This is a genomic window from Streptomyces sp. NPDC096323, assembly GCF_040302845.1.
Lineage (GTDB): Bacteria > Actinomycetota > Actinomycetes > Streptomycetales > Streptomycetaceae > Streptomyces.
This window is the reverse complement of sequence record NZ_JBEOSI010000004.1, coordinates 512,351-627,693: the sequence shown is the minus strand read 5'-3', so window position 1 is coordinate 627,693 and position 115,343 is coordinate 512,351. Positions and strand designations below refer to the sequence as shown.

At 70.1% G+C, this 115,343-nt stretch carries 98 protein-coding genes, 3 tRNA genes and 1 pseudogene (2 of these 102 running past the window's edge); 51 read left to right on the top strand and 51 right to left on the bottom strand.

Going from position 1 to position 115,343, the window contains the following annotated elements:
- Positions 1–783, top strand: the 3' portion of a protein-coding gene (locus ABTX18_RS14185; RefSeq protein ID WP_352122984.1) for an endonuclease/exonuclease/phosphatase family protein. The gene continues 81 nt to the left of window position 1, outside the view; only the last 783 of its 864 coding nucleotides appear in the window; the start codon falls outside the window, past its left edge; it ends in the stop codon at positions 781–783.
- 67 nt (positions 784–850) lie between these two features.
- Here ABTX18_RS14185 and ABTX18_RS14180 read toward each other — a convergent pair whose 3' ends face one another.
- From ABTX18_RS14180 to ABTX18_RS14155, 6 genes are all read right to left on the bottom strand, one after another.
- Entirely contained in the window at positions 851–2,971 is a 2,121-nt protein-coding gene (locus ABTX18_RS14180) for an ArnT family glycosyltransferase (protein ID WP_352122983.1), read from the bottom strand.
- Entirely contained in the window at positions 2,968–4,302 is a 1,335-nt protein-coding gene (locus ABTX18_RS14175) for a bifunctional glycosyltransferase family 2/GtrA family protein (RefSeq protein WP_352122982.1), read from the bottom strand. Before ABTX18_RS14175 ends, ABTX18_RS14180 begins: the two co-directional genes overlap by 4 nt.
- A gap of 26 nt (positions 4,303–4,328) precedes the next feature.
- Positions 4,329–5,900 (bottom strand): HAMP domain-containing sensor histidine kinase, encoded by a 1,572-nt coding sequence (locus tag ABTX18_RS14170; RefSeq protein WP_352123096.1) that lies wholly within the window; start codon positions 5,898–5,900, stop codon positions 4,329–4,331.
- Positions 5,901–5,943: 43 nt separating this feature from the next.
- Positions 5,944–6,684 (bottom strand): response regulator transcription factor, encoded by a 741-nt coding sequence (locus tag ABTX18_RS14165; protein WP_352122981.1) that lies wholly within the window; start codon positions 6,682–6,684, stop codon positions 5,944–5,946.
- Positions 6,685–6,774: 90 nt separating this feature from the next.
- Positions 6,775–7,650 carry an amidohydrolase family protein gene (locus tag ABTX18_RS14160; protein WP_352122980.1) on the bottom strand — a complete coding sequence of 292 codons (876 nt, stop codon included), beginning with the start codon at positions 7,648–7,650 and terminating at the stop codon, positions 6,775–6,777.
- A gap of 35 nt (positions 7,651–7,685) precedes the next feature.
- Positions 7,686–8,567 (bottom strand): DUF2797 domain-containing protein, encoded by an 882-nt coding sequence (locus ABTX18_RS14155; protein ID WP_352122979.1) that lies wholly within the window; start codon positions 8,565–8,567, stop codon positions 7,686–7,688.
- A gap of 138 nt (positions 8,568–8,705) precedes the next feature.
- On the opposite strand from ABTX18_RS14155, the gene ABTX18_RS14150 reads away from it, so the two are divergent.
- The 4 genes from ABTX18_RS14150 (at position 8,706) to ABTX18_RS14135 (ending at position 13,446) form a co-directional block, all read left to right on the top strand.
- Positions 8,706–10,103: an FAD-binding oxidoreductase gene (locus ABTX18_RS14150; RefSeq protein ID WP_352122978.1), complete on the top strand. Its 1,398-nt coding sequence runs from the start codon at positions 8,706–8,708 to the stop codon at positions 10,101–10,103.
- Positions 10,104–10,157: 54 nt separating this feature from the next.
- Complete coding sequence (locus ABTX18_RS14145; RefSeq protein ID WP_352122977.1) at positions 10,158–11,138, top strand: tetratricopeptide repeat protein; 981 nt, start codon at positions 10,158–10,160, stop codon at positions 11,136–11,138.
- 61 nt (positions 11,139–11,199) lie between these two features.
- Positions 11,200–12,144: an RNA polymerase sigma-70 factor gene (locus ABTX18_RS14140; RefSeq protein WP_352122976.1), complete on the top strand. Its 945-nt coding sequence runs from the start codon at positions 11,200–11,202 to the stop codon at positions 12,142–12,144.
- A gap of 93 nt (positions 12,145–12,237) precedes the next feature.
- A complete protein-coding gene (locus ABTX18_RS14135) occupies positions 12,238–13,446 on the top strand; it encodes an NAD(P)/FAD-dependent oxidoreductase (RefSeq protein ID WP_352122975.1) in 1,209 nt (402 codons plus the stop codon).
- Positions 13,447–13,581: 135 nt separating this feature from the next.
- Here ABTX18_RS14135 and ABTX18_RS14130 read toward each other — a convergent pair whose 3' ends face one another.
- The 3 genes from ABTX18_RS14130 to ABTX18_RS14120 form a co-directional block, all read right to left on the bottom strand.
- The gene (locus ABTX18_RS14130) at positions 13,582–13,854 is read right to left on the bottom strand and encodes a hypothetical protein (RefSeq protein WP_352122974.1); all 273 of its coding nucleotides are present in this window, start codon (positions 13,852–13,854) and stop codon (positions 13,582–13,584) included.
- Positions 13,855–13,911: 57 nt separating this feature from the next.
- A complete protein-coding gene (locus ABTX18_RS14125; RefSeq protein WP_352122973.1) occupies positions 13,912–15,045 on the bottom strand; it encodes a cell wall protein in 1,134 nt (377 codons plus the stop codon).
- 358 nt (positions 15,046–15,403) lie between these two features.
- On the bottom strand, positions 15,404–15,724 hold the full coding sequence (locus ABTX18_RS14120; RefSeq protein WP_352122972.1) for a hypothetical protein: 321 nt from the start codon (positions 15,722–15,724) through the stop codon (positions 15,404–15,406).
- A gap of 192 nt (positions 15,725–15,916) precedes the next feature.
- Between ABTX18_RS14120 and ABTX18_RS14115 the strand changes: the two genes are divergently transcribed.
- Entirely contained in the window at positions 15,917–16,387 is a 471-nt protein-coding gene (locus ABTX18_RS14115; RefSeq protein WP_352122971.1) for a hypothetical protein, read from the top strand.
- Between the two features lie 66 nt (positions 16,388–16,453).
- On the top strand, positions 16,454–16,891 hold the full coding sequence (locus tag ABTX18_RS14110; RefSeq protein WP_352122970.1) for a glutaredoxin domain-containing protein: 438 nt from the start codon (positions 16,454–16,456) through the stop codon (positions 16,889–16,891).
- A gap of 95 nt (positions 16,892–16,986) precedes the next feature.
- On the opposite strand, the gene ABTX18_RS14105 is transcribed toward ABTX18_RS14110, so the two are convergent.
- From ABTX18_RS14105 to ABTX18_RS14095, 3 genes are all read right to left on the bottom strand, one after another.
- Positions 16,987–17,400 carry a hypothetical protein gene (locus ABTX18_RS14105; RefSeq protein WP_352122969.1) on the bottom strand — a complete coding sequence of 138 codons (414 nt, stop codon included), beginning with the start codon at positions 17,398–17,400 and terminating at the stop codon, positions 16,987–16,989.
- A gap of 230 nt (positions 17,401–17,630) precedes the next feature.
- Positions 17,631–17,703, bottom strand: a tRNA-Arg gene (locus ABTX18_RS14100).
- A gap of 208 nt (positions 17,704–17,911) precedes the next feature.
- Positions 17,912–18,002 (bottom strand) — tRNA-Ser (locus ABTX18_RS14095).
- Between the two features lie 225 nt (positions 18,003–18,227).
- On the opposite strand from ABTX18_RS14095, the gene ABTX18_RS14090 reads away from it, so the two are divergent.
- Together ABTX18_RS14090 and ABTX18_RS14085 are read left to right on the top strand one after the other, a co-directional pair.
- Positions 18,228–18,689, top strand: a complete 462-nt coding sequence (locus ABTX18_RS14090; RefSeq protein ID WP_352122968.1) for an SSI family serine proteinase inhibitor — start codon at positions 18,228–18,230, stop codon at positions 18,687–18,689.
- 211 nt (positions 18,690–18,900) lie between these two features.
- Positions 18,901–23,202 (top strand): PAS domain-containing protein, encoded by a 4,302-nt coding sequence (locus ABTX18_RS14085; RefSeq protein WP_352122967.1) that lies wholly within the window; start codon positions 18,901–18,903, stop codon positions 23,200–23,202.
- 90 nt (positions 23,203–23,292) lie between these two features.
- On the opposite strand, the gene ABTX18_RS14080 is transcribed toward ABTX18_RS14085, so the two are convergent.
- The 8 genes from ABTX18_RS14080 to ABTX18_RS14045 form a co-directional block, all read right to left on the bottom strand.
- A complete protein-coding gene (locus ABTX18_RS14080) occupies positions 23,293–24,942 on the bottom strand; it encodes a long-chain fatty acid--CoA ligase (protein WP_352122966.1) in 1,650 nt (549 codons plus the stop codon).
- A 173-nt stretch (positions 24,943–25,115) separates the two neighbouring features.
- Entirely contained in the window at positions 25,116–25,814 is a 699-nt protein-coding gene (locus tag ABTX18_RS14075; RefSeq protein ID WP_503061148.1) for a SigE family RNA polymerase sigma factor, read from the bottom strand.
- Between the two features lie 406 nt (positions 25,815–26,220).
- Positions 26,221–27,387: a lipid-transfer protein gene (locus ABTX18_RS14070; protein ID WP_352122965.1), complete on the bottom strand. Its 1,167-nt coding sequence runs from the start codon at positions 27,385–27,387 to the stop codon at positions 26,221–26,223.
- Positions 27,384–27,779, bottom strand: a complete 396-nt coding sequence (locus tag ABTX18_RS14065) for a MaoC family dehydratase (protein WP_352122964.1) — start codon at positions 27,777–27,779, stop codon at positions 27,384–27,386. The genes ABTX18_RS14070 and ABTX18_RS14065 overlap by 4 nt, the downstream gene beginning before the upstream one ends.
- Entirely contained in the window at positions 27,776–28,810 is a 1,035-nt protein-coding gene (locus ABTX18_RS14060) for an acyl-CoA dehydrogenase family protein (protein WP_352122963.1), read from the bottom strand. Before ABTX18_RS14060 ends, ABTX18_RS14065 begins: the two co-directional genes overlap by 4 nt.
- Before the next feature lies 1 nt (position 28,811).
- Positions 28,812–29,759, bottom strand: coding sequence for a bifunctional MaoC family dehydratase N-terminal/OB-fold nucleic acid binding domain-containing protein (locus ABTX18_RS14055; protein WP_352122962.1), 948 nt, complete (start codon positions 29,757–29,759; stop codon positions 28,812–28,814).
- On the bottom strand, positions 29,756–30,931 hold the full coding sequence (locus ABTX18_RS14050; RefSeq protein ID WP_352122961.1) for an acyl-CoA dehydrogenase family protein: 1,176 nt from the start codon (positions 30,929–30,931) through the stop codon (positions 29,756–29,758). Before ABTX18_RS14050 ends, ABTX18_RS14055 begins: the two co-directional genes overlap by 4 nt.
- 219 nt (positions 30,932–31,150) lie before the next feature.
- Positions 31,151–31,462 carry a hypothetical protein gene (locus tag ABTX18_RS14045; protein ID WP_352122960.1) on the bottom strand — a complete coding sequence of 104 codons (312 nt, stop codon included), beginning with the start codon at positions 31,460–31,462 and terminating at the stop codon, positions 31,151–31,153.
- Positions 31,463–32,022: 560 nt separating this feature from the next.
- Between ABTX18_RS14045 and ABTX18_RS14040 the strand changes: the two genes are divergently transcribed.
- The gene (locus tag ABTX18_RS14040) at positions 32,023–32,901 is read left to right on the top strand and encodes a bifunctional DNA primase/polymerase (RefSeq protein WP_352122959.1); all 879 of its coding nucleotides are present in this window, start codon (positions 32,023–32,025) and stop codon (positions 32,899–32,901) included.
- A gap of 113 nt (positions 32,902–33,014) precedes the next feature.
- Here the strand turns inward: ABTX18_RS14040 and ABTX18_RS14035 are convergent.
- Positions 33,015–33,101, bottom strand: a tRNA-Ser gene (locus ABTX18_RS14035).
- 53 nt (positions 33,102–33,154) lie between these two features.
- Entirely contained in the window at positions 33,155–34,642 is a 1,488-nt protein-coding gene (locus tag ABTX18_RS14030) for a S1C family serine protease (RefSeq protein WP_352122958.1), read from the bottom strand.
- A 198-nt stretch (positions 34,643–34,840) separates the two neighbouring features.
- Here ABTX18_RS14030 and ABTX18_RS14025 point away from each other — a divergent pair, with 198 nt between their 5' ends.
- The 3 genes from ABTX18_RS14025 (at position 34,841) to ABTX18_RS14015 (ending at position 37,647) form a co-directional block, all read left to right on the top strand.
- A complete protein-coding gene (locus tag ABTX18_RS14025) occupies positions 34,841–35,677 on the top strand; it encodes a glycerophosphodiester phosphodiesterase (protein ID WP_352122957.1) in 837 nt (278 codons plus the stop codon).
- 124 nt (positions 35,678–35,801) lie between these two features.
- Complete coding sequence (locus ABTX18_RS14020) at positions 35,802–36,473, top strand: ATP-binding protein (RefSeq protein WP_352122956.1); 672 nt, start codon at positions 35,802–35,804, stop codon at positions 36,471–36,473.
- A 208-nt stretch (positions 36,474–36,681) separates the two neighbouring features.
- Positions 36,682–37,647 carry a DUF5926 family protein gene (locus tag ABTX18_RS14015; RefSeq protein WP_352122955.1) on the top strand — a complete coding sequence of 322 codons (966 nt, stop codon included), beginning with the start codon at positions 36,682–36,684 and terminating at the stop codon, positions 37,645–37,647.
- Between the two features lie 769 nt (positions 37,648–38,416).
- On the opposite strand, the gene ABTX18_RS14010 is transcribed toward ABTX18_RS14015, so the two are convergent.
- Positions 38,417–39,133: a bifunctional DNA primase/polymerase gene (locus tag ABTX18_RS14010; RefSeq protein WP_352122954.1), complete on the bottom strand. Its 717-nt coding sequence runs from the start codon at positions 39,131–39,133 to the stop codon at positions 38,417–38,419.
- A gap of 626 nt (positions 39,134–39,759) precedes the next feature.
- Here ABTX18_RS14010 and ABTX18_RS14005 point away from each other — a divergent pair.
- The gene (locus ABTX18_RS14005) at positions 39,760–41,130 is read left to right on the top strand and encodes a PP2C family protein-serine/threonine phosphatase (protein WP_352122953.1); all 1,371 of its coding nucleotides are present in this window, start codon (positions 39,760–39,762) and stop codon (positions 41,128–41,130) included.
- A gap of 122 nt (positions 41,131–41,252) precedes the next feature.
- The gene (locus ABTX18_RS14000; protein ID WP_352122952.1) at positions 41,253–42,716 is read left to right on the top strand and encodes an aminopeptidase P family protein; all 1,464 of its coding nucleotides are present in this window, start codon (positions 41,253–41,255) and stop codon (positions 42,714–42,716) included.
- A gap of 37 nt (positions 42,717–42,753) precedes the next feature.
- On the opposite strand, the gene ABTX18_RS13995 is transcribed toward ABTX18_RS14000, so the two are convergent.
- Positions 42,754–43,359, bottom strand: a complete 606-nt coding sequence (locus ABTX18_RS13995; protein WP_352122951.1) for an ATP-binding protein — start codon at positions 43,357–43,359, stop codon at positions 42,754–42,756.
- 267 nt (positions 43,360–43,626) lie between these two features.
- Here ABTX18_RS13995 and ABTX18_RS13990 point away from each other — a divergent pair, with 267 nt between their 5' ends.
- The 9 genes from ABTX18_RS13990 to ABTX18_RS13950 all read left to right on the top strand — a co-directional run bounded on the left by ABTX18_RS13990 (position 43,627) and on the right by ABTX18_RS13950 (position 53,618).
- Positions 43,627–44,430: a hypothetical protein gene (locus ABTX18_RS13990; RefSeq protein ID WP_352122950.1), complete on the top strand. Its 804-nt coding sequence runs from the start codon at positions 43,627–43,629 to the stop codon at positions 44,428–44,430.
- Positions 44,431–44,598: 168 nt separating this feature from the next.
- Positions 44,599–45,348 (top strand): YcnI family copper-binding membrane protein, encoded by a 750-nt coding sequence (locus tag ABTX18_RS13985; protein WP_352122949.1) that lies wholly within the window; start codon positions 44,599–44,601, stop codon positions 45,346–45,348.
- Between the two features lie 64 nt (positions 45,349–45,412).
- Entirely contained in the window at positions 45,413–46,066 is a 654-nt protein-coding gene (locus ABTX18_RS13980) for an SCO family protein (RefSeq protein ID WP_352122948.1), read from the top strand.
- Positions 46,063–46,509, top strand: coding sequence for a copper chaperone PCu(A)C (locus ABTX18_RS13975; protein WP_352122947.1), 447 nt, complete (start codon positions 46,063–46,065; stop codon positions 46,507–46,509). The genes ABTX18_RS13980 and ABTX18_RS13975 overlap by 4 nt, the downstream gene beginning before the upstream one ends.
- A gap of 12 nt (positions 46,510–46,521) precedes the next feature.
- Positions 46,522–48,474, top strand: a complete 1,953-nt coding sequence (locus ABTX18_RS13970; RefSeq protein WP_352122946.1) for a copper resistance CopC/CopD family protein — start codon at positions 46,522–46,524, stop codon at positions 48,472–48,474.
- Positions 48,475–48,596: 122 nt separating this feature from the next.
- Positions 48,597–49,841 (top strand): iron uptake transporter deferrochelatase/peroxidase subunit, encoded by a 1,245-nt coding sequence (gene efeB / locus ABTX18_RS13965; protein WP_352123095.1) that lies wholly within the window; start codon positions 48,597–48,599, stop codon positions 49,839–49,841.
- Between the two features lie 65 nt (positions 49,842–49,906).
- Complete coding sequence (gene pheA / locus ABTX18_RS13960; protein ID WP_352122945.1) at positions 49,907–50,842, top strand: prephenate dehydratase; 936 nt, start codon at positions 49,907–49,909, stop codon at positions 50,840–50,842.
- Positions 50,843–51,531: 689 nt separating this feature from the next.
- Positions 51,532–52,821 (top strand): serine--tRNA ligase, encoded by a 1,290-nt coding sequence (gene serS / locus ABTX18_RS13955; RefSeq protein WP_352122944.1) that lies wholly within the window; start codon positions 51,532–51,534, stop codon positions 52,819–52,821.
- A complete protein-coding gene (locus ABTX18_RS13950) occupies positions 52,818–53,618 on the top strand; it encodes an HAD family hydrolase (RefSeq protein WP_352122943.1) in 801 nt (266 codons plus the stop codon). The genes serS and ABTX18_RS13950 overlap by 4 nt, the downstream gene beginning before the upstream one ends.
- 99 nt (positions 53,619–53,717) lie before the next feature.
- Here the strand turns inward: ABTX18_RS13950 and ABTX18_RS13945 are convergent, their stop codons facing one another.
- The 5 genes from ABTX18_RS13945 to ABTX18_RS13925 all read right to left on the bottom strand — a co-directional run bounded on the left by ABTX18_RS13945 (position 53,718) and on the right by ABTX18_RS13925 (position 58,337).
- Positions 53,718–54,413, bottom strand: a complete 696-nt coding sequence (locus ABTX18_RS13945; RefSeq protein WP_352123094.1) for a hypothetical protein — start codon at positions 54,411–54,413, stop codon at positions 53,718–53,720.
- 335 nt (positions 54,414–54,748) lie between these two features.
- Positions 54,749–55,468: an ABC transporter permease gene (locus tag ABTX18_RS13940; protein ID WP_352122942.1), complete on the bottom strand. Its 720-nt coding sequence runs from the start codon at positions 55,466–55,468 to the stop codon at positions 54,749–54,751.
- A gap of 28 nt (positions 55,469–55,496) precedes the next feature.
- On the bottom strand, positions 55,497–56,408 hold the full coding sequence (locus ABTX18_RS13935; RefSeq protein ID WP_352122941.1) for an ABC transporter ATP-binding protein: 912 nt from the start codon (positions 56,406–56,408) through the stop codon (positions 55,497–55,499).
- Entirely contained in the window at positions 56,405–57,313 is a 909-nt protein-coding gene (locus ABTX18_RS13930) for an ABC transporter permease (protein ID WP_352122940.1), read from the bottom strand. Before ABTX18_RS13930 ends, ABTX18_RS13935 begins: the two co-directional genes overlap by 4 nt.
- Positions 57,303–58,337: an ABC transporter ATP-binding protein gene (locus ABTX18_RS13925; protein WP_352122939.1), complete on the bottom strand. Its 1,035-nt coding sequence runs from the start codon at positions 58,335–58,337 to the stop codon at positions 57,303–57,305. The genes ABTX18_RS13930 and ABTX18_RS13925 overlap by 11 nt, the downstream gene beginning before the upstream one ends.
- A gap of 367 nt (positions 58,338–58,704) precedes the next feature.
- Between ABTX18_RS13925 and ABTX18_RS13920 the strand changes: the two are divergent.
- From ABTX18_RS13920 to ABTX18_RS13905, 4 genes and pseudogenes are all read left to right on the top strand, one after another.
- Positions 58,705–58,917 (top strand): annotated as a pseudogene (locus tag ABTX18_RS13920) (M24 family metallopeptidase); the annotation flags it as partial.
- Positions 58,914–60,695, top strand: coding sequence for an SDR family oxidoreductase (locus ABTX18_RS13915; RefSeq protein ID WP_352122938.1), 1,782 nt, complete (start codon positions 58,914–58,916; stop codon positions 60,693–60,695). The pseudogene ABTX18_RS13920 and the gene ABTX18_RS13915, both read left to right, overlap by 4 nt.
- Positions 60,692–61,663, top strand: a complete 972-nt coding sequence (locus ABTX18_RS13910) for a MerR family transcriptional regulator (RefSeq protein ID WP_352122937.1) — start codon at positions 60,692–60,694, stop codon at positions 61,661–61,663. Before ABTX18_RS13915 ends, ABTX18_RS13910 begins: the two co-directional genes overlap by 4 nt.
- 147 nt (positions 61,664–61,810) lie before the next feature.
- Positions 61,811–62,353 carry an RNA 2'-phosphotransferase gene (locus tag ABTX18_RS13905; RefSeq protein WP_352122936.1) on the top strand — a complete coding sequence of 181 codons (543 nt, stop codon included), beginning with the start codon at positions 61,811–61,813 and terminating at the stop codon, positions 62,351–62,353.
- 56 nt (positions 62,354–62,409) lie between these two features.
- On the opposite strand, the gene ABTX18_RS13900 is transcribed toward ABTX18_RS13905, so the two are convergent.
- Positions 62,410–63,372 carry an LLM class flavin-dependent oxidoreductase gene (locus ABTX18_RS13900; RefSeq protein WP_352122935.1) on the bottom strand — a complete coding sequence of 321 codons (963 nt, stop codon included), beginning with the start codon at positions 63,370–63,372 and terminating at the stop codon, positions 62,410–62,412.
- A 230-nt stretch (positions 63,373–63,602) separates the two neighbouring features.
- Between ABTX18_RS13900 and ABTX18_RS13895 the strand changes: the two genes are divergently transcribed.
- Positions 63,603–64,469 (top strand): Cof-type HAD-IIB family hydrolase, encoded by an 867-nt coding sequence (locus ABTX18_RS13895; RefSeq protein WP_352122934.1) that lies wholly within the window; start codon positions 63,603–63,605, stop codon positions 64,467–64,469.
- Positions 64,470–64,543: 74 nt separating this feature from the next.
- Here the strand turns inward: ABTX18_RS13895 and ABTX18_RS13890 are convergent, their stop codons facing one another.
- From ABTX18_RS13890 to hisC, 5 genes are all read right to left on the bottom strand, one after another.
- A complete protein-coding gene (locus tag ABTX18_RS13890) occupies positions 64,544–66,295 on the bottom strand; it encodes a sensor histidine kinase (RefSeq protein ID WP_352122933.1) in 1,752 nt (583 codons plus the stop codon).
- Between the two features lie 63 nt (positions 66,296–66,358).
- On the bottom strand, positions 66,359–69,901 hold the full coding sequence (cydD, locus tag ABTX18_RS13885; protein ID WP_352122932.1) for a thiol reductant ABC exporter subunit CydD: 3,543 nt from the start codon (positions 69,899–69,901) through the stop codon (positions 66,359–66,361).
- A gap of 48 nt (positions 69,902–69,949) precedes the next feature.
- Complete coding sequence (gene cydB / locus ABTX18_RS13880; protein ID WP_352122931.1) at positions 69,950–70,951, bottom strand: cytochrome d ubiquinol oxidase subunit II; 1,002 nt, start codon at positions 70,949–70,951, stop codon at positions 69,950–69,952.
- Between the two features lie 19 nt (positions 70,952–70,970).
- Positions 70,971–72,479, bottom strand: a complete 1,509-nt coding sequence (locus ABTX18_RS13875; RefSeq protein ID WP_352122930.1) for a cytochrome ubiquinol oxidase subunit I — start codon at positions 72,477–72,479, stop codon at positions 70,971–70,973.
- Positions 72,480–72,767: 288 nt separating this feature from the next.
- Positions 72,768–73,847 (bottom strand): histidinol-phosphate transaminase, encoded by a 1,080-nt coding sequence (hisC, locus tag ABTX18_RS13870; RefSeq protein WP_352122929.1) that lies wholly within the window; start codon positions 73,845–73,847, stop codon positions 72,768–72,770.
- A 370-nt stretch (positions 73,848–74,217) separates the two neighbouring features.
- On the opposite strand from hisC, the gene ABTX18_RS13865 reads away from it, so the two are divergent.
- The 3 genes from ABTX18_RS13865 to ABTX18_RS13855 all read left to right on the top strand — a co-directional run bounded on the left by ABTX18_RS13865 (position 74,218) and on the right by ABTX18_RS13855 (position 77,565).
- Positions 74,218–75,330, top strand: coding sequence for a LacI family DNA-binding transcriptional regulator (locus ABTX18_RS13865; RefSeq protein ID WP_136329632.1), 1,113 nt, complete (start codon positions 74,218–74,220; stop codon positions 75,328–75,330).
- Between the two features lie 173 nt (positions 75,331–75,503).
- On the top strand, positions 75,504–76,562 hold the full coding sequence (locus tag ABTX18_RS13860) for a metallophosphoesterase (protein ID WP_352122928.1): 1,059 nt from the start codon (positions 75,504–75,506) through the stop codon (positions 76,560–76,562).
- A gap of 181 nt (positions 76,563–76,743) precedes the next feature.
- Positions 76,744–77,565 carry a hypothetical protein gene (locus ABTX18_RS13855; protein ID WP_352122927.1) on the top strand — a complete coding sequence of 274 codons (822 nt, stop codon included), beginning with the start codon at positions 76,744–76,746 and terminating at the stop codon, positions 77,563–77,565.
- 139 nt (positions 77,566–77,704) lie between these two features.
- Here ABTX18_RS13855 and thiC read toward each other — a convergent pair whose 3' ends face one another.
- Positions 77,705–79,480: a phosphomethylpyrimidine synthase ThiC gene (thiC, locus tag ABTX18_RS13850; RefSeq protein ID WP_352122926.1), complete on the bottom strand. Its 1,776-nt coding sequence runs from the start codon at positions 79,478–79,480 to the stop codon at positions 77,705–77,707.
- Between the two features lie 196 nt (positions 79,481–79,676).
- On the opposite strand from thiC, the gene ABTX18_RS13845 reads away from it, so the two are divergent.
- Entirely contained in the window at positions 79,677–81,017 is a 1,341-nt protein-coding gene (locus ABTX18_RS13845; protein WP_352122925.1) for a YibE/F family protein, read from the top strand.
- An 80-nt stretch (positions 81,018–81,097) separates the two neighbouring features.
- Here the strand turns inward: ABTX18_RS13845 and ABTX18_RS13840 are convergent, their stop codons facing one another.
- The 4 genes from ABTX18_RS13840 to ABTX18_RS13825 all read right to left on the bottom strand — a co-directional run bounded on the left by ABTX18_RS13840 (position 81,098) and on the right by ABTX18_RS13825 (position 83,321).
- Entirely contained in the window at positions 81,098–81,535 is a 438-nt protein-coding gene (locus tag ABTX18_RS13840) for an SsgA family sporulation/cell division regulator (RefSeq protein WP_114245561.1), read from the bottom strand.
- Positions 81,536–81,635: 100 nt separating this feature from the next.
- Positions 81,636–82,406 (bottom strand): IclR family transcriptional regulator, encoded by a 771-nt coding sequence (locus tag ABTX18_RS13835; protein WP_352122924.1) that lies wholly within the window; start codon positions 82,404–82,406, stop codon positions 81,636–81,638.
- 241 nt (positions 82,407–82,647) lie between these two features.
- A complete protein-coding gene (locus tag ABTX18_RS13830; RefSeq protein ID WP_352122923.1) occupies positions 82,648–82,857 on the bottom strand; it encodes a DUF5326 family protein in 210 nt (69 codons plus the stop codon).
- A gap of 146 nt (positions 82,858–83,003) precedes the next feature.
- Complete coding sequence (locus ABTX18_RS13825; RefSeq protein ID WP_350988316.1) at positions 83,004–83,321, bottom strand: cupin domain-containing protein; 318 nt, start codon at positions 83,319–83,321, stop codon at positions 83,004–83,006.
- Between the two features lie 68 nt (positions 83,322–83,389).
- Between ABTX18_RS13825 and ABTX18_RS13820 the strand changes: the two genes are divergently transcribed.
- The 6 genes from ABTX18_RS13820 to ABTX18_RS13795 all read left to right on the top strand — a co-directional run bounded on the left by ABTX18_RS13820 (position 83,390) and on the right by ABTX18_RS13795 (position 88,174).
- Positions 83,390–83,767: a phage holin family protein gene (locus ABTX18_RS13820; protein WP_352122922.1), complete on the top strand. Its 378-nt coding sequence runs from the start codon at positions 83,390–83,392 to the stop codon at positions 83,765–83,767.
- A gap of 66 nt (positions 83,768–83,833) precedes the next feature.
- Complete coding sequence (locus ABTX18_RS13815) at positions 83,834–84,964, top strand: cystathionine gamma-lyase (protein ID WP_352122921.1); 1,131 nt, start codon at positions 83,834–83,836, stop codon at positions 84,962–84,964.
- A gap of 210 nt (positions 84,965–85,174) precedes the next feature.
- The gene (locus ABTX18_RS13810; protein ID WP_352122920.1) at positions 85,175–86,071 is read left to right on the top strand and encodes a LysR family transcriptional regulator; all 897 of its coding nucleotides are present in this window, start codon (positions 85,175–85,177) and stop codon (positions 86,069–86,071) included.
- Positions 86,072–86,134: 63 nt separating this feature from the next.
- Entirely contained in the window at positions 86,135–86,614 is a 480-nt protein-coding gene (locus ABTX18_RS13805) for an NUDIX domain-containing protein (RefSeq protein WP_136330881.1), read from the top strand.
- A 122-nt stretch (positions 86,615–86,736) separates the two neighbouring features.
- Complete coding sequence (locus ABTX18_RS13800; protein WP_352122919.1) at positions 86,737–87,261, top strand: DUF2269 domain-containing protein; 525 nt, start codon at positions 86,737–86,739, stop codon at positions 87,259–87,261.
- A gap of 4 nt (positions 87,262–87,265) precedes the next feature.
- Positions 87,266–88,174 (top strand): GNAT family N-acetyltransferase, encoded by a 909-nt coding sequence (locus tag ABTX18_RS13795; RefSeq protein ID WP_352122918.1) that lies wholly within the window; start codon positions 87,266–87,268, stop codon positions 88,172–88,174.
- 46 nt (positions 88,175–88,220) lie between these two features.
- On the opposite strand, the gene ABTX18_RS13790 is transcribed toward ABTX18_RS13795, so the two are convergent.
- A complete protein-coding gene (locus tag ABTX18_RS13790) occupies positions 88,221–88,646 on the bottom strand; it encodes a GlcG/HbpS family heme-binding protein (protein WP_352122917.1) in 426 nt (141 codons plus the stop codon).
- Between the two features lie 54 nt (positions 88,647–88,700).
- A complete protein-coding gene (locus tag ABTX18_RS13785) occupies positions 88,701–89,915 on the bottom strand; it encodes an MFS transporter (RefSeq protein ID WP_352122916.1) in 1,215 nt (404 codons plus the stop codon).
- Between the two features lie 142 nt (positions 89,916–90,057).
- On the opposite strand from ABTX18_RS13785, the gene ABTX18_RS13780 reads away from it, so the two are divergent.
- Genes ABTX18_RS13780 through ABTX18_RS13770 form a run of 3 tightly spaced genes read left to right on the top strand, consistent with a single transcriptional unit; the run spans position 90,058 to position 92,201 of the window.
- Entirely contained in the window at positions 90,058–90,516 is a 459-nt protein-coding gene (locus ABTX18_RS13780) for a MarR family winged helix-turn-helix transcriptional regulator (protein ID WP_352122915.1), read from the top strand.
- Between the two features lie 39 nt (positions 90,517–90,555).
- Positions 90,556–91,008 carry a GNAT family N-acetyltransferase gene (locus ABTX18_RS13775; protein ID WP_352122914.1) on the top strand — a complete coding sequence of 151 codons (453 nt, stop codon included), beginning with the start codon at positions 90,556–90,558 and terminating at the stop codon, positions 91,006–91,008.
- Positions 91,009–91,037: 29 nt separating this feature from the next.
- A complete protein-coding gene (locus ABTX18_RS13770) occupies positions 91,038–92,201 on the top strand; it encodes a winged helix DNA-binding domain-containing protein (RefSeq protein WP_352122913.1) in 1,164 nt (387 codons plus the stop codon).
- 36 nt (positions 92,202–92,237) lie between these two features.
- Here ABTX18_RS13770 and ABTX18_RS13765 read toward each other — a convergent pair whose 3' ends face one another.
- Positions 92,238–93,620, bottom strand: coding sequence for a serine hydrolase domain-containing protein (locus tag ABTX18_RS13765; protein WP_352122912.1), 1,383 nt, complete (start codon positions 93,618–93,620; stop codon positions 92,238–92,240).
- 117 nt (positions 93,621–93,737) lie between these two features.
- Positions 93,738–95,216, bottom strand: a complete 1,479-nt coding sequence (gene dnaB, locus ABTX18_RS13760; protein WP_352122911.1) for a replicative DNA helicase — start codon at positions 95,214–95,216, stop codon at positions 93,738–93,740.
- Positions 95,217–95,675: 459 nt separating this feature from the next.
- Between dnaB and ABTX18_RS13755 the strand changes: the two genes are divergently transcribed.
- Positions 95,676–97,013, top strand: coding sequence for an MATE family efflux transporter (locus ABTX18_RS13755; protein WP_352122910.1), 1,338 nt, complete (start codon positions 95,676–95,678; stop codon positions 97,011–97,013).
- Positions 97,014–97,164: 151 nt separating this feature from the next.
- Here the strand turns inward: ABTX18_RS13755 and rplI are convergent, their stop codons facing one another.
- From rplI to rpsF, 4 genes are all read right to left on the bottom strand, one after another.
- On the bottom strand, positions 97,165–97,611 hold the full coding sequence (gene rplI / locus ABTX18_RS13750; protein WP_073733221.1) for a 50S ribosomal protein L9: 447 nt from the start codon (positions 97,609–97,611) through the stop codon (positions 97,165–97,167).
- Positions 97,612–97,629: 18 nt separating this feature from the next.
- The gene (rpsR, locus tag ABTX18_RS13745; RefSeq protein ID WP_003967857.1) at positions 97,630–97,866 is read right to left on the bottom strand and encodes a 30S ribosomal protein S18; all 237 of its coding nucleotides are present in this window, start codon (positions 97,864–97,866) and stop codon (positions 97,630–97,632) included.
- Between the two features lie 43 nt (positions 97,867–97,909).
- Complete coding sequence (locus ABTX18_RS13740; RefSeq protein ID WP_352122909.1) at positions 97,910–98,530, bottom strand: single-stranded DNA-binding protein; 621 nt, start codon at positions 98,528–98,530, stop codon at positions 97,910–97,912.
- Positions 98,531–98,604: 74 nt separating this feature from the next.
- Positions 98,605–98,895, bottom strand: a complete 291-nt coding sequence (rpsF, locus tag ABTX18_RS13735; RefSeq protein WP_018101872.1) for a 30S ribosomal protein S6 — start codon at positions 98,893–98,895, stop codon at positions 98,605–98,607.
- Between the two features lie 278 nt (positions 98,896–99,173).
- Here rpsF and ABTX18_RS13730 point away from each other — a divergent pair, with 278 nt between their 5' ends.
- The 3 genes from ABTX18_RS13730 to ABTX18_RS13720 all read left to right on the top strand — a co-directional run bounded on the left by ABTX18_RS13730 (position 99,174) and on the right by ABTX18_RS13720 (position 101,963).
- Positions 99,174–99,494, top strand: a complete 321-nt coding sequence (locus tag ABTX18_RS13730) for a hypothetical protein (protein WP_352122908.1) — start codon at positions 99,174–99,176, stop codon at positions 99,492–99,494.
- A gap of 186 nt (positions 99,495–99,680) precedes the next feature.
- Entirely contained in the window at positions 99,681–100,799 is a 1,119-nt protein-coding gene (locus tag ABTX18_RS13725; protein WP_148019641.1) for a lipid II:glycine glycyltransferase FemX, read from the top strand.
- Between the two features lie 132 nt (positions 100,800–100,931).
- Positions 100,932–101,963 carry an alanine racemase gene (locus ABTX18_RS13720; RefSeq protein ID WP_352122907.1) on the top strand — a complete coding sequence of 344 codons (1,032 nt, stop codon included), beginning with the start codon at positions 100,932–100,934 and terminating at the stop codon, positions 101,961–101,963.
- Between the two features lie 22 nt (positions 101,964–101,985).
- Here ABTX18_RS13720 and ABTX18_RS13715 read toward each other — a convergent pair whose 3' ends face one another.
- Positions 101,986–103,470: a glycosyltransferase family 87 protein gene (locus ABTX18_RS13715; RefSeq protein WP_352122906.1), complete on the bottom strand. Its 1,485-nt coding sequence runs from the start codon at positions 103,468–103,470 to the stop codon at positions 101,986–101,988.
- A gap of 135 nt (positions 103,471–103,605) precedes the next feature.
- Positions 103,606–106,344: a transglycosylase domain-containing protein gene (locus ABTX18_RS13710; RefSeq protein ID WP_352122905.1), complete on the bottom strand. Its 2,739-nt coding sequence runs from the start codon at positions 106,342–106,344 to the stop codon at positions 103,606–103,608.
- A 402-nt stretch (positions 106,345–106,746) separates the two neighbouring features.
- Here ABTX18_RS13710 and ABTX18_RS13705 point away from each other — a divergent pair, with 402 nt between their 5' ends.
- The 3 genes from ABTX18_RS13705 to ABTX18_RS13695 all read left to right on the top strand — a co-directional run bounded on the left by ABTX18_RS13705 (position 106,747) and on the right by ABTX18_RS13695 (position 110,032).
- Positions 106,747–107,451, top strand: a complete 705-nt coding sequence (locus ABTX18_RS13705; RefSeq protein WP_352122904.1) for a PadR family transcriptional regulator — start codon at positions 106,747–106,749, stop codon at positions 107,449–107,451.
- Between the two features lie 61 nt (positions 107,452–107,512).
- A complete protein-coding gene (locus ABTX18_RS13700) occupies positions 107,513–108,595 on the top strand; it encodes an inositol-3-phosphate synthase (RefSeq protein ID WP_352122903.1) in 1,083 nt (360 codons plus the stop codon).
- A 168-nt stretch (positions 108,596–108,763) separates the two neighbouring features.
- Complete coding sequence (locus ABTX18_RS13695) at positions 108,764–110,032, top strand: MFS transporter (protein WP_352122902.1); 1,269 nt, start codon at positions 108,764–108,766, stop codon at positions 110,030–110,032.
- A gap of 105 nt (positions 110,033–110,137) precedes the next feature.
- On the opposite strand, the gene ABTX18_RS13690 is transcribed toward ABTX18_RS13695, so the two are convergent.
- Entirely contained in the window at positions 110,138–111,580 is a 1,443-nt protein-coding gene (locus ABTX18_RS13690) for a CCA tRNA nucleotidyltransferase (RefSeq protein ID WP_352122901.1), read from the bottom strand.
- 181 nt (positions 111,581–111,761) lie between these two features.
- On the opposite strand from ABTX18_RS13690, the gene ABTX18_RS13685 reads away from it, so the two are divergent.
- Together ABTX18_RS13685 and murJ are read left to right on the top strand one after the other, a co-directional pair.
- Positions 111,762–114,059 (top strand): DUF6049 family protein, encoded by a 2,298-nt coding sequence (locus tag ABTX18_RS13685; RefSeq protein WP_352122900.1) that lies wholly within the window; start codon positions 111,762–111,764, stop codon positions 114,057–114,059.
- Between the two features lie 49 nt (positions 114,060–114,108).
- Positions 114,109–115,343: the 5' portion of a murein biosynthesis integral membrane protein MurJ gene (gene murJ / locus ABTX18_RS13680; protein ID WP_352122899.1), read on the top strand. The gene runs 928 nt beyond the window's last position; the window shows 1,235 of its 2,163 coding nt (coding positions 1–1,235); its start codon is at positions 114,109–114,111; its stop codon lies off the right edge, out of view.

Below are 115,343 nucleotides of genomic sequence, written 5' to 3'. Positions count from 1 at the left end.
GCGGGGCACGGTCGGGGGCAGCTGGTGCCGCTCCGCGTCGTCACGTACAACATCCATGCGGGCGCCGGCATGGACAACGTCTTCGATCTCGACCGGCAGGTGGCCGAGCTCCGCTCGCTGGACGCGGATGTGATCGGGCTCCAGGAGGTCGACGTCCACTGGGGCGACCGCAGTCAGGGCCGTGATCTGGCGGCCGAGCTGGCCGAACGGCTGGACATGCAGGTGTCGTTCGCCCCGATCTACAGCCTCGATCCGGTGACGCCGGGCGCCCCGAGGCGCGAGTTCGGCGTGGCGGTGCTGTCCCGGCACCGGATCGTGAGCGCGGAGAACCACGACATCACCCGGCTCTCCACCCAGGACCCGAACCCGGTCCCGGCACCCGCCCCAGGCTTCGGCGAAGTGGTGCTCCGGGTGAAGGGGGTCCCCGTGCACGTGTACGCGACGCACCTCGACTACCGGGGCGACCCGTCCGTACGGACCGCCCAGGTGGCCGACACCCGCCGGATCATGGCGGAGGACCAGGCGGCCGAGGGGCGGCCGGTGCACCAGATCCTGCTCGGCGACTTCAACGCGGAGCCCACCGCGCCGGAGCTGGCCCCGCTGTGGGAGACCCTCGAGGACGCCGAGCCGGGCGGGCCGACCTACCCGGCGCTGAACCCGGTGAAGCGGATCGACTACGTGGCGGTCTCGAAGGACACCGTGCGGGTACGCGACGCGGCGGTGGCCGGGACACTCGCCTCGGACCACCGCCCTGTCGTCGCAAACCTGCTGCTGAGGCGCTGAGCCCCGGCGTCGGTCAGCCGCTCTTCACTGGTCAGCCGGTCTTCGGCTGTCAGCCGGTCTTCACTGGTCAGCCGGTCTTCGGCTGGGTCAGGTCGTAGAAGGTCGCGCTGCCGGCCGTGACCTCCTTGAAGTTCTCCTCCACCCACGAGGAGATCTGCGACGCGCTTCCGCTGCCGCCCATGCCGCCGCCGCCCTGGCCGCCGGAGATGAAGTAGTGGATCCGGCCGTCCTCGACGTACTTCTTGAACTGGGAGAGCGTCGGGGACGGGTCGCTTCCGTTGAATCCGCCGATCGCCATCACCGGGTCGCCGGTGGCGAGCTGGTAGCTCGCTGCGTTCTGCGAGCCGATGGCCGCCGCGGCCCAGGTGTAGTCGTCGGCGTTCATCTCCAGGAGCTTCCTGGCCTCGGCGCCGACGGACGCGCCGTTGAGCAGTCCGCCCATGCCGCCGCCCCCACCGGCGCGCTCGCCCATGCCGGGCATGGCGCCGGTGCCGGCGGCGCCCTGCTTCCAGCCCTGGCCCTGGCCCTGCGGGGTCCCGGTCGGGGGCCGGCCCATGCCGCCGCCCTGCTGGTTGCCCTGCCGGTTGCCCTGCCCGGGAGGCTGCATCCCGCCGCCACCGGGGCCACGGCCGCCGCCACCACCGCCGGGGCCGCCCATCCCGCCGGAGGACGGTCCCGCTGTGACGATCGAGCCCTGGTGCCCGGTGTTCAGCGTGCTCACGGTGTACGAGACCGGCCCCGCCAGGGACGCGACGAAGCCCAGCCCCACGGCGGCGAGCGCCAGTTGGCGCCCCAGCCGGGACACGAGCAGCAGGCCGAGCGCACCGGCGATCCCCGTGCCGAGCACCGTCGGCCGCAGCCACGGCTGGTAGTCCGGGGTCCGCCCCAGCAGCACGTACGACCAGTACGCCGTCACGCCCACCGTGACCGCGAGCGCGGCGCCCGCCCACCAGCGCGACCGCTCCTCCCACAGCACCGTGGCACCCATGCCGATCAGCGCCGCGAGGTAGGGGGCCAGGGCCACCGTGTAGTACTGGTGGAAGATGCCGGCCATGAAGCTGAAGACGGCCGCGGTCATCAGCAGCGAACTGCCCCAGGCCAGGAAGGCCGCCCGGGCCGTATCCGTCCGCTGCGCCCGCCACGTCAGCCAGATGCCCGCGGCCAGCAGGATCAGTGCGGCGGGCAGCAGCCAGGAGATCTGGCTGCCGATCTCGGAGTTGAACATCCGGCCGATGCCGGTCTCGCCCCACTGACCGCCACCACCGCCGCCTCCGCCTCCGCCACCGCCACCGCCGACGCTGCCGGTCTCCTCGCCGTTGATCCGGCCGAGCCCGTTGTAGCCGAAGGTCAGCTCCAGGAACGAGTTGTTCTGCGAGCCGCCGATGTACGGACGCGAGGAGGCGGGCCACAGTTCGACGACCGCCACCCACCAGCCGCCGGCCACCACCATCGCCAGCGCCGCCAGGCCCAGCTGGCCGAACCTCTTGCGTACGGAGACCGGCGCGAACACCGCGTACAGCACCGCGAGCGGCGGCAGGATCAGGAACGCCTGCAAGGTCTTCGACAGGAAGGCCAGACCGACCGCCACGCCCGCCCAGACCAGCCACTTCGTGCGGCCGCTCTCCATCGCGCGCAGCACGCAGTAGACGGTGACCGTCATCAGCAGCGCGAGCAGCGCGTCCGGGTTGTTGAAGCGGAACATCAGCGCGGCGACGGGCGTGAGCGCGAACACCGCCATGGTGATCAGCCCGGCGGCGGCGCTGAACCGGCGGCGTACGGAGGCGTAGAGCACCCCGGCCGTCGCCGCACCCATCAGGACCTGCGGGGCCAGGATCGCCCAGGAGCTCAGGCCGAGGATCCGCACCGACAGGGCCATCGGCCAGAGGGTGGCCGGGGGCTTGTCGACGGTGATGGCGTTGGCCGAGTCGAGCGAGCCGAAGAAGAAGGCCTTCCAGCTCTGGCTGCCGGCCTGCACGGCCGCGGAGTAGAAGGAGTTGGCGTAGCCGGAGGCGCTGAGGTTCCACAGGTACGCCAGCGTGATGACCAGCAGCGTGGCGAGGAAGGCCGGGCGCACCCAGCGGGGGTCCTCGGGCCGGCCGCGCCACACGCGGTGCGGCAGCGAGGGGCCGGGGCGTGCGGGGGCCGCCACGCTCTGGGGCGGGGCCGGGAGGTGGTCGAGCGTGGTCATCGGACGTTCCTCAGTTCGTGGTGGGTGTGATCGGCCGGGCTGTCCGCCGGGACGGCGGCGGGGCGGGGCATGTCACCGCCGCGGTCGCGGTCCGGGAAGACCCAGGCGCGGAAGAGCAGGAACCGCAGCACCGTCGCCGCGAGGTTGGCCGCGATCAGCACGGCGAGTTCGGTGCCGTGCGAGGGCGAACCCGACGCCGCCCCCAGGGCGGCCAGCGAACCGCTGGTGAGGGCAAGACCGATGGCGAAGACCACCAGGCCCTGCGCCTGGTGGCGTACGGCCCCGCCCCGGCCGCGTACCCCGAAGGTGAGCCTCCGGTTGGCTGCCGTGTTGGCGACGGCCGACACCAGCAGCGCGCCGCCGTTGGCGATCTGCGGGCCGGCGCCCTGCCGGAAGAGGGAGTACAGAAGGAGGTAGCAGAGCGTCGAAAGGGCTCCCACGACGCAGAAGCCGACCAGTTGCCGGGCCAGTCCGCCCGGCACCCCGCCGATCCCGCGGTCGCGCGGGTCGTCGCCGAAGGGCCGTGCCAGACGGTCCAGTGGCAGCGCGCCGACGGCCAGCGCACGCCCCACCCGCCACACGCCCTTCAGGTCCTCGGTGGCGGTCCGCACGATGTGGACGGTCGTGTCCGGGTCGTCGACCCAGTCGACCGGCACCTCGTGGATGCGCAGCCCGGCCCGCTCGGCGAGCACCAGCATCTCGGTGTCGAAGAACCACCCCGTGTCCTCGACCATCGGCAGCAGCCGCTGCGCGACCTCCCGCCGGATCGCCTTGAACCCGCACTGCGCGTCGCTGAACCGGGCGGCCAGCGACGAACGCAGGATGATGTTGTACGCCCGCGAGATGAACTCCCGCTTCGTCCCCCTCACCACCCGCGAACTGCGTGCCAGCCGCGAGCCGATGGCCAGGTCCGAATGCCCGGAGATCAGCGGCGCGACCAGCGGGAGCAGCGCGTTGAGGTCGGTGGACAGGTCCACGTCCATATAGGCGAGGACCGGGGCGTCCGAGTGCGACCAGACGGTGCGCAGCGCCCGCCCGCGGCCCTTCTCCTCCAGCCGGTACGCGCGCACCCGGGGCAGCGAGCGGGCGAGCCGCTGCGCCACTTCGGGCGTCCGGTCGGTGCTCGCGTTGTCCGCGACGGTGATCCGGAAGGCGTAGGGGAAGGTGCGGGCCAGATGGTCGTGCAGCCGCAGCACGCACGGCTCCAGGTCCTTCTCCTCGTTGTAGACGGGGACCACCACATCGAGTACGGGGGCGCCTGCCGCGTCGCCCGCGCCGGCCAGGAGGTGGTCCCGGGCCGGCAAGGTGCTCCAGGGAGTGTCGGTTCGCATGACACCGACACTCGCCAACCGCGCTGTCACACCCGTGTGGTGAGCCTGTGGTCCGGCTGTGAGTACGGACCGGCCGCCACCGGCGAGATGCCGTCCGCCGGCAGATGGACGGCGAACACCGTGTCGCCCGGCACCGAACGCACCTCGGCGACCCCGCCGTGCGCGGTGGTGACGGCCTGCACGATCGCGAGCCCGAGCCCCGTCGACCCGGCGTGCCGGGAGCGCGACGCGTCCCCGCGCGCGAACCGCTCGAAGACGTGCGGCAGCAGCTCGGGGGAGATGCCCGGACCGTTGTCCCGGACCTCCAGGGTCACCCAGGGGTTCCCGGCCTCCGCGAGCACCCTGGCCGTGACCGTGGTCCCGGGCGGGGTGTGCGTACGGGCGTTGGCCAGCAGGTTGACCAGGACCTGCTGGATCCTGGTCGGGTCGGCGCGTACGGTCGCGGGCGCCTCGGGCAGCTCCAGCCGCCAGTGATGAGCGGGCCCGGACCCGTCCCCGGCGGCGGCGCGCCCCGTGACGCGTGCGTCGCTCACCGCGTCGACGACGAGCGGGGAGAGATCGGTGCTCTCGTAACTGAGCGGCCGGCCGGCGTCCAGCCGGGCGAGCAGCAGCAGATCCTCGACCATGCCCGTCATGCGCTGCGCCTCGGACTCGATCCGCCCGAGTGCGTGCCGGGTGTCGGGGCCGGTGTTCTCCCGTCCGCGGCGGGTGAGTTCGGCGTACCCGCGAATCGAGGCCAGCGGGGTGCGCAGCTCGTGGCTGGCGTCGGCGACGAACTGGCGTACCCGCATCTCGCTCTTCTGGCGCGCGTCCAGGGCCGAACCGACGTGTCCCAGCATGCGGTTGAGGGCCGCGCCGACCTGGCCGACCTCGGTGCGCGGATCCGCCTCGGCGTCCGGGACGCGTTCGAAGAGTGCCACCTCGCCGCTGTGCAGCGGGAGTTCGGATACGCGCGTGGCGGTGGCGACGACGCGGCGCAGCGGCCGCAGGGCGACGCCGACCATGGCGGCGCCCGCGATCCCGGCGGCGATCAGCCCGGCGCCGGTGACGCAGACCTCGACGAGGACGAGCGTGGTGAGGGCCCGGCTCACCTCGGTGGTGGGGATGCCGACGAGGACGGTCGTGCCGTCGCTCGCGGGGGCGGTGACCCTGACCCGGTAGCCGCCGAGGCCCGGCAGCTCGACGTCGTGCGCCTCGCGGTCCGCGGGGACCCGGGCCGCCTCCAGGGCGGCCTCCTGCGCGGCGGTCAGCGGTGCGGTGTTCTCCGTCGCGTCGGGCCCGCCGTCCTTCACGAGCACCGAATCGGTGACCTCGCCGTGTTCGTACAGCGCGCCGAACGTCTTGAGCGGCTGGCCGCCCATCCCGATGAAGCGGAGCGGCTCCCCGTCCTGGCCGTCCTTGGGCCCGCCGGGAACGGGCGCACCCGGCATCCGCTCTGCCCGGACCGCGATGTCGCGGAGCTGGCCGTCCAGCTTCCCGTACATGTAGGTGTGGAAGGCGATGGCGGTGACCGTGCCGATCACGGCCGCGACCACGGCGATCAGCGAGACGGCGGAGACGACGAGCCGGGTCCGCAGCGTCCACGGCCCCTTCCCCAGCCGTCTCACGCGGCCGCCCGTCCCCCGCGACCGGCGCACGCGCCTACTCACCGGGCTTGATGAGATACCCGGCCCCGCGCCGGGTGTGGATCATCGGCGAGCGTCCGGCGTCGATCTTCTTGCGCAGGTACGAGATGTAGAGCTCGACGACGTTGGCCTGGCCCCCGAAGTCGTAGTTCCAGACCCGGTCCAGTATCTGCGCCTTGCTCAGTACCCGGCGCGGATTGCGCATCAGGAAGCGCAGGAGCTCGAACTCGGTCGCGGTGAGGTGGATGTTCGCGCCGCCCCGGCTCACCTCGTGGCTGTCCTCGTCCAGCATCAGGTCGCCGACGACGAGCGTCGACTCGCTGCGTACCGCCGCCGTGCCGGAGCGCCGGATCAGCCCGCGCAGCCGGGCGACGACCTCCTCCAGGGAGAACGGCTTGGTGACGTAGTCGTCGCCGCCCGCCGTGAGCCCGGCGATCCGGTCCTCCACGGAGTCCCGGGCGGTCAGGAACAGCACGGGCACATCGGACAGCTCCCGGCGCAGCCGGCCGAGCACGGCGAGGCCGTCCGTGTCGGGCAGCATCACGTCGAGGATCACCGCGTCGGGCCGGAACTCCCGTGCCGTGCGCAGGGCGCCGGCGCCGTCCCCCGCGCTGCGGACCTCCCAGCCCTCGTAGCGAAGCGCCATGGAGAGGAGTTCGGCCAGCGGGGCCTCGTCGTCCACGACCAGGACCCGGACGGGCGTCCGGTCCGGCCTGAGCAGTTCGGTACGCCCCTGGGGCGAGGTCGTCGTCGTCATGGGGCCACCCTCCGAGACGCCCCTGAGAGAGTTCTTTCCCGAGTCTGTGAATTCCCTGAGAAAGCGTGCGGGCGGCTTGGTACGGCCGACTCAGCAGTCGAACAGCGCCTTCGCGTTGTCGTGGCAGACCGCGCGCAACCAGTCGTCCCCGAGCCCCAGCCGCTCCAGGGCGTGCAACTGGTGGGCGTACGGGTACGGAATGTTCGGGAAGTCCGTCCCCAGCAGGATCCGGTCCCCGAGCGCCACGAGCCGCCCGCGTTCGGCCGCCGGGAAGGGCGTGAAGCCCTCGCTGAAGTCGGTGAACGCCATCGTCGTATCGAGCCGGACCTCCCGGTACGTCTCCGCGAGAGTCAGGAACTCCGCGTACTCCGGCATCCCCATGTGCGCCACGACCAGCCGCAGCCGAGGGTGGCGGGCCAGCAGCCGGCCGACCGGTTCCGGCCCGGTGTGGATGCCGGGCGCCGGCCCGGACCCGCAGTGCATCACGACGGGGACACCGGCCTCGGCGAGCAGCCCCCACACCGGTTCCAGCAGCGGATCGTTCGGGTCGTACGCCCCGACCTGGAGGTGCGACTTGAAGACCCGCGCCCCCGCCCCGACGGCCTCGGCCACGTACTTCTCGACGCCCTCCTCCGGGAAGAGGGTCGCGGTGTGCAGACAGTCGTGCACCCGCCCGGCGAACCCGGCCGCCCACTCGTTCAGCCAGGCCGCCATGCCCGCCTTGTGCGGGTAGAGCATCGAGGTGAACCGGAGCACGCCGAACGAACGCAGCAGCGCGAGGCGCTCGTCCTCGTCGTGCCGGTAGGTGATGGGCCACTCCATCCCGGTCAGCGGCCCGACCGCGTCGAAGTAGGCCCAGACCTTGCGCAGCACCTGTTCCGGCATGAAATGCGTGTGTACGTCGATGATCCCGGGCAGCCCGAGCCGCTCATGGAACCGCACCACGTCATCGCGTTCGTCACTCATCCGGCGCTCCCCTCGTCCGATCGCACCCGACGATCTCAGAACAGCCCGCCCTGCGACGCGCCGCCCCCGACGACGACGGTCGGCACGCTCACCCCGGCCCCCGCACCGGCCGCCGCCAGCGACCAGCCGGTCATCAGCCGGGTGTCCACGACGACGATCCCGTCCGCGCCCGCGTCCAGATGCAGATCCGGCCCGGCGGCCGCCACCAGCCGCCCGGCGACCACGCCCCCGTCCACGAGCCCGGTCACCGCCCGCACCGGCGGGTCCATCGAGGAAATCCCGAAGATCCCCGCATGGTCGACCGCCTCGAACGGCAGCCGCTCCAGCGCCTCGGGCCAGCCGCGCCCGTCGAGGGCCGCCGCCCGCCCGTACAGCTCCGCCACCTCGGCGGCCCGCTCGGCCGGCTCCGGGAGGTCCTGCCGCACCGCCCGCTTGCGCGCGTACGGAATCCGGTCCGGCACCCCGAGCGCTGCCCGCAGCACCTCCTCCGCCCGTCGCGCCGCCATCAAGGGTCCCCGCCCCAGCCAGCTGAACACCACAGCACCCTGCTCCCGCAGCCGGGCCGCTCCCCGCTCCTCGGCGGTGATCCCGACCTTCACCATTCCGGCCCCGAACCAGGCGAGGTACACGCGGTACGTCCGCGGGTCGTCCGGAATCGTGTCGGCCGCCACCGAATGTGCCCGGTCCAGCCGCGCACACTCCGCGCACCGCGCGCCCGTACTCCGCTCCGGGACCGGGGCCGCCACCGGGCAGGCGTTCCCCCGCGCCCCGACACACGTCCGCACCCCCGAGGCCCGGAACCCGAGCTCTCTCCCGTACGCCAGAGCGCTCCCCCGCGTCCGCGCGCCCTTCCGCCACCCGAGCACGGGCCCGCCCCGCTCGTCGGGCCAGCGAAGGCCGGTGCACCGCCATTCCATGCGTGAACTCCCGGACTGTGGACGTGGATACGGACGGACAGCGAACCAGCGATGATCCCACACATCGCCCTGCGGTGTGATCGGCGTCACACTGGAGGGACCGTGGCTCGCTACCAGGACCCTTCGAGGTGTTCGACCATGACCGGCATCGACGGCACTGCTCTCGACAGTCTGCGCTCGGCCTTGAGGGGGCATGTCGTCACGCCGGGTGACTCGGACTACGACGAGAGCCGCAGCCTCTACAACGCCATGATCGACCGGCGCCCCGCCGCCATCGCCCGCTGCACGGACGTGGCGGACGTGCGGGCCACCCTCGCGTACGCCCAGGACGCCGGGCTCGACCTGGCCGTACGCGGCGGCGGACACAGCGGGCCCGGCCTGTGCCTGATCGAGGACGGGCTGACCCTCGACCTCTCCCCGATGCGCTCGGTACGCGTCGATCCCGGGGCCGGAACGGCGCAGGTGGACGGCGGTGCGCAACTTGGCGACCTGGACCACGCGACGCACACCTTCGGCCTCGGCGTACCGGCCGGAATCATGTCGACCACGGGCGTCGGCGGCCTCACGCTGGGCGGCGGGCACGGCTATCTGACCCGCGCCCACGGCCTCACGATCGACAGCCTGATCGCCGCGGACGTCGTCCTGGCCGACGGCACCTTCGTCACCGCGTCCGAGACGGAGCACCCCGACCTGTTCTGGGCGCTGCGGGGCGGCGGCGGCAACTTCGGCGTGGTCACCTCGTTCACGTACCGGCTGCACCCGGTGAACACGGTCGGCGTCGCGGTGACGGTGTGGCCGGTGGACCGCACGGCCGAGGTGCTGCGCTGGTACCGCGACTTCCTGCCCGCCGCACCGGACGACCTGTACGGCTTCTTCGCCCTGCTGACCGTGCCGCCGGGGCCGCCCTTCCCCGAGCCGATCCACGGACAGAAGATGTGCGGCGTCATCTGGTGCTACACGGGCGACCCGGCGTCCGGCCGGCTGGAGGACACCCTCTCCGCGGTCAACGACCCGGCGCCCCCGGCCTTCCACTTCACCAGCCCCATGCCCTACCCCGCCCTCCAGACCATGTTCGACGGCCTGATCCCCAAGGGACTCCAGTGGTACTGGCGCGGTGACTTCTTCGACGCGATCTCCGACGCGGCGGTCGAGGTGCACGCGAAGTACGGCCGCAACCTGCCCACCGGCCTGTCGACGATGCACCTGTACCCGGTGGACGGAGCCGCCCACCGCGTCGCCCCCGACGCGACACCCTGGGCCTACCGGGACGCCACCTGGTCCGGCGTCATCGCGGGCATCGATCCGGACCCCGCCAACGCCGAGCAGATCCGGCAGTGGTGCGTCGACTACTGGACCGAGCTGCACCCCCACTCCATGGGCGGCGCCTACGTCAACTTCCTCGGCGAGGCCGAGGCCCCGGACCGCGTCCGGTCGTCGTACCGCGCGACCTACGACCGCCTGGCCGCGGTCAAGCGCACGTACGACCCGGACAACTTCTTCCGCGCCAACCAGAACATCCAGCCGGCCGCTGCGTGAGGATGCCTCCCCCGGGGCCGTCAGCAGACGGTCCCCTGCGGCTATTCTCCGGCCATGTCGAATCAATCCGTGGCAGCAGGCGTCACTCTCGCGGGCGTCCTGGCGCACTGCGGCGGAAACCCGGTGGGCGCGGTGAAGCTGCTCGTGGGATCCGTGGCGTCCGCGCCTGCTGCCCCGCAACCCTATGCGGCCCTCGCCGAGTTGTGGCAGGACCGGCGCCAGGAGCTGAAGGCCGGCCTCGAAGGGGACGGGTCCCTTCCCTCCGTGCTGGCGCAGGCCTACTTCTTCTTCCTCGGCGGGGAGATGGACGACGCGGCGATGTCCCTGGGGTCGGTCACGGGGGCACGGCCCGGCGTCTCGTGGGCCGCCGCACCGTGGTTCGGCGACGAGCGCTTCCTCGACACGGTGAGCGCGGAGGCACTGGCCGAGGCGTGTCTGCGGACCCTGGACTACGCGCACGACCTGGACAGCGACGAGATGCGCGGGCGGTTCGCGCCCTGGTTCCACGCCATCGACACGGTCTCGCGGCGGAGTCCGGTGCCGGAGTCGCTTGCCGCCATGGCCCGGCTGCCACGGGCCTGTGGCCGCTACGAGCAGTCCTTCGCCCTGTGCGACCGCGCCGATGCCGTCGAGCGGGTGATGTGGACCGCCGTGGCGCGGGCGAGCACCTGGCGCGCCATGGGCGATCTCGACCGGGCCGCGGCGGCCTTCGAGGACGCCCTGACCCTGGACCCCGGCAACTGGTCGCTCTACCTGGACCTCGGGGACATACGCGCCGAGCAGGGCGACTTCGCCGCAGCCGCCGGACTGGCCGAACAGGGCCTGTGCCATGAACCGCGGGAAGTCTCCCTGCGCGCGGCGTCCGCCGCCTACCGCACGCGCCTGTCCGGGTCGCCCGAAGAACTGCGGGCCCTGATCACCGTGGCGCCGGAACTGTCGCAGACGGCCTACCGGAATCTGCTGCTCGACTACGCGTGCGCGGGGCCCGGCCTGTCCCCGGCCCTCGTCGCCGAGGCCCGCCGTCTTCGCGACTGAACCGGCCCGCCCGGGCCCGCGCCCCTCCAGCGGGCGCGCCCCGCGCGTTAGGATCCGGGCCATGGACCTGACCGTGCAGGACGTGGAGCGGTTCGAGGCCGCCAGGCCGCGCCTGGAGGCCATCGCCTACCGCCTCCTCGGCTCCGCGAGCGAGGCCGAGGACGCGGTGCAGGACACGTTCCTGCGCTGGCAGGCCGCCGATGTGGACCGGATCGAGGTCCCCGAGGCCTGGCTGACGAAGGTCCTCACCAATCTGTGCCTCAACCAGCTCACTTCGGCCCGGTCCCGGCGCGAGATGTACGTGGGCCAGTGGCTGCCCGAGCCGCTGCTCGCCGGAGACCCGATGCTCGGCCCCGCCGACACCGTGGAGCAGCGCGACTCCGTCTCGTACGCCGTCCTCACCCTCATGGAGCGCCTGTCCCCCAACGAGCGTGCGGTGTACGTGCTGCGGGAGGCCTTCGGCTATCCGCACCGCGAGATCGCCGAGATCCTCGACCTCACCGAGGCCGCCGCCCAGCAGATCTTCCACCGCGCCAAGAAGCACATCGCGGACGGCAGGGCCCGTACCGAGGTCGACGACGCGACCGCCCGCCGGATCGTCGAGGAGTTCCTCGCGGCCGCCACGAGCGGCAGGACCGAGCCCCTCGTGCGGCTGCTCACCGAGGATGCCGTCGCGATCGGCGACGGTGGCGGCAAGGTTCCGGCCCGCGCCAAGGCGTTCGAGGGCGCGCTCGCGGTCGCGAAGTTCATGCGCGGGCTGTTCAAGCCCGGCAAGGCCCAGCGCGCCCTCGCAGGCGGCACAGTCGAGATCTACGCCACCAGCGCCAACGGCTCCTCCGCCCTGCTGGCGGTCGTCGACGGCCGGGTCATCGGCGTCATCTGTCCGGAGATCACCGCGGACGGCATCGCCGCGTTCCGAAGCCAGGTCAACCCCGACAAGCTCGAACGCGCGACCCGGCGCTGGGCGGCGTCCGACCACGGAGAGCCCCTGTTCAGCGCCTTCTGACCCATGTGTGACGTGGCTCACATTCTCCACCTGTCAGGAAACCGCGGGCTGCCCGGTTCAAGGGGCGAAACCGCGCGAGACAGGAGCAGGGAAATGCAGCAGCAGCACCGCATCATCGTCCTCGGAGCCGGATACTCGGGTGCCATCGCCGCCGGCCGCCTCGCCAAGCGGCTGCGTCGTGAAGACGTCGCCATCACCCTCGTCAACGCCGAACCCGACTTCGTCGAGCGCGTCCGCATGCACCAGCTCGCGGTCGGCCAGGAGCTCACGCCCCGGCCCTTCAGCGAGATGTTCGCGGGCACCGGCGTCGCCCTGAAGTACGCGAAGGTCACCGGCATCGACGCCGACCGCAGGACCGTCACCGTGACGGACGCGGAGAGCGCGGAGGAACTCGGCTACGACACCCTCGTCTACGCCCTCGGCAGCGGCTGGAACACCCAGGGCGTCCCCGGCGCCGACGAGCACGCCCACGAGATCGCGGACCGCTCGGGCGCACTCCGCCTGCGCGAGCGCCTGGCAGCCCTGACAGCCGGGCAGCCCGTGGTCGTCGTCGGCGGCGGCCTCACCGGCCTGGAGGCCGCGACCGAGATCGCGGAGGCCCGCCCGGACCTCGACGTCGCCCTCGCCGCCCGCGGCGAGCTCGCCGACTGGCTCTCGCCCAAGGGCCGCAAGCACGTGCGAAAGGTCTTCGACGGGCTCGGCATCACCGTCCACGAGCACAGCGCCGTCACCGAGGTGACGCCCGACCGCGTCACCGCCTCCGACGGCGCGTCGCTCCCGTCTGCGGCCACCGTGTGGACGACCGGCTTCGCGGTCCATCCGATCGCCGAGGCCACCACCCTGGAGGTCTCCGGCACCGGCCAGATCGTGGTCGACGCGACCATGCGCTCGCTCTCGCACCCGGACGTGTACGCCATCGGCGACGCCGCCCTGGTCGCGGGCCCCGGCGACAAGCCCCTGCGCATGTCGTGCGCCTCGGGCGTCCCCACCGCCTGGCAGGCCGCCGACGCCATCGCGGCCCGCCTCACCGGCACGAAGGTGCCGAAGACCCCGATCCGGTACTTCAACCAGTGCATCTCGCTGGGACGGAAGGAAGGCCTGATCCAGTACGTCACCGCCGACGACAGCGCCAAGAACGCGGCCCTGACCGGCCGGCTCGCCGCCGTCTACAAGGAACTGGTCTGCAAGGGCGCGGCCTGGGGCGTCGCCCACCCCACCCTCGGCGCTCCGGCCCGCCGCCGCCCGGTCGTGCGGTCCGAGCAGCACCCCCGCGTGACCGCAGTCGCCAACGCCGAGGCCTGATCCACGGCGGCGTGCGGGGTCCGTGCCGGGCACAGCGGCTCAGCGCTTCTGTGCCCGGTACTTCTTTCCGCACGGGCAGCACCGCTCTGCCCGACACAGCCTCCGGGCAGAGCACTCCGGCACGGTTCATTCGCGTCATTCGCGCCAGGTGGCAACCAAGCGCCCCGCCAGCGCCAGCACCAGCGCTGCCGCGAGGAGATACATGCCAAGACGTTCCTCGGGCAGGGCCGGCGACCACACCCGCCAGGCCGACGGGAGGGGGCTGTCGGCGTCCGAGGAAGAACCGTGCAGGAACAAGCGGGGTGCCACGCTGGTCCGGCTGCGCACCCACAGCAGCACACCTATGACGGCGCAGGTCGCGGCGGTCGCATACAAAGCCGTAGCGCTGCGGGGGGACGGTCTGTTCACGGGCTTTTCCTCGCCTCTGTCGTCGTGTTGGGCGGATTCTCTCGCCGTGCACTCCGATCACACGAGGCCGGGGTCGTCCCGAGCGTCGGTACGAGCGCCCCGGCGCGCGCCGGTGAACTCGTACAGCAGCACCTCGTCCACGAGCCGGTTCGTGTACAACCGCCGGGCGTCGCGCTCGCCGAGGTTCTCCAGAGCGACGAGCACCAACCCGGGGTCCGCCGCGGCGGCCGATCGCAACTGGACGACCTCGTGACGGCTCAGCCCTCCGATGCCGTACGACGGGCTGTCGTCGCCCACCACGGCCCACGGCCCCCGCGTATCGGCCAGGGCGCGGCGGAACGCCTCGGGAGGGCCCGTACGCCCATGGGCCACAGCCTCCTCCCGGTCCCGTCCCAGGGCCACGGTGATCCAGGCCGCCGGGCGGACCGGCCGCCATCCTGCAGCCAGGCCGCACAGCTCCCCCGCGATGTCGCGGGCGTCGAGGCCACGGTCGATGAGCGGGCGCAGCGCGTACGCGAGGCGGCGCAGGCCTTCGTGCTGGGTCCAGGCGACGAGCGGCCGCACCTGGCGGGCGACGACGATGTCCCGGGCGACCTGGAGCGGAGACCGCCGCGCCACCCGGTCGGATGGCGCGCGCCTGCGCGAGGTGTAGTTCAACTTCCCACTCACAGCAGCCTTGCGTACGTCGTGGTGGGGCCCGGAAGAATGGGGCGCACGCATGCCTGGACCGCGGTTGTCCACAGGCACGTTATCCACAGCCCCGGCCCTCGCCTTCGCGGCCCCGACCGCCCTCGCCTTCGCGGCCCCGACCGCGCGGTCCCGGCCCTCGCCCGTCACCCCGCACACGCGCGCCCCGTAGCCCGATCCCTCCAGACGGTGGCCCATCGCCGAGTCGTACGCGGCCGGAATCGTGGCGGCGTAGACCGTCGCCGTACCGGCGTACGGGCGCCCGGGCAGGTGCAGGTTCCGCTTCGACCCGTGCCGCTGCCACACCAGTGCGCCCAACTCCCGTAACACCCGGACATGCCGCTTCACCGTCGCCACCGACACACCACACCGGGCAGCGGTGCCCTCCAGGTCGTACAGGACGAACCCGAGCCGGAAGTCCATCCGCCCGGCCAGATCCCGCGCGACGGCCAACGTCGTCGCCCCTGCCCGGAGATGCAGTCCGGCCTCGACGAGCCACACCACCGCCCGCAACCACGCCCGCGGCCGAGCCCGCCGGGAGGCGGTCGAGTCGAGCTCCTGGAGGGGGCGGGGAACGGGGGCCCATGCCGGATCCGGGCATGGCGGAGGAGCGCAGCACGAAGCCGCGCCGGTGGGGTGGCGCATCACAGTCCGTGGGGTGAGGGGCGGCCGGTGGGGCCGCGGAGGTCGGGGAAGCGGAGCCGTTTCGCACGGCTCAGGGCGTGGGAGTGGTCACCACGCGCGTACCGGGCCTAGGATCGAACGCGAATCCTTCTCTTCACATGGGTGGATTTCGGATCGGCGGGGTGATGACCCGCTGGTCACTACGGCCGGGCGGTCTCTACACCGCTCGGCCGTTCTGCTATTCGGCCGAGGGCCCTTGCGCTTCCCGGTCGGCCCGGCGCCGTTGCGCTCCGCTCTGGCCCTTGCCGATCTGCTGGGCGCGGGCCGCAGAGATGCCTCCGAGGAGCTGCCCGATGTCCTTCCACGTCCTGCCTTGCTCCTTCAGGGCGTTGACACGCTGCTGGCGAAGCTGTCGGAGCCCCGTCTGATAGCTGGGCCACTCCTCCAACGCCCGCGACACGGCCAAGGCGCACGCCTCGTCGTCCTCGATGTCCCTGAATGCCGCGATGGCTTCCACCAGGCGTTCCACCTCCTGGATCTGCTCAGGGTCATTCACCATCCCCGCGCTCCCTCCTGCGGCGCGGCCAGCACGACTGTAAACCCCGGGCTTGACGTTATTCAACCCTGGGGTTTAACTTCGTTCTCGCGAGGCCGGCCAACGGTCCCGTAGCAACAGAACGGCCCCGGCCCGGAGTTCGCACCTCCGCTCGGCCGGGGCCAGTCAGAACCTGAGATCACCAGGAGACCGACCATGCGCCATCCTTCCACCCCGGACTCCCCGCCCGACAGGCGGCTCGTCACGCTGCCTCCGGTCATCACGCTCTCCGCCCAGCAGGTTCGGGGCGTGCACTGCGTCTTCTGCGGCACGGCCCTGCACACCGGGGCCGTCCGCGACCTCGGTGTGCAGCTGACCGAGGCGCACGGATCGGTGGTCCGCTGGTTTCCTCGCAGCTGTCACGGCTGCCCCAAGGAGCAGGCGTGCCCGATGACGTGCGACCGCTGCGGCGAGCCGATCGCCGCCGGCGACGAGGAACGGGTGACGATCCACGGAGGGTCAGGGGCGGGCGGCACGATCACCGTGCACGCGGCGCACTGCCCTTCGTCACGTGACCTTCGCTTCGCGTCGACTCCGGCGGTACAGCACGGTGGCCGGAACGAGGAGCACCGCGCCGAGGAAGAAGTAGCCGTTGATCACCATGGACTTCCAGAGAGGGCGTCGTAGGCGAGGAAGAGCCACACCGGAGCGACGCTGTCGGGACCCGTCAGCTCGCCGGTAGCCTGCGCCATCATGATGCGCACCTGGATCTTTCCGGCACTGTTTGCACTCTGCGGCCTACTCGTCGCGACCGGGACGGCCCTCAGCGGGAGCCCCGGCGAAGCTGCCGCACTCCTGCTGATGTTCGTCCTGCTCGCAGGCATGAACTCGCCTCTGGTCTTCCCGAGTTCAGTCAGTGCGCAAGAGGCACAACGCCGCAGCGCGGTCGACGGCAGGCCGGTCGTCTACTGGCGTCCGGGTTGCACATACTGCCTTCGGCTGCGCAGCCGGTTGGGCCGCCGGGCCCGCCAGTTGCACTGGGTCAACATCTGGAAGGACCCGGACGGAGCGGCGGCGGTGAGAGCAGCCAACGGGGGCAATGAGACCGTGCCGACCGTCGTCGTGGCCGGCGAGTCACACACCAACCCCGATCCTTCATGGGTGCGCGAGCAACTCCCGTCTTCCCCGTGAGCGGGAGCGGCCCGCTCCACTGCCTCAGTCCAGCGACATCCCGATGGCCCGGCCCCCCGATGGCCACAGCTGCCCACCTCGCCGGGCCGGCAACGTCAGGATGCGGGACAGAGCGTCTTTCGCAGCCCGATGTTGATGTGGCTGCCATCGTCATCGGTCAGCGTGACGCCGTCATAGGAGAACCGCTGCGCTGCGCTGTGGTCCGTGTTCGCGGCGCCGCCGTCGAGGGCCGCACACTGGTTGCGAGCCGCGTCGATGGCCTTGTCCTCGTCATGGGTGAGGTTGCTGTTGACGTCCCTGACCGCCGCGAGGACGGCGTCCCGCTCGGCGCCGGTGGGCTCGGACGGAAGGCCGGTGTCCTTGGCGGTGCCACTGTCGTCCGAATGGCTCGACGCCTCGGGTGTGCTGCTCCTGGTGGTGTCGGCGTTGCTGTCACTGCCGCTGTCGCAGCCGACGGCGGCGAAGGCGAGTACGGCGGCGATGGCCGCAGTGGTGGCACGGATGCGCATGGTCCCCCCTGGCGTGATTCAAGTAGGGACATGGTGGGGGGTGCGTGACACCAAGGCCGCGGCGGTGACGGAGTCATGACATTCTGCGGACGCTTTTGGAACGCTCCCCCGCAGCGTGACGGTCGCTGCCTGCTGGACAGGCGATCGGCACGAAGGCGGGCGCGCTCAACTGACGTCAGGACATAAGTCAGAGGCCCTCAGGATTTCTCCTGAGGGCCTCTGACCTGCTGTGCACTCGGCAGGATTCGAACCTGCAACCTTCTGATCCGTAGTCAGATGCTCTATCCGTTAAGCTACGAGTGCTTGTGCGTCCCGGGCTTTTTTCTGCCCCGTCGGCGTTGCGAGAACAACATTACATGACCTGCGCCGTGACGCGAAATCCATTAGCCGCACCCGCGCTGAGCTGCCAGAACGCCGGTTCGCGCCACCCCCGCGCAGCCCCGTTGCGGGCCGTCCCCGCCCGGGAACGACCGAAGCCCCGCGCCAGTGGCGCGGGGCTTCGGTGATCAAGCGGAGGCGGAGGGATTTGAACCCTCGATGGGTTTTAAAACCCAAACCGCATTAGCAGTGCGGCGCCATAGACCGGACTAGGCGACGCCTCCAGCACACCCCACGCGAGCGCGGGTGGTGCGTGCAGATGATGACACAGTCGAGCGTCGCGTCACCAATCGATAGCTACGGTACTAGGCAGTCGGCCGCGAGGGCAAAGCGCCTCGGGTTGCGCAACGCCGTGGCGTGCGGAGCGTTAGTCATGCGGGGCACCCGCCCTTCGATTCCGTCCGTCGCCGGCTTCGGGCCGGCGACACGCACGACCACTGGAGCCCGCAATGATGCGTCGTCTCGCCCTCACCGCCGTCGTGTCGCTGGCCGCACTCGCCGCCGCCGCACCTGGGGCCACGGCCGCGGCCGGTCCCCTTCCGCTACCTCTGTTGCCGCTGCCGGTGCTGCAGAACGACGACGCGGGCACGCGGCTCACCGTGATCGTCTCCGGGTCGGGGAACCCCGAGGCCGACGGCAGGTACGAGCTGGAGTGCGACCCGGCGGGTGGCACGCACCCGGTGGCGCAGCAGGCCTGCGACCGGCTGGCGCAGCTGCCGGGTGAGGGCGCTGACCCGTTCGCGCCGGTGTCCCGGAGCGCGATGTGCACCCAGCAGTTCGGCAGTGCGGCCACCGCCCGGATCACCGGTACGTGGCAGGGGCGAAGCGTCGACTCCACGTTCGAGCGCAGCAACGGATGCGAGATCTCGCGCTGGAACAGCCTGCGGCCGGTGCTCCCGAACGTGCGGTGAGCTGCGGCTGCGCCGTTCCGGGGCGGCCTGAGGAGCACGTAACGGGTCGGAGTCGTACACCGTATGTACAGATCCTTGGTGAGAGCTCCCCCTCATCCGCCGTCCTTCGCCCCTCCCCAGCCTTTAGACTCCTCAGTGACAGCCTGAGGCCCGAGGGGCAAGATGGGGCCCGCTGTCGGCAAGGTGCAGTAATCAGGGAGGAAGCGTCGTCGTGAGCAGCAGGCCATCTCGAGGCGCTGCTCGCCTCGCAGCCATACTCGACGCCCTTCCGGACGGGCTTCTGCTCGTCAACTGCAACGGTACGGTCGTCAACGCCAACACCATCGCCCTCGAAATGTTCGAGACGCCGGGCACCGCGCTCGTCGGTCGCGGACTGCTCGATCTGCTGCCGGAGTTCGACTCCAAGCTGATCCCGGGGTCGATGCGGAGGCCGGAGGCTGCGGACGAGCGGGGCCGGACCAAGCCCACGCGGATGACCGCGCGGCGGACCGACGGCAACGAGTACCCCGTCGAGGTGACGAGCGCCAGCCTGGAGGACGGGCAGGCGGCGTACACCGACGCCCAGAACACGTACAGCGGCAGCTATACGGGTGACGAGCTGCTGATGCTCGTCGTGCGCGATCTGTCGGGCACCGTGGACACCGAGGCCGAGCTGGCCCGGTCCCAGCGGCAGACGGAGATGATCCTGCGGGCCGCCTCCGAGGGCGTCGTCGGTACCGACACGGACGGCCGGGTCGTCCTCGTGAACCCCGCCGCCGCGCAGATCCTGGGCTTCCGCGCCAGTGATCTGGGCGGTCAGGAGCTGCATCCGCTGATCCTGCACTCGCGGGCCGAGGGTGAGCCGTTCCCGTACGAGGAGTCGCCGCTGGCCGACACCCTCAAGTCGGGGCGCAAGCACCGGGTGCGCGGGCAGGTGCTGTGGTCCAAGAGCGGGGCGCAGGTGCCCGTCGACCTGACCACCGCGCCCGTGCGCGACGGCGACCAGCTCGTCGGCGCGGTCATGACCTTCACCGACCGCCGCCCGTACGAGGAGCTCGACCAGCAGCGCAGGACCGAGGTCGCCGAGCTGACCGCGAGCCACACCGCCGCGGTCACCGAGCTGACCGAGCGGCACGCCGCCGAGCTCACCGCACTGACGGACCAGCACGCGGCCGAGCTCGCGGACCGCACCGAGCGGTACGCCTCCGAGCTGGAGGAGCAGGCCGAGCGGCTGGCGGACCTCTCCGCCCGGCACACCCAGCTGACCGCCGTGCTCGGCGAGTCCCTGCGCGGGCCGCTCCAGGAGCTTCGCGGCGAGCTGTCCACGCTCGCCGCCGACCCCGGGGGCCAGCTGTGGCCCGAGGCCAACCAGGTCCTGCACCACCTCGCCGCGGGCTACGCGCGCATGACGACGCTCGTCGACAACGTGCTGAGCTACCAGCGGCTGGACGGCGGCTCCGAGGCGCTCGTCAAGACGAACGTGCTGCTCGACGGCGTGGTGACGGCGGGGATCGACGCAGCGGTCGAGCTGATCGGCCCGGGCCGGGCCCAGTTCGCCGTGCACGCGCCGCCGATCGAGGCCGAGGTCGACGCGGGGCGGCTGGTGACCGCGCTCGCGCACCTGGTCGCGGACGTCGCCGGGGTCGACTCGACCGGCAAGGCCCGGCTGGTGCCGGGCGGCGGTTACGTCGACTCGACGGTCGTCGTGGCAGCTGCACAGCGCGGTGACGTCGTACGGATCGAGGTGCGCGGGCCGTTCGCCGGGGGAGACCCGGTGCACGAGCCGATCGTGCGCGGCATCGTGCGCGCCCATGGCGGTGTGCTCCAGACGCACGAGATGGCCGGGATGAGCGGCAGCGCGTACGTGCTCGAAGTCCCGCTCGGCGCGGGTGCGGGGACCGTGATGCCGCCGCCGATGCCGCCGATGGCTTCCGAGGTGGGCGTGGCTGCTGAGGTGGCCGTGTTCTCGTCGGCGCCTGTGGGTCCGGGTGATGCCGGGGCTTCCGGCGATGTCGCCCTCACTGAGGGCGGGAGGCGGGGGCGCCGGGCGCGCAGGGGCTCCACGGATGCGTTCCTGGACAGCCCGGTGGGCGAGTCCGACGGTACGGGGGAGCTCGGAGGCGCGGAGTCGGGGCTTGCAGCCGGGGGCGTGGCCGAGCCGACCGGGCGCCGGCGTGCGCGCCGGGAGGCGGAAAGCGGTCCCGCGCCGGAGTCCGTCGAAACTTCTGCCGCCGTGCCCGAGCCTTTCGGGGGGCCCGCGGCCGCAGCCGTACCCGCGCCCGACGCCGTGGGCCCGCAGGGTGGCGGTTCCGGGCGCAGGCGCGGACGGCCCAGCCCCGCGGAGAACGGTGAGGCGGCGGGCGCCCGGCCGCAGGGTCCGGGGCAGGCTCTCGCGCTGTCCGCAGGGCCCGCGCCTTCGGAGGGGTCCGTGGTGACGGCCGCCGAGGGTGCTCAGGGGGCCGGTGGCCGTCCGCAGCGCGGGCAGACCGTCCCGCCGCAGGGTGTTCCGGCCGAGGCGCCGATGCCGATGCCCGTACCGGCGGGCGGACACCGGGCGAACCGGGGCGGCGACAGCCAGCTGGCGCTTCCGGCCGCCGGGCAGGCGGCCCCCGGACTCGCGGCCCCCGAGGAGACGCGTGGAGAGGCGCAGGGACCCGCGCCGGCGCAGCAGCAGCAGCAGCCGAGCGGTCGGCGCGCCCGTCGCGCCCTGTCGGCCGCCCAGGACAGGGCCGCCCAGGCCGAGGCCGGTCCGCGCGTCCCCTTCGCGCTGCCGCCGGCGGACGCCGACCGGATGCAGCCCACCGCCGGTGAGGCGGACGCGTCGCTGCCCGGGCACCATGACGTCGCGCGCCACGACGCGGTGTCCGGCGCACCGGACGACGACCACACCCCGTCGCAGGCGCACCCGGTCCCGACCGGGCGACGCCGGGCCCGGCACGCCGACGCACCCCAGCCTCCGCAGCAGGGGCCGGCCGCGCCGTCCGACCAGCCGTCGTCTCCCGTACAGCCGGGGGGCTGGGGGACGGACGACGCGTCGGGTCAGGGCCCCGCCGCTCAGGAAGGGCCCGACGACGGCCCCGGCCTGCCCGAGTCCGGAATGACCACGCACGCCACGGGTACGGCCATGGCCGGCCACGTCCGCGGCGCCGCATCCGAGAACGACGACGGCCCGGCCGGCCCGACGGATTCGGCCGGCCCGACGGCCTTGGCCGGCCCCGCGGCTCTGGCCGGTCCCGCGGCTCTGGCCGGTCCCGCAGACCCGAACGCTCACGACGGAAGCCGCCCGCGGAGGCTTTCGCCCGGCCCGGACGCGCGACGGCAGCCGCTGCCGGCCGAGGCGCCCATGCCCGCCGGGTCGGACTCGACGCAGGGGCGTGCGTTCAGCGTGCGGACGCTGGGGCAGGGCGTGCCGTTCGCCCAGCACCTCGCGCACCAGCAGAACCAGACGCTGGGTGGCGCCGGCGGTGCCGGGCGTCGCCGTAAGCTCGCCGCCCCGCCCGAGGGCGACCGTGCCGAGCGCGCGGTGCCGCCCGCGGCCACCGCCGTACCGGCCGCTGCCGCACCGCCCACCGCCACGCCTCAACCGTCCGCCCCGCAGACCGGCCCCGGTGGCACGGCAAGCACGGGCGGCACGATTCAGGGCCAGTCAGGTGCGGGGCAGTTGCTCGCCGCGCCGGCGGCCGAAGGACGCGCGTACGCCATAGGAGCGCCCGACGAGGGCGCCGCCGAGGGACCGGAGCCGCTCGACGGCCCCGGTGGCGCGGTCGAGGTCGCCAACCGTCCGTCCCCGCAGCCCGTCGACGACGAACTGCCCCCGGAGCCGCTGGACAACCCGCGCCGGCTCCTCGTCTGGCCCGCCCCCGACGTCTCCACCCAGCAGGCGCTGAGCGACCGCGGATACCGCCCGGTGATCGTGCACTCGCGCGAGGAGGTCGACGCGCAGATCGCGGCGTTCCCCGCCGCGCTCTTCGTGGACCCGCTGACCGGCCCCATCACCCGTAAGGCCCTGCAGTCGCTGCGCCAGGCGGCGGTGGCGGCAGAGGTGCCGGTCCTGGTGACCGCCGGTCTGGGACAGGCCTCGCGGGAGGCGGCGTACGGCGCCGACCCGGCCGTGCTCCTGAAAGCCCTCGCCCCGCGCGACAGCGAACAGCATCCGCCCCGCGTCCTGCTGATCGAGGAGCACGAGGAGATCGCGGTCGCGCTGACGCAGACGCTGGAACGGCGCGGCATGCAGGTCGCCTGTGCCGCGACGGACAGCGAAGCGGTCGCGCTCGCGACCCGGATGCGGCCGAACCTGGTGGTGATGGACCTGATGCAGGTACGCCGTCGCCGCGCCGGGATCGTCGACTGGCTGCGCGCCAACGGCCAGCTGAACCGCACCCCGCTGGTCGTCTACACCTCGGCCGACATGAACCACTCGGAGCTGCCGATGCTCAGCTCCGGCGAGACGGTCCTCTTCCTGGCCGAACGCTCGACGAGCGACGAGGTGCAGTCCCGCATCGTCGACCTGCTCGCGAAGATCGGCACGAACTGACCGCAGGCCGGCAAAGTACGAAAACGACGACGAGGGCGGTACGGGATCACACTCCCGTACCGCCCTCGCTTCACATCAGCCGTACGCCGTTCAGAGCTGGGTGATGTCCAGCTCGCCCGCCGCGTACTGCTTCCGGATGACCTTCTTGTCGAACTTCCCCACGCTCGTCTTCGGTACGGACGCGATGACCGACCAGCGCTCCGGCAGCTGCCACTTCGCGATGCCCGACTCGGCGAGGAACGCCTTCAGCGCCTCGTAGTCGGCGGTGGCGCCCTCCTTGAGCACGACGGTCGCGAGCGGGCGCTCGCCCCACTTGTCATCCGGGACGGCCACGACCGCGGCCTCGGCCACGTCCGGGTGGGCCATCAGGGCGTTCTCCAGCTCGACGCTGGAGATCCACTCGCCGCCGGACTTGATGACGTCCTTGGCCCGGTCCGTGAGCGTGAGGAAGCCGTCGGGGCTGATCACACCGACGTCTCCGGTCTTCAGCCAGCCGTCCTCGCTGAACTTGTCCTCGGGCCGCAGCGCCTCGCCGTCGGCGCCGCCGTAGTAGGCACCGGCGATCCAGGCGCCGCGCACCTCCAGCTCACCGGCCGACTCGCCGTCCCACTCCAGGTGCTCCCCGGCGGGGCCGACCAGACGCGCCTCGACGCCGGCCGGGAAGCGGCCCTGCGTGATGCGGTACGGCCACTCCTGCTCCTCGGTCAGCCCGGCGGGCGGGTTGGCCATCGTGCCGAGCGGCGAGGTCTCGGTCATGCCCCAGGCGTGACAGAGGCGGACGCCGAGCTTGTCGTACGCCTCCATGAGCGAGGGCGGACAGGCGGCGCCGCCGATCGTGACGCGGGCCATCGAGGTGAGATCGCGCGGGTTGGCCGTGACCTCGGCGAGCAGCCCCTGCCAGATGGTGGGGACGGCCGCGGCGTGGGTCGGCCGCTCGCGCTCGATCATCTCCGCAAGCGGGGCGGGCTGCAGGAAGCGGTCGGGCATCAGCATGTTGACGCCGGCCATGAACGTGGCGTGTGGCAGCCCCCAGGCGTTGACATGGAACTGGGGGACGACCACCAGGGTGGTGTCCTTGTCCGTCAGGCCCATCGACTCGGCCATGTTGACCTGCATGGAGTGCAGATAGATCGAGCGGTGGGAGTAGACGACGCCCTTGGGGTCCCCGGTGGTGCCGGAGGTGTAGCACATGGCGGCGGCCTGGCGTTCGTCCAGCTCGGGCCAGTCGTAGCTGGTGGGGCGGCCGGCGATCAGCTCCTCGTAGTCGTGCACCCGCACCGCGGCGCCGTCCAGGACGGAGCGGTCACCGGGGCCCGACACGACCACGTGCTCCAGCGACGTCAGCTGGGGGAGCAGGGGGGCGAGGAGCGGCAGCAGGGAGCCGTTGACGATGACGGCCTTGTCGTCGGCGTGCCTGACGATCCAGACCAGCTGCTCGGCGGGAAGGCGGAGGTTGAGCGTGTGGAGCACGGCACCCATCGACGGGATGGCGAGGTACGCCTCCACGTGCTCCGAGTTGTTCCACATCAGTGTCGCGACGCGCTGGTCCCCGTCGATGCCGAGCTCGTCGTGCAGGGCGTGGGCGAGCTGGGTGGCCCGGCGGCCGATCTCGGCGAAGCTGCGCCGGTGCGGCTCGGGCTCTCCGGTCCAGGTCGTGACCTGCGACTTCCCGTGGATGGTCATCCCATGGGTCAGGATGCGGGTGACAGTCAGCGGTACGTCCTGCATGGTGCTGAGCACGGCGTCCTCCCGGTGGGCGCTACGCGGCAGTAAGGTTCCGCTGATTCTGCGCACATACCGCGCGGTATGTCACTACTCCGGGGGGAACGAATCGGTGTCGTCGGGCACATTCACCCCAGGGAGACGGGGCGGAGGGCGTGCCCCGGTGCGCGTGCGCCGGGGAGGGACGGGTGTCATCGGACGGGGGCCAGCTCCGGGTCCTGGCGCAGCTTGCCGAGCGCCCGGGAGACCGCGCTCTTGACCGTGCCGATGGACACCCCGAGCAGCTCGGCGGTCTGGGCCTCGCTGAGATCCTCGTAGTAGCGCAGGACGACCATGGCCCGCTGGCGGTCGGGAAGCTTCAGTACGGCACGCCACATGGCGTCGTGCAGTGTCTGGTGCTCGGCCGGGTCCGGCCCGGGCACGGTCTCCTGCTCGGGCAGCTCGTCACAGGCGAACTCGTCGACCTTGCGTTTGCGCCACTGCGAGGTACGGGTGTTGAGCAGGGCCCTGCGGACATAGCCGTCGAGTGCCCGGTGGTCCTCGATCCGCTCCCAGGCGACGTACGTCTTGGTCAGCGCCGTCTGCAGCAGGTCCTCGGCGTCGCTGGGATTCGCGGTGAGTGACCGGGCGGCGCGCAGCAGCACCGGGCCGCGGGCTTTCACGAAGGACGTGAACGACGGGTACGGGACGTAGGGCGCACGCGCCGCACCGTAGGACGAGCGTGCAGCCGCCGGGGTGCGCGGGGCGGCCGGGGTGCGCGGGGCGGCCGGGGTGCGCGGGGCGGCCGGGGTACGGGGGGCGGCGGCGGTGCGGGGGGCGGCCGGGGTGCGGGGGGCGGCCGGGGTGCGCGGGGCGGCCGCGGTGCGCGGGGCGGCCGGAGGTCGCGGCACGGCGTACGGGGCGAGCGACGAGCGCGGCGACTGCGGCGAGTGCGCGGCGGGCGCCGCGTGCCGCCCGCGCGGCGGAGGCCCGGGGTGCGTCGGCGCGTACGGGCTGCGCTGCGCGTCCGGGGTGGTGGCAGCGGCTCCCCTGGAGGCGCCCGTGCAGACTGGCGTGGTCATATCTCCACGCTAGGAGCGGGCGCCGTCGCGGGGATCGGCCCCAGGTCCCGAAACGGCGTCCGCCTCAGGGAGTAGGGGTGGGGCCACCTCCACCTCCTGTAGGTGGAGGTGCCGTCCTCCCGCCCTCAGGGTCAGGCCCCGAGACGCACCGGGCCTGCCCACGGCGGCGCTCACCCGGCCGACGCTCTGCAATCCGGCGGCGCTCACCCGGCCGACGCTCCCCAATCCGCGGCGCTCACCCGGCCAGGCCCAGCACGAGGCCGGAGGTCGGCACGCCCGTACCCGCCGTGACCAGGGAGGTGGCCGCGCCGGGTATCTGGTTCACCGAGGTGCCCCGGATCTGGCGGACCGCTTCCGCGATGCCGTTCATCCCGTGCAGATAGGCCTCCCCCAGCTGGCCTCCATGCGTGTTCAGCGGCAGTGCGCCGGCGGCCACGAAGTCCGCCGCCTCGCCCGGTTCACAGAAACCGAACTCCTCCAACTGCATCAGGACGAAGGGCGTGAAGTGGTCGTACAGGATCGCCACGTCGATGTCGGTGGGAGCGAGGCCCGAGGTGCGCCACAGCTGGCGGGCGACGACGCCCATCTCCGGCAGCCCGGTCAGATCGTCACGGTAGAAGCTCGTCATCTGCTCCTGCGCCCGGCCGGCGCCCTGGGCCGCCGCGACGATCACTGCGGGCGGCTGCCTCAGGTCCCGGGCCCGTTCCGCACTGGTGACGACGATCGCCTGCCCGCCGTCGGTCTCCTGACAGCAGTCGAGCAGCCGGAGCGGTTCGACGATCCACCGGGAGGCGGCATGGTCGGCAAGGGTGATCGGCTTCCCGTAGAAGTACGCCGCCGGATTGTTGGCGGCATGGCGCCGGTCGGTGACCGCGACATGGCCGAAGGCCTCCGGCGTCAGGTCGTACGCGTGCAGGTAGCGCTGGGCCGCCATGGCCACCCAGGAGGCGGGCGTGAGCAGCCCGAAGGGCAGGTTCCAGCCGAGCGCCGCCCCCTCGGCGGTGGGCTCCCGCTGCTGCACGCCGGAGCCGAAGCGGCGCCCCGACCGCTCGTTGAACGCCCGGTAGCAGACGACCACGTCGGCCACCCCGCAGGCGACGGCGAGGGCCGCCTGCTGGACCGTGGCGCAGGCCGCGCCGCCGCCGTAGTGGATGCGCGAGAAGAACGACAGCTCACCGATGCCGGCGGCCTGGGCGACGGTGATCTCGGGGCTGGTGTCCATGGTGAAGGTGACCAGCCCGTCGACGTCGGCGGGCGTGAGCCCCGCGTCGTCGAGCGCCGCGTGCACCGCCTCGACGGCCAGCTTGAGTTCGCTGCGGCCTGACTCCTTGGAGAACTCGGTCGCGCCGATGCCCGCCACCGCCGCCTTGCCGCCGAGCGAATCGGCTCGGCGCACGCTCATGGCGCTCCCTCCGGAAGCCCGACGGTCACCGTGCCGGTCACATGTCTGCCGATCCCGTTGACGCCGACGACCGCCACCTCCGCCGTCCCGTCGTCGTCCACCGAGGTGACCGTGCCGCTCAGCACCATCGTGTCCCCGGGGTAGTTGGGGGCACCGAGCCTGATGGCGACGCGCCGGAGAACGGCCGAGGGCCCGAGCCGGTCGGTGACGTACCGCCCGACCAGCCCGTTGGTGGTGAGGATGTTCATGAAGATGTCCGGGGACCCCTTCTCCCGTGCCAGCTCCGCGTCGTGGTGCACGTCCTGGTAGTCGCGGGAGGCGATCGCGCCCGCCACGATCAGCGTGCGGGTCACCGCGATCTCCAGCGGCGCCAGTGCCTCACCGGCCTTCACTCCGGTCCCTCCTTCACCAGCAGGTTGCCGAGTTCCTGAAGTACCGTGCCGCTGCCGCCGAGATGGGCGTCGAGCTGACGCCCCCAGAGGAAGTGGCGGTGTACGGGGTGGCCGAGGTCGGCGCCCGTACCGCCGTGCAGATGCTGACCCGCGTGGACGACCCGTCTCCCTGCCTCGGACGCCCACCACGCGGCCGTCAGCGCCTGTTCCCCGTACGGCAGCCCCTCGTCATGCCGCCATGCCGCTTCGTACGCCGTGACGCGGATCGCCTCGGTGTCCATGTAGGCATCGGCCGCCCGCAGCAGTACGGCTTGGTTGGTCGAGAGCGGGCGCCCGAACTGCTCGCGTGTGCCGGTGTGTTCGACCGCGCGGGCCAGCGAACCGGCGCACACGCCCGCCTGCACTCCGGCGAAGACCGTCCGGGCGGTGGCCAGCACCTCCTCGTACGCCCCCGGGCCGCCCAGGCGCTCCGCGGGCGCCCCGTCCAGCGCGAGCCGCCCGGCGGACCACGGGGCCGTGGTTTCCACGGGTTCGGTCACCACTCCCCGGCCGGCGGTCTGCACGATCCACAGAGTCCGGTCCGCGGCCGCGACCAGGACGTGGGTGGCGTCCCGCAGCCACGGCACCAACGGCACCAGGCCGTTCAGCCGTCCGTCCGCCCCCGCGTGCACCGCTCCATGGGCCGGGAACGCCCCGGCCGCCACTGCCGTGCCGTCCCGCAACGGTGGCAGCAGGCGCCCGCGCTGCTCGTACGTACCGTGCTCGGCGACTGCGAGGAGCCCGTACACGCAACTTGCCGCGAACGGCACCTGCGCCGTCGTGCGCCCCTGCTCCTCCGCCAGCAGCACCAGCCCGAGGAGTCCGGTCTCCTCGACCGCGCCGGGCAGTCCCGCCGCGCAGAGCTCCTTCCAGAGTTCCGTGTCCGTACCGCTGCCGGCGGCGGCCAGACGGTCGTGCGTCGACAGATCCCCGAATATCCGGGCGGCCAGCCCCTGCGCCGCGGCCTGCTCCTCGCTCGGAGTGAAATCCATGTCAGCCCTCACTCCCCCGGAAGACCGGCAGGACCAGGTCGGGGTCGGTACGCAGGAATTCCAGCCGCACCAGCATGCCCACCCGCACCTTGTCGCAGGGCACCCCGACGACGTTGCTGACCATTCGGACGCCCTCCGCGAGCTCGATCAGCGCCACGGCGTACGGCCCTCCCTCACCGCTATCGCTGAACGCGGGGAAGGACGGGTGGTGCATCACGACGTGGCTGAACACGGTGCCCTCGCCCGACGCCTCCACGGTGTCCCACTCGGGCGACCCGCAGGCGTTGCATCCGGGCAGCCACGGGAAGCGTGGGGTGTCGCACGCCGTGCAGCGCTGAATCAGCAGCCGGTGGGCTGCGACGCCTTCCCAGAATGCGGCGTTGTCCCGGTTGATGACGGGCCTGGACCGTAGCGCCTTCGGCTCTTCCCTGGATGCCCTGCCGGTCTTCGCCATCGTCGGCCGGTACTTGAGGATCCGGAAGCGATGCGTCCCGGCGGGTTCGTCCTGTGCCCGGATGTCCATGCGCGTGGTGACGAAGTAGCCAGTCCCCAGCTTCGTCGTCTTGCGTTCCGACACCGCCTCTATAACCGCGTCGAAGGTGACCCGGTCCCCGGGCCGCAGAGGGCGCAGATACTCCTGCTCGCAGTCGGTCGCGACCACGGAGGTGTACCCGGCCCCGTCGAGGAGGCCGAACAGTTCGTCGTAGGCCCCGCTCCGGTCCGTGTGCCCCGACAGCCCGCCCATCGTCCATACCTGGAGCATCGTCGGCGGGGCGACTGCGCCGGGCCCGCTGTAGGCGGGGTTCGCGTCCCCCATCGCCTCGCACCAGTGCCTGATCATCGGCTCGTTGACCAGGTCCTTGCCCACGCCCGCGGAGGCCGCCCCCCGGCCCTCGTACGCCTTGAGCCGCCCGTACAGCTCGTCCCGGGCCCCCTGCCCGGCCGTCACCGCTTCCCCCTCTTCATTCCGAGCCGCATCGTCGCGACGATCTCCCGTTGCACCTCACTCACCCCTCCCCCGAAGGTGTTGATCTGGGCCGCCCTGTTCATCCGCTCCAGCTCCCCGTTCCCGAAGGAGCCGGGCGAGCCGCCCCGGACCGTTCCCGCGTCGCCCGTGACCTCCTGACATATCCGGTACACCTCTACGGCGCTCTCGGTCCCCGCGAACTTCACGCCGCTCGCGTCGCCGGGAGCCAGCGCTCCCGCCCCCACGGCCCCCACCAGTCGCCAGTTGAGAAGGCGCGTCGCCGCCAGGCGGGCATGCGCCTCGGCCAGCCGGGAACGAACCCACGGCTCGTCGGCCGGCCGCCGCCCCGTCACGGGATCGCGTGTACGCGCGAAGACCAGCGTCGCCTCGTAGAAGTCCTCGGCCTGCATGCCGATCGCGGCGAGTGCCACCCGCTCATGATTCAGCTGGTTGGTGATCAGCCCCCATCCGCCGTTCTCCGCTCCGACCAGCGCCGTCGCGGGTACGCGCACGCTGTCGTAGTACGTGGCCGTCGTCGTCAGGCCGCCCACGGTCTCGATGGGCGTCCAGGTGAAGCCGGGCGCGTCCGTCGGTACGAGAACGATCGAGATACCCCGGTGCTTGGGCGCATCCGGATCCGTGCGGCAGGCGAGCCAGATCCAGTCCGCGTTCTGCGCGTTGCTGGTGAAGATCTTCTGCCCGTCGATGACCCAGGCGTCGCCGTCGCGTACGGCCTTCGTGCGCAGCGCGGCAAGGTCGGTTCCGGCCTCCGGCTCGCTGTAGCCAATGGCGAAGACGAGCTCGCCGGCCAGGATGCGCGGCAGGAAGTACTCCTTCTGGGCCTCCGTTCCGTACTTCATGAGTGTGGGGCCGACCGTGTTGAGGGTGACCATGGAGACCGGGGCGCCGGCCCGGTAGGCCTCGTCGAAGAACACGAACTGCTCGTCCGCGCCGCGGCCCTGCCCCCCGTACTCGACGGGCCAGCCGAGACCGAGCATCCCGTCGGCACCGATGCGGCGCAGCAGCCGCCGCTGTGCGTCCGGGCTCTGGCCGGCGGGATCGGTCTGTCCGCCGCTGGCGGGCAGCACTTCGCCGAAGTAGGCGCGGAGTTCGTCGCGCAGCTCCCGCTGGCGCTGGGTCGGTGCCAGGTGCACGTCGACTGCCTCCCGGGAGAGGGCGTGAGGGCCAAGGTTTCTGACTGTCCGTCAGGTTCGGCGTGACTGTCAAGGCGCTGGACAGCCGAACCCGCCCTCGAACCTCCTCCGCACCTGGAGACCTCACGACCTGCGCGCCGCCACCGCACTGGCGCCCCGCACCCCGCCGCGCCCCCTGCCGCGGCCCGGCCCCCCGACCGGACCGCGGCAGACGTCGACTCACCAGAGGTTCGTGAAGTTCACCGCCAGACTGCGGGTGGACTGGTCGATCACGGTGAACGCGGAGCCGTTCACCTGCGCGGAGTTGCTCTTATTCGATGCCCCGGATCCGGTGGCCTGCTGCTGCGAGGTGGACGAATTGCCGAGGTTGTCCCCGCCGACCCCGCTACCGCTGATCGTGGCCACGCCGGCGTTCGATCCGCTGTTCGCGAAAGCGCCGTTGTCGGCCTGGGCCACCCCACTGAAGAGAACGGCCGCGAGAGGCAGAGCGGCAACAACGGCGAGGGCGCGAGCGGTACGGATGCTTGCCATGTCTATTCCTCCAGGAACCGGAAATAAGGCTGATTCCGGGCCAGTTGGCCGACCGCCCCGGGTGATGGTCACGACGTCGCTGGATCAAAGTTGCCCAGCGCCGCACCGGCGAATCACCCACACGATCCGATTCCCCCGCAAGCGTGAGGAAGCGAAGATAAACCGTTCCTATTCAGTGAGCAGGAGTGAGCCTTGGACCCGTGCCTGGTCGCTGCGGACATCCCGAACGGTTTTGGGCGTCCACCCCCACCCCAACACCGGGAAACCGTCACCCAGTACAACGAGCAACCACCACCAAGGTCGCCCATTCGACCACCAAACACCCATTCCCACCCTCACCCGCACCACCAGCGGACACACTCCCAGGCACTACAAATCACTCATACACACAAGAACAACAGCAGTTCACAACCCCCAGACCTCACGAACTCGCAGCTCAGCTCGGCTCACGACGAGAGCCCGCCCCTTGCGGGAGAAGAAGCGTTCCGCCACCGGACCCGGGCCGGACGACCACACACCCTCCCCTTCCTTTATTCGAACGCTTGTACGAACATAGAGGTATGGCCACCACCGACCGGCGAACCGCCACCCTGGCCCTGGCCCACGCGCTCTCCGCCGCCGAGCACGGGCTCCCCGTCATCCCACTGTCCGCCACCAAGCTCCCCGCCCTGCGCTCCCCGCACCACGGCGAGACCCTCCCCTCCGGCTGCCGGGGCGCCTGCGGCCTGCCCGGACACGGGGTCCACGACGCCACTACCGACCCCGCCGCCGTACGCGCCCTCTTCGCCGCCGCGCCGTGGGCCACCGGCTACGGCATCGCGTGCGGACGCCCTCCGCACCACCTCATCGGAGTCGACCTCGATATCGACGCCGCCGGCCGGACCGACTCCGTGGCGGCTCTGCAACAGCTGGCTCTGCAGCACCTGTTCACCATTCCGCCGACCGTCACGGTGCTCACCCCCAGCGGCGGCCGCCACATCTGGCTGTCGGGCCCGCCCGGCACGGCGGTACCGAACTCGGCCGGCCGCCTCGCCCCCGGCATCGACATCCGCGGCACCGGCGGCTACCTGGTCGGTCCTGGGTCGGTGACCGCCCGCGGCGTCTACCGCCTCGTACCCGGCACCGGCACGCTCCCGCCCGCGCCCTGCCCCAGCGCCCTCCTCCACCTGCTGACGCCCCCGGCACCACCACGGCACCACCACGGCCATCCCGACCAGGGCAGCGGCCTGATCCGGTTCGTCCTGGCCGCCGGCGAGGGCCAGCGCAACACCCGGCTCTTCTGGGCGGCCTGCCGCGCCTACGAACACGGCTTCGGCGACGCACTGGCCGAGGACCTCACCCGCGCCGCCGTCCGCACCGGCCTCTCCGAACACGAGGCCCGGGCCACCATCGCCTCGGCCGCCCGCCTCACCGCCACCCGCTGCGAACCTCCGGGCTGACACGCCGGGTCGGCGCATCCGGCGAGCAAGCACCCACGCGGCAGCAGCGGGACCGAGACCGGACAGACAAGAAGAGGCCCCTGACCGTTACCCGGTCAGGGGCCTCTCACCTGCGGTGGGTGTGGGATTTGAACCCACGGTGACATCGCTGCCACGACGGTTTTCAAGACCGTTCCCTTAGGCCGCTCGGGCAACCCACCCCGCGTCAACGGTCAACGAAGAACCGCTTCGACGCGGAGGACAGCCTAGCCGGTCAGCTGTCGCCCTTGCGCTCGCCCAGGGTGACTTCCACCGTGGAGGTCTTGCCGCCGCGCTTGTAAGTCAGTGTGACCTTGTCGCCCGGCTGGTGGGTCCAGATTTCGCCGATCAGGGTCGGTCCGCTGTCGACGACGGTGTCGTTGAACTTCGTGATGACGTCGCCCGCCCGCAGGCCGGCCCGCGCCGCGGGGCCGTCCTTCGTGACCGCTTCCGTGCCGCCCGCGCCCTGGTCCGAGATGACCGCGCCGCCGGTCTTCTCGTCCATCGTCACCGTGGCGCCGATGACCGGATAGACGGGCTGACCGGTCTTGATCAGCTGCTGGGCGACGTTCTTCGCCTGGTTGACCGGGATCGCGAAGCCGAGGCCGATGGAGCCCGCCTGGCTCTGGCCGGTGCTTCCCGTCGACTGGATCGCCGAGTTGATGCCGATGACCGCACCGCCGGCGCTCAGCAGCGGGCCGCCCGAGTTCCCCGGGTTGATCGAGGCGTCGGTCTGCAGCGCGCTCATGTACGAGTTGCTGCCGCCGGAGCCGTCACCGGAGGCGACCGGGCGGTTCTTCGCGCTGATGATGCCCGTGGTCACCGTGTTGGACAGACCGAAGGGGGCGCCGATCGCGATCGTCGAATCGCCCACCGCGACCTGGTCCGAGTTGCCGAGCGGCAGGGGGGTGAGGCCCTGCGGCGGGTTCTTGAGCTTCAGCACGGCCACGTCGTAGCCCTGGGCACGGCCGACCACCTCGGCGTCGTACTTCTTGCCGTTGGAGAACGTCGCCGTGAGCTGGCCGCTGTCCGCCGCGGAGGCCACCACGTGGTTGTTCGTGAGGATGTGGCCTTCCTTGTCGTACACGAAGCCGGTTCCGGTGCCGCCCTCGCCGTCACCGCCCTGCGCGTCGATCGTGACCACGCTGGGGAGCGCCTTGGCCGCGACGCCCGCGACCGTGCCCGGGTCACGCTTGAGGTCCTGGGGGGTGCCCGACGCGGCGACCGTGGTCGAAACGGAGGAGCCGGAGTCGTTGTTGCTGTCGGCGGCCCAGAAGCCGAGGGCTCCGCCGACACCGCCTGCGACGAGTGCCGCCACGGCCACCGCCGCCACCAGGCCACCCGCGCCCCGCTTGCGCGGCGCGTCGGACGTCTGCGGCTGAGGGCCCCAGACCGGGCCACCGCCCTGCGCCCCGTGCCCATGGGCGTACGCCGGGACCGCCGGCGGAGGCGGAGGCCAGCCGGCGTCGGCTGCGGACTGCGGTACGGGCGGGGGCGCGTACTGCGGCGCACTCGCCGGAACCGGGGCCATGGGCGTGGTCGCCGGGTCCTGGGCGTGGGCGGCCGGCTGCTGCTGTGTGGCCGTCGCGTCCGGGTGCGGCGGGGCGGCGGGCGCGCTCTCGGGGGATCCCTGGGGAGCGTCGGCCGGCACGGGAGGTGCGGACGGAACGGACGGGGCGGCCTCGGCCGCGGTTCCCTCGTTGCCCTCGTTCTCTGTGCTCACAGCTCTTTACTCCTCGGTTCCACATCATCATTCGGCAAGAGATCCGCTGTGTACGTGTCTGGAGTCAGCTTTTCCCACGGCACGTCAGGCCACTGTAAGCAGGACCTGTGCATCTGCGCACCGGTCCTTACACCGGACAAAACGGTCTCACGTCACAAGGTGCGCGCACCCGCGGCCTCCCGGTGACACCATGACGCGGTGACCCAAGCACGGCAGCAGCGCCCCAGCCAGCATCCCATCCAGGTCATCGCACACCGGGGCGCGTCCGACGACGCCCCCGAGCACACCCTGGCCGCGTACCGGAAGGCGATCGAGGACGGCGCCGACGCCCTGGAGTGCGATGTACGGCTCACGGCCGACGGCCATCTCGTATGCGTACACGACCGACGGGTGAACCGCACCTCCAACGGCCGCGGCGCGGTCTCCGCGCTGGAACTCAGCGAACTCGCGGCCCTCGACTTCGGCTCGTGGAAGGACCACGAGGAGGCGGAGTCCCCGGACTGGGACCCGGTGCCGGGCGAGCTCACCTCCGTACTCACTCTGGAACGGCTCCTCGAGCTCGTCGTCGAGACGAGGGCCACCGGCCGTCCGGTGCAGCTGGCCATCGAGACCAAGCACCCGACGCGCTGGGCGGGGCAGGTCGAGGAGCGGCTGCTGCACCTGCTGAAGCGCTTCGAGCTCGACGTACCGCCGTCCGACGCACCCTCGCCGGTCCGCATCATGAGCTTCTCGGCCCGCTCACTGCACCGGATCCAGGACGCCGCGCCGGAACTGCCCACCGTCTACCTGATGCAGTTCGTCTCACCGCGGCTGCGCGACGGACGGCTGCCGGCCGGCGCCCGCATCGCGGGGCCGGGGATGCGGATCGTACGCAGCCACCCGGGATACATCGACCGGCTGCACCGCGCCGGTCATCGCGCGCATGTCTGGACGGTCAACGAACCCGAGGACGTCGAGCTCTGCATGCGGCTCGGGGTCGAGGCCATCATCACGAACCGGCCGAAACAGGTGCTGGCGCAGCTGGGGCGCGCGTAGGGGCACAGTCCGGCGGGACCGGTCGTCTCGGGGTGCGGGAGGCGGTGCCAGTGGGAGCGCATCCCACTGCCCGTCGGTTACAGGGAGTACACCGGCGCATTCGGCCCGTACCCAATCGTTACGAGTGCGTCACTCGTGGGCCATTGGCCGGTTTCCGGTTCAGCCCAGGGGGGCATCCACTCCGTGGCGTGGGGCAAAGGAGGTCTCGGGGGTGGCGTTGGTGGTGGCACAAGAAGTGCCCACGTCGTCGAGCATGGCCGTACCCCATGGTCCTGCGGGCGTGGGTCAGGCACGGCACCGAATGCGTGAGCAGCTGCGCAGCTACGGGGTGTCGGATTCGGTCGTCGACGATGCTGTATTGATCCTTTCCGAACTGCTCAGCAACGCGTGCCGGCACGGCAGGCCGCTGGGCCGGCACAGCGATGTGGGGGACGGCGACGTACGTGCCGCCTGGCGCGTCGACAGAACGGGCGGGCTAACCGTCGAGGTGACGGACGGAGGCGGTCCGACCCGGCCGGTTCCGGCCACTCCGTCGGTGACCGCTCGCGGCGGCCGGGGGCTCAACATCATCAGTGCCCTCGCCGAGGAGTGGGGGGTACGTGACGACTCGTCCGGCGAGGTCACCGTCTGGGTACTCGTCCACGAGGGACACGGTCTCCCCGCCGAACGCGCCGACACGCGGGGTAACGGGCGGGTTCCGGGATCGACGGGGCTGCCGGGCGCCAACTCGGGGGTGACCGGTGCGACAGACCTCGACGGGCTGGAGTTCGCCGACGCCTTCGACGACGTGGGCTGAACGCGGGCCGCACAGCCCGGTGGCCACGGAGGGCAACGGCGACGGTGCGGGGACAGCGCGGTGGGTGCAGCGCGCCATGGAGCCCCGTAGCCGGCACCGTGTCCGCCGTCAGAGGGCCGCCCTCACGGTCGGCCGTGCCTGCGGACGGCGCACGGGGAGCTAGGCTCGCGGCCCAGACCGCACTGTCGCAATCGGGAGAAAGCCCACCATGGCGAAGAAGCGCCCTCAGACCAAGGCCGGGAAGCAGCAGCTTGACGACCGCGAGATCCCGGTGGTCGGGGCTCGCGAGCCCTGCCCGTGCGGTTCGGGCCGCCGTTACAAGGCCTGCCACGGCCGCGCCGCCGCCCAGGCCGTGACCGAACTCGTCCAGCGCCCGTTCGAGGGGCTGGCCGGCGAATGCGACTGGGTCGCGCTGCGCGAGCTGGTGCCCGCCGCCACGGTCGAACTGACGCTGAAGGGCGGCCTGCCCGACGGCGTGCCGTCGGTGACGCTCGCGACCGTCCTCCCGATGGCGTGGCCCGCGCTGCGCCGCGACGACGGTTCGGTCCTGCTCGCCCTGCAGAACGACACCTCGTCGGGCGACCTCAGCCGCGACCTCGCCGATACGCTCCAGCGCGCGCTGGAGGCCGAGCCCGGCTCGCCCGTCGCCGCCCGGCGCGTACCGGCCGAAGGGCCGCGGCTCCAGGACCTTCTGGACGCCGACGCCCCGTTCACGCCCGTCGTGCACCCGGGCTTCGAGTTCTGGGTGCCGGACGCGGAGAACGCCACCGCCGAGGTGACCGCGTCCCTGGAACGCGCCAACGACGCGGCGCTCCCGACCGTCCTGCTCTCCGGGGTGGACGCCGCCTACTGGTGCGAGACCCCGGAGAAGAACCACCTGCGCTGGGTCATGCCGCATCCCGAGGAGCGGCTCCTCGACGCGCTCGCCCGCCTGCACGCCGCCGGCAACTCGTCGCTGGGCGAAGGGACCCGGCTGGTCGGCTCCTTCCGCGCGCACGGCCTGATGGTCCCGGTCTGGGACCTGCCGAGCTCCATGAGTGCCGAGGAGTGCGAGAAGCCCGCCGTCGCGTTCGCGGAGCGGCTCGCGCCGGCGCTCGCGTCGGACGCACCGCTCACCGCCGAGGAGCGCCGGGCACGTGGCGGGCTCACCAACCGCCAAGTGACCCTCAGCTGACAGTGACCATCATCCCGACCGTACGGTGACGCCCGTCACAACTCGCCGTACCCACAGGTAAATCGCTGTCCGAATACACGAGATCGAATTTGCGAACGGCAGATCTCTTGTTACCGTTCTAGAAGCCCGGTCGCTGGTGCATCCCCCGTCGCCAGCGATCGGGCATCCTCATGTCCGGGCACAGCGCACGACGGCGCACCAGTGGGCGCACAAGCCGCGCACAGCCGCTGCACAGCCCCCGGTCACGCACCCTGACTCTCCGCCCGCCCCGCCTCGCCCTTGCCGTCCTTCCGGCGGACTCGGCGACGACTTCCGCGTGGCCCGGCGTCAACCCGCCGCTGCGGGCGCCCTGTTGGACCCGGTGTCGACAACGGCACCGCGCGGTCGCCGGACCGCTCGGTATCGGACAGAAGCCGTCGGCCCGGCTCCCTTTCCGATTGCGTCGCGGAACAGCGCCCGAAGGGATCTTCGAGAGCCGTTCGAGCGACTTCGGAAAGGGCATCAGAATGCCGGTCCGGTGCGGCCTTTGCATCGGCAGACTTTGCATGACCGAAACAGCCCTCACGAAATGACCGGAACAGCCCTCGTCGCTCACCTCACCCGGAAGTGATACGCCAGGGATCGGACCGCGCTCGGTAATGAAGAAGGACCGGGAAGACCGGAAAGGGATCGCGAGGGGAAGCCGCACCGTGAGCGCCACCGCGGCACGCGAACACCGTTCCCGGCGCAGCGGCACCGTGAAAGACCGTTCCCGGCCGCAGCCCGCCGGTCAGTACGCGAGCCGGCTCCCGCCGTCCGGCGCACTGCTGCTCGCCGCGACCAGCGCGTCCAGGACCACCCCCACATCCGGCAGCCACGGCGACGCGGCCACCGGGACCGGCGTTCCGTCACCGGGGCCGGACCGGAAGACCCTCTCCGGCGCCCTCTCCCAGCGCACCTGTCCCGTACCGATCTCGGACGGCGGAAGGACGAGATACCCGCCCTCGCCGTGGAACCGCAGCGAACTGGGCACCCAGTCCTGGGCGTGCAGCAGTTCACCGAGCCGTTCGAGGGTGTACGGGGCGACGAGCAGCGACCACCGGGTCGGCGTCGCCACCACGGGGCCCAGCCGCATACCCATCCGGTCGAGCTCGTCCAGTGCCCGGGCGCCGGCCACCGCCGGCAGGCTCAGTGCGCACGGCGCGCGCCCGCCCGTGGCCAGCAGGACCGGCGCGGTGGGCCGGTTCGTCCACCACCAGCGCACCATCCGGGCATCGGTGGTCGCGGCGAGCAGGCCGGGATCGAAGGGGTGCGCGCCGGGCACCGCGCACTCGGGGTCGGGGCAGGCGCAGCCGCGCTCACCACGGCCGCCGGCCGCCTGGAGGCCCACCCCCGGGAGCACGGGCCACTGCCAAGCGGTGGCACAGGTCAGGGCCGCGTCGAGCCGGGCGGTTCCTCCCCTGCGCCCGAACCGGAGCCTGCGTCGCCTTCCGAGGATCTCGCGCATGAGCGCTCGTTCCTTTCCGTTGAACGCCGAGGGTCCACATCACACCACGCGCGCGTCACAACACGTGTGCGGATCGTCACTGTATGTACTAGCCTGCCGAGCCTGCGGTACGGGTTGATCGTCGGTACCGAGCCTGAGCTGTGCTGAGCCGAATCGAGCCTGAGCCGTGCCGAGCCGAATCGAGCCGGTTTCCAGTCGAGAACGTGTCGAGGTGCAGGGCGCGTGGCGCGCCTGCTGTCCGCCGTACTGCCTCGCCACTCGGGGGTGGGGCGTGGCCGTCACAGATGAGGACGTCCGGGCCCGCCGCCAGGTTCCGGAGGCGGTCGGAACCGCCTCTGGCCATCTACTGATTTACGTACCCAGCGTGCCCGGAATGACGCTCCCCCTGGTACTTGCCCCGGGGAGCAACCCCCGGTCGAGCAGACCCAGTCGACCGCGAATGACCGCCGCAGGGTGCATTTTCTGGCCAAGTTGCTTGCCCCTCGGACACCACAAATCCCGTAGGGACAATGCTGGACATCGCCTTACTTGTGCGTGTACATGTGGATGCATTGATAGCGGCGCAGAATGACATGGGGGTTTGCGATGCTATTCGACGAAACAAACCAGTCGGAAAGCCGGCGACCATGAGCGCCCCACACCTGCCGAAAGTGGCTGGAATCAACCCCACAGTTCCGGTTTCGGCGCACACTGCCGGGCCCCTCACCGAGGTACCGGCCGCCCCCGGCGCCTTCATCCAGGACCGTCTGGCGGGCTGGGTCTCCGACCTCACCACGCTGCACGAGCTCACCGAACGGCTGGCCAGAACCCACACCCTCGACGACGCGCTGCACGAACTGCTCGACGCCGGAGCCGCGCTGGTCGGCGCCCGCCGCGGGCTGATCGCCTTCGAGCCCTCCGACCTCCGTGGCCCCGTCAGCACCATCGGCCTCGGGCTGGCCCATGCGGAGCTCGGCCAGATCGAGACGATCCCGCGCAGCGCCACCTCCTACGGCCGCATCCTGGAAGGTCTACCGAACCCCGACGGCCCGCTGGCCGGCCCCGATCTGCTCGGCGACACCGGCCTGGACCCGCGCAGGCGTGAGGTCGCCGCCCGCCTCGGGTACGCGGCCAGCTACGCACTGCCGATCGCCACCGAGCGGACCGGACGGCTCGCCGCGGCGGTCTGGCTCTACGACGAGCCCGCCGAGCCGCTGGAACGCCAGCGCCACCTCGTCGGGCTGTACGCCGGGTACGCCGCCGAGCACCTGGCCCGGCTGCTGGAACTGGAACGGGCCAGGACCGACGTCGCCACCATCGCCGAGGAGCTCCTGCCCAGCCGGCTCCCCCGCGTCCCCGGTGTGCAGCTGGCCGTGCGCCATCACGCCGCACCGCAGAGCGGCAGCGACTGGTACGACGCGCTGGCACTGCCGGAGGGCGCGCTGGGCCTCGCCGTGGGCTCGGCCGGCGGCTCCGGACCCAGCGCCCTGGCCGCCATGGGACGGCTGCGCGCGGGCCTGCGGGCGTACGCGGTGATGGAGGGCGAGGACCCGGTCGCCGTGCTCTCCGATCTCGAACTCCTGATGCGGCTGACCGAACCGGCCCGTTCCGCGACCGCCCTCTTCGCCTACTGCGAGCCCGCCCGCCGCAAGATCCTGCTGGCCGGCGCGGGGCACACCCCGCCGCTGGTCGTCGGCGACCGGCGGACCGAATTCGTCGAGACCACCCTCTCCGCCCCGCTGGGCATGCTGGCCTGCTGGGAGGCGCCGAGTGTGGAGATCGCCCCGGCGCCCGGCGAGACGGTCCTGCTGTACACCGATGGCCTGCTGCGCCGCGCCGGCGACTCGATGGACCGGGCGTTCGCACGGCTCCACTCGGCGGCGGCGAGCGTCCCGAAGGCCCTGCGCCACGACGCCGGATCGGTCGCCGACCATGTGGTGCGCACCGTGCTCCCCGACGGAATCGACCGGGGCGACCCCACCGAGGACGTGGTCCTGCTCGCCGCACGCTTCGACTGATCAGCCCCGCACCCGCCGGCAGCGGCGGGCCACCCCGTGTAAGAGGCCTTCCGGCCCTGGGCCCCCTTCCGTACGCCCGTACGATGGAGGGGGTCCAGTGTCGTATCAAGGAGAGACAAGCCGTGTCTGAGGAGCTCACCCCGGAGAACCCGGAGACCGAAGAGACAGAGCCGGTCAAGCAGCGGAAGAACGGCCTTTACCCGGGCGTCTCCGATGAGCTCGCCGCGAACATGAAGTCCGGATGGGCCGACACCGAGCTGCACGGCCTGGAGCCGATCCCCCAGGCCGCACACACCGCCGACCGCCGCGCCGCGCTGTCGGCGCGCTTCCCGGGCGAGCGGCTGGTCATCCCGGCCGGCCGGCTGAAGACCCGGTCGAACGACACCGAGTACGCCTTCCGCGCGTCCACCGAGTACGCGTACCTCACCGGCGACCAGACCCAGGACGGCGTCCTCGTCCTGGAGCCGAAGGACGACGGCCACGAGGCGACCGTCTACCTGCTGCCGCGCTCCGACCGGGAGAACGGCGAGTTCTGGCTCGACGGCCAGGGCGAGCTGTGGGTCGGCCGGCGTCACTCCCTGACCGAGGCCGAGCAGCTGCTGGGCATCCCGGCGAAGGACGTCCGCGAGCTGCCCGCCGCACTGACCGAGGCCACCGGCCCGGTCCGCAACGTCCGCGGTCACGACTCCGGCATCGAGGCCGCGCTCACCGACAAGGTGACCGCGGAGCGCGACGAGGAACTGCGCGTGTTCCTCTCCGAGGCCCGCTTGGTCAAGGACGCCTTCGAGATCGCCGAGCTGGAGAAGGCCTGCGACATCACCGCCCGCGGTTTCGAGGACGTCGTGAAGGTCCTCGACAAGGCCGAGGCGACGAGCGAGCGCTACATCGAGGGCACGTTCTTCCTCCGCGCCCGCATCGAGGGCAACGACATCGGCTACGGCTCGATCTGCGCCGCCGGCCCGCACGCCACCACCCTGCACTGGGTACGCAACGACGGTGCGGTGCGCTCAGGCGAACTGCTGCTGCTCGACGCCGGCGTGGAGACCAACGACCTCTACACCGCCGATGTGACCCGCACGCTTCCCATCAACGGCACGTTCACGCCGCTGCAGCGGAAGATCTACGACGCGGTGTACGAGGCGCAGGAAGCCGGCATCGCCGCGGTCAAGCCCGGCGCCGACTACCGCGACTTCCACGACGCCGCGCAGCGCGTGCTCACCGAGAAGCTCGTCGAGTGGGGTCTGCTCGGCGACCTGTCCGTGGACAAGGTCCTGGAGCTTGGTCTCCAGCGCCGCTGGACGCTGCACGGCACCGGCCACATGCTCGGCATGGACGTCCACGACTGCGCCGCCGCGCGGACCGAGACGTATGTCAACGGGACGCTGGAGCCGGGCGTGTGCCTCACCGTGGAGCCCGGTCTCTACTTCCAGGCCGACGACCTGACCGTTCCCGAGGAGTACCGCGGCATCGGCGTCCGGATCGAGGACGACATCCTCGTCACCGAGGACGGCCACCGGAACCTCTCGGACAAGCTGCCGCGGCAGGCCGACGAGGTCGAGGCGTGGATGGCCCGGCTCAAGGGCTGACCGCCCGGTACTTCGGACGCGTCAAAGGGCGCCCTGCTCAGGACACCATGAGAAGGGCGCCCTCCCGCCATTTCAGGACCTTGTCGAAACTCACCACCGCCCCGCCGTGGCCCGGCCGGTTGCCGAAGTGGACGTGATCGGCGAGCTGCTCGATCAGGCAGAGACCACGCCCGTCCTCCGCGGTGAGCGGCGGGTGTTCGGCGTACGGCTGCCATGTGCCGCCCGGCGACGGCGCTTCGTGGTACTGCGGTTCGTGCTGCTGATGTGCTTCGTGTTGCTGATGTGCTTCGTGTTGCTGTGCGGCGGCGGTGCGAAGTACGCGCCTGGCGGGGAACCCCGGTCCGGAATCGGCGACTTCGATACGGCATTTCTCGCCGTCCAGATAGGCGGTGACCCGGTACTGCCCGCAGGCGGCAGCGGATGGTTCCTCCCAGGCATCCCGGCTCTCCGCAGTCTCACCCGGCACACCGTGCGCCCCGCCGTGCTCGACGGCGTTCGCACAGGCTTCGCTCAGGGCGAGGGACAGGTCGAAGGAGATGTCCGGGTCCACACCCGCGGATTCCATCGTGCCCAGCAGGAACCGACGGGCGAGCGGAACGCTCGCAGCTTCGCGCCGCAAATGGAGTGACCACCAGATGCTCATGCTCCAGCCTCCTGGCTGCGGCTCGACATACGGTTACGTATTGCCGCCCGATGCCGTTCGTAAGCACGGACGGGGTGTGAGACCGCTCATTCGGCGGATACCCGCGCTCGCCACACCTGTGCATCCCATGCCCACAGAACCGTTCTGCCCCGTCCGTAACCGGTCCGAACGGCCCGGCTCCCCTCCATTCGGGCCGAAGAAGGCCGAAGGTGACCTTCCGGACCTGCCGTACGGAGGCAGGGGCCGCAGTGGGATGATGTCTCGGCCATGACTACGTCGGTGGGACGTGCCGGAGCCGGAATGCGGCTGCTGAGGGCCGCGGTGTTCGCCGCGGTCTGCGTCGCGTTGTCCGCAGCCGGGCACGCGCTGGCCGCCGGCGCGGCCGTCCCCTGGTGGACCCTGCTCGCCGGATTCCTCGGCATCGTCACGGTGGCGGTTCCCCTCGCCGGACGCGAACGTTCACTGCCCTCCATCGCCGCGGTTCTGGCCGGCGGACAGATCGCCCTGCACACGCTCTTCGGCGTGGGCACCCACACCGCCTCGCCCCGGGTCCCGGCCGCCGAGGACCCGCTGATCCGGTTCGCGGCGAGTCTCGTCTGCGGTGCCGGGCCCGGCCGGCTGGACGCCGCCGACGCCCACCACATCGTCACCACCGCGGGCATCGATCCGGCGTCGCTGACCGAGCAGACCCATCAGCATCTGGTCACCGCTCCCCCCGGTGGCGCGGCCGGCCTTGCCGGAATGCTGCCGGACCTTCCGATGGTGCTCGGCCACCTGCTGGCCGCCCTGGCCGCCGGCTGGCTGCTGCGGCGCGGCGAGGTCGCCCTGTTCCGCCTCGCCCGGCTGTCGGCCCACGGCGCCCAACAGGTGGCGGCCGGGGCCCGGCTGCGGGCGCTGCGCGCCGCGCTCGCTCTCGTGGCCGCGCTGCGCGCCGGACTTCCCGGCGGCCCGGCGACCGGGCCGCGCATCTCCCGTACCGCCGTGGACGCACCGTCCCCGGCCACCGGGGATCCCTTGCAGCACATGGTGATCAGGCGCGGGCCGCCCACCGTATTCACCCTCGCAGCCTGACGCGACGCCCTCCACGCGATGCCCGCGCGGATTCCTGCCACGCACCCCTGCGGTGCCGGTACGGGTCCTCGTACGCACGCCGCTCGTGAGGATGAGGTGTCGCGGTCCCGTCGCGCACCCGTGCGCCGGAGCACCCTTCCTTCGTGCATCTGTGGAGTGATCCCTGCCATGAACGTTTCCCGCATCGTCCTCGCCGGCGGCATCGCCGCGTCCACCGTGCTGATTCTCGCCGGTACGGCCTCCGCCCACGTCAGCGTCCAGCCGCAGGGCGAGGCCGCCAAGGGCGGTTACGCCGTCATCAACTTCAAGGTCCCCAACGAGCGCGACAACGCCTCGACGACCAAGCTCGAAGTGAACTTCCCGGCCGACCACCCGCTCGCGTCCGTCATGCCGCAGCCCGTGCCGGGCTGGGACATCAAGGTGACCACGAGCAAGCTGGCCAAGCCGCTCGACATGCACGGCAAGAAGATCAACGAGGCCGTCTCCAAGGTCACCTGGACCGCGGACGGCGGCAAGATCGAGCCCGGCCGTTTCCAGCAGTTCCCGCTCTCGGTCGGCCAGCTCCCGGAGGACGCCGACCAGTTGGTGTTCAAGGCCATCCAGACGTACGACAACAAGGAGGTCGTGCGCTGGATCGAGGAGCAGAAGGAGGGCGCGGAGGAGCCGGAGAGCCCCGCCCCGGTCCTCAAGCTGACCGCGGCCACCGGCGACGCCCACGGCGCGACCGCCGCCTCCGGTTCGGACTCCGCCGACAAGGACGCCACGGCCGAGCACGCGAAGGACGAGCAGACCACGGCCTCGGCTGCCTCCTCCGGCTCCAGTGACACCACGGCCCGTGTGCTCGGCATCGCCGGCATCGTCATCGGCGTCGCGGGCGTCGCCTTCGGCGTCCTGGCCGGCCGTCGCCGTACCGCCTGATCGCCACCCCCTCACGTCCCACCCGTAACCACCGCTCCATCGACCCACCAGGAAACAGTGCTCCATGGTTAAGAAGTCAGTGCTGGCCGCGGCGCTCGCCGCCGCGGCCGCGCTCACCCTGTCCGCCTGCGGCGGCAGTGACAACGACAGCAAGAAGCCGATCGCCGACATCTCGGTCGAGGCGAAGCCCCAGGCGGCGACGGTGCTCGACCAGCCGTTCACCAAGCCGGATCTCGTCCTGACCGACACCCACGGCAAGAAGTACGACCTGCGGGAGAAGACCAAGGGCAAGCCGACGCTCATCTACTTCGGCTACACCAACTGCCCCGACGTCTGCCCGCTCATCATGAGCAACATCGCGATCGCCAAGAAGTCCCTCCCCGAGGCCGACCAGGACAAGCTCCAGGTCGTCTTCGTCACGACCGACCCGGAGCGGGACACCCCCGCCTCGCTGGGCTCGTGGCTCAAGTCCCAGGACCCCTCCTTCATCGGTCTCACCGGCGACTTCCCGGCCATCCAGGCGGGCGCCCGGCAGATCGGCATCGGCATCGACGCACCGAAGAAGGAGAAGGACGGCACGGTCGTCTCGATGCACGGCTCCCAGGTCATCGCGTTCTCCCCGAAGACCGACAAGGGCTACGTGCTGTACAGCGAGGACACCACGCCCGACGACTACACCAAGGACCTCCCCAAGATCGTCAAGGGGGAGAACCCGTGAACCGCCGCACCACCCTCGCCGGCGTCCTGGCCCTCTCCACGGGCCTGACGCTGGCGGGGTGCTCGTCCCCGGGCGCACCGGAACTGAAGGTCATGGGCGGTTTCATGCCGCAGCCCGTCAACGACATGGCAGCGGCGTTCCTCGTCGTACGGAACGAGGGCGGCAGCTCCGACCGGCTCACGTCGGTCACCAGCACCCTGTCGGACGACGTCTCGATCCACGAGACGAAGAACCAGGCCATGCGCATGGTGACGTCCTTCGACGTCCCCGCGGGCGGCGAGCTGGACCTGGAACGCGGCGGAAACCACATCATGTTCATGAAACTCAAGCAGCAGCCCAAACAGGGCGAGACCGTGTCCGTGGAGCTGCATTTCGAGAAGGCCGGCCCCATCGAGGTCGACCTTCCCGTGAAGGAGACCACCCACAACCCGAAGAAGCAGTGAGGGACTGACGCCATGACAGCCACCGCCCCGCCCTTCGGGCCCTCCCCGTCCGCATCCGCCCCGCGCCGGCCACTCGCCGTCGCCGGACTCGTCGCCGCCCTGACCGGCATGGTGTTCGGGCTGCTGCTGGCCGTCGCGGGCCCCGCTTCGGCGCATGCCGCGCTCACCGGGAGCGATCCGCAGGACGGGGCGGTGGTCGCCGCCGCCCCCAAGGCAGTCACGCTCACCTTCTCCGAACAGGTCGCCATGGGGGAGGGCTCCATCCGCGTCCTGGACCCGTCCGGCAAGCGTGCCGACACGGAGGAGGCCCCGCGCGATCTGCACAGCGGCTCCACCGTGAAGTACGGCGTCTCCCTGCACACCGGACTGCCGGACGGTACCTACACCGTTGCCTGGCAGGCCGTCTCCGCGGACAGCCACCCCGTCTCCGGCGCCTTCACCTTCTCCATCGGCGCACCCTCCGAGACCACCGTCGCCCTTCCTGACACCGAGGCGGGCGGCGGCCTGGTCGGCACGCTCTACGGCATCGCCCGCTACGCCGCGTACGCGGGCTTCATCGTGCTCGCGGGCGGCGCCGCGTTCGTGCTCGCCTGCTGGCAGCGCGGGGCGGGCGCCCGCCCGTTGCAACGTCTCGTCGTCCGAGGCTGGATGACCCTCACCGCGGCCACGCTCGCGATGCTGCTGCTGCGCAGCCCGTACACCGGTTCCGGGGAACTCGGCGACGCCTTCGACCTCGACGGTCTGAAGGCGGTCCTGGACACCAAGCCCGGTGCCGCTCTCGTCTCCCGGCTGCTGCTGCTCGGCGCCAGTGCGCTGTTCATCGCGGTGCTGTTCGGGGCGTACGCGAAGCGCGAGGACGAACGCGAGAAGAAGGACCTCACCTTCGGCCTCGCCATCGGCGGCACGGTCGTCGCCGCCGGGATCGCCGGAACGTGGGCCTTGGCCGAGCACGCGTCGACCGGGATCCAGCCGGGCATCGCGATGCCGGTCGACGTGCTCCATCTGCTGGCCGTAGCGGCATGGCTGGGAGGGCTTACGGCCCTGCTGGTCGCGCTGTACCGCACCCCCGACATCACGGCAGATGCCGTACGCCGCTTCTCCCGGATCGCGTTCATCAGCGTGCTGGTGCTCGCCGCGACCGGGATCTACCAGTCCTGGCGCCAGCTCGGCTCCTGGTCCGCGCTGAGCGACACGGGGTACGGGCAGTTGCTGCTCGTGAAGGTGGGACTCGTCGCCGTCCTCGTCGGGGTCGCCGGGATATCGCGCCGGTGGACCGCCCGGCTGGCCACGGGCGGGGGAGCCCCGGTTCCCGCCGCTGCCGGCACTGACGAAGCAGACAACGAGGAAGAAGAGGCCGACGCGGCGGCCCCAGTGGCGGCCACCCCCGAGGACCCCACGCGAGCCGCCCAGCTCGCGCGCCAGCAGGCCGCCGTGGCAATCGCGGATAGGAAGCGGATACGTGACGCCGACCCCGACCGGTCCGGCCTGCGCCGCTCGGTGCTGGCCGAAGTCGGAGTCGCGGTGGCGCTCCTTGCGGTGACCACCATTCTGACGTCGACCGAACCCGGCCGTACGGAGGAGGAGGCGCGCTCGTCCGTACCGGCCGCCGCCCCGGCGGCAAGCGGACCCGTCAACCTCACCCTGCCCTTCGACACCGGCGGCGAGAGGGGCAAGGGCACGGTCCGCATGGACCTGGACCCCGGGAACATCGGAGCCAATGTGGTGCACCTCTGGATCGACGACATCGACGGGAAGGCCATGGACGTCCCCGAGGTGAAGCTCGCCTTCACCCTGAAGTCCAAGGACATCGGGCCCCTTCCCGCCGCCCCCGTCCGGCTGACCCAGGGCCACTGGTCCTCCACCGGCGTCCAGATCCCGATCGCGGGCAACTGGAACGTCGCGGTCACCGTGCGTACCTCGGACATCGACCAGACCACGGTCGACAAGAACGTGAAGATCGGCTGAGCAGGACCGTGAGCGGAAACCGGACAGACAGCACAGACACGCCGAGCAGCGCAGACCTGCCGAGCAGTGCAGGCGACAGGAACAAGCGCACCGGCGGCAGCGGCGGCGCCCCGTCGACCGGCGTGATCTCCCGACGGCGGCTGCTCGGCACCGCGGGAGCCGCCGGTGCCACCGGCCTCGTCCTCGGGGCGGCCGGCGGCGCCACCGGTTATGCCGCGACCCAGGACGAGGCCCCGGCCGTACTGACCTCGGTCGGCTCGACCGAGGTGATGTTTCACGGGAAACATCAACCGGGGATCACCACTCCGCTTCAGGCCCGCGGCCATCTCATCGCTTTCGACATGGCCCCCGGGGCCGGGCGCAAGGAGGCGGCGGCCCTGATGCGCCGCTGGTCGGCCGCGGCCGAGCGGCTCATGGGCGGTGAACCCACCGGCGGTGCGGCGGACGGCACCGGACACGACACCGGCATCGCCCTGGACGCCGGACCGTCCTCGCTGACCGTCACCTTCGGCTTCGGCGCGACCTTCTTCGAACGGACGGGCCTGACGGGCCACCGTCCGCCCGGGCTCGACCCGCTGCCACCGTTCTCCGCCGACCGCCTCGACGCCCGCCGGTCCAACGGCGACCTCTGGGTGCAGATCGGCGCCGACGACGCGCTCGTCGCATTCCACGCGCTGCGGGCCGTGCAGAAGGAGGCCGTCCCGACGGCCACCGTGCGCTGGCAGATGAACGGCTTCAACCGCACCCCCGGCGCCACCGCCAAGCCGATGACCGCCCGCAACCTCATGGGCCAGATCGACGGCACCGGCAACCCGAAGCCCTCCGACAACGACTTCGACCAGCGCGTCTTCGTCGCGGCGGGCGGCGACGCCGCGTACGAGTGGCTGGCCGGCGGCTCGTACGCCGTCGTCCGGCGGATCAGGATGCTGCTCGACGACTGGGAGAAGCTCCCCGTGGAACGTCAGGAGCGGGTCATCGGGCGGCGCAAGGCGAACGGCGCCCCGCTCAGCGGCGGCACCGAGACCACCGAGATGGACCTCGACAAGGCGGGCCCCGACGGCAAGCTGCTGATCCCCGACAACGCGCACGCCCGCATCTCCTCCCCCGAGCGCAACAGCGGCGCCGCCATGCTGCGGCGCCCGTTCTCGTACCACGACGGCATCTCCGCGGACGGCGCCCCGGACGCCGGGCTGCTGTTCATCTGCTGGCAGGCGGATCCGCTGCGCGGCTTCGTGCCCGTGCAGCGCAAGCTCGACCGGGGCGACGCACTGTCGCCGTTCCTCCGCCACGAGGCGAGCGGACTGTTCGCGGTACCCGGCGGTGCGGCGGACGGAGAGTACGTGGGGCAGCGGCTCCTGGAGGCGTGAACCACCGAGGGGTCACGCAGCCGCATACGGGGATGCCGTGCGACCCGGCGCATTAGGGTGACGGTATGTCCGCCACGTGCTACGCCTATCTCGGCCCCGAGGGCACCTTCACCGAGGTCGCCCTCCGTACGCTCCCGGAAGCCGCCACCCGCGAACTCGTCCCGATGGTCTCCGTACCGGCGGCGCTGGACGCGGTGCGCAACGGCACGGCCGCCGCGGCGCTGGTACCGATCGAGAACTCCGTCGAGGGCGGTATCACCACCACGCTCGACCAGTTGACCAGCGGCGAACCGCTGATGATCTACCGCGAAGTGCTGCTCTCCATCACGTTCGCGCTGCTCGTCCGTCCCGGCACGAAGCTGTCCGACGTCAAGACGGTCACCGCGCACCCGGCCGCGCAGCCGCAGGTGCGCAACTGGATGGCGGCCCATCTCCCCCAGGCGGTATGGGAGTCGGCGGCGTCCAACGCGGACGGTGCCCGGCTCGTGCAGGAGGGGCGGTACGACGCCGCCTTCGCCGGGGAGTTCGCGGCGGCGACCTACGGGCTCGAACCGCTGGTGACCGAGATCCATGACGCGGAGAACGCTCAGACCCGGTTCGTGCTGGTGGGACGCCCCGCCCGGCCTGCCGCGCCGACCGGTGCGGACAAGACCTCCGTCGTCATCTGGCTCGGGGACGACCACCCCGGTGCGCTGCTCGAACTGCTCCAGGAGTTCGCGGTGCGCGGGGTGAACCTGATGCTGATCCAGTCCCGGCCGACGGGCGCGGGCATCGGCAACTACTGCTTCGCGCTGGACGCCGAAGGCCACATCTCCGACCGCCGGGTAGGGGAGGCGCTGATGGGCCTGAAGCGGATCTGTCCGAACGTCCGGTTCCTCGGCTCCTATCCGCGGGCCGGTGTGACGCCTGCGGATGTACGCCCCTTGCGGGCGGGCACGTCGGACGCGGCGTTCACCGAGGCCTCCGACTGGCTGGCCCGCAATCAGGACGGCCGGGCCTGAGGCTCCGGCCCCGGAAGCAGCGCGGCCGGGTCCGAGGCTCCGGCCCCGGAAGCAGCGCGGCCGGGTCCGAGGACTCGCGGACCACAATCAGGAAGGCCGCGCCTCAGGCCCCCGCACTGGCGCGGCTTCGGCTTGCCTGCATCGCTGGTGCGATCAGCCGATAGTCGTCAGCGGAAAGTTATCCACAGGGCCGCCTCTCGACCTGGGGACAAGTCGACACCGCAATGCGACATGGTCGACAAATCTGCCCACCGCACCCAGACCGGCCTACAGGCCGCCGAGTCCCCGTTGTCAGCTCAATTCCGTTGATCAACTCTTTAGGACGAGGAATTCCCACCCGAACGAGCGTGTGAAGGAGGTTTGAACCGCGAAACCAACAGTCAGCATGGGGCTTTCGGAATGATCTCCTCCGTGTCCACAGGCCTTCCTCACAGCCTGTGGATAACTTTGCCCGTCCACCCATCCCTGTGGACAAGTGGAAGCCAACTCCCCGCCCCGACAAGGGCGATGCGTCAAGACGCACAACCCTTCTGCCCCATTTAGGGGAATAGGGAAGCTTTCCCGGCCCCTTCACCCCACGCCTCTGCGGATTCCGTATCCAGCATTACCAATACCGACAATTCAGGCAAAGTGACACGCTTTTCTCTATCGGTTCGGAGTACCGAAGCCCGCACCGGTAGCCTGGAGGGGTGATTGACCTTCGCCTGCTTCGTGAGGACCCCGACCGTGTTCGCGCCTCCCAGCGCGCCCGTGGAGAGGACGTCGCCCTCGTCGACGCCCTTCTCTCCGCCGACGAGCGGCGCAGGTCGTCCGGGGTCCGGTTCGACGAACTCCGTTCCGAGCAGAAATCGCTCGGCAAGCTCATCCCCAAGGCTTCCCCGGACGAACGCGCCGAGCTCCTGAAGAAGGCCGAGCAGCTCAAGGCCGACGTCAAGGCGGCCGACGCGGCGCAGGGCGAGGCCGACGCGGAGACCAAGAGCCTGCTGCTGCGGCTCGGCAACATCGTCCACACGGACGTGCCGGTCGGCGGCGAGGAGGACTTCGTCGTCCTGGAGACGCACGGCACCATCCGCGACTTCGGCGCCGAAGGCTTCGAGCCCAAGGACCACCTGGAGCTCGGTGAGGCGCTCGGCGCGATCGACATGGAGCGCGGCGCGAAGGTGTCCGGATCGCGCTTCTACTACCTGACGGGCGTCGGCGCGCTGCTGGAGCTCGCCCTCGTCAACGCGGCGATCGCCCAGGCCACCGAGGCCGGCTTCATCCCCATGCTCACCCCCGCGCTGGTCCGCCCGCGCGCCATGGAGGGCACCGGGTTCCTCGGCCAGGCCGCGGAGAACGTCTACCACCTGGAGAAGGACGACTACTACCTGGTCGGCACCTCCGAGGTACCGCTCGCCGCGTACCACATGGACGAGATCATCGACGCGGAGAAGCTGCCCCTGCGCTATGCGGGCTTCTCGCCGTGCTTCCGCCGCGAGGCGGGCACGTACGGCAAGGACACCCGCGGCATCTTCCGGGTCCACCAGTTCGACAAGGTCGAGATGTTCTCGTACGTCGATCCGGCGGACGCCGAGGCCGAGCACCAGCGTCTCCTCGACTGGGAGAAGCAGTGGCTCACCGCGCTCGGGCTGCCCTTCCAGGTGATCGACGTCGCCACCGGCGACCTGGGTGCCTCGGCCTCCAGGAAGTTCGACTGCGAGGCGTGGATCCCGACGCAGGGCAAGTACCGAGAGCTGACCTCCGCGTCCAACTGCGACGGCTTCCAGGCACGCCGCCTGTCCGTCCGGATGCGGGACAACCGCGACGGCAAGAAGGTCCTGAAGCCTCTGGCCACGCTGAACGGCACGCTCTGCGCCGTACCGCGGACGATCGTGGCGATCCTGGAGAACCACCAGCTCGCCGACGGTTCGGTACGAGTACCCGAGGTGCTCCGTCCGTACCTGGGCGGCCGTGAAGTGCTGGAGCCGGTCGCCAAGTGACCTTTCCCTACAAGCTCGTCGCGACCGACCTCGACGGCACGCTCCTGCGTGACGACGACACGGTCTCCGGGCGCACGCGCGAGGCACTGGCCGCGGTCACCGCGGCCGGTGCGGCGCACATCATCGTCACCGGACGTGCCGTTCCATGGACCCGGCACATCCTGGACGACCTGGGGTACGACGGTCTGGCGGTCTGCGGCCAGGGGGCGCAGGTCTACCACGCGGGCGAGCACAAACTGCTCACGTCCCTGACGCTCGACCGGCAGCTGGCCGGCCTCGCGCTCTCCAAGGTCGAGGCGGAAGTGGGTCCGCTGGCGCTGGCCGCGAGCCGCGACGGGCTCGAGGGTGAAGTGCTGGTCGGCCCCGGCTACCGCGTTCAGGAGGGACCGCTTCCGTACGTCTTCGTGCAGGACCCGGCCGAGCTGTGGTCCGCCCCGCTGAACAAGGTCTACATACAGCACCCCGACCTGGACGATGACACGCTGGCGAAGGCCGCGCGGGCCGCGGTCGGCAATCTGGTGGACGTGGTCATGGCGGGCCCGGGCGTGGTGGAGATCCTGCCGCTGGGGCTCAGCAAGGCCACCGGCCTCTCGCTGGCCGCGCGCCGGCTGGGCGTGAAGGCGGCCGACACGATCGCCTTCGGTGACATGCCGAACGACATCCCGATGTTCGCCTGGGCACGGCACGGCGTGGCCATGGCCAACGCGCACGAGGACCTGAAGGCCGTCGCCCAGGAGATCACCGCGTCGAACGAGAACGACGGCATCGCCGTGGTCCTGGAGCAGCTGCTCCCCTGACGTGACCGGCCCCGTTCGTCCCGGGGACAAGCTTGCAGGCCCGCGTTCCTGGTGCCCGGTGCTGCTCGATTACGGGCGGCACCGGGCACCAGGGCTCTGTCAGCGGTTCCTGTTGCGGCGGCTCAGGTCCTTCAGGTTGCGTGCGAGCTCGTCCATGCGCCCGTCGAGCCGGACGATGTCCTCCGAGATGCCGCCCAGCCGCACGCTCATGGCACCGACCACTTGATGCGTCGCCTCCATCCTGCGGTCGAGGCTGTCCAGGCGGTGCGACATCCGGTTCAGAACCGGCCCGAGTTCCTGCAGGGCGCTGCCGACACCGGCCAGGCAGCTTTCGACCCGGGTGACGCGGTGTTCGAGCGAGGCGTATCCGGCGCGCAGATCCTGCTCGGCGTCGAGGAGATACGTACGGACGCACCGGGCGATGTCGCTGTCGCGAAGAAGCATCGCGACGTTGAGGACGGTCCTGCGGGTGTAGAGCGTGAGCTGAGCGGGCGCCTGTGGATAACTTTCACCCTGCCCACCACCCCATAGGGACATCATGTCCCTATTGAAAACCCGCAGCTCAGGGCCTCGAAGCAGCCTGAGGCCATTCTCCACCATCTCCGCCCGATGGCGTTGGATCACCTTCTTGATGACCTCTGTGGATACTTCGAAGTAGCGGGCCACGTCCTCGGTGCGAACGTGAACTCCATCCGGGAGCATGACAAGGCTCTTCACCTTGTCCAGGGCGTCGACGCGCCCCATCTGTTCGACACGCAGCGCGCGTGATTCGAGCAGGGCGACTTCCGTGGGCATGAACATGCCTTCCGATCGTGAGTTCCGGTGCTGAGCACACCGACGCCGGACTTGGGCAGGCCGGTGCCGGGCGGACAGCCCTCTCCCCGGGCTTCAGGGGCGGAGGACGCTCACGGTTGCCACTCACTCAAGAACCGGCCGGGGGGTCATTCCCACCGCATCGGCTATCCGGATTTCACGAAAGCTACGACGCCACAGATTCCAGTTGCCTCCACGCATCATGAACAACGAACCGATAAACGCACAGTTACGCGGAGGACCGGCCGTCCGCTGTCCGACATGAGACAACCCCCGCCCAAGAGGGCGGGGGTTGTCTCGCTGTGGAGGAGCGGAAGTCACTCCTCGCCGGCGAGCTTCAGCGTGCGCAGTTTCTGACCGGCGTACCAGGTCGCGACCACGGTGACCGCGGCCAGGAGCACCGTCGCGAGCGGCAGCCCGACGTCGGAGGTGATCGCGCCACCCCCGCCGGTCTTCTCCGCCACCGCGAGGGACCACTGCTGCACACTGAGGGTGCGCGCACCGGGCACGATGCTGCCGAACAGCGCCTCCCAGACGAGCGCGTAGACGAGTCCGAGGACCACTGCGTGCCGGCTGACCGTTCCCAGCAGCAGGAACAGCGCGCTGTAGGCGATCGAGGCGACCAGCGCCGCGATCGTGTAGGCCACCGCGATCTGCTGGCCATTGCCGTTGAGGATCAGACCGGCGATCAGGGTCGGCACCGCCGAGAACACCATCGTGACCGCGATCGCCACGATCAGCTTGGTGAAGATGATGGTCGGCCGCGTCACCGGCTTGGCCAGCAGATAGACGATGGAGCCGTCGTCGATCTCCGGCCCGATGGCGCCCGTACCGGCGATCACACCGATCAGCGGCACCATGGTGGCGATGGCGAATCCGCCCAGCACGTCCGAGGCCACCTGATCGTCCGCCCCGGCGAACATCCGTACCGCCACCGCGATGACGATCAGGAGCGCGGGCAGGATGAAGAGGATGGCGGCCCGGCGCCGGCCGAGCAGCGCCCGGTAGGTGAGCCGGGCGACTGTGGGGTCGTACATGACGTCACAGCTCCTTTCAGGCCACTACTCAGGCCGCTACGAGATAGGAAAAGACCGATTCGAGGGACTCGTCGGACGGCGAAACGGTCAGCAGACGAATGCCCCGATCACGTGCGACCTTCGGCAGCAGCGTCGTGAAGCGTCCGAAGTCGACGGCCTGGATGCGCAGCGCGTTCTCGCCGAGGTCGACCTCGATGCCCGCCGTCGAGGGGTCGGCGATGAGCGCGGCGGCGAGGGCCCGGTCGTCGCTGGAGCGTACGAGATAGCGGTGCGGGCGATCCGTCATCAGCCGGCGGATCTTGCGGAAGTCCCCGGACGCGGCGTGCCGCCCGGCGACGATCACCTCGATGTGCGAGGCGAGCTGCTCGACCTCTTCGAGGATGTGGGAGGAGAAGAGGACGGTGCGTCCCTCCGCTCCCATCCGTCGCAGCAGCTCCATCAGCTGCATCCGCTGGCGCGGGTCCATTCCGTTGAACGGCTCGTCGAGCAGCAGCACGGACGGGTTGTGGACCAGCGCGGAGGCCATCTTCACGCGCTGACGCATGCCCTTGCTGTACGTGGAGATCTTGCGGTCCTGCGCGTACTCCATCTGGACCGTGGCGAGCGCGGCAGCCGCCTCCGCGTCGCCGAGACCGTGCAGTTCGGAGTTGGCCACGACGAACTCGCGACCGGTGAGGAAGTCGTACATCCCCTCCCGCTCCGGCACGATGCCGATCTGCCGGTAGACCGACTCGTTGCGCCAGATCGGCTTGCCGTCGAGCGTGACCGTGCCCGTCGACGGGGCGAGGAATCCGGCCATCATGTTGATCAGCGTGGACTTGCCCGCGCCGTTGGGGCCGAGCAGACCGGTGACGCCCGGGCCCACGGTCATGCTCACGTCGTTGACGGCGACCACATTGCCGAACCAGCGGGATGTGTGGTCGATCTCGATGGTGGTCACAGCCCGACCCTCCGGTAGCGGCGCATCAGTACGGCGTACGAGCCGGCGACGAGCGCGAGAACAACGATCAGATAGACCACACCGGCCCCGGCCCCCGGGCCCTCCCCTCCGGGGAAGGCGGAGGTCGCGCCGAGGTACGCGGTCTGTACACCGTCGACGAGCGTGATCGGGGAGAAGAGCCCCAGCCACGGCACGGCGCCGGTGGACCCCGTGGACCAGGCGATGCCCTGGATCGTGCTGACCGCGCCGTACGTGATCGTCAGCACGGCGATCACCGCCGCGACGCCGAAACCTCGCCGCGGGGTGAGTGCGGCCATCACGAGGCCGAGACCGGCGAAGAGCACGGACAGCAGCGCCACCGACACCATCCCCTGAGCGAACCACTTGGTCTGGTCGGCGAAGTCGAACTTCCCCAACAGCGCGCCCACGTACAGGATGACGAGCGGCGCACCGGTCAGGACGAAGAGCGCGGAGGCCATCGCGGCGAACTTCGCGAAGACGTAGTCGCTGCGCTCGATCGGCCGGGAGAAGTAGAGCGGCACGCTCTTGAAGCGGAGGTCCCGGGAGACCGACTGCGGTGCCTGCGCGGCGATGAACAGGCCGATGACCGCCTGCAGATAGATCGCGAACCTCGTGTACTTGATCGGCAGCTTCGTCGCGTCGGGAAGGTTGATGGCCACTGCCACGATGATCGCGGCGACCAGGCACATCACGCCAAAGAGCAGCATGGGCAGCACCTTGGACTTGGCCGAGCGGCCGAATCCGAAGGAGCCGCGCAGGGACTGCGAGTAGAGCGAGCGGCGGGCATAGGCACGGCCGAGCCGCGGGCCGTCGTAGGCGCGGTAGCCGATGTTGTGGATCCGGGAGGTCTCGCTCCCGGTCGCGGCGCCGGTCTCAGTGCTCATCGCGACCGCTCCCCTTCTGCTGTACGGCCCCGGCGGGCACGGACGCGGTCCGCGCCTCGGGGTGCGCTGCCGGCGCCTCTTCGGTACGGAAGACCTCGGCGATGTGGTGGCGGCGCTGTTCCATCCGGACGAGGCCGAGCCCGAGACCGGCGACGCTGTCGCGGACGAGGTCGTACGTCTCCTCGCCGGTCGCCTCGATCAGCAGGATGTGGCCCGCCCCGGGCAGCCCCTCCGCGTCCAGTCCGTCGAGCCCCACCAGCTTGATTCCCGCACCGGTGAGGACCTTGCGCAGGGCGTCCGTCCCGTCGGGGTGGGTGTCGCTGTCGGTGACCTCGACCGCGAGGGTCGTGGTGGTCTGGGTGAAGTCGCTGGTGGAGCTGGAGCGCAGCAGTGATCCGCCGTCGATGACGACGACGTGGTCGCAGGTGCGTTCCAGTTCGCCCAGGAGGTGTGAGGTGACGAGGACCGAGATGCCGAAGTCGGTGTGGATCCGCCGGATCAGGCCGAGCATCTCGTCGCGGCCGACCGGGTCCAGTCCGTTGGTCGGCTCGTCGAGGAGGACCAGCTGCGGGTCGTGGACCAGTGCCTGGGCCAGCTTCACCCGCTGCTTCATGCCGGTCGAGTAGCCGCCGATGGGCCGGTAGCGCTCCTCGTACAGGCCGACGTGCCGCAGCGTGTCCGCGGTGCGTTCGCGGGCCGCCGTCGGGGGCAGTCCGGACATCCGCGCCATGTGGACGACGAACTCCGTCGCGGAGACGTCGGGCGGCAGGCAGTCGTGCTCCGGCATGTAGCCGACCCGTTCCCGGATGGCGGCGCCGCTGGTCGACACGTCGAGCCCGAGCACCGCGGCCCGGCCCTCGGTCGCGGGGGACAGACCCAGCAGGATCTTGATCAACGTGGACTTGCCGGCTCCGTTGGTGCCCACCAGCCCGGTTACACCGGGGCCGATGTCCAACGAGAGCCGGTCAAGCGCGGTCACCCGGGGGAACCGCTTGCTCAGGCTTTCGGTCGCAATGACTGTCACACCATCGACCGTAGTGGCGCGGGCCCCACCGGTCGTCAGACCTGAGGCTGGATTCCCGTCAGACTCCAGATGTACGGGCCCGTAGGGGGACCGCGTCAGGGACGACCGAGCGGCTTGTCCGGAACGGCGGGACGGCCGGGACAGCGTGCGCCGCGGGAGTTGTCCACAGGCCGCGCACACCCCCCTTGACGTAGCCGCCGGACATTGTCACATTCATCAGTGTCACGTTACGGGCACGTACCGCACACGGCAGGGAACGGACGGTGTCATGGCCTCGCGCGTCAAAGACGAACGGGCCCCGGAACTCCAGGGGTTCAGAGAAGTGCACCGTCTCGCGTACGCCTGCGCGGACGCGGTCGCGGCCCGCCTGCCGCTCTGGAGTCCGTACCGCCTCTCCGGCCACCCTCCGCAGCCGGGTCTGTGGGCGGTCGAGCCGCACCTCGGATTCCGGGGCACGGGCGCGGAGTTCGAGGAGATCCTGGACGTCACCGACTTCCGGGATCCCGGGCAGAGCGCCTTCTGGCTGGACGACGACCTGCCGCACGTACGGCACTGGGCCGAGGAGAGGGTGGCGGCATGAGTCTGCACGACCTGCCGGGGGCGCGCGAGCGCCGGGTGTCCACGGGCGGGATCGACCTGTGCGTCGTCGAGCTGGGCGACTCGACGCGGCCAACGATCGTGCTGGTGCACGGCTACCCGGACAGCAAGGAGGTCTGGACCGAGGTCGCCCGGCAGCTCGCCACGCAGTGGCATGTCGTGTTGTACGACGTGCGAGGACACGGCCGGTCGACGGCTCCGGTGCCCCTGCGCGGCGGCTTCACGCTGGAGAAGCTGACCGACGACTTCCTGGCCGTCGCCGACGCGGTGAGCCCGGACCGGCCGGTGCACCTGGTCGGGCACGACTGGGGTTCGGTGCAGGCCTGGGAGTTCGCCACGGTCGGCCGTACCGAGGGCCGGATCGCCTCCTTCACCTCGATGTCCGGCCCGTCGCTGGACCATTTCGGGCACTGGATCAAGCAGCGGATGTCCCGGCCCACCCCGCGCCGGGTCGGCCAACTGCTGGGCCAGGGCGCCAAGTCCTGGTACGTGTACATGCTGCACACCCCTGTGCTGCCGGAGCTCGCCTGGCGGGGGCCACTCGAGAAATGGTGGCCCCGCATCCTGGAGCGGCTGGAGAAGGTTCCTCCGGGCGACTACCCGACGCCGTCGCTGCCCGACGACGCGGCGCACGGGGCCTGGCTCTACCGGGACAACGTCCGCTCCCGGCTGCGCAGGCCCCGCGCCGACGCGTTCGCGCACGTTCCGGTCCAGCTGATCACCCCGACCGGCGACGTATTCCTCTCGGAACAGCTCTACGACGGACTCGATGCCTGGGTCCCGCAGTTGACGCGGCGCTCGCTGCCCGCCAAGCACTGGGTCCCCCGCACCAGGCCGGACCAGCTGGCTTCCTGGATCGGTGAGTTCGCCACGGCCAACGAGGCTGCTCTGCAAGGCGGTGAGCCGGTCCGGGACACCGCGCCGAAGGGGGCGCACGCAGACCGGTTCGGCGGTCAGCTCGTCCTCGTGACGGGTGCGGCCACCGGGATCGGGCGGGCTACGGCCTTCGCGTTCGCCGAGGCCGGCGCGCGTGTGGTGGCCGTGGACCGGGACGCGGAGGGGGCGACCCGGACAGCGGAACTGGCCCGGCTGATAGGCGCCCCGGCCGCCTGGGCCGAAACGGTCGACGTGAGCGACGAGCAGGCCATGGAGAAGCTCGCTGAGAAGGTGGCCGCCGAGTACGGCATCGTCGACGTGCTGGTCAACAACGCGGGCATCGGGCTCTCCGGCTCGTTCCTGGAGACGACCGCCGAGGAGTGGAGACACGTCCTCGACGTGAACCTGTGGGGCGTCATCCATGGATGCCGGCTCTTCGGCAGGCAGATGGCCGACCGGGGGCAGGGCGGCCACATCGTCAACATCGCCTCGGCGGCGGCATATCAGCCGTCTCGCGCGCTGGCCGCGTACAGCACGTCGAAGGCCGCCGTCCTGATGCTCAGCGAGTGCCTGCGTGCCGAGCTCGCCGGGAAGTCGATCGGGGTCAGTGCGGTGTGCCCCGGCATCGTCAACACGAGCATCACCAGGACCGCGCGCTTCGCCGGGGCGGACGCGGCGGAGGAGAAGCGGCTGCGGAAGCGGACGAGCAAGTTGTACGGGATGCGCAACTATCCTCCGGAGAAGGTCGCCGAGGCGATCCTCCGGGCGGTCGTCCGCAACCAGGCCGTTGTTCCGGTGACGCCGGAGTCCCATGCCGCCCGGTTCCTGTCCCGGCTGAGTCCGGGTGCGCTGCGCGGCATCGCCCGGCTGAAGCCGCCGCTGTGAGCGCCGCCGGGCCGTCGGCGGACGGCCGGGCAGTCGCCGAGTACCGGATCGAGGACCTCGCGCACGCCAGCGGCGCCACCGTCCGCACCATCCGCGGCTATCAGGACCGCGGGCTGCTGCCGACGCCAGAGCGCAGGGGGCGGGCGAATGTGTACCGGAACACCCACCTCGCCCGGCTCCGCCAGATAGCGGACCTGCTGGACCGCGGCTACACCCTGGCCAGCATCAAGGAGTTGCTCGAGGCCTGGGACACGGGCCGCGGCCTCGGCGGCGTCCTGGGACTCGCCGCCGAGGTGCACGGCCCGTGGACGGACGAGCGGGCCGGCCGCATCACCCGGGCGGAGTTGGAGGCGAGGTTCGGCGGGCACCCGGATGACGAGGCGGTTGCCGAAGCGGTGGAACTGGGGATCCTCGAACGAGTTCCAGGGTTGGACGACGAGTTCCTGGTGCCGAGCCCGCAAGAGCTGTCGGTAGCAGCCGAGTTGCACGCCGCGGGTGTCCCATTGAGCGCGATTTCCGGCCACCTGCGGGAACTTCGGGGACAGGTCGAGCAGATAGCGTCCCGCTTCCTGGAGTTCACGACGGAGCACGTCTTCGCCCGCTACCTCGGCCACCGCCCCCCGACCGACGCGGATGCCGCCGCGGCGGCTTCAATGGTCCGTCGGCTCCGACCGCTGGCACAGCAGACGGTCGACGCCGAACTCGCCCGCGCCATGAGGGTGTTCGCCACGCGGCATCTGGACCGCCACCTCACCACCGAGGAGCCCTGCCCGCCACGTCCGGCCGAGCCGACCCTGATGTCGGTCGATCTTCCCGCCGACACGATTCGTGCTGTGGAGCGGCTGGTTGGGCGACAGAACACGGGGCCTTTCGTTGCCGCAGCCGCTGAACGGGAAGTGCGAGCCAGAACATTGGACGCACTCGCCTCATCTCACGGCAATGTGCGCGAAGTTGGGCAAAAGGCCTGAATCACAGGCGAGTTATCCACAGAAGCCCTAAAAGGCCTGTGGATAAGCCGAGTTGGCTGTGGATCAAACCTGCGGTCGGAAATTGCCGGGTGAAGCCGAAGCCAAATCCGGATGCGCCGGGGACGACGTCACGGGCAGGCTGTCGGGATGGATGAAAGACGCACCGTCAAGGTGTCCAAGTACCTCTCGAAACACCTCCGCCATCAACCCGAACGGATCGGTCTCACACTGGATGCCCACGGCTGGGTCTCCGTCGACGAGCTGCTCCGGGCGGTTGCCCGCCACCACTTCCCGCTCACCCGCACCGAACTCGACCATGTGGTGGCGTCCAACGACAAGCAACGGTTCGCCATCGAGGGAGACCGCATCCGGGCAAGCCAGGGGCATACCGTCGAGGTGGACCTGAACCTTCCCCCGGCCGAACCGCCCGGCTACCTCTATCACGGCACGGTCGGCCGCTCCCTGGACGCGATCCGCGCCGAGGGGCTGCGTCCGATGAACCGCACGCACGTCCACCTCTCGCTCGACCGCGAGACGGCAACCCGTGTCGGAGCACGGCGCGGCCGCCCTGTCGTCCTGTCCGTGGACGCGGGCGCCATGCACCGGGCGGGACACGTCTTCCACGTCAGCGCCAACGGGGTCTGGCTCACCGCCGCCGTACCCCCGGAATACCTGCGCCTGCCCGGCTGACACGGAGGTCTCCCCGCCCCACCGCACCGGTCGCGGCCACTGCCCGGCACCGGTCGCTAGCCCGCGAGCTGGGCCAGTCCCTGCGTCACGATCTGCTCGAAGAGCTTCTCGTCCGCCACCGCTGCGGAGAATTCGGGGCTGCCGTCGGGCACCGGTGCGTGGATCACGATCTCGGTGAAGCCGAGCTCCGCATACCTGCCGGCGAAGTCCACAAAGGCGTCCGCGGACGCGAACGGTCCGACCCGGCCACCGGTGAGGTCAGGGTTGAACTCCGGCGTGAATCCGGTGAGCAGGATCTTGTCGAGCTCGTCCACGTCCCGGTCATTCTCCTCGCAGGCCCTGCCCAGCCTCGCCACCTGACCACGGACGGCGTCGAGCGACTCCGCCGCACTGCCCGCCTCGTACAGCTTGGGATCACCCGTGGTCACCCACGCCTGCCCGTACTGAGCAGCAAGCCTGAGCCCGCGCGGCCCCGTCGCGGCGACGGCGAACGGCAGCCTCGGCACCTGCGCACAGCCCGGCAGGTTCCGCGCCTCGGTGGCCGAGTAGAACGCGCCTTCCGCCGTGAGCCCGGCCGGCTCGCGGAGCAGCCCGTCCAGCAGCGGTACGAACTCACCGAACCGGTCAGCCCGCTCGCGCGGGGTCCACGGCTGTTCGTCCGCCGGCAGCAGCGTCGTCGCGTCGAAGCCGTTGCCACCGGCCCCGATGCCCAGCGTGATGCGACCGCCCGAGATGTCGTCGAGCGAGATGAGTTCCTTGGCCAGCGTGACCGGGTGCCGGAAGTTCGGCGAGGTCACGAGCGTCCCGAGGCGCAGGCGCGAGGTCACGCAGGCAGCCGCCGTCAGGGTGGGGAGGGCGCCGAACCACGGCCGGTCGCGGAAGGCCCGCCAGGCCAGGTGGTCGTAGGTGTACGCGGCGTGCAGCCCCAGCTCCTCGGCGCGCTCCCACTGTGCGCGCCCACCCTCGTGCCAGCGGCGGACGGGCAGGATGACAGTGCTGAGGCGCAGAGAGGTGCTCATGGCTCCAGAGTTTACGGCGGGCAGACCGGCCCCACCCTTTGCGCCCGAAGGACCGGTCTGCACGGATGGCCGGGCGGCTTCGGGGCGGACCTCACGAGCGTCCCGAGGCGCGCTGGACCCCGGAAATCCGCCGACATATGCCAGAGGAATGTTCCCCAGCTCAGAGGCGCGCGCACTCAAATGTGCGCCCCTGCGCACGCCCGTGCACCCCTGTGGGCGAGAATGGAGCGGTGACCTCAGCTACCGAACAGCCCGTTCCCGCCGCTCCACGGCTGATCGCCACCGACCTGGACGGCACCCTCCTGCGGGACGACAAGACCGTCTCCGACCGCACGGTCGCAGCGCTCGCCGCTGCCGAGGAGGCCGGTATCGAGGTCTTCTTCGTCACCGGCCGCCCCGCCCGCTGGATGGGCGTCGTCAGCGATCACGTACACGGCCACGGCATGGCGATCTGCGCGAATGGCGCCGCCGTCGCCGACCTGCACGCCGACGGCAGGCTGCTGAAGGTGCGGGCACTGGAGCGGGCGGTGGCCCTCGACGTCGTGCACACGCTGCGCGCGGCCGCCCCCGGCACATCGTTCGCCGTCGAGCTGGCCACGGGCATCCACTACGAACCGGCCTATCCGCCGTTCTTCATGGACCCCGGTGCCACGGTGGCCGTCGCCGAGAAACTGCTTCACGAGGAGACGCCGGGAGCGGGCGCCCCGGTGCTGAAGCTTCTCGCCCACCATGGCGAACTGGCCCCGGACGACTTCCTCGCCCTGGCGCGCACGGTGGCCGGGGACCGGGCGTCCTTCACCCGGTCCAGCCCCACGGCGCTCCTGGAGGTCAGCGGGCCCGGCGTCTCCAAGGCCAGCACGCTGGAGCTGTGCTGCGCCGAACGCGGCATCACCTCCGAGGAGGTCGTGGCCTTCGGTGACATGCCGAACGACGTGGAGATGCTGAGCTGGGCGGGCACGTCGTACGCGATGGGCAACGCGCACCCGGCGGCTCTCGCCGCGGCCTCCGGCCGTACGGTCACCAACAACGAGGACGGCGTCGCGGTCGTCATCGAGCGGCTCATCGCCGAACGTGCCGGCCTCGGCGTGGAGCGCTGAGACCGGTTCCGGCGAAAAGGCGCGCCACGGACCCGGCTCCGGGCGAAAGGCCCGCCGAGACCCGGCCCCGGTGGTCAGAGCGGGGCCTGCCACACCACCGTAGTACCGGCACCGTGCTCCCCGATCCCGGGCCCGAACCAACTGGCCCCGCCGAGTGATTCCGCCCGGCGGGCCAGGTTGCGCAGGCCGCTTCGCCGCCCGCCCTCCGGGATGCCCACCCCGTCGTCGGCGACCGACAGCCGTACCGCGTCCCGCCCGTCGGGCAGCGAGGCGGTCGCGTCGACAAGCACGTCGATGCGAGCCGCGTCGGCGTGCCGGAACGCGTTGGACAGGGCCTCCCTGAGGGCCGCGATCAGATTCTTGCCGGTCAGCTCGCCGACCAGGGAGTCGACCGGACCGAGGAAGCGGTGAGTCGGTTTGAAGCCCAGCGGGACAGCCGCCATGTTGATCTCACGCAGAACGCGGGTACGCAGCCCGGAGGGCGCCTCGGCCGGCTCCTGCTGCAGCGCGAAGATCGCGGTACGGATCTCCTGAATGGTCACGTCCAGTTCGTCGACCGCCCTGCCCACGCCGGTCTGCACCTCCGGCACGTCCGACCCGCGCTGCGCGCTCTCCAGCATCATCCCCGTGGCGAACAGCCGCTGAATGACCAGGTCGTGCAGGTCACGGGCGATGCGGTCGCGGTCCTCGTAGACCGCGAGCCGCTCCCGGTCGCGCTGCGCCTCGGCCATCATGAGGGCCAGGGCGGCCTGCGAGGCAAACTGCGCGGCGAGGGTGCGCTCGGTCTCCGTGAACGGCCGGCCGCCACGGGTGCGGGGGGTGGCGAGCGCGCCGAGCACCCGGCCCCCGCTGTGCAGCGGGAGCATCATGCTGGGGCCGAAGCGCTCCGCCAGCCTGGTGATCATGCGGGAGTCGGTGGCCAGGTCGTCGATGAAGACCGCCTCGCCGTTCAGCAGCTTCGCCACCACGGGGTTGTGCGCCGGAATGATCACCCCGAGCGAAGTGGACGGGTCGTCCGCGGAGACGGCGACGATCTCCAGTCCCCCGTCCGCGGCGGGCAACAGCACGATGCCTGCCGCGGAGCCGGCGAGATGGCGGGCCTGTTCGGCAACGACGGAGAGCGCGTCGTCGGCGTCCCCGCCGGACAGCAGAGCGGTGGTCACGGCCACCGACCCGTCGATCCAGCGCTCGCGCTGCCTCGCCGCCTCGTACAGCCGCGCATTGCCGATGGCGATGCCTGCCTCGGTGGCCAGCACGCGGACCATGTGCAGGTCGTAGTCGTTGAACTCGCCGCCGTCGGTCTTCTCGGAGAGATAGAGGTTGCCGAAGATCTCGCCCTGGACCCGGATCGGGACGCCGAGGAACGTGCGCATGGGCGGATGGCCGGGCGGGAAACCGGCGAACCGCGGGTCGGACGTCAGGTCGGCCAGCCGCAGGGGGCGCGGATCGTCGATGAGGGCGCCGAGCAGCCCGTGGTGCCCGTCCGGCCGGCGCCCGATCCTGCGCGCCACGGCCTCGGAGACTCCGTACGTGACGAAATCGGAAAGCCCTTCGCTCTCCTCGTCCACGACACCGATGGCCGCGTAACGGGCGTGGGCCAACTCGGCGGCCGTCTCGCAGATCCGGTCGAGCGTGGAGTGGAGTTCAAGGCCCGTGCCCACCGACCGCATGGCTTCCAGCAGCCGTGGGACGCGGGCGGTCAGTTCGGTGGACAGCCCCCGCAGGCTGCGGGTCGCCTCCGTCGCGGCGTCGAGCGCGTCCGTCGCCCGTCTCGCATCCTTCGCGTCCGCCGCGCGCTCCGGGCGGTTCGGGTCCTGCTCTGGCATACCCAGAGCGTAATTAGTCCCGTTTAAGGGGGAAAGTCGAGATTTCGAAGTCGTACGGAGACCTCAGGCATGCGTGACCACCGGCTCGGCGGAGTCGGCCGTGGTCTCGCGTTCACGCTTCAGCATCCGGGCCAGCGGCCCGTCCACCGCTGCGAGGGCCAGGTACGGCCCGCGCTGCACGACGGCGCCCGCCTCCAGCACCACCACCTCGTCGACCGCCTCCAGCCCTTCGAGGCGATGGGTGATCAGTACGGTCGTCCGCCCCTGGGTGGCCGCCAGCAGGTCCGCGGTCAGGGCGTCGGCCGTCGGCAGATCGAGGTGCTCGGCCGGCTCGTCCAGGACCAGCACGGGGAAGTCCGCGAGCAGCGCCCGGGCCAGGGCGAGCCGCTGGCGCTGACCACCGGAGAGACGGGCGCCGTGCTCGCCGACGAGCGTGTCCAGACCGTCCGGCAGCTCCTGCACCCAGTCGAGCAGCCGGGCCCTGCCGAGGGCGTCACGCAGTTCGCCGTCCGTCGCGCCGGTACGTGCCAGCCGCAGGTTCTCCCGGATGGAGCTGTCGAAGATGTGGGCGTCCTGCGCACAGAGGCCGACGAACCGCCGGACCGTGTCCCCTTCCAGGGCCGACGCCTCCACCCCGCCGATCCGGTACGTCCCCGACCGCGCGTCCAGGAAGCGGAGCAGGACCTGGGCCAGTGTGGTCTTCCCGGAGCCGGACGTGCCGACGACCGCGATGCGCCGGCCCGCTTCAAGCGTGAGGTCGACGGAGTCCAGCGCATCGTGCCCGGCTCCTGCGTAGCGGGCGGACAGGCCCCGGACCTCCAGGGGGAAGGGTGACACGGGAGCCTCGGCGGGAGAGGCGGGCTCCCGCACCGGCACCGGGGCGTCCAGCACCTCGAACACCCGCTCCGCACTCCGCTTGACCCGCTGCCGGTACTGCACGGCGAGCGGCAGACCGGTCACGGCCTCGAAGGCGGCCAGCGGGGTGAGGACGACCACGGCCAGCTCCACTCCCGCGAGCCGGCCGTCGGCCACCGCGGGAAGGGCGACGAGGGCGGTGGCGACCACGGTGAGCCCGGCGACCAGCGAGCCGAGACCGCCGCCGAGCGCGGTGGCGGTCGCCGCCCGGGCGGCGATCCGGGTCAGCGCTCCGTCCGCTTCCCGGGTCCGCATCAGGCGCGCCGGAAGCGCGCCGGCGACGGTCAGCTCGGCGGTCCCGCCGAGCAGATCGGTGATCCGGGTGGCCAGCTCGGCCCGTGCGGGCGCCAGCCGGCGCTCCGCGTGCCGGGCACAGGCTCCGCTGACGAGAGGGACACCGACCCCGGCCAGCAACAGCCCGGCGGCCAGCACGAGGCCTGCCTCGGGCAGGAGCCAGGCAGTGAATCCGACGGCCCCCGCGCCCACCACGACCGCCGTCGCCACCGGCAGCAGCCACCGCAGCCAGTAGTCCTGAAGGGCGTCGACATCGGCGACGAGCCGCGAGAGCAGATCCCCGCGCCGGGTACGGCTCAGGCCCGCGGGTGCGATGCGCTCCAGGCTCCGGTAGACGCCGACGCGAAGCTCCGCGAGCATCCGGAGCACGGCGTCGTGCGAGACGAGGCGCTCGGCGTAGCGGAAGACCGCCCGTCCGATGCCGAACGCGCGGGTGGCGGTCACCGCCACCATCAGGTACAGCACGGGTGGCTGCTCGGAGGCCCGGGAGATCAGCCAGCCGGAAACAGCCATGAGGCCGACGGCCGAGCCCAGCGCGAGGCTTCCCAGCAGCAGAGCGAGCAGCAGCCGGCCACGCTGGGCGCCCGCGGCCTCCCTCACCCGGCCGAGCACATGCCCGGTCCGCGCCGTGGTGTCCCGCAGCGCGCCGGATGCACTCGGCGGATCGGTCGCCATGGCCGCTGTCCGCGCCTCCCCCGGCTCCGGCGGCAGGGCACCGGCCTGCGCCTCCACCGCCCCTGCAATCGAAAGCCGCTCGCCCGCTCCTGCCGGTGCCAGCGTCACCACCCGGTCCGCCACGGACAGCAGCGCCGGCCGGTGGACGACCAGCAGAACGGTCCGGCCCGCGGCCAGCCGCCGTACCGCCTCGACGACGCCCGCCTCCGTCTCCCCGTCCAGACTCGCGGTCGGTTCGTCGAGCAGCAGCACCGGCCGGTCGGCGAGGAAGGCCCGGGCGAGCGCGAGGCGCTGGCGCTGTCCGGCGGAGAGCCCCGCGCCGTCCTCGCCGAGGAGCGTGCGGGGGCCGTCCGGCAACGCGGCCACGAAGTCGTACGCCCCCGCGTCACGCAGCGCGGCCGTCACCGCGCTGTCGTCAGCCCCGGGCCTGGCCAGCCGGACGTTCTCCGCGATCGTTCCCGCGAAGAGGTGCGGGCGCTGCGGCACCCAGGCGATCCGTTCAAGCCAGCGTTCGGGGGCGAGGTCCGCCAGATCGGTCCCGCCGACCCGCACCCGGCCCTCATCGGGCTCCACGAACCCCAGCAGCACGTTGAGGAGGGTGGACTTGCCAACACCGCTCGGACCGACCAATGCGACGGTCTCCCCCTCGTCCACGACCAGCGAGGCCCCGGCGAGCGAGGGCTGGGTGCGTCCGGCGTGCCGGACGGACACTTCTTCCAACTCCAGCCGCAACGAGCCGGGGACGTCCTGCGTACCGCCCGTACGCGGCTCGGTCTCCAGGACGGCGAAGATCTCCTCGGCGGCCGAGAGCCCCTCGGCCGCCGCGTGGTACTGCGCGCCTACCTGCCGGATCGGCAGGTACGCCTCGGGCGCCAGAATCAGCACCACCAGACCGGTGTAGAGGTCGAGTTCGCCGTGCACGAGCCGCATGCCGATGGTGACGGCGACGAGCGCCACCGACAGCGTCGCCAGGAGCTCCAGGGCGAACGACGACAGGAACGCGATCCGCAGGGTCCTAAGGGTGGCCTGCCGGTACTGCGAGGTGATCGTGCGGATGGACTCGGCCTGGGCCTTGGCCCGGCCGAAGACCTTCAGCGTCGGCAGCCCCGCGACCACGTCGAGGAAGTGCCCCGAGAGCCGGGAGAGCAGCCGCCACTGCCGGTCCATCCGCGACTGGGTGGCCCAGCCGATCAGAATCATGAAGAGCGGGATGAGGGGGAGTGTGACGATGATGATCGCGGCCGAGATCCAGTCCTCGGTGACGACCCTGGCGAGCACGGCCACCGGCACCACCACCGCCAGCCCGAGCTGCGGGAGGTAGCGCGCGAAGTAGTCGTCGAGCGCGTCGATTCCCCGTGTGGCGAGAGCCACCAGTGAACCGGTGCGCTGCCCGCTCAGCCACTCGGGCCCCAGCTCTGCCGCCCGGGCGAGAAGGCGCCCGCGCAGTTCGGACTTGACGGCCGCACCGGCCCGGTAGGCGGCCAGTTCGGTGAGCCAGGAAACCAGGGACCGGCCGAGTGCGACCGCGGCGAGCAGAAGGAGCGGGGTGCGCAGCTCCGTACCGGTGAGGCCGTCCTCGAAGCCGCCCACCACCACCTCGGCGACGAGCATGGCCTGGGCGATGACCAGCGCCGCTCCGGCCACTCCGAGGGCCACCACCGCTGCCAGGAACAGCCGGGTGGCGCGGGCGTGGCGGAGCAGACGCGGATCGATAGGTTTCACGTGAAACACCCCATGAGGCTCGGCTCGGTCAAGGCACTCTCACTGCGTTCAGTGGGCGTCGGCGATGTGCTGCGTACCGATCCGCTTGCGGAACACCCAGTAGGTCCAGCCCTGATAGAGCAGGACGACGGGGGTGGCGATCCCCGCACACCACGTCATGATCTTCAGCGTGTACGGGCTGGACGAGGCGTTGGTGACCGTGAGGCTCCATCCGTCGTTCAGCGAGGACGGCATGACGTTCGGGAAGAGCGTCAGGAACAACATGGCGACCGCGGCCGCGATGGTGACCCCGGAGAAGGCGAAGGACCAGCCCTCACGTCCGGCCGCGACGGCACCGATCGCCGCTGCCAGGGCCACCACGGCGACGAGCATCGCGATCAGGCTCCAGCGGTCCCCGTTGTCGGCCTGGGTCCAGATGAGGAACCCCAGGGCGAGAACCGCGGTGACCGCGCCCAGCCTCAGCGCCAGTCGGCGCGCCCGGGCCCGGATGTCTCCGACCGTCTTGAGCCCGGCGAAGACCGCTCCGTGGAAGGTGAAGAGGGCGAGCGTGACCAGTCCTCCGAGGAGCGCGTAGGGATTGAGCAGATCCCAGAGGCTGCCCACGTACTCCATGTCCGCGTCGATCTTCACTCCACGGACGATGTTCCCGAAGGCCACACCCCAGAGCAGGGCCGGGATCAGCGAGGTCCAGAAGATCGCGTGCTCCCAGTTGGTCTGCCACTTCGCCTCGGGCCGCTTCGCCCGGTACTCGAACGCGACACCCCGCACGATCAGGCAGAGCAGGATGATCAGCAACGGCAGGTAGAAGCCGGAGAACAGCGTGGCGTACCACTCGGGGAACGCGGCGAAGGTCGCTCCGCCGGCGCTCAGCAGCCACACCTCGTTGCCGTCCCAGACGGGCCCGATCGTGTTGATCAGAACCCGTCGTTCCTTGCGGTCCCTCGCCAGCAGCTTGGTCAGGACACCGATCCCGAAGTCGAATCCCTCCAGGAAGAAGTAGCCGGTCCAGAGAACGGCGATGAGCACGAACCAGACGTCGTGGAGTTCCATCTCTCTGCTCCCTGTGTTCTCAGTAGGAGAAGGCCATGGGCCGGTCGGCGTCGTAGTGGTCGCCGCCGATCCTGGTGGGCGGGTTGAGGTCGGCCTCGGTGAGGTCCGGCGGTCCGGCCTTGACGTACTTCACGAGCAGCCTGACCTCGATGACGGCGAGCACCGCGTACAGCGCCGTGAAGAGGATCATCGAGGTGAGCACCTCACCCTGCGAGACACCGGGGGAGACCGCGTCACGGGTCTGCAGGACGCCGTAGACGACCCAGGGCTGGCGGCCCATCTCGGTGAAGATCCAGCCCCAGGAGTTGGCGATCAACGGGAAGAGCAGGGTCCACAGCGCGACGATCCAATAGCACTTGGCGAGCTTCGGGCTCAGCGCCTTGTTCTTGAACAGGACCAGATGCGGCACCTCGTCCTCACCGGTGCGCATGCCCGGCGGCAGCATGAACTTCTTCCGCGTCAGCCACAGTCCGAGGATCCCGAGGCCGAAGGACGCCATGCCGAAGCCGATCATCCACCGGAAGCTCCAGAAGGCGACGGGGATGTTGGGCCGGTAGTCCCCGGGCCCGAACCGTTCCTGCTCGGCCTTGTTGATGTCGTTGATGCCGGGGACGTAGGAGCGGAAGTTGTCGTCGGCCAGGAAGGACAGCACTCCGGGGATCGAGATCTCGACCGAGTTGTGCCCCTTGCTGACATCTCCGTACGCGAAGATCGAGAAGGGCGCGGAGGTCTCCCCGTCCCACAGCGCCTCGGCCGCCGCCATCTTCATCGGCTGCTGCTTGAACATCACCTTGCCGAGCTGGTCACCGCTGACGGCGGTGAGAAGGCCGGCGATCACGACGGTGATGAGCCCCAGCCGCAGCGAGGTCCGCATCACCGGGATGTGCTTCTTGCGTGCCAGGTGGAAGGCGGCGATGCCGACCATGAACGCGCCGCCGACGAGGAAGGCCGCCGTGATGGTGTGGAAGAACTGGGCGAGCGCGGTGTTCTGCGTGAGCACGTGCCAGAAGTCGGTGAGTTCGGCCCGCCCGCGTTCCTTGTTGATGCGGTAGCCGACCGGGTGCTGCATCCACGAGTTGGCGGCCAGGATGAAGTACGCGGACAGGATGGTGCCGATGGACACCATCCATATGCAGGCCAGGTGGATCTTCTTGGGCAGCTTGTCCCAGCCGAAGATCCACAGGCCGATGAACGTGGACTCGAAGAAGAACGCGATCAGCGCCTCGAAGGCGAGCGGAGCGCCGAAGACGTCGCCGACGAACCGCGAGTAGTCGGACCAGTTCATTCCGAACTGGAACTCCTGGACGATGCCCGTGACGACACCCATGGCGATGTTGATCAGGAAGAGCTTTCCCCAGAACTTGGTGGCCCTGAGGTACTTCTCCTTGTTGGTCCGCACCCAGGCGGTCTGCAGGCCGGCGGTGAGCGCGGCGAGAGAGATCGTCAAGGGAACGAAGAGGAAGTGGTAGACGGTGGTCGTTCCGAACTGCCATCGCGCCAGGGTCTCCGGCGCCAGAGCTAGCTCCACGTCGTCTTCTCCTTACGTCGCCGTCACTGAGCCGGACATTTGTCCTTTGAATCCGACTGATCTTGGGAGAAAGCAGGACACGCTTGTGAACGCGTTCACATTCACAAGCAAAATTATGGCGCACAGCTTTTCGGACGGTACGACCGGGGTCCCCCTCCACGAAGCACCACCGATTCGCCCCGGATCCGGGGCCGCCCATGCGAACGGCCCCGTACCTCGCGTACGAGATACGGGGCCGGGTGCCCGGTCGGCCGAAGAGCCGAAGAGCCGTTGGGGAGGGCGTCGGCGCTACAGCTCCTTGCGGTACGACTCCGTCACCTTCAGGAAGAGGTCGTTCGCCTCGTCCTCACCGATCGACACCCGCACACCCTCGCCCGCGAACGGCCTGACCACCACGCCGGCCTTCTCGCAGGCCGCGGCGAAGTCGACCGTACGGTCCCCCAGCCGAAGCCAGACGAAGTTCGCCTGGGACTCCGGCACCGTCCAGCCCTGCCGCACCAGCGTCTCGTGCACCCGCTGCCTCTCGCAGACCAGGGAGCCCACCCGGCCGAGGAGTTCGTCCTCGGCCCGCAGCGAGGCCACCGCCGCGTCCTGGGCGAGCTGACTGACGCCGAAGGGCACCGCCGTCTTGCGCAGCGCGGCTGCGACCGGCTCGTGGGCCACGGCGAAGCCGACCCGCAGTCCGGCCAGCCCGTAGGCCTTGGAGAACGTCCGCAGCACCGCCACGTTGGGCCGGTCCCGGTAGATCTCGATGCCGTCGGGCACCTCGACGTCGCGGACGAACTCCCTGTACGCCTCGTCGAGCACCACGAGCACATCGCCCGGCACCCGGTCCAGGAACCGCTCCAGCTCCGCCCGGCGCACCGCGGTGCCGGTCGGGTTGTTCGGATTGCAAACGAAAATCATCCGGGTCCGGTCGGTGATCGCGTCCGCCATCGCGTCCAGATCGTGCACGTCACCGTCGGTCAGCGGCACCTTCACCGACGTCGCACCGCTGACCTGCGTGATGATCGGGTACGCCTCGAACGACCGCCAGGCGTAGATGACCTCGTCGCCCGGGCCGGAGGTGGCCTGCAGCAGCTGCTGGGCCACACCCACCGAACCGGTACCGGTGGCCAGGTGCGTGAGCGGCACACCGAAACGGTCCGACAGCTCGTTCATCAGACCGGTGCAGGACATGTCCGGGTACCGGTTGAAGTGCGCGGCCGCCGCCAGCGCGGACTCCATCACCCCCGGCAGCGGCGGATAGGGGTTCTCGTTGGAGGACAGCTTGAACGCGACCGGTCCGTCCGCCGCGGCCGGCTTGCCCGGCACATAGGCGGGGACGCCATCCAGTTCGGCGCGCAGCTTGGGGCTCGTCTCGCTCACCGCAGGTCCTCCTCGACCGTCCGTACACATCAATACTGCTCACCTTATGAGGATTGGGCGCCGCTGCGAATGGCGGGACCGCGGATTCGCCGGGTGAGCCCCGGAATGAGGGGGGCGCTCAGCAACCTGGCGTGCGCCGGTGGCTCACTCCGTGGCGCGCGTCCCCCGAAGAGGTGAGTTGAGACCTCTTCGAGACATCCACCTTTCGGCAGGCCCATCCGGCCCGACGGGTGACACACGATGACCCAACCCCGTAACTACCTTCAATCACAAGGTGCTTGCTCGTTAATGACCATGCAGAAACGTGCCTGTCAACGGGTGAATATGCGACCGGTCCAAGTGCCCGTCCGAGCCCTACTATCGGCTCGCCATGACAGCAGCAGGGAAGCACCAGGTGAGCCGGACCGAGACCCCCCGGCGCGGCGGCCGGCAAGGTCGAGCAGGTATCCGGGACGTGGCCGCCGCCGCCGGGGTCTCCATCACGACCGTCTCCGACGCGCTCAACGGCAAGGGCAGGCTCCCGGACGCCACCCGCAGCCATGTCCGCGAGGTCGCCGAGCGCCTGGGCTACCGCCCGTCCGCCGCGGCCCGCACGCTCCGTACCGGCAAGTCCGGCCTCATCGGCCTGACCGTGACGACTTACGGGGATGAACCTTTCACCTTCACCGAATTCGCGTACTTCGCCGAGATGGCCAGAGCTGCCACCTCCGCCGCGCTGGCCCGCGGGTACGCCCTCGTCATCCTCCCCGCCACCTCACGCCACGACGTCTGGTCGAACGTCGCGCTCGACGGCACCGTCGTCATCGACCCCTCGGACCAGGACCCTGTCGTCACCGAACTCGTGCGCCAGGGGCTCCCCGTCGTCTCCGACGGCCGCCCGGCCGGGACCCTCCCGGTCACCGCATGGGTGGACAACGACCACCGGGCCGCCGTCCTCGACCTCCTCGACCATCTCGCCGCCGCCGGGGCGCGGCGCATCGGACTGCTCACCGGCACCACCACCGACACGTACACCCGGCTCTCCACCACCGCGTACCTCCACTGGTGCGAGCGCGTCGGCCAGGATCCGGTCTACGAGTCGTACCCCGCCCACGATCCGTGCGCCGGCGCGGTGGCAGCCGACCGTCTGCTGGCCCGACCGGACCGCCCGGACGCCGTCTACGGCCTCTTCGACCCCAACGGCACCGATCTGCTGGCGGCCGCACGCCGGTACGGCCTGCGCGTCCCTGAGGACCTGCTGCTGGTCTGCTGCAGTGAGTCCACCGTCTACGCGACGACCGAGCCGCCCATCACCACGCTCTCGCTCAAGCCGAGGCGGATCGGCACGGCGGTCGTCCAGCTGCTCATCGACGCCATCGAAGGCGTCGACCACGACGGACCGGTGGAACAGGTCATACCGACGGAGCTCATCGTCCGGACGTCCTCGCAACGCCGTCCACCACGCACCACTGTCAGCGCGCCGCGCTCCCCGGCAGGGGACTGATCAGGCCAATTGGGACCAATCGACCGACGAACCTGGTGTGCGCACGGATTCACCACCCCTGGTGCGTCACAGAGCACGATCCTCATTCCTATGATGGGCGCACGACACCGCGGACCACCCCGACCAGCAGGGCCCGTCAGGTGTACGGCGGCGCGACGGTGGTGGAGGGGTCGATGACACAGGGGGCCGGTCAGGAACCCGTGGTGCGGACGGCGACGTTGCGCGACTTCCGCGTACCGCCCTATGCGCAGTCCCCTGCGCCGCCCGCCCCGCCGCACCCGGGCAATGCCTTCCCGGGGGGCGAGCCGCCGGAGGGGTACACCCCGACCGCGCGCGACCTCCCCGTGATCAGCCGCGAGGACACCGTCCAGGTGCGGACCGTGCCCGACCCGCGGCCCGCCCGGGAGCCGGGACTCGGTCCGCTGTACGTCGTCGGTGACGTCCACGGCTATCTGGACGAGCTCCTCGCCGCCCTCACCGAACAGGACCTGATCGACTCCGAGGGCAACTGGTCCGCGGGCAACGCGCGACTCTGGTTCCTCGGCGACTTCACCGACCGGGGACCCGACGGAATCGGCGTCATCGACCTCGTGATGCGGCTCTCCGCCGAGGCCGCCGCCGCCGGTGGCTACTGCAAGGCCCTGATGGGCAACCACGAACTGCTGCTCCTCGGCGCCAAGCGGTTCGGCGACACCCCCGTCAACTCCGGAGCGGGAACGGCCACCTTCCAGGCCGCCTGGCTGCTCAACGGCGGCCAGAAGACGGACATGGAGCGGCTCCAGGACGTCCATCTCCAGTGGATGTCCCGGCTCGACGCCGTCGTCGAGGAGGACGAGCACCTCCTGATGCACTCGGACACGACGGCGTACCTCGACTACGGCTCCACCATCGAGGACGTCAACGACACGGTGCACGCCATTCTCACGAGGAACGACGCCGATGAGTGCTGGGACCTCTTCCGCAAGCTGACGAAGCGCTTCGCCTTCCGCGACGAATCGGGCCCACAGGCCGTTCAGGAACTCATGGAGGCCTACGGCGGACGACGCGTCGTCCATGGTCACAGTCCCATTCCCTACCTTCTCGGCGAGGTCGGCTCCGAGGACGGCGAGGACAGGTCGGGTCCGCTGGTGGACGGTCCGCACGTGTACGCGGACGGGCTCGCCATCGCCATGGACGGCGGAGTGACCATGGCCGGAAAGCTACTGGTCGTACAACTCCCGCTGCATGACTGACGCTCGTCGGGGAAGACGCATCCCGACCTGAATACGCCGACCACTGGGCCTATTTCCGGAAACCCCCTGTCACCCCGTGCCGTGAGCGCTCTACCATCGGCGTACCAGTAGCAGGCTCTCCTCCGTTTCCGCCCGACTGCCCGGTTCGAGCGGGCACACAGGCCCTACGGAGCATCGGGGGATGCACATGAACAGCGCTCCGCACCTGCTGACCGAGGACCGGCCCGAGTACGAGCGGATCCTCGACGACGCACTGCGTCACGCCCATGAACGACCGGATCTGGCCGCTGTCGGTGAACGGCTCAATCCGGTGCAACTGCGCACCATGGCGATGGCCGCCACCGCACTGATCACCGCTGCCGCCGCCACCGAGTACGAGCACTACGTGAAGGCCCGCGAGGAGATCCGCGCCGCGGCCGCCGGCCCGGACGAGGACGGCGCCCCGGACACCGGGAACGGCGCCCGCCAGTCGGGCGCCGGCATAGGAGTCGTCATCACCGTCCTGGCGCCGGTGCTGGCGGGCACCGCCTCGGTGATCTTCCTGCTCGTCGGCTACGTCCTGAAGGCGCTCGACCCGCCTCCGTCGTTCGCGCGCACCATGGTCGGGGCGGGCTGGTTCTTCGCCGCGGCGACGGCGGCCGCCATTCTCGTCGCCGCCGTCGGCCTCCTCGTCACGGCTCTGCGCAACGGATCGACCTCGGTGCCGGCCGAGGAGCACGGCGAGGAGTTCCCGGAGGACGTGGCCCGCGCCAGAGAGGCCTGGCGCCACGCCCTGCTGGAGCGGGGCATCCTGCCGTTCCTGCGGGACGCCCTCGCCGACCCCGGAGCGGCCCCGGCCGCGCGGATCCCGCACCGCTCCGCCAACCGCATCCCGAAGATCGGCTACAGCAGGCCGGACTTCTCCAGCCCGGACGACGGCCCGGCTGCCGCGCCCCGCCCGACGTTCACCAGCCCGGACTTCACGAGCCCCGACTTCGGCGGACCGGAGCACGAGCTGGACTGACCGGAACCGGGACCGGCAAGGCCCGGGAAGCCTGGCGCTGACCGGGACCGGGGCCGGCAGGCCCGGGAAGTCTGGCGACAGGCACCCGGGCTCGGGAGCGGCAGTGCGCGGAGCGCGCGCATGCCGCCCCCGGAGGGACCTACTCCGCGATCGGCAGATAGACCCGGTTGCCCGCCTCCGCGAACTCCCTGGACTTCTCCGCCATGCCCGCCTCGATCTCCGACTGCGAGCCTCCGTGCTCACGCCGGATGTCCTGGGAGATCTTCATCGAGCAGAACTTCGGGCCGCACATCGAGCAGAAGTGCGCCGTCTTCGCCGGCTCGGCCGGCAGCGTCTCGTCGTGGAACTCCCGTGCGGTGTCCGGGTCGAGGGCCAGATTGAACTGGTCCTCCCAGCGGAATTCGAACCGGGCGTCCGACAGTGCGTCGTCCCAGTCCTGCGCTCCCGGGTGCCCCTTGGCGAGGTCCGCCGCATGGGCCGCGATCTTGTAGGTGATGACCCCGGTCTTCACGTCGTCCCGGTTGGGCAGCCCGAGGTGCTCCTTGGGCGTCACGTAGCAGAGCATCGCCGTCCCCCACCAGGCGATCATCGCGGCGCCGATGCCCGAGGTGATGTGGTCGTACGCGGGCGCCACATCGGTCGTCAGCGGACCGAGCGTGTAGAACGGCGCCTCCTCGCAGATCTCCTGCTGAAGGTCGATGTTCTCCTTGATCTTGTGCATCGGGACATGGCCCGGTCCCTCGATCATGGTCTGGACGCCGAACCGCTTGGCGACGATGTTCAGTTCGCCGAGCGTGCGCAGCTCCGCGAACTGGGCCTCGTCGTTGGCGTCCGCGATCGACCCGGGCCGCAGCCCGTCACCCAGGGAGTACGTGACGTCGTACGAGGCGAGGATCTCGCAGAGCTCCTCGAAGTTCTCGTAGAGGAACGACTCCTTGTGGTGCGCGAGGCACCAGGCCGCCATGATCGATCCGCCGCGGGAGACGATGCCGGTCTTGCGGCGGGCGGTCAGCGGCACGTACGGCAGGCGCACGCCGGCGTGAACCGTCATGTAGTCGACGCCCTGCTCGGCCTGTTCGATGACGGTGTCCTTGTAGATCTCCCAGGTCAGCTCCTCCGCCCTGCCGTCGACCTTCTCCAGTGCCTGGTAGAGCGGCACGGTGCCGATCGGCACGGGGGAGTTGCGAAGAACCCACTCACGGGTGGTGTGAATGTTGCGGCCGGTGGACAGATCCATGACCGTGTCGGCGCCCCACTTGGTCGCCCAGGTCATCTTGTCCACCTCCTCCTCGATGGAGGACGAGACCGCGGAGTTGCCGATGTTGGCGTTCACCTTCACCAGGAACCCCTTGCCGATGATCATCGGCTCGATCTCCGGGTGGTTGACGTTGGCCGGCAGGACGGCCCGGCCGGCGGCGATCTCCTCGCGCACCACCTCGGGCCCGACGTTCTCCCGGATCGCGACGTACTCCATCTCCGGGGTGACCTCGCCCCGGCGGGCGTACGCGAGCTGGGTGACGGGACGGCCGTCCCGGCTGCGCCGTGGCTGGCGGGGACGGCCGGGGAAGACCGCGTCCAGATTGCGCAGCCCGCCGCGCGGTGAGGTGTGCTTGAGCCCGTCGTCCTCGGGGCGCGCGGGACGTCCCGTGTACTCCTCGGTGTCACCGCGGGCGATGATCCAGTTCTCCCGCAGCGGTGCCAGTCCGCGGCGGACGTCGGTCTCCGTCGATGGATCGGTGTACGGCCCCGACGTGTCGTACAGGGTCACGTCCTTGCCGTTGGTGAGGTGCACCTGACGGACCGGCACCCGGAGGTCAGGGCGCGAGCCCTGGATGTACCCCTTGTGCCAGCCGATGGACTTCCCGGCCTCGTCGTTCTGGTTCGAGGCAGGCGTGCGTGCGTCCGCTGTGGTCATGAGACCTACTCCCTACGCCGGCATTACCCGGTAACAGGTTCGGCGGTCGGCGCAGCCTGTCCCGTACGGACGTACGGAGATCAGCGCCCTCTCAGCCCGGTGCTCCGAGCTCCCGCGTGTGCAAAGGTGCCACCACGCTAGCGCCCCTGTTGGCGAGCTGGCCAGAGGGCCCCTGTCTTCTTGCGATGATCGGCCGGTGACGTCCCCTCTTAACGACCTCGAACCGCAGGGCCATCAGCACGCGCACTCCCACAGCCACGGCCCCGCCGCCCCCGTCTCCAGCCATCTGCGCAAGGTGATCGCCGCCGTGCTGATCCCGGTCGCGGCCGCGGTCGTCGTGGGGCTCGTGGTGCTCTGGCCCGGTGGGGCGCCGGCGCACGAGCGAACCGGTGTCGGATTCGACCGGCAGACCCAGCAGGGGAAGGTGGTGAACGTCGACCAGGTGGACTGCAAGGACCTGAACGCCTCTCAGCTGCCCGTCACCGGCGAGAGCGTGCCGCCGACGGGCGACGGGACCACCGGCGACGGCGGGGCCGCCCTCTGCAAGAAGGCCACGATCGAGGTCACGAGCGGGGAGGACAAGGGCCGCACATTCATCGAGGTCGTCCAGCCGGACGCACCCCGGCAGCTGCGGCAGGGGCAGGGGGTGGTCGTCGCGTACGCCCCCGACGCGCCCCACGACCTCCAGTACTCGGTGACCGATGTGAACCGGAAGTTCCCGTTGGTGCTGCTGGCCGGAATCTTCGCGCTGGTGGTGGTCGCCGTGGGCAGAATGCGCGGGGTCATGGCGCTGGTGGCGCTCGCCCTGTCGTTCGCGGTCCTGACCCTGTTCATCCTTCCGGCCATCCTGGAGGGCTCGAACCCGCTGGTCGTGGCCGTCGTCGGGGCCGGCGCCATCATGCTGATCGCGCTCTACATCTGCCACGGACTGACGGCCCGCACCTCGGTCGCCGTCATCGGCACCCTGATCTCACTGCTGCTGATCGGGCTCCTCGGCTCGCTCTTCATCGGCTGGGCGAGTCTGAGCGGGAACACCGACGACAACACCGGCCTCATCCACGGCCTGTATCCGCACATCGACATGAGCGGACTGCTGCTGGCCGGCGTCATCATCGGTTCCCTGGGAGTGCTCGACGATGTGACGGTCACCCAGACCTCAGCGGTCTGGGAACTGCACCAGGCCGACCCGACGATGAGCGCGAGGAAGCTCTACCGGGCAGGTATCAGGATCGGGCGCGACCACATCGCCTCGGTGGTCAACACTCTGGTGCTCGCCTATGCGGGCGCCGCGCTTCCGTTGCTGCTGCTGTTCTCGGTCGCCCGGAGCGGCGTGGGGACGGTGGCGAACAGCGAGCTGGTCGCGGAGGAGATCGTACGCACCCTGATCGGCTCGATCGGGCTGGTCGCCTCGGTGCCGGTGACCACCGCGCTCGCGGCCCTGGTCGTCTCGGCGGACCGCACCGGGCTCGCTGCTGATTCCGGGGCTCCGGCACTCGTGCGGAGCGGCAGGGGACGTCGCCGCCGGGCGAAGTCCTGAGTATTCGGACACGGAGAGTGATTCACTCTTTCGGCAGGTGTGCTGTTCGACCCACATGCAGGCCAGGGACACAGGCTTCGTCAACCGGCGTTCTGTTCCTCGGCCAGGATCCGCCCCAGCGCCTCTTCCAGATTGCCCTCGAAGTCACCCAGCGTGCACTCCTGCCCGAGCGGCACGAGCTTGTCCGTCCGGTCGAGAAAGGCCACGAGTGGTGCCGTACCGGCTCGGAAGAGTGCACGGTCGGCCCCCACCTGGAGCCGGATATGGACGTCGGACAGGCCCTCGGGTTCGGTCGGCCCGATGTGCACATCGCCGTCACCACTGGGGCTGTTGAGGCCGTCGAGCAGCAGCTCGCGGCCGAAAGCCCAGGTGACGGGGGCGTCGCCGGGCAGATGGAAGGTCATCCGGATCGCGTACGGATCGCACACTTCGTACCGGAGCTCCACCGGGATACGGAAAGAGAGCTCCTCGGAGACGAGGAAGCTCATCATGACCTCAGCTTGAACCGACTCGCGCATCGTTCAACCCCGCAGTAGATGAATCTGGCCAGGAATGATCCCCCGTGGCCCATTGACGCCATCGTGGTGCACGCGATAGCAGATCACAAGGAGTGATTTTTCAGATACTGATAGAGAACACGAACGAACGCAAGAGGCTGGCCACTTCAGCGCGTAGTCGTTCGACTGCGGGGAGCAATCGTTCTGATTGGTCAAAAGGGACAGAAATGGCCATCGCGGCGGCGGTGAATCCGGCCGTGACCGGGATGGCTGCGCAGACCGTTCCGAGGGCGTATTCCTGTCGTTCGACGACAGGTTCCGCACGCTCCATCGCCCGCAACCGCTCCAGAAGTTCCGGACGGTCACGAGCGGAGTAGCGGGTCAGCGGGCGCACCGGGTGCCGGTCCAGGTGGTCCTCGCGGGCCTGCTCGTCGAGCTGGCCCAGCAGACACTGGCCGATCGCGTGTGCATGTCCCGTCTCGCCGAAGGCCGCCCACTCCTCCACCGCCGGCGCCTGCGGAGTGTCCGCGACCGCGACGAGCTCGATCTCGCCCTCGCGGTAGACGGCGCAGTACACCGGGGCGCCGATGATGTCTCTCCATCGCCCCAGGGACTGGGTCATTCTGCTGCGACGATTCTGCAGCGCCCCGTCGTCCGCCAGCCGCTCCGCGGCGGCGCCGAAGAGGAAGACGCCGTTCTCCCTGCGCAGATATCCCTCGTGGGTCAGCGTGCGCAGCAGGTGATAGGCGGTCGGAAGCGGAAGCCCCGCTTCCCGCGCGAGCTGTTTGGCCGGCGCCCCATCACGATGAGTGCCCACAGCCTCCAGCAGCCTCAGCGCCCGCTGCACCGATCCGATGAGCGTCGGAGCAGAGGTACTCGATGCCGTGGTCAACGGTCACCCCCAGGCGTGGTGACGGGCAGTCAGCCCGCCTGTGGGGGCCGCCCCCACAGATCTGCCGCAGGCCTGGGGTTCAGAAGGCCGGATGCCGTACAAACCACTGGTCAGGGTGGCAACTGACGGTGTTTTCCCAGGCAGCGGCAGCGGACTGCCACTGTATCGGGAGCAACCGGACAGGGCGCCGTTTCGCCCTCCGCTTAGCTCAGCTGGGCTAATCGCCCGGTCGGCCGTGCGGCTACCAGTCGCTTCGCGAGGAGGACGACATGAACTTCCGTACGACGAAGACGACGCCGCCGACCAGGATCACGAAGAGCAGGACCTTGAACAGCAGGCCGATCACGAAGCCGACGATGCTGGCGATCAGTCCGCCGAACACGACGATCGCGATGACGGGCACCGCGATCCACTTCACCCACCAGGGCATTCCCGCGAATATCTCCCGCACGGCCATCGTCCTACCTCGTCTCTGTGAGTTCCTGCTTCGATGCTAGAGGTGCCGGGGCGGGCTGCGGGGCCCGCGATCCCTTGAACTCCCCTGATCGAACCCTTAGGGATCCCCGAGACGCGGCCCGGCCCTCTGCGCGATGCGGCTCAGCCCTCGGGCGGCGAGAAGACCACCATCACACGCAGGTCCTCGGTGATGTGGTGGAACTTGTGGGCGGTGCCGGCGGGTACGTACACGACGCTTCCTCTGCCCACCTGCGTCGTTTCCATGCCCACGGTGATCGAGGCGCGTCCGCTGACGACGAAGTAGACCTCGTCCTGGTTGTGCGGCTGCTGCGGGTCGAGTTCGCCGGCGTCCAGGGCGTACAGACCGACAGACATGTTCCGTTCGCGGACGAACTGGAGGTAAGCGCCGTCGTTGGCGGCCCGCTCCGCCTCCAGTTCGTCCAGCCTGAATGCCTTCATGGCCCGTCCGCCCCTTGCCTCTGTCCAGCCGGTGTTCGCCACCGATCATGTCTGCCACGATCAGACACATGAAGAATTTCGTAGTCAAGACGATCGCCAACGCGGGTGCGCTGGCCGTGGCCATCTGGCTGCTCCAGGACATCACGCTGACCGGCGGCAGCACCGGACGCAAGGCACTGACCCTGGTCCTGGTCGCGCTGATCTTCGGCTTGGTCAACTTCCTGGTCAAGCCGGTGGTGAAGCTGCTCACGCTGCCGCTCTTCATTCTGACGCTGGGGCTGATCACCTTGGTGGTGAACGCCCTGATGCTGTTGCTGACCTCGTGGCTGGCCGATGTGGTGGACCTGAGCTTCCACGTCGACGGCTTCTGGACCGCTGTCCTCGGTGGTCTGATCATTTCGATCGTGTCCTGGGCTCTGAACGTCGTCCTGCCCGACGAGGACTGAACCCCGGCTACCTGAAACAGTGACGGCAAGGCCGGCGTCAGACCGGGGAGAGAAACGAGGACACACATGAGCACCATGGGCGACGGAACGCGGGCCGTACGTGCGGGCCTGCCGGAACCGCAGCAGTACGAGCCCACTCTCCCCGGCCCGGTCTTCGCCGCGCATTTCCACCTGTCCGGCGAGCCGACCGGGCCGTACACCTACGGCCGTGACACCAACCCGACCTGGACCCACCTGGAACGGGCCATCGGCGAACTCGAAGCTCCGGGCGAGAACGTCGAGACCACGGTCTTCGCCTCCGGCATGGCGGCGATCTCCGCGGTCCTGCTGTCCCAGGTACGCACCGGCGATGTCGTCGTGCTGCCCGACGACGGCTACCAGGCTCTTCCCCTGGTGCGTGCGCAGCTGGAGGCCTACGGCGTCGAGGTGCGCACCGCCCCGACCGGGGGCGACGCCCAGCTGGCTCTGCTGGAAGGGGCGCGGCTCCTGTGGATCGAGACCCCGTCCAACCCCGGGCTCGACGTCTGTGACGTGCGCCGGCTCGTCGAGGCGGCGCACGCGGGCGGCACGCTGGTGGCCGTCGACAACACCCTCGCCACCCCGCTCGGCCAGCGCCCTCTGGAGCTCGGCGCCGACTTCTCGGTGGCCAGTGACACCAAGGGCATGACCGGTCACGGTGACATCCTGCTCGGTCATGTGACGTGCAGGGATTCCGGACTCGCGGCGGGGGTGCGCCGCTGGCGCAAGGTGGTGGGGGCCATCCCCGGGCCCATGGAGGCCTGGCTCGCGCATCGCTCCCTGGCCACGCTGGAACTGCGGATCGAGCGGCAGTGCGCGAACGCCCTCCTGCTTGCCGAGGCCCTCGCCGAGCGCCCGGAGGTGAGCGGGCTGCGCTACCCGGGACTGCCCACCGACCCCTCGTACCCCAACGCCGTGCGGCAGATGCGGCGCTTCGGTTCCGTCGTGTCGTTCGTGCTGGCGGACCGCGGGACCGCCGAGCGCTTCCTGTCGGCGCTGCGTCTCGCCGAGGACGCCACCAGCTTCGGAGGCGTACGTTCCACTGCCGAGCGCCGGGCCCGCTGGGGCGGCGACGCCGTGCCGGAAGGCTTCATCCGCTTCTCCGTCGGCGCCGAGAACGCGGCGGACCTGGTAGCCGACGTGGCACGGGCGCTGGACGAAGCCGTCGCCCGGGACTGAGTGAGTGAGTGCCCGCGGTGGTACGGGCGGTCCGAGCCTCCCCCCTCGTGGCTCGGACCGCCCCGGCTCTCCGCCTTCTCCCTGCGAAGAACCGCCTCGACAAGGCTAGTTGACTCAGCGTCAGTGTCCAATCACAGTAGCGGCAGCGACCTATCGACATATTTATAGTTGTCCGGGTCCGACGGGTCGCACAGGTGAGAGGGAACGGATATGGACCTGGCCCTGCTGCGCACCTTCGTCACCGTGCACCGTGCGGGCTCGTTCACCCGCGCAGCCGCGCTCCTCGGCCTCTCCCAGCCCGCCGTGACCTCTCAGATCCGCACCCTGGAACGGCAGCTGGGCCGCCCCCTCTTCCTCCGCCGGGCCCGCGGCGTGACACCCACCACCATCGGCGACGAACTCGCGCACCGGGCGGCTCCTCATCTGGACGCACTGGTCGAGATCGCCGAGACCGAACTCGACGAGGAGTCGGGCGTACGGACGCTCCATCTGGCGGGGCCACCGGAATTCACCTCGCTGCGGGCCCTGCCCGCGCTCACCCCGCTCATCGCCCAGGGGCTCGCACTGCGCAGCTCGTTCTCCGCCGACACGGACGAGACACTCGACGGTCTGGCCGCCGGACACCATGACCTCGCCGTCGTCACGGCCCGGCCGCGCGGAGGTCTGCTCACCGCCGTCCCGCTCTGCGACGAGGAGCACATCCTGGTCGCGGCGCCCCGGTGGGCAGGCCGTCTGGGACCGGGGACGCTACGACGCAACGGCCCGGTGGTCCTGGAACAGCTGCCCGTGGTGGAGGTGCACGAGAGCCTGCCGCTCGTCTCCCGTTACTGGGCGGCGGTCTTCGACAGCCGGCCCGCGGCAGCCGGGGCCGTCATCACGCCTGATCTGCGGGCCGTCCTGGAATGCACGGCGGCCGGGGCAGGTCTCGCCGTCCTGCCCCGGTATCTGTGCGAGGGCGCCCTGGAGCGGGGCGAGGTGGTGGCGCTCCTCGATCCGCCGGTTCCGCCCCTGCGCACGTACTTCCTCGCCGCGCGGACCGGCACGCTCGCACTGCCGCATATCGCACGGGCACACGAGGTGCTCCTACGTGCGGCGGCTGACTGGTGACCGCAGGACGGGCCGGTAGCCGCCGGGTGTTTCAGAACCGGTTCTGCGGGCCACTCTCTTGCCATGACCGAACGTCCTGTGGTCAAGCGCACCGCACGCGCCGTCCTGCTCGACGGCAACGACCTGATCCTCATCAAGCGCACCAAGCCGGGGGTGGATCCGTACTGGGTCACGCCCGGCGGCGGGGTCGAGCCCGAGGACGCGACCGTCGTCGATGCCCTGCACCGCGAACTGGACGAGGAGCTCGGCGCCAAGATCACCGACGTGGTGCCCTGCTTCGTCGACACCGTGGAGCACATCGAGGGCGGAGGCGTGAAGGGCGTCAAGGTCCAGCACTTCTTCGTCTGTCGTCTCGAGTCCATGGATCTGTCCCTGCGCCACGGCCCCGAGATCGACGACCCCTGTGGGGAGTACGACGTCGTCCGGGTGCCCTTCAGCCGGGTCGGCATCGCTGCCGTGCACCTCGTGCCGCTGTCACTGAGGCACTACCTGGACGGCAACATCGAGGGTGTCCGGGCGATGCACGCCCCCGACCTGGGCTGACCCGGGAGCGGCCCTCCCGCGCGGCCGGCCCGTTCCCGAGTCCGGCGTACGCCGAGACCAGTACGTGGAGATACTCCCCTCGGCAGATGACCCGCCTCGCGGACCGCTGCACCGTGTTTCACGTGAAACCACTCAAGCGCGCCCGCAGAAGTCTCCTCGTCGCCCATGTCTCGATATCCGTCAGCTGGCTCGGCCTCACCATCGGCCTGCTCACGCTCGGCATCACCGCCTTCGCGACCGGCGATCCGGCCACCGCGCAGGCCGCCACCCGCGCCATGCAGATCTTCGGTGACTGGCTCGTCGTCCCCGTCGCGCTGGCTGCCCTCCTCAGCGGGTTGGTCCTGTCGCTCGGCACCCCCTGGGGACTGGCCCGGCACCGCTGGGTCTGGACGAAGTTCTGGCTGACCCTGGTCGCGACCGGACTGTCGGTCTTCTCGTTGCGCCCCGGCCTCAGCGAAGCCGCGGAACGCGGGACCGCCGACATCGATCTCGTCATCGCCCCTTCGGTGGCCACCGCGACCTACCTCTTCATGACCGCGATCTCCGTGCTGAAGCCATGGGGGCCGACCCGACGGGGCCGTCGTCTGCGGGTCTCGGCCAGATCCGTTAAAGCGGTGGACGAGCGATCACTGCGTCGGACAGCCTGACCCCATGCCCAGCTCATTGCCCCGCCCCCTCTCCGGCCTACCCATCCGGCGCCTCACCCGGGACGATCTGGTCCCCTGCGCCGACCTCAGCGAGGACCGCGGCTGGCCGCGCGATGAGCACCGGTGGGGACTGCTCCTCGCCGCGGGAAAGGCCTACGGCATCGACGACCCCGCGGGCAAGGGCCTGGTGGCGACCTGCGTGGTGACCCCGTACGGTCCGGATCTGGCCGCCATCGGCATGCTTCTGGTCGCCGGCCGCTACGGCCGCCAGGGGGTCGCGCGCCACCTGATGCATCAGGTGATCGAGTCGACCGGAGGCGCTTCCCTCAGCCTGTACGCGACGCCGGAGGGCCGTCCGCTCTACGCGAAGCTCGGATTCAGTGCGGTGGGCCGGACCCAGCGGGTGAGCGGCCACTTCCGGCCGCCCGCTCAGCCGGACAGCAAGGGAACAGGGACTCAGCCCGGTCCGCCAGACGCGGCGAGCGTGACTGTTCGCCCGGCGACAGCCGGTGACCTGCCGGCAATGATCCGCCTGGACTCCGAGGTTTTCGGCCTCGACCGGATGCACCTCCTGGCCCGCCTCCCCGCCTTCGCCGACCATCTGCGGGTGGCCGAGGAGGGCGGGGACATCATCGGGTACGCCGCGCTGTGGCCCAGCTCGGAGAGCCATGTCGTCGGGCCGCTGATCGCCCGGGACACCACCACGGCGAAGCTGCTCGTCCTCTCGCTCGCCGGGGCGACCGACCGGCCGCTGCGCGCGGACATCGACGCCCGCCACACGGAGCTCCTGGGCTGGTTCGAGGCGTGCGGGCTGGAGCCCGGATCGTCGACCACGGTCATGAGCCTCGGGAACCGGGCACCCTCGGGGGACTGGACACAGCGGTTCGCCCCACTGAGCGTGGCGACGGGCTGACCACACCGCATTCCGCGTCCGCTGCGTGCACGGGGCGAACGGGACCTCAGAGGAGGCCGGCGACGGCGGTGGTGGCGAACCCGTGGTCCTGCTCGGGCGCACCGCCACCGACTCCGACGGCGCCGATCAGCCGGCCGCCGCGATGTACCGGAACACCGCCGGCGATGAAGAGGAGCGGCCGGTCCAGCGCGGTCGGCAGGGTGTGGAAGAGACCACCGGGCTGGACCGCGTCGACGAGATCGGCCGTGGGGGCGTCGAGCTGGAGCGCCGTGTACGCCTTGCGGGTACTGGTCTCACCGGCGATGAGAACAGCCCGGTCGTCACGCCGGAAGGCCAGCAGATGGCCTCCCGCGTCCAGGACCGTGACGGCTGTCGCCACGCCTGCGGCCTCGGCGGCCGTGCGGGCCGCCTCGATCAACGTCTCCGCTTCCTGCGTGGTGAGCGGGGCTACGGCTGCGGTGAGCGTGCTCATGAGGGAACTCCTTGATGAGGTGCGGTGATGAGTGTCCGGGGGCGGACGGGGTGGTCAGTGCCGAGCGTCTGCTGGCTCGGCGGTCTGCTCCGGACGGTGTGCGGCCACCAGACGGCTCGCGCCGGCTGTGCGGCGTTCCAGGGTGCTGGAGACGAAGGCGAGCACCAGGGCGGAGGCGGCGAGCGCCGCGCCGACCCAGTTGGGTGCGGTGTAGCCGAGCCCGGCGGCGATGACCATGCCGCCGAGCCAAGCGGACAGGGCGTTGCCGAGGTTGAAGGCACCGATGTTCACCGCCGAGGCGAGAGTCGGGGCGCCGGCCGCCTGGTCGAGCACCCGCTTCTGCAACGGGGGAACGGTCGCGAAGCCCAGGGCGCCGATCAGGAAGATCGTGACGGCTGCCGCGATCTTGTTGTCGGCGGTCAGTGTGAACAGCGACAGAACGACGGAGAGGCCGCCCAGCGATACGTACAGCAGGGGCATCAGGCGGCGGTCGGCGAACTTGCCGCCGAGCAGGTTGCCTCCCACCATCCCGAGGCCGAAGAGAACCAGCAGCCAGGTGACGGACGAGGCCGAGTAACCGGCGACCTCCGTCATCATCGGCGTGATGTACGTGATCGCCGCGAAGACGCCGCCGAAGCCCAGCACGGTCATCGCCATGGCGAGCAGTACCTGCACGTTGCGGAACGCGGCGATCTCGTGGCGGAGCCGGACGCCTTCGGCACGGGGCTGGTCGGGAACGAGCCTGGCCACACCCAGCAGTCCGATGACGCCGAGGGCGGCGACGACGACGAAGGTGCTCCGCCAGCCGACGCTCTGGCCGATGTACGTGCCCAGCGGCACACCGACGACGTTGGCGACGGTGAGGCCGGTGAACATCATGGCGATGGCCCCGGCCTTCTTGTGCGGGGCGACCAGATCGGCTGCCACCACCGAGCCGATGCCGAAGAAGGCGCCGTGGGCGAGTGAGGCGATCACCCGGCCGGCGAGCATCACTCCGAAGACGGGGGCGGTCGCGGAGACGACATTGCCGATGACGAACAGCGCCATCAGGATCATCAGCATGCGTTTACGGCTGACCCTGGTGCCGAGGAGGGTCATCAGAGGGGCCCCGACGACGACACCGAGCGCGTAACCGGTGACGAGGAATCCGGCGGTGGGGATCGACACCTGGAAGTCCGCAGCCACCTCGGGGAGCAGCCCCATGATCACGAACTCGGTCGTTCCGATACCGAATGCCCCGATGGCGAGGGCGAGGAGCGCGAGCGGCATGGGTTTCACCTTCCCTGAAGATTGCGTCTGCGCCTTACAAGCGTCCACATTAATTGCACACGCGGGTTAATTGCAAGCGCGGGCTATTGCGTCCGTCGCCTATCCTGGACGCAAGTAGCTCCGGCACGGAGGAGACAGACCCATGACAGCGACGGACCCGGCACTGACCGCTCTTGCCCAGGGCTGGTGCGCGCTCTCCCTGCTCCACGGAAAGATCGAGGCCCGCATCGAGCGGGCCCTGCAGACCGGGCATGGCCTCAGCGTGCGGGAGTACTCCCTGCTGGACGTGTTGAGCCGGCAGCACAACGGACCCGGCGGGCACCTTCAGATGAAGCAGGTGGCCGACGCCGTCGTGCTCAGCCAGAGCGCCACCACCCGCCTGGTCACCCGCCTCGAGGACCGGGGCCTGCTGACCCGCTACCTCTGCGACACCGACCGCAGGGGCATCTACACCGATGTCACCGAAGCCGGTCTCACCCTCCTCTCGGAGGCGCGGCCCACCAACGACACCGCTCTGCGGGCCGCGCTGGACGAGGCCGCGGAGAACGCGGAACTGGCCCCGCTCGTCCGTACGGTCGAGGAGCTGAAGGTTCCCGCATAGGGAACCCGGACAGGGGGGCCGCGGCGTAGGCTGCCGATCATGAGCGATCTCGAAATCCGCCCTGCGGCCGTCGATGATCTCGCCGAGATCGTGGCCATGCTCGCCGACGACCCGCTGGGCGCGCAACGGGAGTCGCCGGACGACCTCGCCCCCTATCTCACGGCGTTGCGGCGGCTTGCCGACGACCGCCATCAACATGTGGTGGTCGCCGTGCGCGCGGAACGCGTCGTCGGCACACTCCAGCTGACCGTGATTCCCGGACTTTCCAGGCGCGGCTCGACCCGGTCGGTGATCGAGGGCGTCCGCGTCCACGCGGACGAACGCGGCAGCGGTCTCGGCACCCAGCTGATCCAGTGGGCCGTGGATGAATCACGGCGGCAGGGATGCCAGTTGGTCCAGCTGACGTCCGATGCGACCCGGACCGACGCGCACCGCTTCTATGAACGGCTCGGCTTCGTGGCCAGCCATGTGGGCTTCAAGCTGGCCCTCTGACCTCAGCCCCGGCATCCAAGGGAGCGACTGTGCACCGCATCAGCGACGAGCAGCGCCGCGTCAGAATCGGCCGGCGCCACCTCCTGGCACCCTCGGTGCGGGCGGATTCCCCCATGGAGGTGGCCGACGCCGTCATCGCCCTGCACGCCACAGACGCCGCCACCGTCTTCCTCTCCGCCTGCGCACGACTCCGGGTGCCGGAGGTCGCCGCCGTGGAACAGCAGCTCTACGAGGACGTCTCCCTGGTCCGGCTGCTCTCCATGCGCAACACGCTCTTCGTCGTATCGGAGGAGATGGCGCCCTGGGTCGAGGCGTCGAACGCGCGCGCTGTCGCCGCCAAGGAACGCCGGACCCTCCTCAAACACCTCGCGGAGGACGGCAATGGGCTGGACGGACAGTGGCTCGCCGCTACCGAGAAGTCCGTCCTCGCGGCCCTGACCGCAGGGGGTTCCGCCACGGGCAGCGAGCTCTCCGCCGCCGTCCCCGCCCTCCGCACCAAAATCACGGTCTTCCCCGGAAAGAAGCAGGAGACGGTACAGGGCGTGGCCTCACGGGTCATCCGCGTGCTGGCCGCCGAAGGGCGGATCCGCCGGGACCGGCCACGAGGGTCCTGGACCTCCAGCCAGTTCCGCTGGACGGCTTCCGAGCCCCGGCCCGAACGGGAAATCGCGCGGGCCCAGGCAGAGTTGGCGCTGCGTTGGCTCCGCTCCTACGGCCCCGCGACTGAGGATGACCTCAAGTGGTGGACGGGCTGGGGGATCGGCCAGGTCCGCAAGGCGCTGGCCACCGGAGAGGCTGCAGAGGTACAGCTCGACAGCGGGGCCACGGCCTGGGTCGCGCCACAGGACCACGACCCCGATCCGGCACCCGAGCCCTGGGCCGCTTTGCTGCCCGCGCTCGACCCGAGCGCCATGGGGTGGGCCGACCGTGGATTTCACCTCCCGTCCGAGCACCGGGCCGCGCTCTTCGACCGCTCCGGCAACATCGGCCCAACCGTGTGGTGGAACGGCCGGATCGTGGGCGGCTGGGCCCTGCGTGCGGACGGCGAACCGGTATGGCGACTGCTCGCGGACGTCGGCCGGGACGCCACCACCGCGATCCAGGCGGAGGCGTCCCGGCTGGCGGGCTGGGTGGGCGACGCACGGATCACTCCCCGCTTCCGCACCCCCCTGGAAAGGGAGCTCACGGCCTGAGGGGCTGACCGGTCCGTTTCACGTGAAACGGACCGGTCAGCCGCCCAGGCCGCGCCAGCCGTCCTCGTCCACTCCCCCCGGGATGGCCGCTGCGGGATCGTACGGCTCACGCGTGAAGACGAACGACCCGAGATCCAGATGGTTCACGCTGCCGTCGTCGTTCCGGACGACCCGCAGTGTCTCCCCCGCGTAGTAGCCGTCCAGCCCGATCCAGGTGCCGTCCGGGCGGGCGGTGAAACGGGCGCCACGTCCCTGACCGTTCAGGGGCCGCAACTCCAGCCGCCGGTCGGGGCCCAGCCGCAGAATGTTCGTACGCGTTCCCCAGTACCACGGGCCGGTCAGCGCCAGCAGCTCAGCGTCCACCTCCGGCAGCGGGCGCCACGGCTCAGGGATGCGGGGCTCCGCCGCGGCGACGATATCCACGAGTTCGGCGGCCACCTCGCCGATCGGCACCCCGGAGGTGACATTGGCGAACACGACAGCGGCCACATCATCCTCGACGCTGAACCAGAGCGCGGCAAGGAAGCCGGGAAGCGATCCCGTGTGCCCGACAAGTGTGCGCCCCTTCCTCCGGACCACCTGAAGGCCCAAGCCGTAATGCCCCTCCCAGTCCCCCGACTCGGGCGGGGCCGCAGGCTCCTTCATCTCTGCCACGGACGCGGCCGCGAGTACCCGGTCGTCCCCGTCGGCCAGAAACGCGGCGAAACGCAGCAGGTCGGCAGTGGTGGACCAGAGCTGTCCAGCCGGCGCCATCAGACCGAGGTCCTCGGCCGGTTCGGGCAGCATGGCGTCCGCCCACGGGTGGACGGCCCAGCCGCCGGCGTGGGGGGCCTGCGCCTGCGGGCTCGTACGATGCATGCCCAGCGGCTCGAGGATCTCGGTGCGCAACGCCTCGGCCCAGGACTCTCCGCGTACTGCTTCGATCAACGCTCCGAGCAGCGTGTAGCCAGGGTTGGAGTAGTGATGGCGACGGCCGGGAGGATGCATCCGGCCCTGCCCGCCGAGCACGTCCGCGAGTCCGGGGCGGAGGCTGCCGGGAGTCCGCTCCCACCAAGGGGCTGGCGACTCGGCACCGAGCCCGGCGCTGTGGCCGAGCAGCTGATGAAGAGTGACATCCCCAGCGCCTGTACCGGGCAGGTGCTTCTCCAGGGGATCGGCGAGATCCAGCAGCCCCTCATCCCGCAGGCGCAGGACCAGCACCGCGGTGAACGTCTTGGTCAGGGATCCGATCCGGAACTGCGTGTCGGAATCCGGGGCATGCCCGTCGACGCAGGTGCGGGACCCGCTCCAGACGGCCTGGCCCTGCCGCTGCACGGCAGCGGCCAGGGAAGGGGAGCGGCCCTCGGCCTGGGCGGTAGCGATGCGGTGCAGGAGCGCGCGCTGCGTACTCGGCAGCAACTGTTCAGCAGGAGAAGTCATCGTCAACAACTACCTCCCGCACCGGCGCATGGCGACTTCATTTCCCCACGGTTCCACGGCCGTTCTCCGCGCCGCCCGGCCGATGACGGCCCGACTGCACGACCGGCCTCACCGCGATCAGGTCTGCGCCATGTCCACGAAGCGTGAGTAGTGCCCCTGGAAGGCGACGGTGATCGTCGCCGTCGGACCGTTACGGTGCTTGGCCACGATCAGGTCCGCCTCACCGGCCCGCGGGGACTCCTTCTCGTACGCGTCCTCGCGGTGCAGCAGGATCACCATGTCGGCGTCCTGCTCGATCGATCCGGACTCACGGAGGTCGGAGACCATCGGCTTCTTGTCCGTGCGCTGCTCGGGGCCACGGTTCAGCTGGGAGAGCGCGATGACCGGCAGCTGGAGCTCCTTGGCAAGCAGCTTGAGGTTTCGCGACATGTCCGACACCTCCTGCTGGCGACTCTCGGCACGCTTCGAACCACCGGACTGCATCAGCTGCAGATAGTCGATGACCACCAGCTTGAGGTCGTTGCGCTGCTTGAGGCGACGGCACTTGGCCCGGATCTCCATCATGGAGAGGTTCGGGGAGTCGTCGATGTAGAGCGGGGCCGCCGAGACATCGGGCATCCGGCGAGCCAGCCGGGTCCAGTCCTCGTCCGTCATGGTGCCCGAGCGCATGTGGTGGAGCGCCACCCGCGCCTCGGCGGACAGCAGACGCATCGCGATCTCGTTCCGACCCATTTCGAGGGAGAAGATCACGCTGGGCAGGTTGCTCTTGATCGAGCAGGCACGGGCGAAGTCCAGGGCCAGCGTGGACTTACCCATGGCCGGGCGGGCCGCGATGACGATCATCTGGCCCGGGTGGAGGCCGTTGGTCAGGGCGTCGAGGTCGGTGAAGCCGGTCGGCACGCCCGTCATCTCACCGCTGCGGGAACCGATCGCCTCGATCTCGTCGAGCGCGCCCTCCATGATGTCGCCGAGCGGCAGGTAGTCCTCACTGGTCCGCTGCTCGGTGACGGCGTAGATCTCCGCCTGGGCGGAGTTGACGATGTCGTCGACATCGCCGTCGGCGGCATATCCCATCTGCGTGATCTTCGTGCCGGCCTCGACGAGCCGCCGCAGGACAGCGCGCTCATGAACGATCTCCGCGTAGTACGAAGCGTTGGCCGCGGTCGGCACCGACTGGACCAGGGTGTGCAGATAGGGAGCTCCACCCACCTTGGTGATCTCGCCGCGCTTGACCAGTTCGGCCGCCACCGTGATGGGGTCGGCCGGCTCGCCCTTGGCGTAGAGGTCGAGGATCGCCTGGAAGACGGTCTCGTGCGCGGGGCGGTAGAAGTCGTGGCCCTTGATGATCTCCACGACGTCCGCGATGGCGTCCTTCGACAGGAGCATGCCGCCGAGGACGGACTGTTCGGCGTCGAGGTCCTGGGGCGGGACCCGCTCGAAACCGGGGGAACCGCCCTCCCAGCCGCTGCTCTCCCGGCCTCGTTCGTGCTGCTCTCCGCGGTCCCTGCCCTCGCCCCGACGCTGGCGGGAAACAGGCAGACGGTCACTGGGACCGGTGTCCGCCCAGGGGTCGTCCAAAGGCTCGGAAATGCTCATCCGGCCGCCTCCTCCCGTCCGCTCCGCGGACCTAGCCGTGCCTCTCTTTCTTACGGCACGGCACCGACAAACAAGACGCCCGACTCCGGTTCCGGGTGTGTCGGTTCTGCGGGGTTCCAGGACCGAAACGAGGTGGGTGCGCCGGACCACGGTAGGCGGCCCGGCACCGTCAGCCAATCCGGTTATCCACAGGGCATGTGGACGACGGACCAGATGCTGTGGAGAACCCCGCGGAACCTGTGCACGGACCGGGGGACAGCACTGTGGACAAACTCATACCCGCGCCACCATCATTCCCCTGACCTGGGCATTCACCATCCACGGGCTGTGGGGGAGAAAAACTTCCCGAGTCGGCACAAGATCCCGGCAAGCGGCACATGCCAGAACGTCACTCCCAGACATTTGTAAGGACTGCCAGCGGCTTGCATCCATTACCTGTGGAAGATTAGATTAGCTCCCATGACCCAGGCACCGGCGACCCCGTCGTCTCGTCGCAGACGGCACGACCGCGAGATCATCGCGCTCGCCGTCCCCGCCTTCGGCGCCCTCGTGGCCGAGCCCCTCTTCGTGATGGTCGACAGCGCCATCGTCGGCCATCTCGGCACTCCGCAGCTCGCCGGTCTGGCCGTTGCCGCCGCCTTGCTGACGACCGCCGTGAGCATCTTCGTCTTCCTCGCCTACGCCACTACCGCAGCTGTCGCTCGAAGGGTCGGCGCGGGCGATCTGCCCTCCGCGATCCGCCAGGGCATGGACGGCATCTGGCTGGCGATCCTGCTCGGTCTCGCCGTCATCGCCCTGGCCCTCCCCCTGGCCCCCTGGATCGTCGAGGCATTCGGCGCCTCCGCCACCGCGGCCCCCTATGCGACCACCTATCTCAGGATCTCCAGCCTCGGAATCCCCGCAATGCTCGTGGTGATGGCCGCGACCGGCGTGCTCCGCGGCCTCCAGAACACCCGCACCCCGCTCTACGTCGCCATCGGCGGATTCGCCGCCAACGGGGCCCTCAACGCAGGCCTCGTCTACGGCGCCGGTCTGGGCATCGCGGGGTCGGCCTGGGGCACAGTGATCGCTCAGATCGGGATGGCGGTCGCCTATCTCGTGGTCGTCGTCCGCGGAGCCCGCCGCCATGGGGCCTCTCTGCGACCGGACGCCGCCGGCATCAGGGCCAGTGCCCGGGCAGGCGTGCCCCTTCTGGTCCGTACGCTGTCACTCCGCGCCGTCCTGCTCATCGCCACGGCCGTCGCGGCCAGGCTGGGTGACACCGACATCGCCGCACACCAGATCATTCTCTCCCTGTGGAGCCTGATGGCCTTCGCGCTGGACGCCATCGCCATCGCGGGACAGGCCATCATCGGACGCTACCTGGGCGCCGGTGACACGAGAGGCGCCCGCGAGGCCTGTCACCGCATGGTGCAGTGGGGGATCGCCTCCGGTGTGGTGCTCGGGGCGCTGATCGTGCTTGCGCGTCCCCTGTTCGTTCCGCTGTTCACCAGCGACCGGTCCGTGCAGGACACCCTGCTCCCAGCCCTCCTCGTGGTGGCGCTGACGCAGCCGGTCGCCGGAGTCGTCTTCATCCTGGACGGTGTACTGATGGGCGCAGGAGACGGTGCCTATCTGGCCTGGGCCATGCTTGTCACCCTGGCGGTGTTCGCCCCAGCAGCTCTGCTGGTCCCCGTCCTCGGCGGCGGCCTGACCGCGCTGTGGTGTGCGATGGCCCTCATGATGCTCGTTCGGATGGCAACGCTCTGGCTCCGTGCCCGTTCCGGCACCTGGATGGTCACCGGCGCTAGCCGCTGAGCCCACCAAGCCGGCCCGTTCCGCGTGCAGAGGCGAGCCTGTTTCACGTGAAACAGGAAGCCCGTTTCCTGTGAAAATGCCACGCCCGACAACGGCGAAGGGCCGCACCCGGAGGTGCGGCCCTTCACTGTTCTGCTGAGGTGCGGCCCGATCAGGCAGCAACAACCTCGACGCCGAGCTTCGCAGCGACCTCGGGGTGCAGACGCACGGACACCTGGTGTCCGCCGAGCGTCTTGATCGGCGAGCCGAGCTCGACGCGACGCTTGTCGACATCCGGGCCACCGGCAGCCTTGATCGCCGAAGCGATGTCGGCCGGGGTGACAGAGCCGAAGAGACGGCCGGCGTCGCCGGAGCGAACGGCCAGACGGACCTTCACGGCCTCGAGCTTGGACTTGATCTCGTTGGCCTGCTCGATCGTGGCGATCTCGTGGATCTTGCGGGCGCGGCGGATCTGCGCCACGTCCTTCTCGCCACCCTTGGTCCAGCGGATGGCAAAGCCACGCGGAACCAGGTAGTTACGGGCGTACCCGTCCTTGACGTCTACAACGTCGCCCGCAGCACCGAGGCCGGAGACCTCGTGGGTGAGGATGATCTTCATGATTCAGTCACCCTTCCCTTATCGCGCGGTGGACGTGTAGGGCAGCAGCGCCATCTCACGGCTGTTCTTGACTGCCGTGGCGACGTCACGCTGATGCTGCGTGCAGTTGCCGGTGACGCGGCGGGCACGGATCTTGCCGCGGTCGGAAATGAACTTCCGCAGCATGTTCGTGTCCTTGTAGTCCACGTACTGGGTCTTGTCCTTGCAGAACGCGCAGACCTTCTTCTTAGGCTTGCGCACAGGCGGCTTCGCCATGGTGTTTCTCCTGTGTGATCAAGAAGTGGGGGTACGAGCTGCCCTAGAAGGGCGGCTCGTCCGAGTAGCCGCCGCCAGAACCGCCGGAACCGCCGGAGCTTCCGCCCCAACCGCCTCCGCCGCTCTGCTGGCCCCCGCCCTGCTGGCCGCCGGCCGGCGCGCTCGTGGCCCACGGGTCGTCGGCGGGAGCACCGCCGCCGCCCTGCTGGCCACCAGCACCGGGACCGCCGCCCCAGTTACCGCCACCCTGCTGGCCGCCGCCGTATCCACCCTGGCCGCCACCCTGCTGGCCACCGCGACCGGTGGTCTTGGTGACCTTGGCAGTGGCGCTCTTGAGACTGGGGCCGACTTCCTCGACGTCCAGCTCGTAGACCGTGCGCTTGACGCCCTCGCGGTCTTCGTACGACCGCTGCTTCAGCCGGCCCTGCACGACAACGCGCATGCCTCGCGTGAGCGATTCGGCGACGTTCTCCGCCGCCTGACGCCAGACCGAGCAGGTGAGGAACAGGCCTTCGCCGTCCTTCCACTCATTGGTCTGCCGGTCGAAGATGCGGGGAGTGGACGCGACGCGGAACTTCGCGACCGCCGCACCGGACGGGGTGAAGCGCAGCTCGGGGTCGTCGACGAGATTGCCGACGACCGTGATGACGGTCTCGCCTGCCATGGGTGAACCTCTCGGCGGGGATTGCTTCTGGCTGCTTGCTGCTACTCGAACCCGATGACCACTGAGCTAGAAGCTCAGTGGATCTCGGGACGGAGGACCTTGGTCCGGAGGACCGACTCGTTCAGGTTCATCTGGCGGTCGAGCTCCTTGACGACCGCAGGCTCGGCCTGCAGGTCGATGACCGAGTAGATGCCCTCGGGCTTCTTCTTGATCTCGTAAGCGAGCCGACGACGGCCCCAGGTGTCGACCTTCTCCACCTTTCCTTCGCCCTCACGGACGACGGAAAGGAAGTTCTCGATCAGCGGGGAGACTGCTCGCTCCTCGAGATCGGGGTCGAGGATGACCATCACCTCGTAGTGACGCATGTGGAACCCACCTCCTTTGGACTCAGCGGCCACGGTCGTTCCGTGGCAGGAGGGTCGTGATGCGTAAGCCTCAGTGTCTCCGAGTAAAACAGCCGGCACTGACAATGCCCTCCCTCGAGGAGGAGCTGTCCGTGCCGGCCCGGCAGACACCGGTGCAGACCGTCCAGAGTACCTGCAGACCGGCCTCCGGTTGAAATCCGGTGGTCAGGGGACGCAATCTGTACACATCGGGTGTGAGCGGCGCCACGATGCGCCGCCTTTCGGCCAGGAGGTACTCCATGGCACAAGCAATGCGATCCCGCCCCCGCTCCTCCGCCTCCCTCTTCGCGACGGACGGCAAGCCCCATCCGCTGCAGGACGTCCTGGTGGGCGTGACGGTGGTGCTCGGCGTCCTCGCGTTCGTGACGGCGATGTTCCACAGCCTGCACCTGCTCAGCTCGTGGGCGGGGCTCATCGGGTTCCTCACGGGCGCGTACGGGCTGTACATCTCCGTGACCACACGGGAGAGGTTCCCGCTGTTCGTCGGCATGGGCGCGGCCGGCGTCGGGTTCTTCCTCGGCATGGCGCACGGCGGACTCTTCGGCGGCGTGGTCGGCTGACCGCGGCGCAGCAGCGGCCCGGCACTCTGCGGGGCGGCTCCGTCCACGGGCGGGCCGCCCCGTACGCCGTCCCGGACCGCACGGGTTCGACGGGGCCAGACAGCGCGCTTCCCGGTCACAGTAGGCTTCGGCGCGAGAGCCGGAGCCCCTGACCCATGGGGACACACCTGCCGAGGAGCGCCCCGCATGAGCCTGACCCTGAGGACCATCAGCCGAGAGCAGCATCTGGCGTACATCCAGAGCCTGCCCGCGGCCAGTCACATGCAGGTCCCGGCATGGGCGGATGTGAAGGCCGAGTGGCGCTCGGAGAGTCTGGGCTGGTTCGACAAGGGCGGCCAGCTCGTCGGCGCCGGTCTGGTGCTCTACCGGCAGCTTCCCAAGATCAAGCGGTACCTCGCCTATCTGCCCGAGGGCCCGGTCATCAACTGGTACGCCCCCAATCTGAACGACTGGCTGCAGCCGATGCTCGCGCATCTCAAGCAGCAGGGCGCCTTCTCGGTGAAGATGGGCCCGCCGGTCGTCATCCGCCGCTGGGACGCCCACGCCATCAAGGCCGGCATCCAGGACCCCGACGTGAAGCGCCTTCGCGACGTCGAGGCCACCCACATCGAGCCCCGCGCCTTCGAAGTCGCGGACCGGCTGCGCAAGATGGGCTGGCAGCAGGGTGAGGACGGCGGCGCCGGATTCGGGGACGTGCAGCCGCGCTACATCTTCCAGGTGCCGCTGGCCAACCGCTCCCTCGAAGACGTGCACAAGGGTTTCAACCAGCTCTGGCGGCGCAACATCAAGAAGGCCGAGAAGGCCGGTGTCGAGGTCGTCCAGGGCAGTTACGCGGAGCTCGCCGAGTGGCAGCGGCTGTACGAGATCACGGCGGAGCGCGACCACTTCCGACCGCGTCCGCTCGGCTACTTCCAGCGCATGTGGACGGCCCTCAACAACGAGGACCCCAACCGGATGCGGCTCTATTTCGCCCGTCACGAGGGCGAGAACGTGGCGGCCGCGACCATGCTGATCGTGGGCGGGCACGTCTGGTATTCGTACGGCGCCTCGGCCAACCACAAGCGCGAGGTCCGCCCCTCGAACGCGATGCAGTGGCGGATGCTGCGCGACGCGTACGCCATGGGCGCCACCGTCTACGACCTGCGCGGCATCTCCGACTCGCTGGACGAGACCGATCACCTCTTCGGCCTGATCCAGTTCAAGGTGGGAACCGGCGGACAGGCCGCGGAGTACCTCGGTGAGTGGGACTTCCCGCTCAACAAGCTGCTGCACAAGGCCCTCGACATCTACATGTCGCGGCGCTGACCGGCCGCTGTTCCGCCGCGCAAGGCTGACGAAACCGGCTTTATTCGTTTCAATGGGCTCTTCCGGATTCCGTTCCGGAAGCTCCGCACCCCTCCGACACCACCGCAGCCACCAGAAAGGTCCGGACCGGCCATGGCGCTCTCCCTGTACGTCGACACCGCGCGCTGGCGGGCGCACCAGAAATCCGTGCTCGACCAGTTCCCCGGACTCGTACCGGTCTGCAAGGGCAACGGTTACGGCTTCGGCCACGAGCGGCTGGCCGAGGAGGCGATCCGATTCGGCTCCGACATCCTCGCGGTCGGCACCACCTACGAAGCGGCCCGCATCAAGGACTGGTTCAGCGGCGATCTGCTGGTGCTCACGCCGTTCCGGCGGGGCGAGGAGCCGGTGCCGCTGCCCGACCGGGTCGTTCGCTCCGTCTCCTCCGTGGACGGCGTGCACGCCCTGGTGGGCGCCCGTGTCGTCATCGAGTGCATGAGCTCGATGAAGCGCCACGGTGTCAAGGAGGAGGAGCTCGGGCAGCTGCACGCCGCCATCGAGGACGTACGCCTCGAAGGTTTCGCCCTGCACCTCCCGCTGGACCGCACGGATGGTTCGGACGCGGTCGAGGAGGTCATTGCGTGGATGGACCGTCTCCGGGCGGCCCGGCTGCCGCTGCACACGATGTTCGTGAGCCATCTGCGGGCCGAGGAACTGGGCCGGCTGCAGCAGCAGTTCCCGCAGACCCGGTTCCGCGCCCGCATCGGTACGCGGCTGTGGCTCGGCGACCACGAGGCCACGGAGTACAGGGGCGCGGTGCTCGACGTCACCCGCGTCGTCAAGGGTGACCGGTTCGGCTACCGGCAGCAGAAGGCCGCCTCGGACGGCTGGCTGGTCGTCGTAGCGGGCGGTACGTCGCACGGCGTGGGCCTGGAGGCTCCGAAGGCCCTGCACGGGGTGATGCCGCGTGCCAAGGGGGTGGCCCGGGCGGGTCTGGCCACCGTCAACCGCAACCTGTCGCCGTTCGTCTGGGCCGGCAAGCAGCGCTGGTTCGCCGAGCCGCCGCACATGCAGGTGTCGATCCTGTTCGTGCCTTCGGACGCCGAGGAGCCGCGGGTCGGCGACGAACTGGTGGCCCATCTGCGCCACACGACGACGCAGTTCGACCGGCTCGTCGACCGCTGAGGCGCCCGGGGCAGCCCGTCGCTCAGTCGGCGGCCGGGGTGCCCCACTCCACCCGTGGTCCCGTCTCGGCGAAGGCGGCATGGCGCGGCGGATACACCGCGTGCCCCAGTACGAAGACGTCCTCGGCCCCGTCGAGCACCCCGCCCGACGGATCGTCCGAGCCGTCGCGCCGCACCACGTCGCGCTCGGGCATCAGGATGTCCCGTACGACCACGGCGCAGAGGTAGAGCGTGCCCAGCAGGTGCAGGACGATCGCCAGCTGATAGCCCTCCGTCGGCAGCCCCTGGTGCTTGTCCCCGCTCGTCGTGTAGGCGAGGTACATCCAGATCCCCAGGAAGTACATGACCTCGCACGCCTGCCAGATCAGGAAGTCCCGCCAGCGCGGCCTGGCCAGCACGGCGAGGGGGATCAGCCACAGCACGTACTGCGGTGAATAGACCTTGTTGACGAGGATGAACACCGCGACGACGAGGAACGCGAGCTGGGCGAAGCGCGGCCTGCGCGGCGCCGCCAGCGTCAGCGCCCCGATCGCGGCGCACAGGCAGACGGTCGCCAGCGTCGAGACGGTGTTGACCGTGGAGACCTCGATGGACTCGCCGGTGCGCTGGGTGATGACCAGCCAGAACGAGCCGAAGTCGATGGAGCGCTCCTGGCTGAAGGTGTAGAACTTCTTCCAGCCCTCGGGCGCGAACACCATCACCGGCAGGTTGACCACCAGCCAGGAACCGGCGACGCCGAGCGCCGCCACCGAGAACTCCCGCCACTTCCCCGCACGCCAGCACAGCACGAAGACCGGACCCAGCAGGAACACGGGGTAGAGCTTGGCGGCCGTGGCGAGTCCGATGAGGATGCCGAAGGCCAGGGTGCGGCTCCGGGACCACATGAGCATCGCCGCGGCGGTGAGGGCGACGGCCAGCAGGTCCCAGTTGATCGTAGAGGTGAGGGCGAACGCTGGTGCCAGCGCCACCAGCAGCCCGTCCCAGGGGCGGCGCCGGTGCGTACGCGCGACACACACGGCGATGACGGCGGTGCAGATCATCAGCATGCCCGCGTTGACGAGCCAGTAGGCCTGTTCCTGCTCCTGGATGGAGCCGCCCGGGGTCAGCCAGGCGGCGATCTGCATGAACAGGCCGGTGAGGACCGGGTACTCCAGGAACTGCATGTCGCCGGGCAGCCGGTCGAAGTACGGCACCAGGTCCTCGGCGAAGCCGCGTCCCGCGTACAGATGCGGGATGTCCGAGTAACAGGCGTGCGTGTACTGGGAGGCGGCGCCCCTGAACCATGCCCAGTTGTAGCAGGGCAGCTTCTGCACCATGCCGAGCGCGAACATCCCGATCGCGACCAGCGCGACGGCGCCCACGGGGGTGAGCGCGGCGCTGCCGAGCCGTGACCAGCGCCCCGACCGCCCGCCGATCAGCTCGCTGCCTGCCGCGGCGACCTCGTCCTGGTGCGTGGGCCGTACGACGGACGGTTCCTGGTGCACGCTCGTGTCCTCTGCGCTTGGCATGCCGCACATCCTGCCGTACCGACGTGTGGAAACGATGAGGGCCGCCGCACCCAGGGGTGCCGCGGCCCTCGTCATACTGCTCGGTTCACCGCACCCCGGCCTGCCGGACGCGCGGAGTGTGCCGCCTGCCGGGCGCTACCCGGCCGGACCTCCGAAGACGTTGCCGTTCCCGTTGCCGTTGCCCCCCGTGTCGGGCGAGGGGCTGGTACCCCCGTCGGTCTCGCCGCCATCCGTGGTCCCGGTGGTGGTGGTCCCTTCGTCCGTGCCGCTGGTCCCGCCGTCGGTCGTCCCGGCGTCGGTGCCTCCGTCCGTCCAGCCGTTGGCGTTACCGCCGCCGTTGCTCTGGCAGTTCATGTCCCACGCGCCGCAGGTCGTCTGCGACGGGTCCGGCGTCGGAGTCACGGGCGTCGGCGTCGGCTTGACGGTCTCCGTCTCGGTCGGTGTCGGCGTGGGCGTCGGGGTGGGCGTGGGAGTGGGGCTCTTCGCGCCGCCGCCGTAGACCTTTTCACCGATCGGCTCCGGCTTGGGGAAGGACAGCTTCTCCTGGCCCTCCAGGGCCTCGGCCATGTAGTCGTGCCAGATCCGGGCGGGGAACGAGGCGCCGTGGATCGACTTCTCGCCACCGGTGCCGTACATCTTCTCGAACTTGCGGTTCTTGTTCTTTTCGTTGTCGTCCAGCCGGTACATGCTGATCGCGGTCGACAACTGCGGGGTGTAGCCCACGAACCAGGCGGACAGGTTGTCATCCGTCGTACCCGTCTTGCCCGCGACGTCCCGCCCGGGAAGCTTGGCGGGTGTACCGGTCCCCTTGTCGACGACGTTCTTGAGGACGTCGGTGACGTTGTCGGCGATGACGTTGGAGAAGGCGCTCTTGGCGACCACCTTGTGCTGGTAGATCACCTCGCCGCCCTTCTTCACCTCGGTCACCGAGAACGGTTCGCGCTGCTGGCCGCTGGCCGCGAAGGTGGCGTACGCCCCCGCCATGCGGGTCGCACTCGGCGAGGAGGTGCCGATGGAAAACGACGGGACGGTCGCGTTCGCCATGTACTGGTCGTCCTTCAGGCCCGCGGCGAGGGCCACGTCCTTCACCTTGTCGGTGCCGACGTCCATGCCCAGCTGCACGTAGGGCGAGTTGGCGGAAACCCGCATCGCCTCACGAAGGGTGACAGGGCCAAGCGACTCGTCCCCGTCGTTGACCTGGAGCCACTCCTTGCCGTTCTCGTCGGTCCAGACGTCGCCGTTGTACTTCTTGATCTTCAGCTCGTTGGCGCCGTTGTAGATGCTCTTCGGCGACACCTTCGTACGCTGCGACTCGTCCTGCTCCGGGCCGCCCGACGGGTCCCGCTTGCCGTACTCCATCGCGGCTGCCAGCACGAACGGCTTGAAGGTCGACCCGACCGCGGCGCCAGTCGGATCGGCGTTGCTGGTGTAGTGCTTCGTCGCGTCAACGCCGCCGTAGATCGCCTCGATGGCACCGGTCTTCGGATTCACCGACGAGCCGCCGAACTGGACGTGGGTGTCCTTCGTCGGGCGCTTCTTGACGTCGATCTTCTCGTCGTAAACCTTCTTGACGGCCTTGCTGAGCTGGTCGACCTTCTTCTTGTCAAAGGTCGTGTGGATTTCGTAGCCGCCCTGGTCGAGCTGGTCGCGGGTGATGTGGTAATTGCTGAGGAAGTTGGACCTGGCCGTCGTGACCAGATAGCCGATCTGGCCGCCCAGCTGAGCGTCCTTCTTCGGCTTCAGGGGCATCGGGAACGTCTGGTACTTGTCGCGCTCTGACTGCTCCATCCGGCCGTCCTTCACCTCCTCGTCGAGGATCCACTTCCAGCGCTTGACCGCCCGCGCCGTGTTCTTCTCCGGGGTCGCCTGCACCGAGTCGACCTCCGTGGCACCCGCGGGGTCGTAGTAGCTGGCTCCCTTGAGCAGTGTGGCGAGGAAGGCACACTGGCTCGGATCCAGGTCCTTGGCGTCCTTGCCGTAGTACGTACGCGCCGCCGCCTGGATACCGGAGGCACCGCGTCCGTAGTACGAGACGTTGAGGTACCCCGCCATGATCTCCTTCTTGTCCATCTCGCTGCCGACCTTCAGCGTGATGAAGAGCTCTTCGAACTTGCGGCTCAGCGTCTGTTCCTGCGAGAGCCGGGAGTTCTTCACGTACTGCTGGGTGATCGTCGAGCCGCCCTGGGTCTCGCCGCCCTTGGCCATGTTGAACACGGCCCGGGCGATACCCATGGGGTCGATGCCATGGTCGGTGTCGAAGCTCTTGTTCTCCGCGGAGATGACGGCGTTGCGCATGGCTTCAGGGATCTGGGCGTAGTCGATGATCTGACGGTTGACATCACCGCCCGTGGCCACCATCTGCGAGCCGTCTTTCCAGAAGTAGACGTTGTTCTGCGCCTTCGCGGCCGCCTGGACCTCTGGTTTGGCGACCATCGCGTACGCGAGGCCGGCGAGGCCCATCAGCAGGCCGAGGAAGCCGACGCACAGGCCGGAGACCAGCTTCCACGACGGCACCCATCGCCGCAGACCGTACTTGCCGGCGCGTGGGTAATCGATGAAACGCTTCTTGGCCGGGCGCTGGCTTCCGCCCCCGCGCCCACGGCCCGGGCCCTCGTGGCCGCCGTCCCCGCCCCCGCGACGGCGGCCACCGCCGCCGTCGGAACCGCCACGGCCACCGCCGCCGCGCTGGGCGGCCCGTCTGGCCGCGGCACGACCGCTGTACGGGGATTCCTCACCGTACGAGCCGGAAGGTGATTCTGATGTCACTCCGCGTGACGGCGCTGCGCGTCGTCCGGGGGACTGCTGGGCGGCTCGTCTGGCCGCGGCACGACCGCCACCTTGCGGTTGCGGCATCTTGCGACGGTGCTCGCTCATCGAACGACTACTCCTCGGGCAGGCGAGAACGCCTGGAAGCGGCAGTTGAGATCCGGTCCCCCGAAATTACGGACCAGCCCGGCGACAGGCTCATCCGCAGTGCATCCGGTCAGTCCGCGACGACTGACGCCCTCGGACGTCACACGGTTCCCGGTGGTCTGCATGCCGCACAGACTACGCACGGTCAAAACCCTCCTGGAGCCGAACTTCACCCCAAATTACGCAAGTCGGTTGCTACGAATTAGTGATGTGACGCCGCTCACTAAGGCGCCCCTTGTCGCAGCCCCGAGTCCGATCTATCGTGCTGATGTATCGAGTCGATACATCAGCTCGGTACATCGACTCGGTACACCGGCTCGGCACAGGGCCACGCGAGAGCACCCGGAGAAGGAGGAGGCGAGGTTGAGCAGACGCTCAGGCATCCTCGAGTTCGCCGTCCTCGGACTGCTCCGCGAGTCCCCGATGCACGGCTACGAGCTGCGCAAGCGCCTCAACACATCGTTGGGGATCTTCCGCGCTTTCAGCTACGGAACCCTTTACCCCTGTCTCAAGACGCTGGTCGCCAACGGCTGGTTGATCGAGGAACCGGGGAATGCTCCGGCAGACCTTCCGGCCGGCGCCGGCCGTGCGGTCGCCCCCGCCTCCTCACTGGCAGGGCGCCGCGCCAAGATCGTCTACCGGTTGACGGCAGAAGGTAAGGAGCACTTCGAGGAGCTGCTCTCGCACACCGGCCCCGACTCCTGGGAGGACGAGCACTTCGCTGCTCGGTTCGCCTTCTTCGGTCAGACGGAGCACGAGGTGCGGATGCGGGTGCTGGAAGGCCGTCGCAGCCGGCTGGAGGAGCGTCTCGAGAAGATGAGCGCCTCTCTGGCCCGCACCCGCGAGCGCCTCGACGACTACACACTTGAGCTGCAGCGACACGGCATGGAGTCCGTGGAGCGCGAAGTGCGCTGGCTGAACGAGCTCATCGAGAGCGAGCGGTCGGGACGGGATCAGCGACGATCCTCGCCCGAGGGCTCAGCTCAGCAGGACACCGCAGGAGAGCCGGACGGCCTGCCCCGGCGGGGTAACAACCCGCCGGATCCGTCCGGCGACACCGCCAAGTGAGTTTCCCGCAGTTCGGCGGGGCCTCATCAGGAACATCCATTACACACAGGGAGCAACCGGAATGGGTTCGGTTCGCGTAGCCATCGTCGGCGTGGGCAACTGCGCCGCCTCGCTGGTCCAGGGCGTCGAGTACTACAAGGACGCCGATCCGGCCGGCAAGGTGCCCGGTCTGATGCACGTCCAGTTCGGCGAGTACCACGTGCGGGACGTCGAGTTCGTCGCCGCCTTCGACGTCGACGCGAAGAAGGTCGGCCTCGACCTCTCGGACGCCATCGGCGCCAGCGAGAACAACACCATCAAGCTCTGCGACGTGCCGAGCGCCGGTGTCACCGTCCAGCGTGGCCACACCCACGACGGCCTGGGCAAGTACTACCGCGAGACCATCGAGGAGTCGGCCGAGGCCCCGGTCGACATCGTCCAGATCCTCAAGGACCGCAAGGTCGACGTCCTGGTCTGCTACCTCCCCGTCGGTTCCGAGGTCGCTGCGAAGTTCTACGCGCAGTGCGCCATCGACGCCAAGGTCGCGTTCGTCAACGCCCTCCCGGTCTTCATCGCCGGCACCAAGGAGTGGGCGGACAAGTTCACCGAGGCCGGTGTCCCGATCGTCGGCGACGACATCAAGTCGCAGGTCGGCGCCACCATCACGCACCGCGTGATGGCGAAGCTGTTCGAGGACCGGGGCGTCGTCCTGGACCGCACGATGCAGCTGAACGTCGGCGGCAACATGGACTTCAAGAACATGCTCGAGCGTGAGCGCCTGGAGTCCAAGAAGATCTCCAAGACGCAGGCCGTCACCTCGCAGATCGTCGACCGCGACCTCGGTGCGGACAACGTCCACATCGGCCCGTCGGACTACGTGGCCTGGCTGGACGACCGCAAGTGGGCGTACGTGCGCCTTGAGGGCCGCGCCTTCGGTGACGTTCCGCTGAACCTGGAGTACAAGCTCGAGGTGTGGGACTCCCCGAACTCGGCCGGTGTCATCATCGACGCCGTCCGCGCTGCGAAGATCGCCAAGGACCGCGGCATCGGCGGCCCGATCCTCTCCGCTTCCTCGTACTTCATGAAGTCCCCGCCGGTTCAGTACTTCGACGACGAGGCCCGTGACAACGTCGAGAAGTTCATCCGCGGTGAAGTCTCCAACTGACCCACCTGTCAGGTGTGTCGGCGCGGTGTGACGAGAGCGGCGCCGCTTATTGAGGAGAAGCGGCAACGCTTCCCCTCAAGGAGCGGCAACGCTTCTTGACTCCCCGCTCCGTTGAGGGTCCCCGGGCAATCCGCCCGGGGACCCTCAACGTATGTGACTCTTGCTCCCATGCCCGTCGTGCGTGACCTGCGCGTACTCCTGCGCCTGAGGAACTTCCGCCGCCTGCTGGCCGTGCGGGTCCTGTCCCAGTCGGCCGACGGCGTCTATCAGGTGGCTCTCGCGGCGCATGTCGTCTTCTCCCCCGAGAAGCAGGCGTCCGCCGGCGCGATCGCCTCCGCGATGGCCGTGCTCCTGCTGCCCTACTCGCTTATCGGCCCCTTCGCCGGCGTGCTGCTGGACCGCTGGCCGCGCCGGCAGGTCTTCCTCTACGGCAACCTTCTGCGCGCCGCACTCAGCTGCTGTACGGCACTCCTGATCCTCGGCTCCGCCCCCGACTGGCTCTTCTACGCCTCGGCACTCTGCGTCACCGCCGTCAACCGCTTCGTCCTGGCCGGCCTCTCCGCCTCGCTCCCACGCGTCGTCGAACGGGATCTGCTGGTGCTGGCCAACTCGCTGTCACCCACCGCGGGCACCCTCGCCGCCACGGCGGGCGGCGGTCTCGCCTTCGCCGTGCGGCTGCTCTTCGCAGACTCCGATGCCGCGGTGGTACTCGTGGGCGCGGGGCTCTACCTCGCCTCGGCGCTCGCTTCCCTGAGCCTTGCTTCCGGCCTGCTGGGGCCGGACCAGAGCGAGGGCCACCTTCGACTGCGGACCGCTCTGGCCACCACGGCACGCGGTCTGCGTCACGGAGTGCGCCATCTGGCAGAGCGGACGAACGCCGCCAGGGCGCTGGCCGCCATGACGGTGATCCGCTTCTGTTACGGGGCACTGACGGTCATGCTCCTGATGCTGTGCCGGTACGCCTGGACCGACAACGAGTCCGACGGGCTGGCGTTGCTCAGTCTGGCGGTCGGGGTCTCCGGTGCGGGGTTCTTCGCAGCAGCCGTACTGACTCCGTGGGCCGCGGGACGTCTGGGCGGGTTTCGCTGGATGGTGGTGCTCGCCGCGACGGCCGCCGCACTGGTGCCTGCCCTGGGTCTCTGGTTCAGGCCCACGCCCATGCTCGTGGCAGCGTTCGTCCTGGGACTGGCCACTCAGGGAACGAAGATCGCGACGGACACCGAGGTGCAGACAGCCGTGGACGATTCATTCCGCGGCCGGATCTTCTCGCTCTACGACGTGCTCTTCAACGTCGCCTTCGTGGGGGCTGCTGCCGCCTCGGCGCTGCTCCTGCCCGCTGACGGACGCTCGGCGACGGTGCTGATCGGGGTGGCTCTGCTCTATGCCCTTGTGGCCACGATGCTTTTCCGGTGGAGCAAGACCGACAGGACCGACTGAGGGCGCTGTTTCACGTGAAACAGCGCCCTCAGCGTCTCCGCCACTGGTCATGTTTCACGTGAAACATGACCAGCGACTCTCACAGCAGACCTGGCCTTCGCGGCCTCAGCCCTGCGCCGCCCACCACTTCTTGAGCTCCGCCGCTGCGGCGTCGTGCTCCATCGGGCCATTCTCCAAGCGCAGTTCAAGCAGGAAGGCGTACGCCCTGCCGATGACCGGCCCCGGCCCGACGTCCAGAATCCGCATGATCTCGTTGCCATCCAGGTCAGGCCGGATCGAGTCCAGTTCCTCCTGGTCCTGCAATTGAGCAATGCGCTCCTCCAGCCCGTCGTAGGTCCGCGAGAGGGCACTGGCCTTGCGCTTGTTCCGCGTGGTGCAGTCCGAGCGGGTCAGCTTGTGCAGGCGCTCCAGGAGGGGGCCCGCATCGCGTACGTAGCGGCGGACGGCCGAGTCGGTCCACTCCCCGTCGCCGTACCCGTGGAAGCGCAAGTGCAGCTCCACCAGCTTCGCCACGTCCTTGACCATGTCGTTGGAGTACTTGAGCTCGGTCATGCGCTTCTTGACCATCTTGGCGCCCACCACCTCGTGGTGGTGGAACGAGACGCGTCCGTCCTTCTCGAAGCGCCGGGTCCTCGGCTTGCCGATGTCGTGGAGGAGGGCAGCGAGGCGCAGAACGAGGTCCGGTCCGTCCTCCTCCAGGTCGATCGCCTGCTCCAGGACCGTCAAGGAGTGCTCGTACACATCCTTATGGCGGTGATGCTCGTCACGTTCCAGCCGGAGTGCGGGAAGCTCGGGAAGAACCTGACCGGCCAGTCCCGTATCGACGAGCAGCGCCAGCCCCTTCCGGGGGTGCGACGAGAGCAGGAGTTTGTTGAGCTCCTCCCTCACCCTCTCGGCGGAGACGATCTCGATCCGGCCCGCCATCTCCGTCATCGCGGCGACGACGTCAGGAGCGACCTCGAAGTCCAGCTGTGCGGCAAAGCGCGCGGCCCTCAGCATGCGCAGCGGGTCGTCCGAGAAGGACTCGTCAGGCGTTCCGGGGGTGCGGAGCACTCGCTCCGCCAGGTCCTCGAGGCCCCCGTGCGGATCGACGAATTCCTTCTGCGGCAGCGCGACAGCCATGGCGTTCACCGTGAAATCACGGCGGACAAGGTCTTCCTCGATGGAGTCACCGTAGGAAACCTCGGGCTTCCGCGAGGTCCTGTCGTACGCCTCGGACCGATATGTGGTGACTTCGATCTGGTAGCCGTCCTTCTGGGCACCCACCGTGCCGAAGGCGATCCCGACCTCCCACACCGAGTCCGCCCACGGCCTGACGATCTTCAGTACGTCCTCGGGTCGCGCGTCGGTCGTGAAGTCCAGGTCGTTCCCCAGCCGGCCGAGGAGCGCGTCCCGGACCGAGCCGCCGACGAGGGCGAGACGGAATCCGGCATCCTGGAATCGGCGGGCGAGATCGTCGGCGACCGGGGAGACCCGCAGCAGTTCGCTGACTGCGCGGAGCTGCACCTGGGTCAGGGCGCTGGAGTTGTCTTCGTTGGCGTTCGGCACAACAGAAAAGGGTACGTGCCCGGACCGGCCGAGGCGTCACGGTTTCCGCTCAGCCTGCGAGACTCTTCCGATCATGGGGCGGACGCCCCGGCACTCGGTCACGTCGCGCCTCGTTACCATGCGGGGACGCAGCAACGGACGACGATCGACAGCAGCTGACGACGACGAGGGACGGGTACGCGTGGCCGAGGCGGCAGACAACCAGGGGATGAGTCCCTCTCCTGCCCCCCGGTGGCTGCGGCGCACAGCCGCCGCGCTCGCCGGGGCCCCGCTCCTCGCGGCTCTGCTGGCCGGTGTCGCCGCCCCGCAGGCGCAGGCCGGCGGCGCGAGCAAGGCTCCCACGGGGTCCAGCACCGTCTCGGTATCCCTGGACACCCTGACACCGAGCGCCCCTGTGAAGGGGGACACGCTCACCGTCTCAGGCACTCTGACCAACAAGGGCAAGGAATCCGTCACCGACGCGCAGGTCGACGTGCGCGTGGGCCCGCGGCTCTACAGCAGGACCTCGATCGACGCGGCTGCCCGGCGCACGGAGTATGTCCCGGGGACGGACCCCTCTCCGGTCGGGGGCAAGTACACGGTCAAGGTCGACAAGCTTCGTTCGGGCATCAGCCAGGACTTCACTCTGTCCGTGCCGGTCAGCAAGCTGGACCTGGGTGACGACGGGGTCTACCAGCTGGGCGTCTCGTTGTCGGGCCGGACAGCGCGCGCTGAGTACGACCACGTGCTCGGCATCAAGCGGACGTTTCTGCCCTGGCAGAACAAGGACAGTGACTCCAAGACCGGGATCAGCTACCTCTGGCCGCTCATCGCGTCGGCGCATCTCACCGCGGAGACCGGCTCGGACGAGCAGCAGACCCCGGTGTTCGCCGATGACGACCTTGCCGCCGAGATCGCTCCGGGCGGCCGCCTCGAACGCATGGTGTCGCTCGGGAGCCAGCTTCCCGTGACCTGGGTGATCGACCCCGACCTGCTCGCCAGTGTCAACGCCATGACCCAGAGCTATCGCGTCAGGGAGGGTGCCACCACGGTCGCCGGCACGAACCAGGCCGTGGCCAAGAAGTGGCTGAGCTCGGTGGAAGCGGCCGTGGCCGACGGCAAGGTCGTCGCCCTGCCCTTCGGGGACCCCGATCTGGCCTCCATCGCTCACCGCGGCAAGAACGTGTCGGGCACGCTCAGCCACCTCCAGACGGCCAGCGAGGTCGCCGGGATGACGGTGGAGACCATCCTCCACAAGAAGCCCTCGACCGACTTCGCCTGGCCGGTCGACGGTGCGATCGACCCGTCCATCGTGGATGTCGCCACCTCGGCCGGTGCCCACAACGTGATCGCCCGCAGCGACAGCCTGCAGGAGACCGCCGGCCTGGCGTACACGCCGACCGCCGCCCGGCCCATCGGCGGCGGCACCACCGCGGTGGTCTCCGACGCCCGGCTCTCAACAGCCTTCCAGGGCGACATGGCGAAAACCGGAGACTCCACCCTCGCCGTGCAGAAGTTCCTCGCCCTCACGCTCGCCCTGTCCGAGCAGGACACGGACGAGGACCGGAGCGTCGTCGTGGCCCCCCAGCGCATGCCGACCATCGCCCAGGCCCAGTCGATGGCACGGGCCCTCCAAGCCCTCGACGACGGCCGATGGACGCGGCCCCGGACCCTGATGCAGGCAGCGGCGGAGAAGCCCGACGCAGAGGCGACCACCACCGTCCCCCGGCCGTCCCAGTACCCGAAGAAGCTGCGCAGCCAGGAGCTGCCCACTCAGGCCTTCCAGGACATCAAGTCGACCCAGGCCTCCCTCGACGACTTCCAGGTCATCCTCACCCAGCCCGAGCGGGTGGTGACCCCCTTCGGGAACGCCGTCAACCGGTCCATGTCAACGTCGTGGCGGGGCAAGCCCGTGGAGGCCCAGCAGTACCGGGACTCGGTGCGCACCTATCTCCAGGGCCTCATCAACGAGGTCCAGCTCATCTCGAAGTCGGACGTCACCCTGTCCGGCCGCAGCGCCACGATTCCCGTGACGGTGCAGAACAGACTGCTCCAGGACGTCGGTCACCTGGTGCTCCGGCTGAAGTCGGAGAACGCGACGCGCCTGGAGCTGAACGACGGCGGCGCCGTGGCGGAGCAGCCCATCCAGATCGGGGCCGGGCACAGCCAGTCCGTGAAATTCGACGCCGCGGCCAACATCAACGGTCAAGTGCAGATGACCGCGCAGCTCTACACGGAGGACGGCAGGCCGTACGGCGCGGAGATGGCTTTCACGGTGAAGGTGTCCGAGCTCACCCCGACGGTGCTGCTCGTGATCGCCGGCGGACTTCTGCTCCTGGTGCTCGCCGGAATCCGGATGTATGCACATCGCAAGCGTGCCAACGCGCGCGGCGCGGCGGGCGGTGACGGCAGTGAACCCGAGCAGCCGAGTGACCCGACACCGGACACCGGTCCCGAAAGGCCCGAGCCGTCGGGCACGGGTGAGAAAGTGGACCGTTGAGCGATGTCTGTCGTGGCCGGTCGGCCGGGGACGATGAGGTGGGGTTTCGATGAACGCGCCGTACGACGGTGACCGCGGTCAGGGTACGGGCGGAGCTGGGTATCCCGGCGGGCCACCCGTGCCCGGTGGGCCGGAGCAGGTGGACCCGGCAGCGGACCCGTATCTGCAGGCGGCGTACGACTACGACCCCTACCGGTCGCAGGATCTCTCCGCCCAGGATCCGGTGGGTGAGGCGCTGTACGACCGCGCCGCGCACCCGCCGCCGCCCCCTGGCACCTACCAGCAGCCGCAGCCGCTCTACCAGCAGCCGCCGGCCGCGCAGTACCCACCCGACCCACGGATCTGGGCGCAGACCCCGCCCCCCGAGCCGGACGGCCCGTCGCGCCATCTGCCGTACGGGGACGACGCCGCGACCACCCAGTTCGTGGGCGTGGACGATCTCGTCACCCAGGCGTCGACGAACGGCGAGGAGCCGGACGCCTTCGCCCACCTCTTCCGGGACCAGGAGGGTCCGGCGGGGCCCCCCGTCCCGCCGGACCGGCCCGAGCCGGCCCCCGCCCCCGCGCCGCCGAAGTCCGGCGGCGGGAAGGCGTCCAGCCTGCTGAAGTCCAGTGCGGTGATGGCGGCCGGCACCCTCGTGTCCCGCCTCACCGGGTTCGTACGGAGCCTGGTGATCACCGCCGCGCTCGGCGCGGCCTTCCTCGGCGACAGCTTCACCATCGCGTACACGCTGCCGACGATGATCTACATCCTCACCGTGGGCGGCGGACTCAACTCGGTCTTCGTCCCCCAGCTCGTCCGCTCGATGAAGGACGACGAGGACGGCGGTGAGGCCTATGCGAACCGGCTGCTGACCCTCGTGATGGTCGCGCTCGGGCTGATCGTCGCGGTGGCGGTCTTCGCCGCGCCCTTCCTCATCCGGCTGATGTCGTCGACGATCGCCGACGACCCAGCGGCCAACAACGTGACCATCACCTTCGCCCGGTACTGCCTGCCCACCATCTTCTTCATGGGTGTGCACGTCGTCATGGGGCAGATCCTCAACGCCCGCGGGAAATTCGGCGCGATGATGTGGACACCGGTCCTCAACAACATCGTCATGATCGTCACGTTCGGCCTGTTCATCTGGGTGTACGGCACTTCCCACGAGTCCCAGATGGGAGTCACGACGATTCCGCCGGAGGGCGTCCGGCTGCTGGGCATCGGCACCCTGCTCGGGCTCGTCGTCCAGGCGCTCGCCATGATCCCGTATCTGCGCGAGGCCGGATTCCGCTTCCGCCCGCG

Bases quoted from the DNA above. Each gene is read 5' to 3' on its own strand.
- ABTX18_RS13805 (WP_136330881.1), top strand. From the start codon at position 86,135: ATGACCGAACGTCCTGTGGTCAAGCGCACCGCACGCGCCGTCCTGCTC.
- pheA (WP_352122945.1), top strand. From the start codon at position 49,907: ATGTCCGCCACGTGCTACGCCTATCTCGGCCCCGAGGGCACCTTCACC.
- ABTX18_RS14115 (WP_352122971.1), top strand. From the start codon at position 15,917: ATGCGCCATCCTTCCACCCCGGACTCCCCGCCCGACAGGCGGCTCGTC.
- ABTX18_RS13720 (WP_352122907.1), top strand. From the start codon at position 100,932: ATGGCGCTCTCCCTGTACGTCGACACCGCGCGCTGGCGGGCGCACCAG.
- ABTX18_RS14180 (WP_352122983.1), bottom strand. From the start codon at position 2,971: ATGACCACGCTCGACCACCTCCCGGCCCCGCCCCAGAGCGTGGCGGCC.
- ABTX18_RS13985 (WP_352122949.1), top strand. From the start codon at position 44,599: ATGAACGTTTCCCGCATCGTCCTCGCCGGCGGCATCGCCGCGTCCACC.
- ABTX18_RS14090 (WP_352122968.1), top strand. From the start codon at position 18,228: ATGATGCGTCGTCTCGCCCTCACCGCCGTCGTGTCGCTGGCCGCACTC.
- ABTX18_RS13945 (WP_352123094.1), bottom strand. From the start codon at position 54,413: ATGCCCACGGAAGTCGCCCTGCTCGAATCACGCGCGCTGCGTGTCGAA.
- ABTX18_RS13995 (WP_352122951.1), bottom strand. From the start codon at position 43,359: ATGAGCATCTGGTGGTCACTCCATTTGCGGCGCGAAGCTGCGAGCGTT.
- dnaB (WP_352122911.1), bottom strand. From the start codon at position 95,216: ATGAGCATTTCCGAGCCTTTGGACGACCCCTGGGCGGACACCGGTCCC.
- ABTX18_RS14110 (WP_352122970.1), top strand. From the start codon at position 16,454: ATGATGCGCACCTGGATCTTTCCGGCACTGTTTGCACTCTGCGGCCTA.
- ABTX18_RS13820 (WP_352122922.1), top strand. From the start codon at position 83,390: ATGAAGAATTTCGTAGTCAAGACGATCGCCAACGCGGGTGCGCTGGCC.
- ABTX18_RS13755 (WP_352122910.1), top strand. From the start codon at position 95,676: ATGACCCAGGCACCGGCGACCCCGTCGTCTCGTCGCAGACGGCACGAC.
- ABTX18_RS14140 (WP_352122976.1), top strand. From the start codon at position 11,200: ATGGACCTGACCGTGCAGGACGTGGAGCGGTTCGAGGCCGCCAGGCCG.
- ABTX18_RS13810 (WP_352122920.1), top strand. From the start codon at position 85,175: ATGGACCTGGCCCTGCTGCGCACCTTCGTCACCGTGCACCGTGCGGGC.
- ABTX18_RS13785 (WP_352122916.1), bottom strand. From the start codon at position 89,915: ATGCCGCTCGCGCTCCTCGCCCTCGCCATCGGGGCATTCGGTATCGGA.
- ABTX18_RS13795 (WP_352122918.1), top strand. From the start codon at position 87,266: ATGCCCAGCTCATTGCCCCGCCCCCTCTCCGGCCTACCCATCCGGCGC.
- ABTX18_RS14155 (WP_352122979.1), bottom strand. From the start codon at position 8,567: ATGGAATGGCGGTGCACCGGCCTTCGCTGGCCCGACGAGCGGGGCGGG.
- ABTX18_RS13905 (WP_352122936.1), top strand. From the start codon at position 61,811: ATGGATGAAAGACGCACCGTCAAGGTGTCCAAGTACCTCTCGAAACAC.
- ABTX18_RS14005 (WP_352122953.1), top strand. From the start codon at position 39,760: ATGAGCGCCCCACACCTGCCGAAAGTGGCTGGAATCAACCCCACAGTT.
- ABTX18_RS13865 (WP_136329632.1), top strand. From the start codon at position 74,218: ATGACAGCAGCAGGGAAGCACCAGGTGAGCCGGACCGAGACCCCCCGG.
- ABTX18_RS13775 (WP_352122914.1), top strand. From the start codon at position 90,556: ATGAGCGATCTCGAAATCCGCCCTGCGGCCGTCGATGATCTCGCCGAG.
- ABTX18_RS13970 (WP_352122946.1), top strand. From the start codon at position 46,522: ATGACAGCCACCGCCCCGCCCTTCGGGCCCTCCCCGTCCGCATCCGCC.
- ABTX18_RS13915 (WP_352122938.1), top strand. From the start codon at position 58,914: ATGAGTCTGCACGACCTGCCGGGGGCGCGCGAGCGCCGGGTGTCCACG.
- ABTX18_RS13825 (WP_350988316.1), bottom strand. From the start codon at position 83,321: ATGAAGGCATTCAGGCTGGACGAACTGGAGGCGGAGCGGGCCGCCAAC.
- ABTX18_RS13730 (WP_352122908.1), top strand. From the start codon at position 99,174: ATGGCACAAGCAATGCGATCCCGCCCCCGCTCCTCCGCCTCCCTCTTC.
- ABTX18_RS13815 (WP_352122921.1), top strand. From the start codon at position 83,834: ATGAGCACCATGGGCGACGGAACGCGGGCCGTACGTGCGGGCCTGCCG.
- ABTX18_RS13695 (WP_352122902.1), top strand. From the start codon at position 108,764: ATGCCCGTCGTGCGTGACCTGCGCGTACTCCTGCGCCTGAGGAACTTC.
- ABTX18_RS13740 (WP_352122909.1), bottom strand. From the start codon at position 98,530: ATGGCAGGCGAGACCGTCATCACGGTCGTCGGCAATCTCGTCGACGAC.
- ABTX18_RS13855 (WP_352122927.1), top strand. From the start codon at position 76,744: ATGCACATGAACAGCGCTCCGCACCTGCTGACCGAGGACCGGCCCGAG.
- ABTX18_RS14060 (WP_352122963.1), bottom strand. From the start codon at position 28,810: ATGGATTTCACTCCGAGCGAGGAGCAGGCCGCGGCGCAGGGGCTGGCC.
- ABTX18_RS13780 (WP_352122915.1), top strand. From the start codon at position 90,058: ATGACAGCGACGGACCCGGCACTGACCGCTCTTGCCCAGGGCTGGTGC.
- ABTX18_RS14135 (WP_352122975.1), top strand. From the start codon at position 12,238: ATGCAGCAGCAGCACCGCATCATCGTCCTCGGAGCCGGATACTCGGGT.
- ABTX18_RS13980 (WP_352122948.1), top strand. From the start codon at position 45,413: ATGGTTAAGAAGTCAGTGCTGGCCGCGGCGCTCGCCGCCGCGGCCGCG.
- ABTX18_RS14165 (WP_352122981.1), bottom strand. From the start codon at position 6,684: ATGACGACGACGACCTCGCCCCAGGGGCGTACCGAACTGCTCAGGCCG.
- ABTX18_RS14175 (WP_352122982.1), bottom strand. From the start codon at position 4,302: ATGCGAACCGACACTCCCTGGAGCACCTTGCCGGCCCGGGACCACCTC.
- ABTX18_RS14150 (WP_352122978.1), top strand. From the start codon at position 8,706: ATGACCGGCATCGACGGCACTGCTCTCGACAGTCTGCGCTCGGCCTTG.
- ABTX18_RS13940 (WP_352122942.1), bottom strand. From the start codon at position 55,468: ATGTACGACCCCACAGTCGCCCGGCTCACCTACCGGGCGCTGCTCGGC.
- ABTX18_RS13710 (WP_352122905.1), bottom strand. From the start codon at position 106,344: ATGAGCGAGCACCGTCGCAAGATGCCGCAACCGCAAGGTGGCGGTCGT.
- ABTX18_RS14040 (WP_352122959.1), top strand. From the start codon at position 32,023: ATGGCCACCACCGACCGGCGAACCGCCACCCTGGCCCTGGCCCACGCG.
- ABTX18_RS14145 (WP_352122977.1), top strand. From the start codon at position 10,158: ATGTCGAATCAATCCGTGGCAGCAGGCGTCACTCTCGCGGGCGTCCTG.
- ABTX18_RS13765 (WP_352122912.1), bottom strand. From the start codon at position 93,620: ATGACTTCTCCTGCTGAACAGTTGCTGCCGAGTACGCAGCGCGCGCTC.
- ABTX18_RS14070 (WP_352122965.1), bottom strand. From the start codon at position 27,387: ATGAGCGTGCGCCGAGCCGATTCGCTCGGCGGCAAGGCGGCGGTGGCG.
- ABTX18_RS13900 (WP_352122935.1), bottom strand. From the start codon at position 63,372: ATGAGCACCTCTCTGCGCCTCAGCACTGTCATCCTGCCCGTCCGCCGC.
- rplI (WP_073733221.1), bottom strand. From the start codon at position 97,611: ATGAAGATCATCCTCACCCACGAGGTCTCCGGCCTCGGTGCTGCGGGC.
- ABTX18_RS13840 (WP_114245561.1), bottom strand. From the start codon at position 81,535: ATGCGCGAGTCGGTTCAAGCTGAGGTCATGATGAGCTTCCTCGTCTCC.
- ABTX18_RS13990 (WP_352122950.1), top strand. From the start codon at position 43,627: ATGACTACGTCGGTGGGACGTGCCGGAGCCGGAATGCGGCTGCTGAGG.
- ABTX18_RS14160 (WP_352122980.1), bottom strand. From the start codon at position 7,650: ATGAGTGACGAACGCGATGACGTGGTGCGGTTCCATGAGCGGCTCGGG.
- ABTX18_RS13725 (WP_148019641.1), top strand. From the start codon at position 99,681: ATGAGCCTGACCCTGAGGACCATCAGCCGAGAGCAGCATCTGGCGTAC.
- ABTX18_RS13790 (WP_352122917.1), bottom strand. From the start codon at position 88,646: ATGAGCACGCTCACCGCAGCCGTAGCCCCGCTCACCACGCAGGAAGCG.
- ABTX18_RS14105 (WP_352122969.1), bottom strand. From the start codon at position 17,400: ATGCGCATCCGTGCCACCACTGCGGCCATCGCCGCCGTACTCGCCTTC.
- ABTX18_RS13890 (WP_352122933.1), bottom strand. From the start codon at position 66,295: ATGCCAGAGCAGGACCCGAACCGCCCGGAGCGCGCGGCGGACGCGAAG.
- thiC (WP_352122926.1), bottom strand. From the start codon at position 79,480: ATGACCACAGCGGACGCACGCACGCCTGCCTCGAACCAGAACGACGAG.
- ABTX18_RS14045 (WP_352122960.1), bottom strand. From the start codon at position 31,462: ATGGCAAGCATCCGTACCGCTCGCGCCCTCGCCGTTGTTGCCGCTCTG.
- rpsR (WP_003967857.1), bottom strand. From the start codon at position 97,866: ATGGCGAAGCCGCCTGTGCGCAAGCCTAAGAAGAAGGTCTGCGCGTTC.
- ABTX18_RS13715 (WP_352122906.1), bottom strand. From the start codon at position 103,470: ATGCCAAGCGCAGAGGACACGAGCGTGCACCAGGAACCGTCCGTCGTA.
- ABTX18_RS14010 (WP_352122954.1), bottom strand. From the start codon at position 39,133: ATGCGCGAGATCCTCGGAAGGCGACGCAGGCTCCGGTTCGGGCGCAGG.
- ABTX18_RS14015 (WP_352122955.1), top strand. From the start codon at position 36,682: ATGGCGAAGAAGCGCCCTCAGACCAAGGCCGGGAAGCAGCAGCTTGAC.
- ABTX18_RS13700 (WP_352122903.1), top strand. From the start codon at position 107,513: ATGGGTTCGGTTCGCGTAGCCATCGTCGGCGTGGGCAACTGCGCCGCC.
- ABTX18_RS13930 (WP_352122940.1), bottom strand. From the start codon at position 57,313: ATGAGCACTGAGACCGGCGCCGCGACCGGGAGCGAGACCTCCCGGATC.
- cydB (WP_352122931.1), bottom strand. From the start codon at position 70,951: ATGGAACTCCACGACGTCTGGTTCGTGCTCATCGCCGTTCTCTGGACC.
- ABTX18_RS14120 (WP_352122972.1), bottom strand. From the start codon at position 15,724: ATGGTGAATGACCCTGAGCAGATCCAGGAGGTGGAACGCCTGGTGGAA.
- ABTX18_RS13860 (WP_352122928.1), top strand. From the start codon at position 75,504: ATGACACAGGGGGCCGGTCAGGAACCCGTGGTGCGGACGGCGACGTTG.
- rpsF (WP_018101872.1), bottom strand. From the start codon at position 98,895: ATGCGTCACTACGAGGTGATGGTCATCCTCGACCCCGATCTCGAGGAG.